Origin of the sequence: Lacibacter cauensis (genome assembly GCF_007830055.1) — a bacterium.
In the GTDB taxonomy this organism is placed as follows: Bacteria; Bacteroidota; Bacteroidia; order Chitinophagales; family Chitinophagaceae; genus Lacibacter; species Lacibacter cauensis.
In genome coordinates, this window is sequence record NZ_VLLE01000005.1 from 574,337 (window position 1) to 677,716 (window position 103,380).

The 103,380-nt window shown below is 42.0% G+C and carries 94 protein-coding genes and 1 tRNA gene (1 of these 95 running past the window's edge); 61 read left to right on the forward strand and 34 right to left on the reverse strand.

The genetic code is table 11. From position 1 onward, the window contains the following. The 6 genes from IQ13_RS16175 to IQ13_RS16200 all read right to left on the reverse strand — a co-directional run. On the reverse strand, positions 1–459 hold the 5' portion of the coding sequence (locus IQ13_RS16175) for a Cthe_2314 family HEPN domain-containing protein (RefSeq protein ID WP_144887663.1). The gene continues 327 nt to the left of window position 1, outside the view; the window shows 459 of its 786 coding nt (coding positions 1–459); it begins with the start codon at positions 457–459; the stop codon falls past the left edge of the window. Positions 460–690: 231 nt separating this feature from the next. Then, a complete protein-coding gene (locus tag IQ13_RS16180; protein WP_144887664.1) occupies positions 691–2,394 on the reverse strand; it encodes a sodium:solute symporter family transporter in 1,704 nt (567 codons plus the stop codon). A gap of 20 nt (positions 2,395–2,414) precedes the next feature. Then, entirely contained in the window at positions 2,415–3,911 is a 1,497-nt protein-coding gene (araA, locus tag IQ13_RS16185) for an L-arabinose isomerase (protein WP_144887665.1), read from the reverse strand. A gap of 226 nt (positions 3,912–4,137) precedes the next feature. Then, a complete protein-coding gene (locus tag IQ13_RS16190; RefSeq protein WP_144887666.1) occupies positions 4,138–4,836 on the reverse strand; it encodes an L-ribulose-5-phosphate 4-epimerase in 699 nt (232 codons plus the stop codon). An 18-nt stretch (positions 4,837–4,854) separates the two neighbouring features. After that, positions 4,855–6,525, reverse strand: coding sequence for a ribulokinase (locus IQ13_RS16195; protein WP_144887667.1), 1,671 nt, complete (start codon positions 6,523–6,525; stop codon positions 4,855–4,857). 10 nt (positions 6,526–6,535) lie between these two features. Then, positions 6,536–7,243, reverse strand: a complete 708-nt coding sequence (locus tag IQ13_RS16200; RefSeq protein ID WP_144887668.1) for an NUDIX hydrolase — start codon at positions 7,241–7,243, stop codon at positions 6,536–6,538. Between the two features lie 242 nt (positions 7,244–7,485). On the opposite strand from IQ13_RS16200, the gene IQ13_RS16205 reads away from it, so the two are divergent. From IQ13_RS16205 to nagB, 5 genes are all read left to right on the forward strand, one after another. Beyond that, a complete protein-coding gene (locus IQ13_RS16205) occupies positions 7,486–8,574 on the forward strand; it encodes an aldose epimerase family protein (protein WP_242009570.1) in 1,089 nt (362 codons plus the stop codon). Positions 8,575–8,664: 90 nt separating this feature from the next. Then, entirely contained in the window at positions 8,665–9,819 is a 1,155-nt protein-coding gene (gene galK / locus IQ13_RS16210) for a galactokinase (protein ID WP_199758285.1), read from the forward strand. A gap of 2 nt (positions 9,820–9,821) precedes the next feature. Next, on the forward strand, positions 9,822–10,862 hold the full coding sequence (locus tag IQ13_RS16215; protein WP_144887670.1) for a UDP-glucose--hexose-1-phosphate uridylyltransferase: 1,041 nt from the start codon (positions 9,822–9,824) through the stop codon (positions 10,860–10,862). Positions 10,863–10,895: 33 nt separating this feature from the next. Continuing rightward, positions 10,896–11,561 carry an HAD family hydrolase gene (locus IQ13_RS16220; protein WP_144887671.1) on the forward strand — a complete coding sequence of 222 codons (666 nt, stop codon included), beginning with the start codon at positions 10,896–10,898 and terminating at the stop codon, positions 11,559–11,561. Between the two features lie 79 nt (positions 11,562–11,640). Further along, the gene (gene nagB / locus IQ13_RS16225) at positions 11,641–13,569 is read left to right on the forward strand and encodes a glucosamine-6-phosphate deaminase (protein WP_144887672.1); all 1,929 of its coding nucleotides are present in this window, start codon (positions 11,641–11,643) and stop codon (positions 13,567–13,569) included. 80 nt (positions 13,570–13,649) lie between these two features. Here nagB and IQ13_RS16230 read toward each other — a convergent pair whose 3' ends face one another. The 6 genes from IQ13_RS16230 to IQ13_RS16260 all read right to left on the reverse strand — a co-directional run bounded on the left by IQ13_RS16230 (position 13,650) and on the right by IQ13_RS16260 (position 19,173). Continuing rightward, positions 13,650–13,853, reverse strand: coding sequence for a YqaE/Pmp3 family membrane protein (locus IQ13_RS16230; protein ID WP_144887673.1), 204 nt, complete (start codon positions 13,851–13,853; stop codon positions 13,650–13,652). Positions 13,854–13,898: 45 nt separating this feature from the next. Then, on the reverse strand, positions 13,899–14,756 hold the full coding sequence (locus tag IQ13_RS16235) for an SDR family oxidoreductase (protein ID WP_144887674.1): 858 nt from the start codon (positions 14,754–14,756) through the stop codon (positions 13,899–13,901). 180 nt (positions 14,757–14,936) lie between these two features. Beyond that, positions 14,937–15,554, reverse strand: a complete 618-nt coding sequence (locus tag IQ13_RS16240; protein ID WP_144887675.1) for a hypothetical protein — start codon at positions 15,552–15,554, stop codon at positions 14,937–14,939. A 301-nt stretch (positions 15,555–15,855) separates the two neighbouring features. Continuing rightward, entirely contained in the window at positions 15,856–16,404 is a 549-nt protein-coding gene (locus IQ13_RS16250) for a hypothetical protein (protein WP_144887676.1), read from the reverse strand. Between the two features lie 200 nt (positions 16,405–16,604). Beyond that, on the reverse strand, positions 16,605–17,216 hold the full coding sequence (locus IQ13_RS16255) for a hypothetical protein (protein ID WP_144887677.1): 612 nt from the start codon (positions 17,214–17,216) through the stop codon (positions 16,605–16,607). Positions 17,217–17,340: 124 nt separating this feature from the next. Continuing rightward, the gene (locus IQ13_RS16260; protein WP_144887678.1) at positions 17,341–19,173 is read right to left on the reverse strand and encodes a UbiD family decarboxylase; all 1,833 of its coding nucleotides are present in this window, start codon (positions 19,171–19,173) and stop codon (positions 17,341–17,343) included. Between the two features lie 244 nt (positions 19,174–19,417). On the opposite strand from IQ13_RS16260, the gene IQ13_RS21520 reads away from it, so the two are divergent. The 4 genes from IQ13_RS21520 to IQ13_RS21405 all read left to right on the forward strand — a co-directional run bounded on the left by IQ13_RS21520 (position 19,418) and on the right by IQ13_RS21405 (position 21,886). Beyond that, a complete protein-coding gene (locus IQ13_RS21520) occupies positions 19,418–20,206 on the forward strand; it encodes a DUF2452 domain-containing protein (RefSeq protein ID WP_199758286.1) in 789 nt (262 codons plus the stop codon). A 147-nt stretch (positions 20,207–20,353) separates the two neighbouring features. After that, positions 20,354–20,761: an SET domain-containing protein gene (locus tag IQ13_RS16270; protein ID WP_144887679.1), complete on the forward strand. Its 408-nt coding sequence runs from the start codon at positions 20,354–20,356 to the stop codon at positions 20,759–20,761. Between the two features lie 182 nt (positions 20,762–20,943). Further along, positions 20,944–21,666: a pyridoxine 5'-phosphate synthase gene (locus tag IQ13_RS16275; protein WP_144887680.1), complete on the forward strand. Its 723-nt coding sequence runs from the start codon at positions 20,944–20,946 to the stop codon at positions 21,664–21,666. Between the two features lie 70 nt (positions 21,667–21,736). Then, entirely contained in the window at positions 21,737–21,886 is a 150-nt protein-coding gene (locus IQ13_RS21405) for a hypothetical protein (RefSeq protein ID WP_158637417.1), read from the forward strand. Positions 21,887–22,018: 132 nt separating this feature from the next. Here the strand turns inward: IQ13_RS21405 and IQ13_RS16280 are convergent, their stop codons facing one another. The 3 genes from IQ13_RS16280 to cysC are packed head-to-tail and all read right to left on the reverse strand — an operon-like array spanning position 22,019 to position 25,289. Further along, entirely contained in the window at positions 22,019–23,626 is a 1,608-nt protein-coding gene (locus tag IQ13_RS16280; RefSeq protein ID WP_158637418.1) for an FG-GAP-like repeat-containing protein, read from the reverse strand. Between the two features lie 29 nt (positions 23,627–23,655). After that, the gene (locus IQ13_RS16285) at positions 23,656–24,717 is read right to left on the reverse strand and encodes a TIGR03032 family protein (RefSeq protein WP_144887682.1); all 1,062 of its coding nucleotides are present in this window, start codon (positions 24,715–24,717) and stop codon (positions 23,656–23,658) included. Then, entirely contained in the window at positions 24,714–25,289 is a 576-nt protein-coding gene (cysC, locus tag IQ13_RS16290; RefSeq protein WP_144887683.1) for an adenylyl-sulfate kinase, read from the reverse strand. Before cysC ends, IQ13_RS16285 begins: the two co-directional genes overlap by 4 nt. Before the next feature lie 501 nt (positions 25,290–25,790). Here cysC and IQ13_RS16295 point away from each other — a divergent pair. Both IQ13_RS16295 and IQ13_RS16300 read left to right on the forward strand, forming a co-directional pair. Further along, complete coding sequence (locus tag IQ13_RS16295; protein ID WP_144887684.1) at positions 25,791–26,045, forward strand: PLDc N-terminal domain-containing protein; 255 nt, start codon at positions 25,791–25,793, stop codon at positions 26,043–26,045. 88 nt (positions 26,046–26,133) lie between these two features. Then, positions 26,134–26,550, forward strand: coding sequence for a hypothetical protein (locus IQ13_RS16300; RefSeq protein ID WP_144887685.1), 417 nt, complete (start codon positions 26,134–26,136; stop codon positions 26,548–26,550). A 334-nt stretch (positions 26,551–26,884) separates the two neighbouring features. Here the strand turns inward: IQ13_RS16300 and IQ13_RS16305 are convergent, their stop codons facing one another. After that, complete coding sequence (locus IQ13_RS16305) at positions 26,885–27,637, reverse strand: DUF2490 domain-containing protein (protein ID WP_144887686.1); 753 nt, start codon at positions 27,635–27,637, stop codon at positions 26,885–26,887. Between the two features lie 249 nt (positions 27,638–27,886). On the opposite strand from IQ13_RS16305, the gene IQ13_RS16310 reads away from it, so the two are divergent. From IQ13_RS16310 to IQ13_RS16335, 6 genes are all read left to right on the forward strand, one after another. Further along, positions 27,887–28,771, forward strand: a complete 885-nt coding sequence (locus IQ13_RS16310) for a pirin family protein (RefSeq protein WP_144887687.1) — start codon at positions 27,887–27,889, stop codon at positions 28,769–28,771. Between the two features lies 1 nt (position 28,772). After that, entirely contained in the window at positions 28,773–29,165 is a 393-nt protein-coding gene (locus IQ13_RS16315; protein WP_144887688.1) for an OsmC family protein, read from the forward strand. Between the two features lie 64 nt (positions 29,166–29,229). Next, positions 29,230–29,589 (forward strand): bleomycin resistance protein, encoded by a 360-nt coding sequence (locus IQ13_RS16320; RefSeq protein ID WP_144887689.1) that lies wholly within the window; start codon positions 29,230–29,232, stop codon positions 29,587–29,589. A 150-nt stretch (positions 29,590–29,739) separates the two neighbouring features. Then, positions 29,740–30,537, forward strand: coding sequence for a DUF3667 domain-containing protein (locus tag IQ13_RS16325; RefSeq protein ID WP_144887690.1), 798 nt, complete (start codon positions 29,740–29,742; stop codon positions 30,535–30,537). A 50-nt stretch (positions 30,538–30,587) separates the two neighbouring features. Then, positions 30,588–31,730, forward strand: a complete 1,143-nt coding sequence (locus IQ13_RS16330; RefSeq protein ID WP_144887691.1) for a retropepsin-like aspartic protease family protein — start codon at positions 30,588–30,590, stop codon at positions 31,728–31,730. A gap of 993 nt (positions 31,731–32,723) precedes the next feature. Next, a complete protein-coding gene (locus IQ13_RS16335; RefSeq protein ID WP_158637419.1) occupies positions 32,724–34,343 on the forward strand; it encodes an endo-1,4-beta-xylanase in 1,620 nt (539 codons plus the stop codon). Positions 34,344–34,457: 114 nt separating this feature from the next. On the opposite strand, the gene IQ13_RS16340 is transcribed toward IQ13_RS16335, so the two are convergent. After that, a complete protein-coding gene (locus IQ13_RS16340) occupies positions 34,458–35,069 on the reverse strand; it encodes a fibronectin type III domain-containing protein (RefSeq protein ID WP_144887693.1) in 612 nt (203 codons plus the stop codon). 1,020 nt (positions 35,070–36,089) lie between these two features. On the opposite strand from IQ13_RS16340, the gene IQ13_RS16345 reads away from it, so the two are divergent. From IQ13_RS16345 to IQ13_RS16410, 14 genes are all read left to right on the forward strand, one after another. Next, positions 36,090–37,163 carry a serine hydrolase domain-containing protein gene (locus IQ13_RS16345; protein ID WP_144887694.1) on the forward strand — a complete coding sequence of 358 codons (1,074 nt, stop codon included), beginning with the start codon at positions 36,090–36,092 and terminating at the stop codon, positions 37,161–37,163. Positions 37,164–37,286: 123 nt separating this feature from the next. Further along, positions 37,287–37,799 carry a hypothetical protein gene (locus IQ13_RS16350; RefSeq protein ID WP_158637420.1) on the forward strand — a complete coding sequence of 171 codons (513 nt, stop codon included), beginning with the start codon at positions 37,287–37,289 and terminating at the stop codon, positions 37,797–37,799. Positions 37,800–37,926: 127 nt separating this feature from the next. Beyond that, positions 37,927–38,178, forward strand: a complete 252-nt coding sequence (locus IQ13_RS16355; protein WP_144887696.1) for a hypothetical protein — start codon at positions 37,927–37,929, stop codon at positions 38,176–38,178. A 69-nt stretch (positions 38,179–38,247) separates the two neighbouring features. After that, positions 38,248–38,844 (forward strand): hypothetical protein, encoded by a 597-nt coding sequence (locus IQ13_RS16360; protein ID WP_144887697.1) that lies wholly within the window; start codon positions 38,248–38,250, stop codon positions 38,842–38,844. A 287-nt stretch (positions 38,845–39,131) separates the two neighbouring features. Beyond that, a complete protein-coding gene (locus tag IQ13_RS16365) occupies positions 39,132–39,743 on the forward strand; it encodes a tetratricopeptide repeat protein (RefSeq protein WP_144887698.1) in 612 nt (203 codons plus the stop codon). A gap of 225 nt (positions 39,744–39,968) precedes the next feature. Continuing rightward, positions 39,969–40,532 carry a hypothetical protein gene (locus IQ13_RS16370; RefSeq protein ID WP_144887699.1) on the forward strand — a complete coding sequence of 188 codons (564 nt, stop codon included), beginning with the start codon at positions 39,969–39,971 and terminating at the stop codon, positions 40,530–40,532. A gap of 200 nt (positions 40,533–40,732) precedes the next feature. Next, positions 40,733–41,386, forward strand: coding sequence for a hypothetical protein (locus IQ13_RS16375; RefSeq protein WP_199758288.1), 654 nt, complete (start codon positions 40,733–40,735; stop codon positions 41,384–41,386). A gap of 251 nt (positions 41,387–41,637) precedes the next feature. Then, positions 41,638–42,132 (forward strand): hypothetical protein, encoded by a 495-nt coding sequence (locus tag IQ13_RS16380; RefSeq protein ID WP_144887700.1) that lies wholly within the window; start codon positions 41,638–41,640, stop codon positions 42,130–42,132. A 96-nt stretch (positions 42,133–42,228) separates the two neighbouring features. Beyond that, positions 42,229–43,566, forward strand: a complete 1,338-nt coding sequence (locus IQ13_RS16385; RefSeq protein WP_158637421.1) for an erythromycin esterase family protein — start codon at positions 42,229–42,231, stop codon at positions 43,564–43,566. Between the two features lie 87 nt (positions 43,567–43,653). Then, positions 43,654–43,851: a hypothetical protein gene (locus IQ13_RS16390; protein ID WP_144887702.1), complete on the forward strand. Its 198-nt coding sequence runs from the start codon at positions 43,654–43,656 to the stop codon at positions 43,849–43,851. 87 nt (positions 43,852–43,938) lie between these two features. Continuing rightward, the gene (locus IQ13_RS16395) at positions 43,939–45,375 is read left to right on the forward strand and encodes a S41 family peptidase (RefSeq protein WP_144887703.1); all 1,437 of its coding nucleotides are present in this window, start codon (positions 43,939–43,941) and stop codon (positions 45,373–45,375) included. A gap of 199 nt (positions 45,376–45,574) precedes the next feature. After that, on the forward strand, positions 45,575–46,024 hold the full coding sequence (locus IQ13_RS16400; RefSeq protein ID WP_144887704.1) for a hypothetical protein: 450 nt from the start codon (positions 45,575–45,577) through the stop codon (positions 46,022–46,024). 141 nt (positions 46,025–46,165) lie between these two features. Next, a complete protein-coding gene (locus tag IQ13_RS16405) occupies positions 46,166–46,783 on the forward strand; it encodes an ankyrin repeat domain-containing protein (RefSeq protein WP_144887705.1) in 618 nt (205 codons plus the stop codon). Between the two features lie 134 nt (positions 46,784–46,917). Next, on the forward strand, positions 46,918–47,430 hold the full coding sequence (locus IQ13_RS16410) for a hypothetical protein (RefSeq protein ID WP_144887706.1): 513 nt from the start codon (positions 46,918–46,920) through the stop codon (positions 47,428–47,430). Between the two features lie 188 nt (positions 47,431–47,618). Here the strand turns inward: IQ13_RS16410 and IQ13_RS16415 are convergent, their stop codons facing one another. Continuing rightward, positions 47,619–48,356, reverse strand: a complete 738-nt coding sequence (locus IQ13_RS16415) for a toxin-antitoxin system YwqK family antitoxin (RefSeq protein ID WP_158637422.1) — start codon at positions 48,354–48,356, stop codon at positions 47,619–47,621. A gap of 31 nt (positions 48,357–48,387) precedes the next feature. Between IQ13_RS16415 and IQ13_RS16420 the strand changes: the two genes are divergently transcribed. From IQ13_RS16420 to IQ13_RS16440, 5 genes are all read left to right on the forward strand, one after another. After that, positions 48,388–50,949, forward strand: coding sequence for a VPS10 domain-containing protein (locus IQ13_RS16420; RefSeq protein ID WP_144887708.1), 2,562 nt, complete (start codon positions 48,388–48,390; stop codon positions 50,947–50,949). A 181-nt stretch (positions 50,950–51,130) separates the two neighbouring features. Continuing rightward, positions 51,131–51,640: a DUF2911 domain-containing protein gene (locus tag IQ13_RS16425; protein ID WP_144887709.1), complete on the forward strand. Its 510-nt coding sequence runs from the start codon at positions 51,131–51,133 to the stop codon at positions 51,638–51,640. Between the two features lie 127 nt (positions 51,641–51,767). Beyond that, on the forward strand, positions 51,768–52,628 hold the full coding sequence (locus IQ13_RS16430) for a DUF8428 domain-containing protein (protein ID WP_144887710.1): 861 nt from the start codon (positions 51,768–51,770) through the stop codon (positions 52,626–52,628). A gap of 102 nt (positions 52,629–52,730) precedes the next feature. Next, positions 52,731–53,873 (forward strand): hypothetical protein, encoded by a 1,143-nt coding sequence (locus IQ13_RS16435; RefSeq protein ID WP_144887711.1) that lies wholly within the window; start codon positions 52,731–52,733, stop codon positions 53,871–53,873. 210 nt (positions 53,874–54,083) lie between these two features. Then, positions 54,084–54,776, forward strand: a complete 693-nt coding sequence (locus IQ13_RS16440) for a porin family protein (protein WP_144887712.1) — start codon at positions 54,084–54,086, stop codon at positions 54,774–54,776. 115 nt (positions 54,777–54,891) lie between these two features. Here IQ13_RS16440 and IQ13_RS16445 read toward each other — a convergent pair whose 3' ends face one another. Beyond that, positions 54,892–57,135 (reverse strand): Tex family protein, encoded by a 2,244-nt coding sequence (locus IQ13_RS16445; RefSeq protein WP_144887713.1) that lies wholly within the window; start codon positions 57,133–57,135, stop codon positions 54,892–54,894. A gap of 325 nt (positions 57,136–57,460) precedes the next feature. On the opposite strand from IQ13_RS16445, the gene IQ13_RS16450 reads away from it, so the two are divergent. Both IQ13_RS16450 and IQ13_RS16455 read left to right on the forward strand, forming a co-directional pair. Then, positions 57,461–60,457, forward strand: a complete 2,997-nt coding sequence (locus IQ13_RS16450) for a SusC/RagA family TonB-linked outer membrane protein (protein ID WP_144887714.1) — start codon at positions 57,461–57,463, stop codon at positions 60,455–60,457. Positions 60,458–60,477: 20 nt separating this feature from the next. Further along, on the forward strand, positions 60,478–61,914 hold the full coding sequence (locus IQ13_RS16455; protein ID WP_144887715.1) for a RagB/SusD family nutrient uptake outer membrane protein: 1,437 nt from the start codon (positions 60,478–60,480) through the stop codon (positions 61,912–61,914). 50 nt (positions 61,915–61,964) lie between these two features. Here the strand turns inward: IQ13_RS16455 and IQ13_RS16460 are convergent, their stop codons facing one another. From IQ13_RS16460 to IQ13_RS16485, 6 genes are all read right to left on the reverse strand, one after another. Beyond that, complete coding sequence (locus IQ13_RS16460; RefSeq protein ID WP_144887716.1) at positions 61,965–62,267, reverse strand: hypothetical protein; 303 nt, start codon at positions 62,265–62,267, stop codon at positions 61,965–61,967. 137 nt (positions 62,268–62,404) lie between these two features. Beyond that, a complete protein-coding gene (locus tag IQ13_RS16465; RefSeq protein WP_144887717.1) occupies positions 62,405–63,043 on the reverse strand; it encodes a peptidylprolyl isomerase in 639 nt (212 codons plus the stop codon). A 198-nt stretch (positions 63,044–63,241) separates the two neighbouring features. Further along, on the reverse strand, positions 63,242–64,978 hold the full coding sequence (locus tag IQ13_RS16470) for a M14 family metallopeptidase (RefSeq protein WP_144887718.1): 1,737 nt from the start codon (positions 64,976–64,978) through the stop codon (positions 63,242–63,244). Positions 64,979–65,001: 23 nt separating this feature from the next. Further along, on the reverse strand, positions 65,002–66,639 hold the full coding sequence (locus IQ13_RS16475) for a M14 family metallopeptidase (protein ID WP_144887719.1): 1,638 nt from the start codon (positions 66,637–66,639) through the stop codon (positions 65,002–65,004). 125 nt (positions 66,640–66,764) lie between these two features. Then, entirely contained in the window at positions 66,765–67,364 is a 600-nt protein-coding gene (locus tag IQ13_RS16480; protein ID WP_158637423.1) for a hypothetical protein, read from the reverse strand. A gap of 1 nt (position 67,365) precedes the next feature. Further along, positions 67,366–68,253, reverse strand: a complete 888-nt coding sequence (locus tag IQ13_RS16485) for a hypothetical protein (protein ID WP_144887721.1) — start codon at positions 68,251–68,253, stop codon at positions 67,366–67,368. Positions 68,254–68,494: 241 nt separating this feature from the next. Here IQ13_RS16485 and IQ13_RS16490 point away from each other — a divergent pair, with 241 nt between their 5' ends. Beyond that, positions 68,495–69,202, forward strand: coding sequence for a twin-arginine translocation signal domain-containing protein (locus tag IQ13_RS16490; protein ID WP_144887722.1), 708 nt, complete (start codon positions 68,495–68,497; stop codon positions 69,200–69,202). Positions 69,203–69,245: 43 nt separating this feature from the next. Here the strand turns inward: IQ13_RS16490 and IQ13_RS16495 are convergent, their stop codons facing one another. Together IQ13_RS16495 and ahcY are read right to left on the reverse strand one after the other, a co-directional pair. Then, complete coding sequence (locus tag IQ13_RS16495; RefSeq protein WP_144887723.1) at positions 69,246–69,866, reverse strand: Pr6Pr family membrane protein; 621 nt, start codon at positions 69,864–69,866, stop codon at positions 69,246–69,248. A 100-nt stretch (positions 69,867–69,966) separates the two neighbouring features. Next, entirely contained in the window at positions 69,967–71,295 is a 1,329-nt protein-coding gene (gene ahcY / locus IQ13_RS16500) for an adenosylhomocysteinase (RefSeq protein ID WP_144887724.1), read from the reverse strand. A gap of 116 nt (positions 71,296–71,411) precedes the next feature. Here ahcY and IQ13_RS16505 point away from each other — a divergent pair, with 116 nt between their 5' ends. From IQ13_RS16505 to IQ13_RS16520, 4 genes are all read left to right on the forward strand, one after another. Further along, positions 71,412–71,909 (forward strand): Lrp/AsnC family transcriptional regulator, encoded by a 498-nt coding sequence (locus tag IQ13_RS16505; RefSeq protein ID WP_144887725.1) that lies wholly within the window; start codon positions 71,412–71,414, stop codon positions 71,907–71,909. 124 nt (positions 71,910–72,033) lie between these two features. Beyond that, positions 72,034–72,342 carry a phosphoribosylpyrophosphate synthetase gene (locus IQ13_RS16510; RefSeq protein WP_144887726.1) on the forward strand — a complete coding sequence of 103 codons (309 nt, stop codon included), beginning with the start codon at positions 72,034–72,036 and terminating at the stop codon, positions 72,340–72,342. Between the two features lie 80 nt (positions 72,343–72,422). After that, positions 72,423–73,154, forward strand: coding sequence for an SIMPL domain-containing protein (locus tag IQ13_RS16515; protein WP_144887727.1), 732 nt, complete (start codon positions 72,423–72,425; stop codon positions 73,152–73,154). Between the two features lie 63 nt (positions 73,155–73,217). Beyond that, on the forward strand, positions 73,218–76,034 hold the full coding sequence (locus IQ13_RS16520; protein ID WP_144887728.1) for a TolB family protein: 2,817 nt from the start codon (positions 73,218–73,220) through the stop codon (positions 76,032–76,034). A gap of 77 nt (positions 76,035–76,111) precedes the next feature. Here the strand turns inward: IQ13_RS16520 and IQ13_RS16525 are convergent, their stop codons facing one another. Continuing rightward, positions 76,112–76,570: a hypothetical protein gene (locus tag IQ13_RS16525; RefSeq protein WP_144887729.1), complete on the reverse strand. Its 459-nt coding sequence runs from the start codon at positions 76,568–76,570 to the stop codon at positions 76,112–76,114. Positions 76,571–76,584: 14 nt separating this feature from the next. Further along, a complete protein-coding gene (locus tag IQ13_RS16530) occupies positions 76,585–79,209 on the reverse strand; it encodes a valine--tRNA ligase (protein ID WP_144887730.1) in 2,625 nt (874 codons plus the stop codon). 476 nt (positions 79,210–79,685) lie between these two features. Between IQ13_RS16530 and IQ13_RS16535 the strand changes: the two genes are divergently transcribed. Continuing rightward, on the forward strand, positions 79,686–81,050 hold the full coding sequence (locus IQ13_RS16535) for an exonuclease domain-containing protein (protein ID WP_144887731.1): 1,365 nt from the start codon (positions 79,686–79,688) through the stop codon (positions 81,048–81,050). A 51-nt stretch (positions 81,051–81,101) separates the two neighbouring features. Here IQ13_RS16535 and IQ13_RS16540 read toward each other — a convergent pair whose 3' ends face one another. After that, positions 81,102–81,551 (reverse strand): DUF2147 domain-containing protein, encoded by a 450-nt coding sequence (locus IQ13_RS16540; RefSeq protein ID WP_144887732.1) that lies wholly within the window; start codon positions 81,549–81,551, stop codon positions 81,102–81,104. Between the two features lie 372 nt (positions 81,552–81,923). On the opposite strand from IQ13_RS16540, the gene IQ13_RS16545 reads away from it, so the two are divergent. The 11 genes from IQ13_RS16545 (at position 81,924) to hisA (ending at position 91,923) form a co-directional block, all read left to right on the forward strand. Next, positions 81,924–83,339, forward strand: coding sequence for an anthranilate synthase component I family protein (locus tag IQ13_RS16545; RefSeq protein WP_144887733.1), 1,416 nt, complete (start codon positions 81,924–81,926; stop codon positions 83,337–83,339). 68 nt (positions 83,340–83,407) lie between these two features. Beyond that, positions 83,408–83,989, forward strand: coding sequence for an anthranilate synthase component II (locus tag IQ13_RS16550; protein WP_144887734.1), 582 nt, complete (start codon positions 83,408–83,410; stop codon positions 83,987–83,989). 15 nt (positions 83,990–84,004) lie between these two features. Continuing rightward, complete coding sequence (gene trpD, locus IQ13_RS16555) at positions 84,005–85,000, forward strand: anthranilate phosphoribosyltransferase (RefSeq protein WP_144887735.1); 996 nt, start codon at positions 84,005–84,007, stop codon at positions 84,998–85,000. A 72-nt stretch (positions 85,001–85,072) separates the two neighbouring features. After that, positions 85,073–85,861, forward strand: coding sequence for an indole-3-glycerol phosphate synthase TrpC (gene trpC, locus IQ13_RS16560; protein WP_144887736.1), 789 nt, complete (start codon positions 85,073–85,075; stop codon positions 85,859–85,861). Beyond that, on the forward strand, positions 85,858–86,484 hold the full coding sequence (locus IQ13_RS16565; protein WP_144887737.1) for a phosphoribosylanthranilate isomerase: 627 nt from the start codon (positions 85,858–85,860) through the stop codon (positions 86,482–86,484). The genes trpC and IQ13_RS16565 overlap by 4 nt, the downstream gene beginning before the upstream one ends. An 81-nt stretch (positions 86,485–86,565) precedes the next feature. Beyond that, positions 86,566–87,201: a phosphoribosylanthranilate isomerase gene (locus tag IQ13_RS16570; protein ID WP_144887738.1), complete on the forward strand. Its 636-nt coding sequence runs from the start codon at positions 86,566–86,568 to the stop codon at positions 87,199–87,201. A 297-nt stretch (positions 87,202–87,498) separates the two neighbouring features. Next, positions 87,499–88,476: a hypothetical protein gene (locus tag IQ13_RS16575; protein ID WP_144887739.1), complete on the forward strand. Its 978-nt coding sequence runs from the start codon at positions 87,499–87,501 to the stop codon at positions 88,474–88,476. A gap of 83 nt (positions 88,477–88,559) precedes the next feature. Then, positions 88,560–89,747 (forward strand): tryptophan synthase subunit beta, encoded by a 1,188-nt coding sequence (trpB, locus tag IQ13_RS16580; RefSeq protein WP_206751766.1) that lies wholly within the window; start codon positions 88,560–88,562, stop codon positions 89,745–89,747. A 64-nt stretch (positions 89,748–89,811) separates the two neighbouring features. Next, on the forward strand, positions 89,812–90,582 hold the full coding sequence (gene trpA, locus IQ13_RS16585; RefSeq protein WP_144887740.1) for a tryptophan synthase subunit alpha: 771 nt from the start codon (positions 89,812–89,814) through the stop codon (positions 90,580–90,582). Next, complete coding sequence (gene hisH, locus IQ13_RS16590) at positions 90,579–91,181, forward strand: imidazole glycerol phosphate synthase subunit HisH (protein ID WP_144887741.1); 603 nt, start codon at positions 90,579–90,581, stop codon at positions 91,179–91,181. Before trpA ends, hisH begins: the two co-directional genes overlap by 4 nt. Before the next feature lie 28 nt (positions 91,182–91,209). Continuing rightward, entirely contained in the window at positions 91,210–91,923 is a 714-nt protein-coding gene (gene hisA, locus IQ13_RS16595; RefSeq protein WP_144887742.1) for a 1-(5-phosphoribosyl)-5-[(5-phosphoribosylamino)methylideneamino]imidazole-4-carboxamide isomerase, read from the forward strand. 109 nt (positions 91,924–92,032) lie between these two features. On the opposite strand, the gene IQ13_RS16600 is transcribed toward hisA, so the two are convergent. Both IQ13_RS16600 and IQ13_RS16605 read right to left on the reverse strand, forming a co-directional pair. Further along, positions 92,033–93,538 (reverse strand): polysaccharide biosynthesis C-terminal domain-containing protein, encoded by a 1,506-nt coding sequence (locus IQ13_RS16600; RefSeq protein ID WP_144887743.1) that lies wholly within the window; start codon positions 93,536–93,538, stop codon positions 92,033–92,035. Between the two features lie 15 nt (positions 93,539–93,553). Further along, positions 93,554–95,149 carry a M1 family metallopeptidase gene (locus IQ13_RS16605; RefSeq protein WP_242009571.1) on the reverse strand — a complete coding sequence of 532 codons (1,596 nt, stop codon included), beginning with the start codon at positions 95,147–95,149 and terminating at the stop codon, positions 93,554–93,556. 146 nt (positions 95,150–95,295) lie between these two features. On the opposite strand from IQ13_RS16605, the gene IQ13_RS16610 reads away from it, so the two are divergent. Then, the gene (locus IQ13_RS16610; protein ID WP_242009572.1) at positions 95,296–96,942 is read left to right on the forward strand and encodes an ABC transporter substrate-binding protein; all 1,647 of its coding nucleotides are present in this window, start codon (positions 95,296–95,298) and stop codon (positions 96,940–96,942) included. Between the two features lie 81 nt (positions 96,943–97,023). Here the strand turns inward: IQ13_RS16610 and msrA are convergent, their stop codons facing one another. Together msrA and IQ13_RS16620 are read right to left on the reverse strand one after the other, a co-directional pair. Next, the gene (gene msrA / locus IQ13_RS16615; protein ID WP_242009573.1) at positions 97,024–97,710 is read right to left on the reverse strand and encodes a peptide-methionine (S)-S-oxide reductase MsrA; all 687 of its coding nucleotides are present in this window, start codon (positions 97,708–97,710) and stop codon (positions 97,024–97,026) included. Positions 97,711–97,860: 150 nt separating this feature from the next. Continuing rightward, complete coding sequence (locus IQ13_RS16620) at positions 97,861–98,514, reverse strand: DUF1684 domain-containing protein (protein ID WP_199758289.1); 654 nt, start codon at positions 98,512–98,514, stop codon at positions 97,861–97,863. A gap of 75 nt (positions 98,515–98,589) precedes the next feature. Here IQ13_RS16620 and IQ13_RS16625 point away from each other — a divergent pair, with 75 nt between their 5' ends. The 5 genes from IQ13_RS16625 (at position 98,590) to IQ13_RS16645 (ending at position 103,285) form a co-directional block, all read left to right on the forward strand. After that, entirely contained in the window at positions 98,590–100,707 is a 2,118-nt protein-coding gene (locus tag IQ13_RS16625) for an endonuclease MutS2 (RefSeq protein ID WP_144887775.1), read from the forward strand. Positions 100,708–100,814: 107 nt separating this feature from the next. Then, positions 100,815–100,902: transfer RNA gene (locus tag IQ13_RS16630), tRNA-Ser, on the forward strand. Positions 100,903–101,160: 258 nt separating this feature from the next. Next, the gene (locus IQ13_RS16635) at positions 101,161–102,399 is read left to right on the forward strand and encodes a site-specific integrase (protein ID WP_144887746.1); all 1,239 of its coding nucleotides are present in this window, start codon (positions 101,161–101,163) and stop codon (positions 102,397–102,399) included. 161 nt (positions 102,400–102,560) lie between these two features. Then, complete coding sequence (locus IQ13_RS16640; RefSeq protein ID WP_144887747.1) at positions 102,561–103,076, forward strand: DUF2975 domain-containing protein; 516 nt, start codon at positions 102,561–102,563, stop codon at positions 103,074–103,076. A 2-nt stretch (positions 103,077–103,078) separates the two neighbouring features. Continuing rightward, positions 103,079–103,285, forward strand: coding sequence for a helix-turn-helix domain-containing protein (locus IQ13_RS16645; RefSeq protein WP_144887748.1), 207 nt, complete (start codon positions 103,079–103,081; stop codon positions 103,283–103,285). Positions 103,286–103,380 lie beyond the last annotated feature (95 nt).

Below are 103,380 nucleotides of genomic sequence, written 5' to 3' on the forward strand. Positions count from 1 at the left end.
AACTTGCTCTGGTTTTATCAAAGCTGGAAAATATGTTGCAATTAAATCTCCAATTCTATCCCAATAGTTGTAAAGTTTTTCACTAACGATGTTTGAAAACATACTGTATCTCTTAGACTCCAAATTTTGATAGTTTGGATAAAGCATTCCATCTCCAAAATAAAAACCGTCTTGAACGGGATTATTAAGATAAGGTCTGTAAAGATACATGTGAGCTAAAAAATACATTATTTCGTCTGAACAGAAGATTAAATCATCAAAGTTTTGATGATAATTAAATGCTTCATAATATTTGCATTGACCTTTACGAACAGCGTCAAAATACCACTGAAGTATTTGTCTCCCGTTTATAATAAAGTCATCTTTAAGACCTCTTAAACTTGTAAGTGAATATTCATTATAAACGCTAATTATTGTCCTATCAAAATCCCAAATAATATTTTCTCTTGAAGGTGTCATGTTTGTTTTCGCCCAACACGTATATTGATGTTATTATACGTACTGCCAATTTAGAAAACGTTTCTGATAGTCAATATGTTCATGTTCAACTTTTTGTATTGTTATTGGTATAATCCACTTTTCTTAAAGCCGTGTATAAACGTTTAGAAATATTTGTATACGGATTTTATTCTTCCAACAAAAAAAGCCGCTGCAAAACTTGCAGCGGCTTTTTTATCTGTATAAAAACTCTTACCAGAATTTCACATACAATGCAATTAAGATGAGCAGTGTTACCACAATCATCGCTAATATCTGCGGACTTACTTTAAACATTTCCTTATCCAATGCAAATGCTTTCGGATTTACTTTTGGTCCGGCAAGGCTTAAGCCAATCATCACCACCATGGTAAAGAAGAACGCCCAGCCCATGTTAATAAGGAACGGAATTTCGTACACACCATCGTTGTTCTTAAACGCTGTATAGAGAATTGTTTCGTGTCCCAAAAGATTCACTGCAAAACTGTTGAAGAAGATGGCCAGTACAAAACCGGTAATCAAACCCGCAACAGCTGCTGTACCTGTAGTACGTTTCCAGAACATACCTAACAGGAACATGGCAAATACACCAGGGCTGATAAAGCCTGTGTACTTCTGAATAAAGGTGAAACCACCTTCGCCACCAATACCCAACAGATCTTTCCATTCGAAAATGACCGCCAGTGCAATTGAAACCAACGCTACTACTTTACCAACCCACACCATGTTCTTTTCTGCACCTTCGCCTGTAAGATCAGCCGATTTCTTTTTGAAATACTTCATGTGAATATCGAGCGTGTAAATGGTAGCAATACTGTTGAGCTTACCTGCCAGCGATGCAACAATCGCTGCGGTTAATGCTGCTACAGCCAAACCTTTTAAACCGGAAGGTAAGAAGCCGAGGATTGCAGAGTAGGCATCGTCCATACCACGTAAACCTTCGAGGTGACCATTCTTGTGCAACACATACGCCGCAATACCGGGCAACATCACAATAATCGGCATCATCAGTTTTAAGAAGCCTGCAAACAAAATACCCTTGCGTGCAGTTTCCAGATCGGCACCCAATGCACGTTGTGTGATGTATTGGTTACAACCCCAGTAGTTGAGGTTTACAATCCACTGACCGGCGAAGTACATTGCAATACCAGGCAGGATGAGGTATTTGTTTACATCTTCCTGTGAGGATGCTTCCGTTGGTTTTTGTAAGATCATGTGGAAATGATCGGGCGCCTGTTGCATGAGTGTTTTAAAACCTGCAATAGCATCACGACCCACACCAAATTTTTCACCTACAATCGTCAAGGCAAAATAGATGGTTGCAAAACCACCAATGATGAGTACAGCTACCTGGATAACGTCGGTGTAACCAATCACCTTCATACCACCGAGTGTGATAATGAGGGAGAAGATAGCGAGGCCAATCATTACTGCATGCAAATATTCTGGTCCAATTAAACCACTGATGGCAATGGCACCGAGATATAAGATTGAAGTAAGATTTACGAATACGTACAAAAACAGCCAGAAGATGGCCATGATGAGTGATACGGTTTCGTTATACCTTGTTTTCAAAAACTGCGGCATGGTGTAGATCTTGTTCTTGAGATATACAGGCATGAACCATACAGCGATGATGATGAGTGCTAATGCTGCAATCCATTCGTAAGCAGCAACGGCAATACCAACAAAGTAACCGTTACCACTCATGCCGATAAACTGCTCGGCAGAAATATTAGATGCAATAAGCGATGCACCGATAGCCCACCATGTAAGTGAACCTTCGGCTAAGAAGTAATCATGCGATGCGGAAATGGATTCCTTTTTCTTTTTTGCGTAAATCCAGTAGCCATAAAAAGCCACTACACCAAAGTAGATAAGGAATACGACAAGGTCAATCGGTTGTAAAGATCCCATGTGAGTTGGTTTAAGTTGTTTTATTTGTAATATACTTCACTCCAGCGAAGCTGATTCTTAAAGTCGTAAAGATTTGTATTCTTGTTGATGAGCGTAAGTTCAATGCCCGCCATTGCTGCAAAATCTTCCATGTGTTCGGCTGTAAGATTTTGACTGTAGGCAGTATGGTGTGCACCACCTGCCAATATCCACGCAGCACAAGCTGTGTTCATATCGGGCAATGGTTTCCACAGTACACGTGCAACAGGCAGTTTGGGTAAATCATGTTTGGGCTTAACCGCAGTTACTTCATTTACCAGCAAACGGAAACGGTTACCCATATCAACAATGGATGCATTGAGTGCAGGGCCGGCAGCAGAGTTAAATACCAAACGCACCGGATCGGCTTTGCCACCAATACCCAGCGGATGAATTTCGCAGCTTGGTTTTGCATTGGCAATTGACGGACAGATTTCCAGCATGTGCGAACCCAATACCATGTTGTTGTTAGGTTCGAAGTGATAGGTGTAATCTTCCATGAACGAGTTGCCACCGGGTAAACCACTGCCCATTACTTTTAATGCACGTACCAATGCAGAAGTTTTCCAATCGCCTTCGCCACCAAAGCCATAACCATCGGCCATTAAACGTTGGGTAGCAATACCGGGCAATTGTACTAAACCGTGCAGGTCTTCAAACGTATCTGTATATCCTTTGTAATCGCCTTCTTCTAAAAACTTGCGGATGGCAATTTCAATCTTCGCTGCATCACGCAATGATTGATGATTCTTGCCATTCTTTTTTAACGAAGCAGCGAGTTTGTATGCTTTGCCGTATTCATCCACCAACGCATCAACTTCTTTTTCTTTTACTTTATTCAACACCGCTACGAGATCGCCCACACCATGTGTGTTTACACTGTAACCGAATTTTAATTGTGCTTCTACTTTGTCGCCTTCGGTTACTGCAACCTGGCGCATGTTATCGCCAAAGCGAACAAACTTTGCGTTCTGCATATCAAACCAGCCTGCAGCTGCACGGCACCAGGTATTGATTTGTTCCAACACTTTTTTATCCTGCCAGTGACCAACCACTACTTTGCGTTCTATACGCATACGGCTCATCATAAAACCAAATTCACGGTCGCCGTGTGCAGATTGGTTGAGGTTCATAAAGTCCATATCAATACTGCTCCACGGAATATCACGGTTGAACTGTGTATGTAAATGCAGCATTGGTTTTTGTAAGATTTTCAAACCATTGATCCACATTTTAGCAGGAGAGAAGGTGTGCATCCAGGTAATGATACCGATACAGTTTTTTGCTGCATTGGCTTCTGCGCAGATGTTATAAATTTCTTCCGGTGATTTTACAACGGGTTTAAATTTCACCTGCACAGGAATAACGGCTGCTTTGTTAAACGACTCGGCAATTTTTGCTGAATGTTCATCAACCTGTTTCAAGGTTTCAGGACCATACAAGTGCTGGCTGCCTGTAACAAACCACACTTCGAACGATTTTAAATTTGGTAAACTCATATTGCTGGTTTTGTCCTGTGCTGAGCACAAGATATTTTATTGTTTGCTGTTTAATTGTTCAATATAGATCGGTTTTTCTGTCATTTGGTTCATGGTTGAGTTGTTTATGGTTTTTAGTTTAACGTCACTGCGACGCAGGAAGCAGTCTGTTGTTTTGGAAAAAGATTCTTATTCGGGAGATTGCTTCGTTCCTCGCAATGACGTTTCTCACTCACCATTCACCACCTCATTGCCCATAATAACTATCCGGTCCGTGCTTCCGTTCGTAATGCTTTTTAATCAATGCATCTTTTAAACGTGGCGCATTCGGATTGATCTGTTCGGTTAACCAGGCCATCTTCGCTACCGATTCTAACACGGCTGCATTGTAAACGGCTTTGTGTGCATTCTTGCCCCAGGTAAAAGGAGCGTGGTTACCTACAATCATCATTTCCACTTCGGTATAATCGAGTCCTTTTTCTTTATAACAATTCATGATCTGGAAACCTGTTTCGTATTCGTAGTTGCCTTTGATCATTTCATCGCTCATGGGTGGCGCACAAGGAATGTCAACCGTGTTGTGATCTGCATGTGTAGTGCCGAAGATGGGAATATCCCGTAACGATTGTGCCCATGCTGTTGCATAGGTAGAATGGGTGTGTACAATGCTGCCGATCTTTTCCCAATGCTTGTACAACACAGCATGTGTTTTGGTGTCGGATGATGGACGCAGTTCACCTTCAATGGTATTGCCATCAAAATCAACGATCACCATTTTATCTACAGTCAACTCTTCGTAAGGAACACCGCTTGGTTTAATGGCGAATACTTTCTTCTCTCTGTCTGCCACACTTACATTACCAAAGGTGAACAACACCAAACCGAGTTTGGGCAGTTCCATATTGGCATCGTAGCACTCTTGTTTTATTTGTTGATACGCACTCATGATTTTGTATTGAAAGAATTAAGCTTTTGTTTGTTCTTCAATGAACGCACCCAGCTGTTTGTATTTATTGTAACGTGTTTGATAGAAGGCAACTTTTGCCGGGTTAGGTTGATATTCTGCATCGAAACCTTGTCCCATCACTTCCATGGCTTCTTCTACTTTGTTGTAGATACCAGCTGCAGTTGCTGCAAACATGGCTGCACCCAAGGCACAGGTTTGTTCGCTCTTATGGATGCGGATGGGCATATTCATTACATCGGCCATCATTTGCATAATGAAGGGTGATTTTTTTGCCACACCACCCAAGCCGATCAAACCTTTTACCGGAATACCTTCATCAATAAAACGATCAACAATGGATTTTGCACCAAAGCAGGTGGCTTCTACCAAGGCATGAAAAATGCGTGGTGCACTGCTGCCTAAATTAATATTTGTGATTGCACCTTCGAGTAGCTGGTTGGCATCGGGTGTACGGCGGCCGTTCATCCAATCCACAGCCAGCTCTGCATCTTCGCTGATGGTTAAAGCTGCAGCCTGTTTCGATAATTCGGCAATGAGTTTGTCGCTCATTTCCTGTTGTAATTTTTCGGCAGTGGCTGCATCAATCACAGCTGAGTTTTGCAGCAGATTTTTTGCCGGCCAATCGAGTACCGATTTAAACCATGCATAAATATCGCCGAAGGCAGATTGACCTGCTTCTAAACCAATCATACCCGGAATAATCGAACCATCCACCTGTCCGCAGATGCCGTTTACACAACGGTCATTAATATCTGCAACAGGCGCTACCAGCATATCGCAGGTAGATGTGCCCATTACTTTACTCAAATGATACGGTTCAATTTGTCCGCCCACTGCACCCATGTGAGCATCAAATGCACCAACGCCAATCACAACATCATTGGGTAAGCCTAAGCGTTGTGCCCACTCAGGAGAAATTGTTCCTGCCTGTTGTGCAGAAGTGTATGTTTCGGTAAAGAGTTTATTGGTAAATCCATCTAACAACGGGTCGAGTGTGGCAAAGAATTCGTTTGGCGGAAAACCATTGAAGGCTTCAGCCCACAATGCTTTGTGACCAGCACTGCACACACCACGTTTCATTTTTGTAACATCGTTGCCACCTGTTAATACAAACGGAATCCAGTCGCAATGTTCTACCCATGATGCAATTTTATTTCGCACAGCTTCATCTTCACGTAATACATGCAGCAGTTTAGCCCAAAACCATTCACTTGAATAAATGCCACCTACATACTGCAAATAGTTAACGGGGAATTTTGTGGCGTGTGTGTTGATCTCTGCTGCTTCCTGCACACTGGTATGATCTTTCCACAACACAAACATGGCGTTGGGATTTTCTTTGAACTCGGGCAACAGTGCAAGCGGTGTACCCGTTGCATCTACAGCTACAGGTGTTGAGCCGGTGGTATCAACCGAAATACCTTTTACGTTTGCTGTAATGGCAGGACCTGCTTTTTCTAAACAGGCTTTAATGGTTTGCTCTAAACCTTCTACATAATCCAATGGGTGCTGCCGAAACTGGTTATCGGTTGCATTGCAATACAATTGTTGTGTCCAGCGTGGGTAGTAAAATACGGATGCAGCAATTTCTTCGCCACTGGTTGCATTTACCAGTATGGAGCGAACAGAATCTGTACCGTAGTCTACACCTATTACATATTGACTCATCAACGTTTATTTAAGAATAATAAATATCTGGATTGGGAATAATGGTAGCCACCGAATGAAAGTTGGCTTTGTATTTCTTTTTATTGAGCTTATAAAACCATGCACCTTTCTTTGAATTCTCTTTGTCTTTTTCGTCGAGCTTTTCCAGCAGGTTCATTGAAAGGATTTTGCGGCTGAAATTGCGTTTGTCCATTTCGATGTTGTACACTTCTTCGTACAAACTCTGCAGTTGCGGTAAGGTAAACTTGGGTGGCAGCAGTTCAAACAAAATAGGGTGGAAGGCTGCTTTGTACCGCAAACGTGCTTTTGCTTTATCCACCATTTCCTGGTGATCGAAAATAAGTTTGGGATACTTGTTCAGGTCAAACCACTCGGCATGATAATCGGCAGTGATTTGCTGTTTGTATTTGTTAATATCAATCAACGCAAAGTAGGCTACCGAAACCGTACGCTCCACAGGATCACGGCTGGGCTCACTAAAGGTGGAAAGCTCTTCAAGATATACATCCGATAAACCGGTGAGCTTGTGCAATACTCTTGATGCGGCCTGATCTAAACTTTCGTTGGGCTGTACAAAACCGCCAACAAGACTCCACTTGCCCGCTTCGGGTTCCAATGCTCTTTGTACCAGTAAAAGTTTCAGCTGTCTTCCATCAAACCCGAAGATGATACAGTCGGTTGCCAGAAGAAGTTTTGTTTGATGGTTGTACTTGGTCATACGGCGTGCAAACGTTATGGCGATAAAAATAAATGTAATTTTGACAATTAAAAAAAATAATTTTACTTTGTCTACCCGCAAGGGTCATAATCAATAGTTGGGCGGGCAGTTTCTACTACTCGCCATTTTTTTAAAATTTCAAAAAACATTGCCATATGTGTCAATCTATCAGATTCGTCTTTATTACAGCTATTTCCTTCGTATTTTTCTCTTGTGCAAACAATCAAAACAACAAAACCGAAATGAATTCTACAGCCGACTCAGCAGTTGCGGCCACATTGCCCGGCGCTGCTACGTTCGATTCTACCATTGATGGTAAAAAGGTACAGCTTGCTTACATCTCTAACAAAAACGGCATTAAAGCAGCTGTTACCAATTACGGTGCAAGAATGGTTGGTTTGTTAGTGCCCGATAAGAACGGTGTGCCAACAGATGTTTGTATCGGCTTCGATAACATTAAAGATTACGCCAGTGCGCCCGAGCGTTATTTTGGCGCTATTGTGGGTCGCTTTGGTAACCGTATTGCAAAAGGTAAGTTTACCATTGATGGTAAAGAATACCAGCTTGCATTGAACAATGGTGTAAATGCATTGCATGGTGGTCCGAAAGGTTTTCACAGTGTAATGTGGGATATGGTGCAGCCCGACAGTTCATCGGTTGTATTAACCTATGTTGCTGCAGATGGTGAAGAAGGTTATCCCGGTAAATTGACTGTAAAGGTTGAATACCGTATTACCAATGCAGATGAAGTGATAATGAATTACGAAATAAGCACTGATAAGAAAACAGTGGTGAATGTTACGAATCATAACTATTGGAATTTAAATGGTGAAGGCAGTGGTACGATTAACAACCACGAGCTGATGATCAAGGCAACAAAATATACACCTGTTGATTCTACTTTGATCCCAACAGGTATTGAGCCCGTTGCCGGTACGCCTTTCGATTTTACAACAGCTGCAACCATCGGTTCACGTGTGGATGCAGACAATACGCAATTGAAATACGGTAAGGGTTACGATCATAACTATGTATTGGATAAAGGCATTACTGCACAACCCGAACTGATTGTTACAATTAAAGGCGATAAGAGCGGTATTGCAATGGATGTGCTTACAACAGAACCCGGTGTGCAGTTCTACGGTGGTAATTTCATGGGTGGTAAGAACACCTTGAAAAACGGAACAAAAGATGAATTCCGCACAGCATTTTGTTTAGAGACACAGCATTTCCCTGATTCACCGAATCAGCCAACTTTCCCGACAACTGTATTGGAGCCGGGTAAGGTTTATAAAAGTTCTACTGTACAACGTTTTTATGTTGTAAAGTAAAACGGTCGTTCGCTTGATTATTGATTTGAACAAATAAATACAACAGGCCGTTTCTCAAAAAACGGCCTGTTGTGTATAACAACGATTAACATGATGAAACAAAAACTCCAGGAAATCTTTTTGGAACAGTATGCTGTTGCTCCAACAGTGATTGTTCGCTCGCCCGGCCGTGTCAATATCATTGGTGAACACACCGATTACAACGAAGGCTTTGTATTGCCTGCTGCTATTGATAAAGCAGCGTATGTGGCCATGAGTCTGCGCAACGATGAAGAGATTCATTTAACTGCTGCAGACCTCAACGAAACATTTTCTACAACAGTAAGTGCATTGAAACCGGTGGGTGATGTAAGCTGGCCCAACTATATTTTGGGTGCAGTAGCACAATTTGCAAAACGTGGTGTAAAGTTGCCTGGCTTTAATGCAGTGCTTTCGAGTGATGTACCAATGGGTGCCGGACTGTCTTCCTCTGCTGCAGTAGAATGTGCAACTGTGTTTGCATTAAATCATTTGCTGCAAACCAATATCGATCGTGTAACTATGGTGGGCATGGCACAAAAAGCCGAGCATGAATATGCCGGTGTAATGTGCGGTATCATGGATCAGTTTGCATCAATGATGGGCAAAAAGGATCATGTTATTAAGCTCGACTGTCGTTCGCTGGCATACGAATATGTTCCGTTTAAACTGGATGGTATCAAGATTGTATTGCTCAACACCAACGTGAAGCATTCACTCGCATCATCAGAATACAATACCCGCCGCAACGAATGTACACAGGCGGTGGAGTGGATCCAAGCACATCATCCCGAAGTAACGTCGCTGCGTCACGCAACCATTGCAATGCTGGATGAGCATGTGTTGCCAAAAGATGAATTGATTGACAAGCGCAGCCGTTTTGTAGTAGAAGAAATTGATCGCTTGCTCACCGGTTGTGCCGATTTACAGCGAGGTGATATTGCTGCACTCGGTAAAAAGATGTTTGCCACACACGATGGTTTGAGCAAGATGTATGCGGTGAGTTGTAAAGAACTCGATTTCCTGGTTGATTTTGTACGCAACCGTCCGGAAGTATTGGGTGCCCGTATGATGGGTGGTGGCTTTGGTGGCTGCACCATCAATCTTGTAAAAGAAGAAGCCATTGATGCATTGATTGCAGCAGTGAAACCGGCGTACGAAGCAGCCACAGGTTTACAACTCGATTATTACATTGCCTCTATTGAAAACGGAACAGAAATCATTTAATCATGTTTAACAGTAAAGAACATTCACATACACGTTTAAATATTCTTACAGGCGATTGGATATTGGTATCGCCGCATCGCATGAAACGCCCCTGGCAGGGAAAAGTAGAAGCATTGCCTGCAGATAACAGACCTTCTTACGATCCTACTTGCTATCTCTGTCCCGGCAATAAGCGTTCCGATGGCACAGTGAATCCTGCTTATACCGATGCCTATGTATTTACCAACGATTTTTCGGCATTGTTACCCGATACACCGGAAGGTGGCGAAAACAAAAATGGTTTGTTGGTGAGCAACAGCGAAAGCGGTATCTGTCGTGTAATTTGTTTTTCACCCGATCACAGTCTTACACTTCCGGTAATGGAAGAAGAGGCTATTGTTAAAGTAATTCAGCTCTGGAAAAAAGAGTTTAGCGATCTGTCGCAGAACCAACACATCAAATACATCCAGATCTTTGAGAACAAAGGAGAGATCATGGGCTGCAGCAATCCACATCCGCACGGACAAATCTGGGCTTCCTCATCTGTGCCTTTAGAGTTGACCAAAGAAACCACACAGCAGAAAAAGTATTTTGAACAGCATGGCAAAAGTTTGCTCGCTGCTTATCTCGATGTGGAGTTACAGAAGAAAGAACGCATTGTGCTGGAGAACGAACATTTTGTGGCATTGGTGCCGTATTGGGCAGTATGGCCTTACGAAACAATGCTCATTAGTAAACGACCTGTACAAACTGTAACACAGTTCACAGCTGAAGAAGAAACTGCTTTAGCGCAAATATTAAAACAACTTACCTGCAAGTACGATAACCTGTTCAATGTATCCTTCCCGTACAGCGGAGGTATGCACCAGGCACCTGTAAATGATGGGGCACATCCCGAATGGCATTGGCATATGCATTTCTATCCGCCATTACTCCGCAGCGCAACAGTGAAGAAATTTATGGTGGGTTACGAAATGCTGGCAAATCCGCAGCGTGATATTACGCCTGAAATGGCAGCAGCAACCTTGCAACAATTATCCACTGTTCATTATTCAAAGCAGTAAATCGGTTTCTTTGCAGTAATCAGCAACCACACTATGCAGAAAGCTTTTTTGTTCGATCTCAACGGAACGATGATCGATGATATGGAATTTCACATCCGTGCATGGCATTCTATTTTAAACGGGTTAGGCGCACATTTGAGTTACGAAGAAACCAAGCTGCAGTGTTACGGCAAAAATCACGAATTATTGGAACGCACTTTTCCCGGCAGGTTTACGCTTGCCGAGAAAGATACGATGAGTATTGAAAAAGAAAAACAATACCAGGAAGCGTTTCGTCCGCAATTAAAACTCATAGATGGGTTAGCTGTTTTTATGGAAGAGGCAAAACAGCTGAATATTCCCATGGCGATTGGTTCTGCTGCCATTATGTTCAATATCGATTTTGTGTTGGACGGACTCAACATACGGCATTACATCAATGCCATTGTAAGTGCCGATGATGTAAACATCAGTAAACCACATCCTGAAACATTTTTGAAATGTGCAGAACAGTTGGGTGTTGCTCCCGAAAATTGTATTGTATTTGAAGATTCACCGAAAGGAGTAGAAGCTGCAGCTGCTGCGGGCATGAAAGCAGTAGTAATTACAACCATGCACGAAGAACATGAGTTTGCAGCATACAACAACATTCTTTGCTTTATAGAGGATTACCGCAGCCTCACGGTTGAAAACTTGACTAAAGAACAATCGTTCATGTAAAAACAAATGATGCAAACGTTTGAACTGCCGTCTTTATGAGTGAATTGAATATCTTTGGCCCTCAACTAAGTATAAGATTATGGCCAAAAAGACTGCCTCAATGGATTTAATTGACAGTTTCGAGAAGATCCCCACCAAAATTTTTACAAACGCCAAACAAGGTTCTGCCTATGCTGCTCAACAAATCGCCGAACTGATTCGTGAAAAGCAGGCGAAGAACGAACCTTGTGTACTCGGTCTGGCAACAGGTTCTACACCCAAATCGCTGTATGCCGAGCTGGTGCGTTTGCACAAAGAAGAAGGGTTGAGTTTTAAAAACGTAGTTGCATTTAATCTCGACGAATATTATCCCATCGAACGTGATGCGATCCAGAGCTATCACCGTTTTATGAAACAGCAGTTGTTCGATAAAGTGGATATTGATCAGAACAATTGCCACATTCCCGATGGTACAACCGCCAAAGAAGAAATTAAACAGCATTGCGCTGCTTACGAACAAAAAATTGCTGATGCAGGTGGCATCGATTTACAAATACTCGGTATTGGTGTAAACGGCCATATTGGTTTTAACGAACCCGGTTCCAGCATCTTTACCAAAACACGTTTAACCACGCTTACCAACTCTACACGTTTAGCCAACAGTTACGAGTTTGCCAACATCAGTGCAGTGCCCCGTTTGGCAATCACCATGGGTATTGGCACCATCATCAAAGCAAAGAAAATTATTCTGCTGGCATGGGGCAGCACCAAAGCACCTGTTATCCGTGAAGCAGTAGAAGGCGATGATACTGAACATGTACCGGCGTCGTTACTGCAAAACCACGATGATGTAACATTTGTGGTAGACGAAGCAGCTGCGGCTGAGCTTACCCGTTATAAGAGTCCGTGGTTAACCGGCGAATGCGAATGGAACGATCGCATGATCAAAAAAGCGGTGGTGAACATGGCGTTGAAATTAGGAAAGCCGGTGTTGAGTTTAACCAATACCGATTACAATGAATATGGTTTGAGTGATCTGCTGGTAGAAAAAGGCGATGCGTATGAAATCAACCTGCAGGTGTATTACATGTTGCGGGATAGTATTACAGGCTGGCCCGGTGGTAAACCGAATGCGGTTATTCCCAACCATCCCGAACGCAGCACACCTTATCCAAAGAAAGTGGTGTTGTTCTCTCCACATCCCGATGATGATATTATTTCAATGGGTGGAACCTTTCAGCGTTTGCACGATCAGGGACATGAAGTACATGTAGCGTATCAAACCAGCGGCAACATTGCTGTTACCGATGAGTTTGTTACACGCTTTCTCGATTTTGCAGTTGGCTTTGAACAGATGTTTGGTATTGATGCAGATAAGTCGAGAAACATTTTAACCGAAGCAAGAGGCTATCTCGAACAAAAAAAGTCGAACGAAATTGATACCAAAGAGATTCGTGAGATCAAAGGTTTGATCAGAAGATGCGAAGCTGCAGCTACGTGCCGCTATGTTGGGTTGAAGGAAGGTCAATGGCATTTTCAGAATCTTCCGTTCTACGAAACAGGAACCATTGAAAAGAACCCGATGGGTGAAGAAGATGTAAGGTTGACGATGGAGCTGTTGCGCAAAATCAAACCACAGCAAGTGTATTGTGCAGGCGACTTTGCCGATCCGCACGGAACACATCTGGTATGTTTTAATGTGGTGCTGGAATCGCTGAAGCGTATTAAAGCCGAAGGCGATGAGTGGATCAACGACTGCTGGTTGTGGTTGTACAAAGGCGCATGGCAGGAGTGGAACCTCGAAGAAATTGAAATGGCGATACCAATGAGTCCCGAGCAGGTGATGAAGAAACGCTTTGGTATTTTCATTCACCAGTCGCAGAAAGACATGGTGCCGTTCCAGGGCAGCGACAGTAGAGAGTTCTGGCAACGTGCCGAAGAACGCAATGCAGCTACAGCCGATTTGTATGGTAAACTTGGTTTAACACAATATGCCGCCATGGAAGCATTTGTACGGTGGCAGTATTAATAAGTGGAATTGTATTAAATCCCGCATGAAACGAAACAAAAGGCAAAGCGCAAGCTTTGCTTTTTTATTTACTGCACTGCTCAGCGTTGTTGCTTTTGCATGGCTTTAATAATACGGTCGGTACGTTTATCGGCTCTTGCATTGTTGAGCGATATAACGGCCCATGCTGCGGCCGGTATCCAGCCGAGAATGGTGATCTGCAAAATCAAACAGAGAATGCCGGTAAAGATTTTTCCCCGCAGAAAAAACGAAAGCCAGGGGAGAAGAATAGCGATGAGTGTCATGAAAAGGTTTTTGATGAAGTTAATCAATCGGAGAGGATAGCGTTACTAATTACGCAGTTTTTGTTGTACGTATTCTTCAAACCTTGTTTCGCCCAACTGCGGAGCAATGGTATCGTGTTGCATCACTTCAATGAAAAAGGCAAACTTATCGTAAGCGTTTTTGTTGAGGAGCCTGATGACAGGTAAAAGAATGTGGAATAACCCAAGCGGAACGGTACGGAGTTTATTTGTTTTACCAACAGCGGCATGGATGATTTCGTTCAGCTGCTTTCTTGTGTAGATGTGTTTACCGCCTGCTTCAATGATTGCTTTTGGTTGATGCATGGCCTGCACAATGATTTTGGCAAGATCGCCTTCGTAAATGGGATTGGTTTTTTTATCGCCTTTGCCGATGTTTACCAGTCTGCCTTTACGTGCCATATCCATCACGTCAATAAATGCACTGAAGAGTGCCGGAGGTTTGATGATGCTGTAATCAATACCCGAAGCCATCAAGCGTTCGGAAAACAATTGGTGCACACGGAAGTATTCGAGCTGCGGATATTTCTCTGCATGAAAAGCAGATACGTACACAAATTTTTTAATTCTTTTTTCTATTGCAAAATGCAGAATGTTGCTGTTGCCTTCCAGGTCAACGGTTTTAAAGCCGGGCTTGCTGTTGTCGTTGGGTGAAACACTTTTGCCCAAAGCAGAGATGACTACATCGTAGGTGTCCCGTATAGCTGAAAATGAAGCAGGATCGCAGGCATCTGCTATAACAACGTTTGATGTAATTGGGGAGAGCGTTTTTGCTTTGGCCTCGCTTCTTACTGCAACTGTAAGTTGGTAGCCTTGTTGTACCAGCTCCCTGGCAATTTCTTTTCCTAAGTTGCCGTTAGCGCCGAAGAGAAGTGCTTTTTTCATGGTTGAACCTAACTGTGTTGTACAATGTTTTAGTTGGCACAGGGCGTTTTAGCATCCCCGTTTGCAAAACTGAAATTACAAAGGATGTAGTTGTACAGCAAAGGAAAATGACGAGCGGCTTGAACGGGTTAGAGATGCTGAACAGTAAACGTTATGCCTGCAGCAAATTCCTTTTACGGATTATAAATAACGCACTTTTAAGTAATCAATAGCCAAGGTTACTTTTCTTCCTGCACCAAAGCCAAGTAAATTACCATAGAAAGGAGTAAATGGCATCGTGTATAATAATTCTTCGTTAATAAGAAACGCATACGTATTGCCGGTTTTCCTGATCTTGTACACATTGAAATCGTCAGGAGCAAGCATGGTTTTTTGATAGGAACCTTTCTTTGTTACACAGGAGTTTTGATTTTTGCCCGTACATAACTGCACTGAAGCAAAGCCATCGCCGGCGAATGTAAAGTAGTAGCCGTTCATGGCTTCACGCCCCCAGAAAAGCATGCTGTAATAATCTTTATGTTCTGTATTGCCGCTTACAATTTTAATGCGGCATTCTATTTCAAAATTTCGTTTGGTATCAATGTTCAGTTCCTGTGCTTCGCCGTAAGCATGGCCGGTAGAAGTTAAATAATAAATGCCGCCTTCTATTTTTGAGCGTACATTTTTATTGTCGGCTTCGGTCCAGTTGTTTTTATTGTTATCAAAGTTGTCGAAAAACAAAACGGATGCTGCACTGTCTGTTTGTCCAAGGCAGGTTGTTGTGGTGAATAATGCAATAAGTGCCGGTACAATTTTCATGGCTGTAAGTTGTTGTTACTAAAGTAAGGAATTGTGAATGAAGAAAAGTAACGGCTGGCAGCAGCGTAGAAACGAATAAAATGAAAGATCAGTTCAGAAAAAGGAAACTGCAGACTTGTATGCATTGCTGCCGTTGTTGTGTCGCCTGACCAACAACGGATTTGAATGTGCCTGTTGCTGTTTTTACTGATGATCTTTTGTGCTTGTGTTGCTGGTGAGGCCACGCAGCAACGGCGGGCTTGTGAAAAATGCTGTTCATTAGTGTTGGTGTTGTGCTGCCAACAAGGGCGAAGTAGAATTGTTATGCTACTCCATTGACAGAGAAGTTGTAGAGGGTTCCGGATGTCAGATCAACATTGACACTCCAATACTGGTATCCTCCGTCCATAACAATGGAATAGTCAGAAGTGTACTCTAAACGAATATCCCAGTTACCTTTAAGCCGGTCTGATGCTGTATACTTGTCCCAATGCATATTGATGCGTATTACCCGATGACCATCTTTATTGAAAAAGCCGACATACTGCCTGAAATACTCATTCAAATTACGGTCAATGTATTGTCTGCGGCCAAACTGATTTGGCTTGCGCTCATTTACTTTTTTTATCTCATTTTTTAGGATACGTTCCGCAGCAGCAATGTCGTGTTTTGTCGGAGTAAATTTGCGAAAAACTATATGATCATGCACGTGAAGCTTCTCATTCGAATAAGTACTATCAAAGGCAGTGCCTCGGAACTTTGCTGCCTTAACGCCAATTTTTTGTGGGTCACTGGTCTGAAAGGTAACAATAGAGGTCTTGCAGCCAGTTAGCAGTGTCACAATAATAATTTGTAATAGGGGCCTTCTCATTTTGTTGCCTACAACGTTAAGGCATTGGCGATGTGGCGGTATTCTGTGTTCTGTCTGCCAGGAGCCGCTGCTGATTAAAGATACAAAAGCTCATGGTTTATTCTGTTGCTCGGCATTATTCGTCTGCCGAAACTAAAACCGAGTAGCGAACAAAAAGCCGAGAATATATTTATCTCCCCGCCATATGCGCCAATGCACTGTTAGCGGTAGTGTTTCCAAACGATTTTAGATAGGTTATCAATAATTATCTGTGTAGTTCTTGCAGATAGTGTTATCAATTTCTTGTCTCTTAGGTACTGGGTACTTTCAATGCTAAATTTTGAACCGTGAAATAAATTATTTCTAACTTGTCTAATAATAACCATTAAAGCATTAAAAGAGGAATATGGGTGGTCTTTTTTAGTCCATTTCCGTCCATTTGCTTTGGTACAATACCCTAACCCTTGCTTAAAGTGTCTGCAACCAATTTCAGAACATTTGGGAGAGTTTTTCTTGAATAATAAAGAGAAGTACCGAAGATACATTGTCGCTTTAGCTAAATCTTGTGTTTGAGTAAAGTCGTCATAGTTGCTGGAACCAACACATTCAATCGATGCAAATTGGGTTGCAAGCTTTTGGATTCCTCTTATTTGCCAAAGATCTGCTCCAAATTCCCTTATGAATAATGAAAAAGCGTTGTCTTTATTTTCATACCGCTCTCGCCAAAACCTTTCAAGCAATTCATAATTGTGATGAAATGACGTCCTGTCGGCATAATACTTAGGGTCCGCTTTAATTCTCCTTAAAATTTCTATTGAAAGTAGTGTCTCCATACATTACCGCTAACACATAAATATACGCAACTCCAACAAACCTTGAAATTTCTAACCTTTTGAACTTCATCGGTTGCTCTAAGCGCTTTTTCAATTGTTGGTTGCACAATTGCCGCTAGCAGCATCACTCAATCCCTTCCAAACTTCCGCCCTTTGCAAACAACCGATCGACCCGTTTCTCTACTGCAGGATCTTTTTCCAGCACCGGTGCATTGTGTGGCTTCAGGCGTACATCAAACACAACCGGTCCGTTGCAGCCCCAATGTTTGTGGTGTACAAACGCATCAATGCCATATACATCATGACTTGGATTACATCTGGTGTATGTTACCCATAAATAGTTTTTCAATGTAGCAGCAGTAAAAGAAGCATCATCGCAGATGATGATTTGGGCTACTGTATTCAATTCACCATTCACCATTGACAATTCACCAGTAAGCCGCTCCATTTCTTTTGCCGCTTCATCATACGTCGTAAACTTTTTTGTCTGCAATGCTATTACGCCGGGCATACACAGTTGTGCATTTTCGAACTGTTGTAATTCTCTCAACGCTTGTGGTACTTCTCTGCACAGTTCCCGTTTCTTATCGCCATAAGCAGCCAACACCAATTTACTGCCGCTGTTCAATCCTGTGCCGGAGTAATCGAGTGTATCGATGGTGGTGTTGGTATGGAAATGCAGATCACGTGTAAGATCGATGCGTTCAAAAATATATTCGAGATAAGGTTGTATATGATGCGTGGTCAGTTGGTTCGTATCATCTGCCGTAATAAATAAAAACTTGGCTAAGCTTAACTGTCCGGTACCGAGTACATGGTTGGCAATGGTTAACAGTTCGGCCGGTTGTTTGGTGGGCATGTACGGTGTGTAACGTTCGCTGCCGATCGCTAACAGCAAGGGATGCACACCTGCAGCATCCACTGCATGTACTTCTTTTACGCCGGGTATTTCCTGTGGAATAGCATTGCCCGTTAGTTCGTGTATGAGTTCGCCAAAGCTGGTATCTTCCTGTGGCGGACGACCAACAACCGTAAACGCCCAGATGGCATTCTTCTTTGCATACACATTGTGCACTTTCATTAACGGAAACGGATGCGTTAAACTGTAGTAGCCCAAATGATCGCCAAACGGTCCTTCAGGTTTGTTTACATACGGATCCACTTCTCCTGTAATCACAAAATCAGCATCGGTGCTGATGGCATTGCCCAATGCATCATACGCATAACGGAAACGTCGGCCACCAAGCAAACCTGCAAAGGTCATTTCGCTGATGCCTTCTGGCAACGGCATTACTGCACTCAAGGTATGCGATGGTGGTCCACCTACAAAACAACTTACTTTCAACGGTTGTCCTTTTTTGTTGGCCTTGGTTTGGTGTACACCAATACCTCGATGCAGTTGGTAATGCAAACCAATTTCTTTGTTCAGTTCATAGTCGTTACCGGTTAATTGTATGCGGTACATGCCCAGGTTCGATTGCATGATGCCGGGCTTGTCTGCATCTTCGGTGTACACTTGTGGTAAAGTAACGAATGCACCACCATCCATCGGCCAGTGTTTGATCAATGGCAGATCGCTCACCTGTATGTTGTCGAACGAAAAAGAGGATTGTTTTTTCGGCAAAGCTTTGAACGCCGCCAATCCGGTGCTGATGTTTTGCAACGGGCGTTTGATGGCTTTGATGGGATCGCCTTTGAGTTCAATGATCTTTTGCACCATGGCCAGCGTATCACGAAAGATGAACTTGCTGCGGTCGAGTGTGCCAAAGATGTTGGAAGCTGCACGGTACTTCGAACCTTTTACGTTTTCGAACAACAATGCCGGACCTTTTGCATCGTACACACGGAGATGGATAGCCGCCATTTCGAGATGCGGATCAACTTCTTCCTTAATACGTACCAGGTGACCGTTCTTTTCCAGGTCAATTAAACAAGCTTCGAGCGAACTGTATGACATAGTGCAGCAAAGTTAGGGGAGGAAAGAATGTTTATGGTTGGTCGCAGGTTTCAAGTTTCAGGTTTCTGGTATGGTGGCTGATGATTTAAAAAGCTAAACAATATGCAGGTTGGTAAAAATGATAAGTACCGGTAACAGGTAACCGGCAACCAGCAACAATCTCTACTATTTTCATACGTAACTTCTCTGTTGTTAAACAAAATCACCCTATCTGTGTTTAAACAACTTCACTCATCTTTGCACTATGGTTCAGGCATATAATTTTTTAGCGTCGTGGCAGTTGTTTCCGGAAAAATGCAGTTACGAATTTGGCGAAACACCCAAGAGCGGTAACTGTAAAATAGAATCGGTGAAGAATGGAGCTGCATTATCCATCAGCACCAACTGGGTTACGCATCTCAACGAAGCATTTTATACATCGTACAATTTTGTGCCCGATGCTGCAGTGCATCCATTTGAAAATGCTGAAGTGGCGCAGCAGATCCGTTCCGAAATTCCCAACTCGTCTACCATGGTGGTTGAACTACTGACCAACGGGCAGGTGAAACTTACAGCTACACACGAAATAATGCCAAATGGTTTTTTAAAAATCACCACGCAGGGTTTTACGCCGGAATATAAACGCTACAGCAATGTGGAAGTGTATCACAAGCAGATGAGTGTATTGCCGTATGCATCCAGCATCAGCGGTGTGGCCATCCGTCCAACAAAAGAAGGCGTGATCCGTCACCAGGCATTAACCGCCATGGAAGAGCAGACCAATATGCAGCTCGACCAGATTAAACAACAGATCGAATTACTGGCAAGACAAGCACAGGAAATTGTGAAGCGCAAAGAATTATCGTTGATGATTTATGAGGCAAAGCTCAACTTCCGTCCGGTGATCGGGCATGTGTATCATTTATACCAGAAGCATGATGATACGTATTTGCTGTCGATGATCAGTCCGCAGGAGTGGGGCAACGGCGGACCGTTTAAACAGTTTATTGCTTCGGCGAAGTTGTTGGCCGATCATACGTGGATGGAGATTTAGGATGTCTGATTTATGATGTAGGGTTTGTTGCAGGTTGCCGGTTTCTTTTTTTTGACAATTTGGTTTTGTGGTTGGGGTCTTGGCTCTTGAACCTTGTACCTTGTTTCTTAAACCTTGTGCCTTTTATCTTTCACCTTAACTTGCGTTATGAATTTTCCAATTGAAGTAAAGAAAAGCAAGGTGGCAGGCAAAGGTGCGTTTGCACAAAAAGCCATTCCTGCTAAACGCAAGCTGGGCAATATGGCGGGCGAAATCATCAGCTACAAAGAAGCACAGCGACGGGTGAAGAATCAGAAAGAAGGCGAGTTGTTGATGGTGGAGTTTGACAATGATCCTGTGGCATTGGATGCAAGTGTAAACCGTAATGCCTTATCGTACATCAATCATTCCTGCGACCCCAATACCTATATGCGCCGTGCTTACCGCAAAGTAGAATTCTACAGCAAACGTGCCATTAAAAAAGGAGAGGAGCTCACCTGTGATTATGGTGAAACACATCATGATGGTAAACTGCCGTGCAAATGCGGAGCAAAGAACTGCAGGGGATTTATTTAGGAACAGTTGCGGGTTATGAGTTAAAGGTTATGGGTGCTTATAACTTTTGTCGCTACGTATTTTATTTCACTACCTGTTTTGTTTTCGTGTAAATAGAAATAAAAGAACAGTGAATCCATAGAGTGCCAACACTCAACACCCATAACCTTTAACGCATAACAGTATTTCTCTACCTTTACACAATGACGAAGCTTTCTGTAAACATCAACAAATTTGCCACGCTGCGGAACAGTCGTGGTGGTAACCGCCCCAATGTATTGCAAGCTGCTATTGATGCTGAAAGATTTGGCGCCGATGGCGTAACGGTGCATCCCCGTCCCGATGAACGGCATATCCGTTACGATGATGTGCGTCAGATCAGGCAAATTATTACCACTGAGTTTAACATTGAAGGCAATTGCCGTGAGCAGTCGTTTGTTGACCTGGTGCTGGAAGTGAAACCACACCAGGTAACACTGGTGCCCGATACGTTGGGACAACTCACCAGCGATCATGGATGGGACACCATCCAAAACAAACAATATTTGATTGAAATGATCTCGACGTTTAAAAACGCCGGCATCCGTACTTCAATTTTTGTAGATCCGGAAGTACGTATGATTGAAGGTGCTGCCGAAACCGGTACCGACCGGATTGAACTGTACACCGAAGGGTATGCCAAAGAATATGCAGCCGAACCCCGCAGTGCTGTGCAGGATTATCTTGTTGCAGCCACCCGTGCAAGAAGTTTCGGCTTAGGCATCAATGCAGGACACGATCTTGATCTCGAAAATTTACACTACTTGATTAAAACCATTCCATGGATTGATGAAGTAAGCATCGGTCATGCCTTGGTATGCGATGCACTGTACCTTGGTTACGAAAATGCAGTGCAGCTATACAAACGGCAATTGCAGATTGCGTAAGTGGGTATGCTGTTAACAGAATCCGTACAGAATTTCTTTGCTATATATTAAATAATCCAAAACCAAACACATGAACAAAGCGCATCACATCAAAGAACTGGAGATGAAAATTGAACACATCCGTAAAGAACCCATTAAAGGATGGCTGGGGAAAATTTCAAAATCGTACAAAGTAAAAAAGATTGAGAAAAAAATACAATCGTTACGCAAAGAAGCATAACACAAACAATTACTAATAAAAAAACCATCCGCCCGGCGGATGGTTTTTTTATTAGTAAGGGTAACATCAGCAACCAAACAAAAAGCCGGAGCTCCTTTTATAAGACTCCGGCCTGCTAAACGGTTTTCCTGCCTATTGAATCATTAAACGCTCGGTTTTTCCATTTCCGTTTATAAAGTAAATGCCTTTGGCGTATGTGCCTATTACAAGCGTATGGTTTCCTTGAGTTAATTTAAACTGCTGCAATAACTGTCCGTTACCCGTAAACAAACGCAGGGTTATTGGAGTTGTAACTGCTACACGTAACAGCCCGTTTGTAATCGTATTATTTGCAATTGTAAATGCAGCAGCAGCTGTAGTAAACTGTACAGTTTCAATGGTGCTGTAAGCCGTGTTGCCGTTTTTATCACGCTGCAACAAACGGTAGTAGTTATTGCCTGTTAATGGTTTGCTATGCACAAACTGATAATTATTGACAGCGTTACTGTTACCAGCTGCAGCAACAATACCTATCTGTTGCCAGTGTTGTCCATCGCTGCTGTGCTGTATTACAAAGTCCTGTGTGTTTTGCTCCGCAGCGGTTTGCCAGTTTAACAATACATCATTCATTTGCTTTTTGGCCGTAAAACTTTGCCATTGAACAGGCAGGGTTGAGAAAGAAATTTCGTAATAAGAAAAACCTCCATCAAAGCGGCCAACGATCATGTCTTTATCACTGTCGTTATCAAGGTTTGTAAATGCAGGTGCACTCCAGCTTCCCACATCAATACCATTAAAAGGATTTCCCGAACCTGTTTGTTGTGTAAAAACAGCGGCACTGGCTGTACCTGTATTTTTATAATAAAGTAAAGTGCCACCCGATTCACCAATTATTGCGTCCTGGTCGCCATCGTTATCAAGATCGGAAAAAGATGGTGCGGATTCATTTCCAACATCAACCCCGTTAAACGGATTGTTGACTCCGGTTTGAGCTGTAAATACAGGTGCAGCTGATGTGCCTGTATTTTTATAAAGCAATATGTTGCCTGAACTATTTCCTATAAATAAATCTTTATCTCCATCATTGTCTATATCAACAAATACCGGTGTAGCTCTGCTCCCCACATCTATACCGGAAAATGGAGCAATTGAAAACTCGCTGGGGTAGTTGTTGGGGTAAGCTGCGTATACTTGCGCCGAAGCAGTTCCTGTATTGGTAAACAATGCCAAACGTCCACTTTCTTCGCCAAACACAAGATCTAAATCCCCATCGTTATCAATATCAATAAAAGCCGGCGCTCCGTAAAACATGGCGTAGCCTGTTGAAAACTGTGATGAACTTGCAAAAGTGGGAGTTGTCGGAGTGCCTGAATTGAAAAAAGTAGAACTGTTGTAGTAAGACTCTCCGGCAATCAGATCTGCATCTCCATCGTTATTTAAATCGGCAAAGGCCGGTTTTGAAGCCGAGCCAATACTATATCCGTTTAATGGATTTGCAGCTCCCGTTCTCGCTGTTACAATTTGTGCCTGGGCAGTATTGCTTATAACAATACCTGCAGCAAGCATTGCTGTAACAATGCCCGGTTTAACAACTGCTTTCAGACGGTGGGCATAACGTAGAATACGCTGGTATAGGGCTTGTTTTTTTTGTAAGCTCCATTTGTCAAAACGGCCGGTGTCGATGGCTTTTTGTAAACGTGCCTGTGTTTTTAAAAACTGCTCCCGTAGTTGAACGAGCAGCAGATGATTTCCTTTTGTCATGTGTTGTCTGGCTTTAAAATGTGAAGGGTTTAATTTTTTTCGGCGGCCCAGAAGCAGACCATGGGCGTATGTAAAGCGTTTCGGTGTGTAGCCGCTGTGTGATTTAATACACCCGGGCATTTTGTGTCGGGAATAATCTGTACATCGTAAATTTCTTCTGCACTGTTTTGGTAGTATGCAGAGGCAACAATTGTTGCAGTGGGTAAATGCACAATATCAACTCCGCACTGCATGGTTGTTGTACCTACGGGTAAATTGCGTTTTACCGATGCCTTTTCTCTGTTTTTTGAAAGACCCACAAACAGGTAATCTCCATATACTGCCAGGCCACGAACAAAACCATTGTGTTTAGTAATGACTTCGTAATTGCCGGTAGCGGTATCAATTTTAATCAGTTCGCCGGTGGCTGATAACAAACAATACAATGCACCATTGATCCAGCGTGGGGAGTGTGGCATTGCAAGGCCGGATGCAACAATGGCATTCGTCTCAACATCCATAATCAAACCCCCAGTTTGTACCTGTGGCCGCCAGCCTTTTGCTGTATTGGTAGCGCCAAACATGGATACATATTTTGGTGCACCATCTTTCATCGCCATGCCGTTTAAATGACAATAATCTTCCGATGCAAACTGATCGATGAAGGGGGGCGTCCAGAATGGTTCAAAACTGTATTGATCGTTAATGTATACCAGCGATGAGAACAAGGTATTAACTGCACATAATCTTCCTTGTTTATCCCATGCCATATCGTGCAGGTCTACTGCACCGGTATAATAAGTTGTACGTGGTACATAAAAGTGGTCGTAGTAGTTTGGTTTGTTGGCATAGGTTGCTGCTAATGCAGGTGCGTTACCTAAAACAATCACTTCGTTTTCGGTTGCAATAGCTAAACGGTTCTTGTCAATAGCCAAACCCATGGCTCTCTTAAAATCACGGGGTAATTGCTGTACTCGTCCTTCGTTGTTGGCAGATAGAAATATCAGTTTACCGGCCTGGTAAGTGGTGATGGCCAGGCTGCAGTTGAGGTTGTTGAGTATGTCAGCAAAGGAAGCACTGAACGTACAGGAAAATGGAGGCAGGGTATTCATAGTTTTTTGCGGTTTAGTAATTGTATAATTTCATCAACGCATTCGCCTGCTGTGTACGATGTTGTATCGAGTACCAGATCGGGCTTAACAGGCGTTTCGTATGGAGCACTGATGCCGGTAAAATCTTTTATTTCACCCCGTAGTGCTTTGGCATAAAGTCCTTTTGTATCACGCTCAATGCAGGTTTTAAGATCAGCAGCAACATGTATTTCAAAAAAATTGGAACAGATTTCTCTTGCTTCGTCTCTGATCTTTTGGTAAGGCGATATCAACGCCACAATTACAACATGGCCACTTAACTGCAGGTAGCAGGCAAGTCGGGCAATGGTTCGGTTATATTCTTTTCTTGATTCTTCATCAAAGCCGTTTTGCTTCAGAATTGTACGCATGATGTCTCCATCCAAAATGATCGGATTACATCCTTCGCTATTTAATTTTTTGGATAATTTATTTGCAATTGTTGTTTTACCTGCACCACTTAAACCTGTAAGCCACACAACACCTGATTTCATACTGAACGATTCCTTATTTGATTTTTTTTCTAAAAAAGCGGAAGAGTGTTGCAAGTTCATACCTGTTTTTTTGTTTGTTAAGGAATACTGTTTTTTTTAATTTATTTCTGTGTATTTACGTGTAGTAAGTACATCGATATACCTGCCTGTACTAAGTAGTAAGTATGGTAAATCAGGTTCAGAAAGTATCAGGAGATCATCTCAACCGATCTGGTAAGGTTGAAACAGCAGCAAATGTGTTTTGGAAATTTCTTAACAGGTTTTGTTTGAAATACTGAAATGGTTGGTTTGAATTCTTTTGTAGAAAACATAGAAATGGGTATTGAATTTTGGGTAATAACTTATACTTAAGCGCAAATGAATACAAATACGGAAGTTTAAAAAATGATCTGCTTATCTGTTTTCAGAAAATACGTAGTTCTTTTGCCGGGGAATAGGTGCTAACTGAAAGAGTTCTTGTTATTGTACTACATCGGTTCCCGTATTTGATTGACACAGTTGAAAAAAAGCCAACATTTCAAAACTATTCATGGCCCTGTTGTAAAAAATTAAACTGCTGTATTGACCGGCAGCTTATTTTTATACAACAGTAAACGCTTAACCATGACACTCATCGGCGTAATCGGTACACAGGAACTTTTCATTCTCTTTATTATTCTGCTGGTGCCTTTGGTTGCACTCATCGAAATCATCCGCAGTAGCTTTGTAAACCCGGTTAACAAAATTGTATGGGTACTGGTAGTGCTGCTGTTGCCATTTATTGGTTCGTTGTTGTTTTGGATAATCGGACGGAGTCAGGTGGAAGGAAGAAAGTAGCGACAAGTGGTGAGTGGAGAGCTTTGAGGCGTGGAGCAGGTTGCATGTATTGCTCTTTTATTCCGTATCTTACCCAAAAGCTTTCTGTATGAAATGGTATCAATCATTAACCACCTTATTTGCTGTAAGCATTGTTGCCTCTTGCAGTAACGGTATGGAAGAAGGCAGTTCCTCTTCCTCTACGCCTGCAACTACACCCGCCTCAGTAACAGTGCCACCGGCACAACAACCGCAGCAAACAGCAGCAAACGGAACCGTTGCCTTAAATCCACCGCACGGACAACCCGGTCATCGTTGCGATATTAAAGTGGGTGAACCGCTTACCGGCACAGCTCCTGCAACAAACACACAACCTCAAATGATACAGCAACCACCTGCTGCTACTGTAATTAATCCACCGGCAACGGGTACAACCGCTGCAGGAAAAAATCCACCACACGGTCAGCCCGGTCATCGTTGCGATATTGCTGTAGGTGCGCCCTTGAACAGTCAACCTGCACAGTAATAACAATAACATTCGTTGCATAATAAATAGTTCATAAATGACAACTGTCATTGTTATCGCTTTTACAGGACTGTAACTTCATACAACTTTAACAAGGAGTAGGTCGGTTAAGGAAGAGGACAGTGGAGTTGCTTAAACGACAACAAAGCTGTTTTCTGTAAAGCAGAATAAAAGCTGTGAAATTTAACCACGACAATTTACCGGATTAAACAAGCTGTTGCAGAATAGCAGTTTTTTGTAGCTGTAAACACTGCAATGGCCGTACAAGGTAGGTTTTAACAAGCCTGCCTTGTTTTTTTTTATGCAGGGTTCGTTTACGAACTCTTTTAATGGCTTATTTCGGCCCGGTAAGATTGTCAACGATCAACGAAGCTTGTACAATATTGTTCGCATCAAAATTCGGATCATATGCATGATGGACAAATTGATTGAAGTAGCCCGTTTCAACAGCAATGTTGTTGCTGATGTTGTAACCAAGTCCAACAAAAATTCTGTTCTGGTCAAAAAAGTTATAACCCGTTACGGCGCTTCCGTCGTTCAGAAACAATTCGTCCTGTGCAATAAAGTACAGACTGTTTTTATCATATGCCGAGTGAGTTAACAACCGTTGAAATTTAAACATCGTTCGTTCTCTGAATACCGTTTCAAAATATTGCTGCCGGTTTTTAATTTCTCTCAGTTCAGTTCGCAGCCGAACCGACAAACTGTTCCTTTTGAGATTCCTGTAAAGTTGCACCTGTAGGGCCGTACGATACTCCGGGTATTGTCGTTGCTGCACATTACCGCCAATGAAATAGTTGTACCAAAGTCCGGTAAACGCAGAAAGTTTCAATGAAGGTTTGACGTAGTAATGAAGCCAGGGCCGGATGGTGAGTTGTTCGTTGTATTTTACAAGTGATGCTTTTTCGTAAGGGCTTTGCCTGGAGTATTGAAAATCGCATTGCCATTTAAATTTGTTGGACAGTTTTCCTGCAAGGTCAATTTCCGACCAAAGCTGGCTGGTAGTATTTACATGTTTGTTTTGGGCGGCTGCTGTACATGTGAAAAAAAGAAAACAAAGTGCAGCATAAAGATTTCTCCTATTCATGTTCGTTCGCTGTTTAGTTAAGTGATGGTCTGTTGTTCGCCGGAATGTTTACTATGATTGATTTTTCGGCTGATCGGTTTTATGGGGCAAAAAATATTTTTCAACTGCAGGGCAAATACCCGCACTCGTTATGCTAACTCTTGTTCATGCGTGTTGTAGCCTTGTTTTAATCGATCTGCGTGTGTTAAACCTTACATGTTGCACTTCAACCTTGCCGCAACCTTCTTACATTTACAGAAATGGATGCTTATGTCAAACATCAATCTCATTATAGAAGAGCGGGCCACCAGTATTGGTAAGTTTATGGTTGGCCGCTTGTTGCCGTTTCGGGAGAAGCGCATGGTGGGTCCGTTTATATTTATTGATCATATGGGACCGGTACAAATGAACGAACGGGAAAATATGGATGTGCTGCCGCATCCGCACATAGGGTTAAGTACACTTACGTTTCTGTTCGAAGGCAGCATCATGCATCGGGATACATTGGGTACAGAAGTGGAAATAAAACCCGGCGCTGTTAACTGGATGACGGCCGGCAAAGGCATTGTGCACAGCGAACGTACACCCGCATATCTCCGTCATTCAACCAAAACAATGCATGGCTTGCAGATATGGGTTGCCCTGCCCAAAGAGCTGGAGCAGATGGAGCCGGAATTCTGTCATATCAATGCAGAAGATATTCCTGCATGGACAGATGAAGCACTGCAGTACCAACTGGTGGCAGGCGAAGCATGTGGCAGAAAATCGCCGGTGCCGGTGTACAGCAAACTGTTTATGCTGGAAATAAAAAGCAGCACTGCACAAACCGTGAACATTGGCAGCGAACTGTATGGCGAAGCTGGTTTGTATATATTGGAAGGAGGTATTGCCAGCGAGGGCAACCGTTATGGTCCCAAACAATTGCTCGTGGCAAAAGACAGCAGCCTCTGCAGTTTTACCATTGAAGCCAACAGTACCATTTATATTTTTGGTGGTGAACCATTTGCCGAAGAACGTTTCATCGATTGGAATTTTGTTGCCACCGATAAAGCGTTGATTGAAGCAGCCAAACAAAAATGGATTGCACAGGAATTTGATAAAATTAAGGGAGAGGAAAATGAGTTTGTTCCTTACCCCGCATTAAAACGAAAGTAATATGGCAAATGTATCAGCAAGTATTCAACGGGAGTTGTATCAAATCGAAATTAAATCGCCCAGCGGTAATGTGCTTATTGCCGATGAGCCTGTTGCCAATGGTGGAAAAGATACCGGCTTTTCGCCAACAGAATTGCTGGCATCGGCATTGGCTGCATGTACCAGTGCAACACTGCGCATGTATGCCGACAGGAAAGGTTGGGAGCTGGAAGAAGTACAGGTTGCAATAAACCTGGAGTATAACAGCAGTGAAAACAAAACCGTCATCAACAGAAGCATACAATTTATCGGCAACCTGGATGATGCACAGCGCAGCCGGTTACTGGCTGTTGCCAATGCCTGTCCTGTACATAAAATTTTAAGCAATCCCATTGAAATCAACACAAGCATCTGATTGTAAGCAGTAACGATAGTAGTAACACTGCGTTATCAATCATTATCAATATCAAAACAACATCATGCTCACTGCTATCCATCCCAAACTGCCCATGCGCAACAAAACAGCTACAGTAAATTATTATACTGCCCAGCTTGGGTTTACGGTTGCAGGCACTGCCGATTATCCCGAATACCTGATGCTGCAAAAAGATAAGGTGGAACTGCATTTCTTTTTACACGAAACGCTGAATCCTCTGGAGAACGATGGACAGGTGTACATCCGTTGCAGCAATATCAAAATGTTTTACGATCAACTGTTGCAAAATAATGTAGCTATACATCCCAATGGTCCGTTGCAGGTAAAGCCATGGGGGCAAATGGAGTTTTCGTTGCTCGATCCCGATCATAACCTGCTTACGTTTGGTGAAGCTTTCTTGTAGCGATATCTGTTTATACCCAGTAAACGTATGGCAAGAATGCATTTTTTTTAACGAACATGTATACTGCAGACAGTACATATTTTTTTTGTACTTATATTCGGCAAGTTTTCACGCATAGGCTACAAGCATCACCTAAACCAAAACCAATCCATGGCGGAACAATGTTTAAACTGCAGCGAAACAATTACAGCTAATTTTTGCGCAAGCTGCGGACAAAAGAAATTTAAACGCATAGACCGGAAGTACATTTGGGACGAACTGCAGTACACCGTTTTTCATACTAACAAAGGGTTTTTATATTCCGTAAAGCAACTTGTAAAAAATCCGGGAAAAACTGCACGTGAGTTTATTGGCGGTAACAGAGTTAATCATTACAAGCCAATATTGTTGTTGTTTGTGCTAAGCGGTATTTCAGCATTTATCTCTTATAAATTTCTCAATTTCAGAGCTGTTTTAGAATCGTATTTTGCCAAACAGCATATGAACACGGGCTTCATGTCCGATTTTATGAGTTTCATCTCCAGCTATAATTCGTTGATCATGTTAATGCTGGTGCCGCTTTTTGCACTTACTACCAAAATTTCGTTTAACAGGTGGGGGCATAATTATTACGAGCATTTGGTAATGAATACCTACATCCTTTGCTTTTATACAATACTGAATATTGTGCTGCTTTATCCGGTATTGTTTTTTGTTCGTCACGATCCGGATAAATTCTTTTCATTAACACAATGGGTTTTTCTGCTGGTGCCGTTTGTGTTGTTTTTATTTTTTAAATCCTTTTATAAGGATAAGTCTGCGAAAGAAGTGCTGCTTCGGGTATTATCGGTATTGGGTTTAACAATTGCCGGATATCTGGTGTTTATTATACTTGCATCTGTTATCGGAATTATTATAGCCATTGCCGGCGGTGGGCCCGAAGCACTTCAGTATTTCAAAAAACAATAATTCTCATTTGCTTTTTTTCGAGGCAGCAACTCATTCTGCGTAGTACACATATGCATAAATCCATCGCTTCGCTTTGTTGTTTATGGTTTGTTTTTGTGGCAACTGCACAAAACAACCCGGTCGATACAATTCCGTTTACCGTAAACAATGTACTGCTGGTGTTTAAAGGAGCAATTAACGGCGTTGAAACCGAATTTGCATTTGATACCGGAGCCGGTTTAACCGTTACCAATTCCACTACCAACACAATGTGTGGCATTCAGGTAAAAGGCGGTGGTAAAAGTGTACGGGATGCCAATCAAACCATCAACCGGTTGCAATCAGTAGTTATTGAGGATATAGCTGTTGGCAGTTATCATGTGCGTAAGTTAAAAGCTGTTACAACCGATATGCCTTATCTCTACTGCGCCAACCTGGTGTTGCTGGGGCAGGATTTTATTAAGCAGTTTAACTGGAAAATTGATTTCGAAAAACAATACATTTATCTGTCGCAAAAACCTTTTGCCGCCGATGAAACAGCCAAACTGTGGCAACCTGTTTTTAAAGGCAACCGTCCGTTTGTACCCGTATCGCTCAACGGCAGTGCACCCATTGGTTGTTTAATTGATTTTGGTTTTAACGGCACACTCGATCTGTTGCTTACCAATCCTGCTGCACAACAGTTGCTGGCAACCAAACAGCAGCAGAAAGCCGTGAACCAATATGCACGTGTAAACATGGGTTTAAACGGTTACAGTGCAGCCGAGCCGGAAAGCGATTTTCTTACCGATACACTCAACCTGGCGGGCACTCCATTTACCAATGTGCTTACTTCTATACGCCCGGCGAACGAAACCAAGTTAGGGGTGCAGTTTTTTAAAAACTATGTACGCTGTTTTGTTTTAAACCACACAGAAAATAAATACTACCTCACTCCATCACAACAACCCGTTGTGCGTACCGCTCCGCTCGATGCACGCTTTACGTATAAAAATGGACGCATTCTTGTACTGGATAAAAATACCGGCGATGCATCTACAGCTGCTGCATTAGAAACAGGCGAAGAAGTAAAGCGGATAAACAAACTGTCGGCCGCCGATTTTAAAAACGAATGCGATTTTCTGTTGTGGATGTATCATTACAAAGGGCAGGAGTTGCAGGTAGAAAAAATGAATGGCACACAACTTATACTTAAACGCAGCAGTGTGTTTTAGTTAAGTAATGATTCGTAATCCCGATTGCTATCGGGAGTAAGTGCCCGGCTGCAAACCTTAATTGAACTTTTGTTCTTCGTTCGTTAGCTGCTGTATATGTAGCAACAGTTTTTCATTTTACATGCTTCATTTTTTATTTTTCATTTCAACCTGTGTTGTTTCGACCTGACAGGTTGATTCCCTTTCCGGAGTGAACTTTTTGTTTACATCTATCCTGCAGGAGCTTAACCTGTCAGGTCTGTTGCACATCTGTTCTTCGTTCGTTAGCTGCTGTATACGAAGCAACACTTTTTCGTTCTTCATTCTTCATTTTTTATTTTTCATTTCAACCTGTGTTGTTTCGACCTGACAGGTTGATTCCCATCATGCAGTAAGCCTTTTGTTTACTTCTATCCTGCATTAGCTTAACCTGTCAGGTCGGTTGCACACATTTTTGTTTCGACCTGACAGGTTGATTCCCTTTCCGGAGTGAACCTTTTGTTTACATCTATCCTGCAGGAGCTTAACCTGTCAGGTCTGTTGCATCTGATTCGTCCTTGCGGGGAGGAACGACGAAGCAATCTCCTCCAATAAAGCAATCATCATTGCCTCCATGCCGGGTAAACAAATAATATCGCTCAAAAACAAAAAAGCATTTTCCTGTTTAAAAAAGTCAGGTTGTTGCAATTTGTATGTAACAATATGCAACAAGTTAGTGCCAAAACGATGTTGTAGTTATTCAACAAAGAGCATTTGTTCAATAAACGGCAGCAAACAGCTTTAATCCATTCACTATTCAAGCCGTTCTTTGTTTTTCTACTGATGCAATTTCTTATGCAATCTGTTTTTGCTGATACTGCAGATTGTCATCACGCATGCACGAAAAAACAATTCTTACATGCAACAAATCTTTGCAAAATAAATGCAACAAACAGCATCAACTTTCATTCTACAAAAACGGTAGAATGCAATCGTTCTTTCATTATTTTCGGCTGCACAAAAACGATTACTACCTTGAAAAAATTAATAACAGGTCTGTTGCTGTTAAGCATGCTCGCCATCTCCTGCAAAAAGAAATCCGGCACCAACACAGGCGGAACAGTACCAACTCCTGCGGCAGAATCTGCTCCGTTAAAATCTGTCGCCACCTATCCAATCGGAGCGGCGGGCAGTAACTTCTCTTTTATCAATACAGCACTTTCATCGGCCATATTAAAAAGAGATTTCAATGCCATTACGTTCGAAAATGAAATGAAGAACAATGCCCTTGTTAATTCTTCCGGCGCTTATAATTTTACAACAGCCGATGCCATGGTAGCTGCTGCACAGGCAGCTAATTTGCAGGTGCATGGTCATGTGTTGGCATGGCATGCACAAGCACAAGGAGGTTATTACCGGAGTATCTTATCGGCTGCAGCACCAAGTGCCACGAACCTGTTGCAAAATCCGGGTTTCGAAAATGGCGATGCAACCGGTTTTACTGCCTACACTGTTTTAAACTCGGGTAACCCTGCGGGCACAGCAACAATAGCTGTAGGTGCAGGCGCAGCAGAAGTACGCACCGGTACACGCTCCTTAAAAGTGGTAAACCCAACTGCTTACGGTAACGAACAGTGGCGGGTACAGGTCGCTTCAGATGCAGTTACACTTGAAGTGGGTAAGCAGTACCAAATAAGTTATTGGGTAAAGGCCTTAACAGCCAATGGTTCTATCCGTTTATCAACACAACCTTCAGCGTTATACCAAGCCGATCAAACAATTGGCACCAGCTGGCAGCAGGTTACATGGCTTATTACCGCCAACACCGCACAAACACGTATTGTGTTTGATTTAGGCAACAGCAGCAATACGTATTTCATTGATGATGTAAGTGTGAATGAAATGATTGGTGGCGGAACCTCCGGCAATAACTATGCAAAGGTGGATAGTTTGCTGAAGACAACAATCTACACCATTGCCGGACATTTTAAAGGAAAGGTGCGGGGATGGGATGTAATTAATGAAATGTTTGCCGATGGACCCGCAGGTGCCATACGTAACAATACAAACACCGCCAATGCAAGCAACAACGATGTGTTTGTGTGGAGTGAATACCTGGGCCGGGATTTTGGCGTGAAAGCATTTACGTATGCAGCCGAAGCAGATCCGCAGGCCAAACTGTTTATTAATGATTACAACCTTGAATTTTCTACGGCCAAGCTCGATTCGCTGATTGCGTACGTCAATGAAATACGGGGAAGAGGAGCAAAGGTAGATGGCATTGGCACGCAAATGCATGTAAGCATCAACACCAGTAAAACACAAATCGATAACCACTTTATAAAACTTGCTGCAACAGGTTTACTGGTGCATGTATCGGAGCTGGATATTGGTGTTAATACCAATAACGCCAGCAGTGTTGTTTTTTCGGCCGACCTGGAAAATGCACAAGCCGATCTGTACAACTATATTGTTACTTCCTATATGCGGCATGTGCCCAAAGCACAACGCTATGGAATAACTATTTGGGGTACGCTCGATAACCAAAGCTGGCGCTACAAAAGCGGTGCAGATTATCCGTTGCTGTACACGGCCACCGGTGTAAAGAAGCGTGCTTACGAATTTGTGTTGCGTGCATTACAATCGGGTTTATAATAGTATTTGTGAACGGATCTTTTATAGCAATGTTACTGCAAACAAAAGCCGCCCGAAAGGGCGGCTTTTTTATTTTATCAATCGCAAAAAAAACAAATCAACTATTGAATGCCCTTACACCACCATGCGGCTTAAGGCATCGCTGTACAGTAGTTGGTTATTGCTGCCTACTGCTGCAACACGGCAATAGTACACAGTACCCGGTTGTAAATTGGTAAGCGTGGTTTTAGCACTGGTGCTTAAATTACTTACCCAGCTGCCCGGCGCCATGGTAGCATCTGTTGTGTATTCGTGCAGGTAAGAGTAAGCACCCTTTACTGCTTTTACACTCAGCATTAGTGTACCACTTGCCACGCCGTTTTCTAAACGGATGATTTCGGGTTTGCTGATGATGCTAGGCTGCCGATCTTTACTTACATCAAAGCCCGACGTAAGCAACATGGCCGCATCGCCATTGGCCGTAAGGTTTACGTACGAACACAGCTGGCGCAGCACTGCCAGCAAGGTTTCACGCTTGGCATTTTTATCGGCCACATCGGCACGGTTACCCGTTTGGGCTTTTACCAGAGCCGAGCTGAAATTGTCGGCCGCAGCCTCCACTTCGTTTAATGCCGGCACCGGTGTGGGAAAATTGGCATTACCCGTCATGTTGCTGATAATGCTGTGGGTTTTACTTTCCAGGTTACCATCGGAAAGTGTTACAAAGCTGGTTGTAACTCGTTTCATAAAAATTGGGTTTAAAGAGAAAATAATTCCGTGCAGAACACAACGGTGTTTGGTTGAAGGTGTTGCTGTTTAACACGGGTTAACAGCACAAAGCAAAAAAGCCTTTGGCATATTTGCAAGCCCCCCTGTGCATGCAGCAGCCTGCCTCTTGCACAAGTAAATTATTTTTATATATTAAATAAATATAGAGGCGCTGCGCAAGTACCTGTAACCCTTGCCGGCTGCGGATTTTACGCATTTCTTCTTGCTGCAATTCGGGCATTTTTACCCGAAAAAAGTTTTGCCAACAACCCGTTTTTTACCCCGGTTTTGTTTTTTTTAAAAAAGGCAACAGCTGTTTTTTATCTGCAGCAAACGCTTCCTGTTACACAAGAAAGCTGATCATGGTACATAAGGAAGGGCTTCCCGATACATAGGGAAGGGCTTCCTGGTACATCAGGAAGGCCTTCATGATACATAAGGAAGGGCTTCCTGATACATAGGGAAGGCCTTCATGATACATAAGGAAGGGCTTCCTGATACATAGGGAAGGCCTTTATGATACATAGGGAAGGGCTTCCTGATACATAAGGAAGGCCTTCATGATACATAAGGAAGGGCTTCCTGATACATAGGGAAGGCCTTCATGATACATAAGGAAGGGCTTCCTGATACATAGGGAAGGCCTTTATGATACATAGGGAAGGGCTTCCTGATACAAAAGGAAGGGCAGTGTGAAACTGCATAAAGCTTTTCCTGGCAGATACAGAAGCTGATTGGAAAGATAAAGAAGCCAAACCCAACCTGTTTGCTGTAATGTATACAAAAAGCAGAACGTTTAGTAACCGCAGTTATAAGCCGTGTGCAAACGCTTATGAAACGTTTGTACACGGTTATTGCAAACTTGTATTGGCGCAACCAACAATACAAAATGTTGAACATTAACTTATTGATTATCAAAAACGAGTTTTAAATTAGCACTGCGTATAATAACATCAATATACGTGTTAGCTGCCATATTTAAACAGACACCACAGACAAATGAATAGACTTTTTTCGATAGTAATATTGTTGACATTTTTTACAACTACTTTTGGACAATCAAATAGTTCATTTGCCGACAGTATTCGTGTAAAGTATAAAATTCCAGAACTTGCATACGCTGTGGTTTCGTCAGACAGCATTTGGGAAATTCAAGCTCTGGGAGTTCAACGAGTAAACTCTGACTTTAAGGCAAATATCAATGACAAATTTCGTATTGGTTCTAACACAAAAACGATTACAAGTTACATTTCAGCCGTATTGGTAAAACAAGGAAAAATAAAATGGGACACGAAATTTTTTGACTTATATCCAGAACTAAAAACCAAAAGTAATTCAGCGTATTATGACTTAACATTGCGGGACTTTTTGACGTTTAGAGCTAATCTAATAAAATGGTCCTATGGCAATACCACACCGACAAAAAAGGAAATCAAAGGAAGCAACCAGCAACAGCGATATGAATTTGTTTCTTGGATTTTACAACAAAACCCAGTTACAGAAAAGCAATTAACATATTGGTCCAACCCAAGCTATGTAGCGGCTGGACTTATGCTGGAAAAGGCAACAGGAAAGGCGTATGAAACTTTAGTTGAAGAATTGGGAAATGAATTAGGAATAAATTTCGGTTTTGGGCAACCAAATTTTATCGACATAAACCAACCTTGGGGACACGATGAAAATTTGGAACCCGAGAAGCCGTCTTTAAACTACAAACTAAATTGGCTTTCATCAGCAGGAAATATCAACGTAAGTTTGCCTGACTATTCCAAATTTATTCAATTGCAACTTCAAGGACTTTTTGGAAAATCTAAAATATTCACAGTCGAAGAATTTGAATATTTACATTACGGGCTACCTGAATTTTCATTTGGCTGGAAATGGTATGTGGACGAAAAAACCAATTTGAAATACTCATTTCATGAAGGAAACCCAGGGACATTTTTGACAAAAGCATTTATCTGCAAAGACACAGACAAAGCATTTATCATCTTTGCAAATATCCAATCAGACGAAGCGGACAAAGGACTAAAAATATTACTTGACGAACTAAAAAGAAAATACGGCAGCTAACAGCGGTTTGGCAAAAGTGGCGGTTCGTGCTCCGCAGACACATTTGCGGGTAATCAAAGTTTAGTTCTCCGCATCAACATTTGTGAAAAAAATCGCCACCTTCGCCAAGCCGCAAAACGTTGTATGCCATTTTTGGACACAAACTTTAAACCTAAGGTGACAATTTATAAAGCAGACCAAAAGACAAACATCTATTACATAATTGGATTTGTAATTTTATTTGGTTTGACAATTCCCTTGTCTTCAAAGTTTACAAGCAATAGCTGGACTTTACCTTTAATTTTTCTGTTACTCTTTTTAGTATTCAATTTTGTCACTTCGAGACTAAACGAAGTCTGGCTTGACAAACCAAATAGCAACCTGACACTACTTTATAAAAATTACGTTGGAGTAAAGAGGAAGTTGAAGTACGACCTTGATAAAATTGAATTTACATATAAGCGACAAGCAACATCATTCAGGGGTGGAATAAAAAATATTTGTACCATTTACTATTCGGGCAAAAAAGTCACTCAGCTAATACCAGACAATGACGATTGGAGCGACGATGAAATCAGAAGTTTTGTTTATGGGCTTCTTGAAACAGGAGTTAAGAAGAAGTTTGTTGGTTATAGTTTAAAAGATGTTGAGACGTAAAACGGCATACAACAAGTGTATTTGTGTTATGTCGGCGGACTAATAACGCCGCTTCAACTGTGTGCTACTATCAGCTTCTGCCCCTGCCCGACGTTATAAATTGAGCAATTGAACAAACAATGAACTTTTGTATTTTACATCAGCATTTGTACCAAGCAGACGGATTTCAAATTCCGCCACAAACACAAATGCTTTAACGTTGTATGCAACTTTGCTCAAGCTACCCGCAATTCAAACCAGCAACGACATAAAAGCTTTTATAAATTTAAAAATCAAAACAACAAGTATGACATCTCAAACCACACCGCAAACGACTGCTCCTAAAAAGAAAATGGGACTTGGAAAGAAAATCCTTCTTCCCAGCAACGTCTCCCAATAAATGCAGCTGATTATTTGCACTAAGACAGTTGGGGACGTTGCGTACCAAGAAGAGTTCTATATTTATGATATGCCTGTTAAAGCATCTATCCCTTTTACTGAAGGAATTTTCTCCATTACGTTTACCTGTACAGATTGGTTGCCGTTAATTGAAATTGTAAACGGATATGATATCGTTTATAACTGGTTTGATTATCTTAAGTCAAAAGGACATTTCATTGCCGGTTACGTTCTAATGCCAAACCACATGCATGTGGTTATCGGTTTCCGCAAATCTCACCAATCCATTAATACAATTATTGGAAATGGCAAACGGTTTATGGCGTATGAAATAGTACAACGTCTGAAAACAAAAGGCGAAACGGAACTTTTACACAAATTATTTTTGTCTGTTGAGGCAGAGCGAAGAGCCAATCATAAAAAACATAATGTATGGGAGCTGTCATTTGATTGGAAAAAATGTGAATCGGAGGCGTTCATTCTTCAAAAACTGGATTATTTTCACATGAATCCATGCAAGGGAAAGTGGAATTTATGTGCAAGCCCTGTTGATTATGTACATAGTTCTGCCATGTATTATGCAACAAGTGAACATGGTGTTTATGAAGTAACCAATTATGCAGTATTGATGGATATTGATTTAACTGTTGAGCAGAAGTATATATAAACTTACACGCAACGTCCTCCTCAAACTATGTAACAAAATTGCAACTAATTGCAAGGAGAGACGTTGCTGGGAAAAAGTAATGTATACGAAAAGCAGAACGTTTAGTAACCGCAGTTATAAGCCGTGTGCAAACGCTTATGAAACGTTTGTACACGGTTATTGCAAAGTTGTATTGGCGCAACCAACAATACAAAATGTTGAACATTAACTTATTGACTATCAAAAACGTTTTTTAAATTAGCACTGCGTATAATAACATCAATATACGTGTTGGCGGTTATTGTAAAATGAACTTCAAACCATATTTTTTCATCGTATCATATGTTTTGCTTCTTACCTCTTGTAAGCAGACAACAGATGATTTGTTAGACAAGGCTTATAAACTTAATACCCAAAAAAAGTACGACAAAGCCATTGAAATCTACAACGAAGTAATTACTCGTAATAGTAAAATTCAGCTAGCTTTTTATAACAGAGGGTTTGCGTATTTACAAATAAAAAAATATAAAGAAGCTCTAGCCGATTTCAATAAGGTAATGGCTCTTCAGACACATGGCGACTTTGTCATTACCTATAACAAAGACCTACCCTATGCCGACGATGAAACAAGAACACAAGTACCTTATAATGATGCTTTATACCAAAGAGCACAAGTAAAATACTTCATGGACAGTCTTAGAAGTTCATTTACGGACTTTCAGAGACTTGTTGACAACAATTATGAAGAGAAAAGTAATTGTATGTCTTGGCAAGGAACGATTTACATAAAAAGTGGCATGACCAATGAGGCATGTGAGTATTTTTTTAAAGCAAAGCAATTTGCATTAAGTGACGAAGACAGAAAAGATGCAGAAGAAATGATAAAAACATATTGCGGACAGACAAACAACAACCGCTAACAAAAAGCTTTATGCAAGTGGGCCAGACGGAAGGCGTCGTTCATCTTTAATGCATATCTCAACAGCATATCAGGCTCGACTTGCTTCGCTGCGTCGATATATGTAATTTCAACTTTAGTAATTTTATTGGGCTTCAGTAGCCGAGGCTGGACGAAACAACATTGCCCACCTGCACAAAGCCCCGAACGTTGGTGGCAAGGTTAAACAGACATTTCGTTTCAAAAAATGAATTACGACTTTTTCGCAGACAAGGCAGACAAACTTCAACTTCTTGAATATATCTTCAGTGAAACTGACTTGCAAGTTTATGACTTAGGCTCTCCGTATGGACAAGAAATTTCTAATTATAAAAGTGTCGATGAGATTTCTTCAAAGTTTGACCTTTCCAATGGTGACAAGTTTGCTGTAACATTTCAACTGTGGTCACCTCGCCATAAAGGACAACCAATATTTAGAAAAATTGACCTTGACCCAAAGCGATGTAACGGACATACTTTTCGCTACTCGACAGACGGATGGGGACTTATTCAATTATACTTCGGGGGTCTAAAAAACAACAAACTCAATCAATCACATATTGGACATTTCAACGAAACTGGAGCTTTAAAAAACGAAGGAATTAATAAATTCAATGGCAGTGTAAGTTCGTGGGACTGGACAGAAATTCAGACAACTTCACGGAGATTGAAATACCAAATACATAACAAACTTGCAACAAGAAAAATTGGAGGTTTTGGTGTTTTACCTGGTGCAGACAGACTAGAAAAGGAAGGAGTAAAATTTCGTTAACTAAAAGCCCAGCCACCAACAAAAAGTTTGCCGCAAGGCTGGCGGACGGAATAACAATCATCAGTTGTACTACTATCAGCTAATATCGGGCTTAACCGAATTCTATTTGGCTTTTAGTTGTTAACTTCAACATCAGTTTTTTTTCTTATCGGTTGCTGTCTTCAGCAACCGAAATAAAATTGTAACAAAGAAGCTGGAAGGTGAAGACAGCAGCCAGTAAAAAATCGTACTACCTGGTGCAAAAATATTCGGTTCTGTTATGCGTGGTTATCTGTGTGCTGTTTCTGGTAACAGCAACCTTGGTTTATCCGGGTGGCTCAATCCTGAACAAAAATTCTGTGGGGTTCGACTGGTCAAAGAATTTTTTCAGCAATTTATTTTTGGCAAAGGCGCTAAATGGCAATACCAATCCATCAAGAATTTGGGCGCTCATTGGTATGCTCTTCCATTCAATCGGTTATGGACTTTTCTTTTTGCATACCTCGCTAAAAATTCCTCATAAACATACAGCAATCGTTTTAAAATCTGTTGGCATTGCCAATATGATGTTCACCTTTTTAATTGCTACTCCCTTGCACGACATAATGGTAACGGTTTCAAGTACGCTTACCATGCTTGGGTTATTTTATATTACAATCTTTATACTAAGAACAAAGCTGCATTGGCTGAAGGTTTGTTGTGTTGTGAGTATGCTTATATTTTATTTCACGTTGTACCTGTATGGGGCAGGCGATTGGGGATTGCTGGCTGTGATGCAAAAGCTGACGTTTCTTTGTTTTCTGTTATTGGTTTTAACAATAGAATATTTTACAAGCAAGGAGGACTTTCAACATGAAAAAACAGTAGGCCGGTAGTAACAGCAGCGAACTGCTAACAGTGTATTTTTTATCGCTTGCTGTCCCCGCCAACCGACATAAATAAATAGCAACTACAGGTTAAGTTTAGAGATATGTTCTTTCGTCTGCCCCGGGGGCTGGCCCAAGCCTATGCCGTGCGTAAACAGCAGCAAGCGTACAGTCAACCGTTTCGCCTGCATACCGATTCTAACAAAACGTTTTCGAAAGGAAGCTTATATTTAAGCATCCATTCACATTAATAAAACGATATGCGAAAACTAATTTATGCTTCAGGCCTCTTCTGTATGCTGTTGCTACTTACAGCCTGTCCTTACTCTTCGGAGTTTGCATTGCAGGAACCCAACGAAACGGTGAAAAAAGAATACCTGGGTACCTGGTTACAGGAAGGCGAATCGGAAAATCCTTCGTATTGGGTCATCAGTAAGTTAACCGATAAAACCTACACGTTTGAAGAGCATGCGTACAACGACAATGAGAAAGGCTATACGGTAAAAAAATACGCCGGGCATTTTACAAAACTGGGGACTGTTAATTTTCTGAACCTGAAAGAAGAGTCGGACGTTAAATACTCGTTCTTTAAAGTAGAACTGTCGGCCGATAAAAAGCAGATGGTTATTTATGAGGTCACCGATAATATTGATGAAACCTTTAGCAATGCCGCCGACCTCAAAGCGTTTTTCGATAAACACAAAGACGTAAGTTTCTTCTATAACAAAGATGAAAAAAAGTATAAGAAAAAGTAAATGCAAAGGGTAGTGGTCTTTTACATCTGTTGCCCCCGGTACAGAAACCGGGCCGGTTTCTATGCCACAAGACAAATGGAGGTTGCCACACACCGGATGCCCGCAACTGTTAAGCATTACCAGGTTGTTATGACGTTGTACAAAAGCATGTTCGTTTTTTGTTTGCTGCACGTTTATGTGTTTGGTTTTGCACAAAAAAAAGTTAAGCAATACGTGCAGCAACAAGCGGTGCAGGTAAAGCATATTGCTATTAACGACAATCATTTTACCGACCTTGAACCATTGGGTGCAGCCATTGGCGATGCACGTATAGTTGCATTGGGCGAGCAAATGCACGGCGATGGTACAACCTTTGAAGCAAAGGGCCGCATTATTAAATACCTGCACGAAAAAAAGGGGTTTAATGTGCTTGTTTTTGAAAACGATTTCTTTGGGTTAACCTATGGTTTTGAACAGGTGCCGAAAAACAAAGACGCACTGCATGCATTTATCTATCGCCATGTAATTGGCTTATGGTCGCACTGCCAAAGTGCAGCGGGGCTGTTGTACAACTATGTTTATCAAACACAATCCACAGAAACACCTTTAGTGCTCGCCGGTATGGATTGCCAGTTGCAAACGCCCCATTCGTTTAGTTATATTGAAGCGAAGCTGTTAACAGTACTGTCTAAACTTGCTGTAACAGAAGAAGAAGCCGGCTTGGTAAAAACGGTTATAGCTAATGTACCTGCTGTTTATTTTAATGGCGGAAAAGCAAATGCTGCTGCCTGCGAAAAAGGATTCAATGCGTTAACCCAACTGCTTGCAGGTAAGGCATGGGCGCCGTTGAATGCTGAAGAAATAAACCTGGTTGAAAATATACAAGCTGCTTTTCAAAACATCCTGCCTTACTTAAAAGGGAATGTGTTAACAGCAACCCGGCATCTCTACAGAGACAGGCAAATGTTTAAGAACCTGCTGTGGCTGTTGAAGTATAAGTACCCCGGCGAAAAATTTATTATCTGGGCGCATAATGCGCATATTGCCAAAGCGGTTGAAGATTTTACAGATCGGCCAAATGAAACGAGAATGATGGGGGAGTTGCTGGGAAACAAAAACATCAATCCCTACACGTATTATTCGCTCGGATTTACATCGTATAATGCAACTTCAATCTGGACGACGAAACCGGAGCAGCCCATTTATGCAGAAAAGCCCGCCAGAATGAGTGTTGAAAACTGGATTAATAAAAGTTGGAATTTTGCATTTGTTGACTGGGGCAAGTGGAATGAAAGTAGTTTCAGGAAGCCACCTTTTTCAATGAAAGGATCCCTGGAATTTACACAGCATCGCAATGCAGTTCAGTACTGGAATAAACGGTTTGATGGTATTTTTTTTATCAGGCAACTGGAAGGTTGTAAAAAAATAAGTGAGGAAGATGTACTAAGAAACTGATTGCAACCATCAGCTGCCGGTAAAAGCAACCACGGATGGGTTTTCTTTTCTGCTGCTATTAACTTTGTAAAAACAATCACCACAGGTATGAAAAATAAAATCGGATTTAACGTAGGCTTTGCCATTATAGCGCTGCCCATTGGCATTGCATTGCTCAGAGATTTTGATTTTGCCGGTTTTACATTTAAACGGCCGGCATTAAACACGTTGTATCTTGTTACGTTTCTCTTTTTAATTTATTTTACGCTGAAGAAAGACAGCAGTAAGGATGCAACTAAAAAATGATTTTTCTTCTGCCACTTTCTACAGCAACCGGCAACCCCTGCACTGCAGTAAGTGCAAAACATACATTCATCAACCTTGTAAATACTTATGCCACGCAGATTTAAGCTTGTAAGCTTCTTTTTTTTGGTATCTGTTACATTGTACGCACAGGATACCACCTGTAATTGTCTTGAAAATCTTGTACAAACCATTCAAAAAACCGAGGCCAACTATGCCGGTTTTCCTGCAAAAGTTACTGCCTCCACAAGCGCCGGGTACAACAGCCTGGTACAACAGTTAAAACAAAAGGCGCAGCCCGAAACCAATGCAAAAAAGTGTTACCACATTCTGCAGCAATACATTCGTTTTTTTAGCGATAAACACTTTGTATTATCGTACAACAATGAAAAAGATTTCGACAGTTCGGTTGTGCATACTTCTGAAGCAGCGTTGCGGAAACAATGGAAAAATAAACAGCTATCACCGGTAGAAGGAATATGGATCAGTCCGGACTCGGTTACAAAAATTGCAATTGTAAAAGCAGATAACGGTAGTTTTAAAGCCATTAAAATTGAATCAACAGCCGATCATTTTCCAACAGGCTTTGTGTATTTCACACTAACGCCCAACAAGGGGCAATACATTGTAAAGGAGTACAACTATTTTCTAACCACTGCCACTCCTGCAAAGCAAACCGGTAACCTGTTACAAATATGGAACCACGCTTTGTGGGGCAAACTATATCCGCAACAAATGACAGGCAAGGAAAAAGCGGAGCTGGCAACCTGGAAAAACGGCAACAATGGTCTTGCATTTAAAAAGCTGAATGCGGATGTGGCGTATTTAAAAATTCCAACCTTTCTTAATAACGACAATGCCATACAACAGCTCGTTGCAGCAAACGATTCGGTAATACGCAATACAAAATACCTGTTGGTTGATCTTACAGGGAATGGTGGCGGTAATACCGGCTGGATTTATTTTCTGCCGTATTTTATGACCAACCCTGTTGTTCAGAAACCTTCCTTTGTGCGGGTAACGCCTGAAAATGTACAACTGAAATTGCAGGACATTGAACCCTTTGTTACCAATCCTGTAAGTGAGGAGTATAAAAAATATTTTCCCGATGATATTTTAAACCTGTATAAAAAAGCATACAACGAACTGCCCGTAACAAAAGAAAAATTTTATCCGGTTCCGGGTGTTACATTTCCGTTGGATTCTATAACCCGCAACCCAAAGAAAATTGCATTGATTGTTGATAATTTTTGCGGAAGCTCTGCTGAATATTTTTTCTTTCTCTCAAAACAAAGTAAGAAAACAGTGAGCTACGGCCGCAATACAATTGGTATGATGGATTATGAGGGCATGTCGATTCCAACACCGTTACCCTACAGTCTATTCCGGTTAACGATTCCGATTGTAAAATCGAGCTGGACGGATACCAAGCCCATTGATCAAACCGGATTTCAGCCCGATGTATTACTGAATATTCCGCAACAGCAATGGATTGATGCAATTGTAAAAGATATTATGAAGCAGTAACGGAAACTGCTGTGCGCATGAATGATGGCAGATTCGTTTGCTATTCTTTACTATTCGTTGCCTCCGGGCTTTTGTGCAATTGCCCCCGGCCTATAGATATACTGTTTAAAGTATTGTGCTTGTACTTATTTAAGATGCCCGGGTTATGGATGATAATCGACGAAGGGATATGTTTGTTTCAAAAAAAGTTGTTGTTACAATGAGTGCTGAAGTTGAACCTATACTTCCCTGCTGGACGATATTGACTGCTGAAACGACTGCCTCAGCATTTCATGTGGTGATGGTCAACCGTTCCGGTCAACAAGTTGCAGCTACCGATACAGACCGTGTTCGTGCAATGCATGAATGTGAACGGCAGGCGTTTGCTTTTGAGCAGCAGCATGCTGAAAACCGGGGGCGCTTCTTGTTTGAGTATTCATTGCTTAAACTGGCCGGGCAATTGGTTACCGAACAACGTTATCAGAGCGAAGTATTTGGCTCCTGGTATGTTGTATGTAACAATAAGCGGTTGATCTACGATGGTCGTGACAATATTTTACTTGTTCAGAATTATGTGGACAACCATGCAGAATGGGGGCAATACCGTGCAATAGCAATTAAAGATTTAGCCTACGATGATTTTCATTCATTGATACAAAATATGCTGTAACGAAATTTCTTGTTATACTGTTGCTTTGCCGATGCCAATCAAGGTTAAACAAAGCCCAACCAAAAAACAGAAACGCATCTTTCAATTTTCTGTTTCTCCTTTATTTTTACCTATCCATATTACTATCATCAACATTTTTCTATGCTAACGAAAGATATTCAATCGTTTTTTAAAGCTGTCAGGGCGGGTGACGTGGAGAAAGTGTCGGCCTTAATACAGAACGATAAAGCATACGTAACTGTTTGCTCTGTTTCTCCACCCAAAAAAGACGAAGGGCAGTCTGCATTGCAGGTTGCATTAAAAGCCGGCAACTTTGCTGTTGCCCGTCTACTCATTGAAGAGGGAGCCGATGTGGATTTTGTAGAAACTTCTACTACAAACGAGTGGAGGATTCCTGTTTTACACGATGCAATCCGGGCAACTATTTTCAGTTCGTACACACTTCAAAAGGATAGTAGCCATTTCGACGATGCATTTGCTGTTTTAGCGTTGCTGTTAAGCAGGAAGGCGAATGTACATGCAACCGATTCGTTTGGTAATAACAGTCTTCATCGTGCAATTTTGGATAGCAGGCAAATGATAAACAGTCCGGATGCGGATCTTGAAAACGGTGTTCTGTTACAGCAATTGCGAAGTGTTTTCAAAGTTCTTATTGCAGCAGGTGCCGATAAAGAGCTGGCAAATGAAAAGCGCCCAAGTGCGAAAGAGCTAATTGAAAATTTTAGAATGGAACAATATCATTTGATCGATGATGTATAAACAGCGGAATCGGTTTCCATATTTGGCAGTAATACTGCTAAGCGATTTTATAAATATGTGATCGGTTGATTAATGTTGTCTTTCTCTATCAAGTTCAGTAACTGTTGTAAAAGTTTAAATACATTACTTCATGTATGTACAAGTGGGTATTTATTTTTAGTTTCATTTTTTTCGAAAGCTTTGTTTACTCTGGTTCTTTTGTGCACCGGCTTTGCCAAAGCAACGAAGAACTGTTGTATAGTTTTACATTGAACAGAAGCAGGAAGTCTGTTTGCCTTTGCAAAGAAAAGGAAGGAGCTTATCTCGTTTATCGGTTTGGAACACCCGATAAAATTGAGTTGCAGTATCCGGAAAAACCGGATCATACTTCTTGGCGTTCGTTTATATTTTATGGAGAGAAACGATTTGGTGGAAAAGCGAATGCCGGGTTTGGCGATTATTGGTTGTCATTTGAAAATAAGCATGTGCGTTATCGTGTGTACGAAACGTGGAATGATGAAGATGGTTCAACAGCAATTGGTGTGGAAGTAACCAGTAATGGAAAGCGGATTTTTCTGAAAGGAGATACTAACAGTAAAGAGGGAACGCTTCTGCGATTGGATGATGAAGCGAAAAAGATGGTAAACAGCGCTGACGATGAACTGTAGAAAATACAGCCGCCAATCTTGCTTTCATGTCCATCTGTTTGGTTGTTCTGATGTCTTTGTTGCTGATGCAGCTCTTTAAGCTGTTGTTAATTATTGGTAATGGTATTGCTCGCCTGATCATTCAATATTTTTTATGCTGCAGCAACAAATTCCACTTATCACGGGCAACTCATTTTTCATTTTCCACTTCATCCGCCCGTTTGCCCTGTACGCACTTTAATCTTTTTCTTACCGCTGTTTTTCTTTTCGTATTCTAAAATTTCTTTGGGCTTTGCTTTTTCTTTGGTGGTTTCTTTTTTGGTGGTGCTGTTGGCATCGGCAGGTTCGTTGGGGTCTTTCTTTACAATGCCATTGGCTGTTCCTGTACCATCATCGAGCTTTCCGAGAATGAAATTTTCTTTGCGTAATACTTTGCCGGTGCCGGGTTCGTAAATGGTCCAGTAACCATGCGGTACACAGCTGGCTTCGAGTTTCACCTCTACCAATGTGATTTTTTTCGGATCGTTTACATCGTACACTTCTACCGTTTCGGTGGGCTTGTCGGGGTTTTGTGCCAGCCAGCTTTCCTCCCGCACCATATCGCCCATGGTATTAAAGTATTGCTGCTTGCCGTGCTTGTTACCCCAGCGGTAATTTTCAATGGCCAGTATATCGCCCATTAAACTGTACACACGCCAGGGGCCTTCTTTCTTACCATCTTTAAAAACACCTTCTTCTTCGTAACCCGGTTCGCCACGTACTTCTTCTACACGCACCACCCATTTGCCCTGTTTCAGGTCTTTTACATCGGTACAATTGAGCGTATCGCCCTTAACGCTAATGGTATAGTCTTTACACTGAGCCGAACCACTCATCCAAAAAATGAAAGTGGCAATTACACTTAGCATCAACCTTCGTATGTTTGAACAGATGAATATCTTTTGCATATCGTAAACATGAGAAATTAAATACCAACGCATGAACCCAACTAAAACGGCTGCAGGCATTAAAAATTGCCTCTCCAAAGTTACCCTGCTTCTTTCATTCCTGTCGGTTTCCGTTACAGTTTCTGCACAAATCAAGCCAACAACTGCAGACGAACGGCAGAAGGGAATGGTTGTACGCAAAGCGCTTGAACAGAAATCATTATTGAAAGAGGCGAAGTTTCGCAACATTGGCCCAACAGTTATGAGCGGACGTGTAACGGATGTGGAAGTAAATCCCCAAGATCCAACTGAGTTTTATGTGGCCTACGCCAGTGGTGGTTTGTGGCAAACAAAAAACAATGGCCAGTCGTTTACACCCATTTTCGATAACGAAGATGTAATGACCATTGGTGATATTGCGGTGAAATGGTATGGCAGCCGTGTAATCTGGGTTGGTACCGGTGAGGTAAACAGCAGCCGCTCATCGTACGCCGGTAATGGTGTGTACAAAAGCAGCGATAACGGTAAAACATGGGAGTATTTAGGTTTACCCGAAAGTCATCATATTGGCAAAATACAATTACACCCAACCGATCCCAACACAGCATGGGTAGCAGCATTGGGTCATTTGTATTCGCCCAACAAAGAACGTGGTGTTTATAAAACCGTTGATGGTGGTAAAACATGGAAGCTTACACTTTCGGTAGACGAAAATACCGGTGCTGTTGAAATGGAAATGAACCCCAACAACCCGAACGAACTGTATGCTGCCATGTGGCACCGTACTCGTCGTGGCTGGAGTTTTACCGAAAGCGGTCCTACAAGTGGTATTTATAAAAGTACCGATGGCGGTAATACCTGGAGTTTGATGACTGCACCGGGCAGTGGTTTTGCCGAAGGCAAGAAACTGGGCCGTATTGGTTTAAGTGTGTATGCACAAAACCCCAATATTGTGTATGCGGTTATTGATAATTACGATGCAGTAACTGATACCAGCAGAAAGCAAAAAGCCGATACCGGTTTGCAGCTGAAAGATTTTAAAACCATGACCAGCGAACAGTTGCTGAACATGGAAAACAATAAGCTGGATACATTTATGCGCAAGCAACGTTTTCCGGCAAAGTATACGGCAGCTGTGGTGAAGGAGATGGTGAAGGCAGGCAAAATACAACCGGTTGCGTTGTGGGATTATTTTGATGCCGGTGATGATGGTTTCAGCGGTAGTGTAAAAGGTTGCGAAGTGTATCGCAGCGATGACGCCGGTAAAACATGGAAGCTCATTAACAATAAACTGCCGCAGGCATTCAGTACCTACGGGTATTATTTTGCAAAGATCTATGTGTCGCCCATGAATGTTGATAAGATTGTAGTGCTGGGTGTAAGTGCATGGATGAGTACCGATGGCGGTAAAAGTTTTAAAACAATTGATGGCCGCAATGTGCATTCCGATCATCATGCACTTTGGTTCAATCCAAAAAAGGATAGTCACATGATCAATGGGAACGATGGTGGTATCAACATTACATACGATGATGGTGCCAACTGGTTTAAAGCCAACACGCCATCAGTTGCACAGTTTTATGCCATTACGGTTGATGATGCGAAGCCTTACAATGTGTATGGTGGTTTGCAGGATAACGGCAGCTGGTATGGCCCAAGCAATAACCGTGAAACAGTTGACTGGCACGACAACGGCAACTATGCCTTTAAATCAATTGGTGGTGGCGATGGAATGCAGGTACAGGTTGATACACGAGATAACAAAACAGTGTACACCGGTTCGCAGTTTGGTGCCTATATCCGTGGCGATAAAACAAACATGTTTCAATCGAGAGTAAGTGTGCGTCCGCAACACGAACTGGGCGATAAACCACTTCGCTTCAACTGGCAATCGCCGATCCTGTTATCAAAACACAACCAGGATGTATTTTATTTCGGTACTAACCGCTTTCACCGCAGTTTAAATAAAGGGGAGCAGTCGGTTAACATGAGTGGCGATTTAACAGGTGGCAAGCGTGAAGGCAATGTGCCCTTTGGAACATTGGTAACCATCAGCGAATCGCCTTTGCGTTTTGGTTTAATTTATACCGGCAGCGATGATGGTTTTATTCATGTAAGCAAAGATGGTGGTTACAGCTGGACGGCGATCCATTCCAAATTACCAAAAACAGTACAAGGCTTGTATGTAAGCCGGGTAGTTGCATCAAAATACAAAGAGAGCAGGGTATATGTTACACTGAACGGTTACCGCAACGATCATTTCAATGCATGGGTATTTGTAAGTGATGATTATGGTGCCACCTGGAAACAGTTGTTTACCGATTTGCCTGCAGAGCCCGTGAATGTGTTGCGTGAAGATCCGAAAAACGAAAACCTGTTATACGTTGGTACAGATCATGGTTTGTATGTATCGATTGATGGCGGCGCCAGCAGCATGGCATGGATGAGCGAACTGCCAAGAGTGGCCATCCACGATATTGCTATACAGGAGCGTGAAAACGAAATTGTGCTGGGTACACATGGTCGTGGTATTTACATTGCTTCTTTAAGCGAAGCACAAAAACTGGCCAGCGATAAAGCCTATTACGAAAAGAAAAAGAGTGAAGTAAAATAAAAAGCCGGTATAGTAGTACCCGATACAAAACGAAGAAAGAAGTCATCTGCCCGCTTGCTGATAGCTGCAAGCGGGCAGTTTTTTTTACAGAAACAGATAGATAAGATTAAAACCGTTTGTCATACAGCCAACAATATTGCCGGTAATTTGTAGTATTTTGATGATTCAAAAAATAACAAATATGAAACGTATGTTCCGTTTGCTGCCTTTCTTATTCGTATTGGTTACAGTAACCGCTTGTGCACAGGATAATAAAAAACCAAGTCCACCCGCATCAACCGAATTTAAAAGCGGCGCAGCTACTATTAAAATCAATTATAGCGCACCTTCTGTAAAAGGTCGGGAAATTTGGGGTAAGCTGGTGCCTTATGGCGAAGTATGGCGTGCAGGTGCCAACGAAGCAACAACCTTTGAAACCGATAAGGATATTAAAGTGGAAGGTAAAACCTTGCCTGCAGGTAAGTACGCTTTCTTTACCATTCCCGGCGAAAAAGAGTGGACGATTATCTTTAACAAAACAGCCAAGCAATGGGGCGCTTACAGTTACAAGCAAGCCGATGATGTGTTGCGTGTAACCGTAAAACCTGCTGCTTCAGCATCAGCCAACGAAGTATTGAAGTATGAAGGCACAAAATCAAGCTTCTCTTTGTTATGGGAAAAGCTGGAAGTAAAGGTAAAAATTGAAGGATAGTCTTTCAACCATCAATGTATATGTTCCCGATCCCTCCGCACTGCGGAGGGATTTTGCATTTCACAGCTTATCCACAACGCAAGCCGGGCTTGCTTCTTCCATCAATTAATGAGTAGTTTGCAGCAGTATGCAGGATACAAGGAATGTTTTACTGGTAATTGTTTCACTTTGCCTGGTGGCCACCTGGGGTTATCATTTGTATGATAAGAACAGGTATGCTGCCGATATGAAAGCAGTAGTGCCGGTGAAAGATTCATTGCTGTTGCAAAGCCGCATCAACGATTCGTTACGTTCGGCATACAATACATTGTTGCAACAGATGGATTCTTCCCGCAATGCCGTTCAAACAGATACCAGCACTACTGTTGTTGGAGCAAGTGAAATAGACAGTTTACGTACTGAAATTGCCGCCATTCTTGCCATTAACGATATTACCAAAGAAGATCTGAAACGAGCCGAGCAGAAAATAAAGCAGTTGCAGCAAAGGTTGGCGCAAAATGCAGGCACAACTGCTCAGGTGCCTGTTGATAACCGCACAACAGTAGCTGTAACCTCTGCTGCCAAAACTGATAATAACAGTAAACCTCAACCCAACGAAGTGCAGTATGCAGTTTCCGGTATCAGTTTCCGTGCTATGGAAAGAGGGAGAGAGTTGCCCACAGCCAAAGCCGATGCGGCAGGTTATTTGAATGTTGGAGCGGCTGTACAAACAGCATCGGCCACTACAGCAGAAACAGAAGTGTTTATGGTCATCACCGATCCTTCGGGTGATGTAATACAGGACGACCCCTGGCAATCGGGGATGTTTACAATGGCTAACGACGACAGGCAGGCCTACACACGTAAAGCAAAAGTGCAGGCAAAAAAAGGAGAGCCGGGTCGTTTTGCTGTCAATCTCAAACTGCCCGAGTTTTCGAAGGGAGCGTACAGTGTGCAATTTTATCTCAATGGTGTACGTGTCGGCCGCAGCGAACTTCGTTTAAACTGATTGGAGGTTAAGCACATTTTTTTCACAGTTGCTGTTTGCAATCAGCGCAAACCCTTAATCGGCTTTTGATTGTATTACTTTTACCCAAACTTACATGTTGCTATGTTGAAAACGAAAAGTCGAGTGTTACTTGTGCTGTTACTTTTGGTTAGTGCTGTTGTTGTTACTGCGCAAACAAGTACGGCACGCAATTTAAAATTGCCCAACCTGTATGCCGGTATAGAAGTAGGCTCGAAAGGCGTGAAGATGAGTTTGATTGAGTTGACACGCAGTGCAGAAACAGGTAATAGTTTTACCATTGTAAAAGATACCAGCGTAAACACCGACTTTATTTCGTTTACATCGGCTACGTTTGATGCTACGCTGGAAGGGTTGACGGCCTTGTATAACGTAGCACTTACAAAATATAATATTCCAACAAAACGGGTCTTCACTGTTATCAGCAGTGGTGTTAAGCAGCAAGCTGAAAAAGAAAAGAAAACCGAATCGATTGCAAAACTCATCTCAGCCTTTCAAACAAAAATTAATGAACCCGGCCGTTTGGTAGAAGTGGTGGATGTAATGCAGGAAGCGAAGCTTTCGCATTTGGGCATTGTACCCTTAAGTCGCAGGTACACTACCTTCTTAATTGATATTGGCAGTGGTAATACCAAAGGTGGTTTTTTCCCGTATGGTAATGACAGCTATTTCTATTTGTTTCAGTTGAATTGGGGAACAAAGAGTACGGCAAATGCTGCAGACAAATTAAGCGGCGACGATAAATCGTTACAGAATTACAGTAAACAACTGCAACGTGTAGCAGCCAATGCAGAGAACACAGATATTACGTATGCTGTTAACACAAGCGGCAGCTATCCTGTAAGCGATCATATTGCCTTCAGTGGTGGTATTGCGTGGGCTACTGCAACGTTATTGTATCCAGAGCTGAGTAACAATCCCATCATTCCTGTTACGTACGAAGATGTAGAACGTTTTACCAAACGTGTGAGTGAAAATTTTTCATCATTAAGTGAAGCGTACCTGGTAAGTAAGTTGGGTAATGGTAAGTGGGATAAAAAACTTGTAGGCGAAGAAATTAAACGGGTGCATTCGGTGTTCGATCAAAAAGCATTGATGGCGGGCAGTGCATTATTGCTGCGTATTATGCGCCAGTTTAAATCGGTAAACGAAGCCAAACAGTTTTATTTAATTAAGAACGGACAGGTTGGTTGGGTATCGGCCTATGTTACCGAAGCTACAGATTAGTTTGTGTACTTGCCCCTTGTTTATATAAAGAGCTCCGCAGTTGCGGAGTTTTTTTATGCACTGTATTAAACGTTGTTGCTTTTGTTTTGTCAGAAAATCCGCTTGGCTGTTTGTTGCGTATACAACTACAGTTGATTCATTCAGCTATACGGTGCATGCTGTATAATTATTTTGGCATGGTGTTTGGCAAACAAGAAAAAAATTACGTTTATGAAAATGAAAATCATTTGTCTTATCATGTTCGCTGCCGTTGTTGGCAGTGCATCTGCCCAGGAATCATCAGTGTTTTTAAAAGCGGGTTTTAACATGGCCAATGTATCTGTTACAGATGGTGGCGATGTTGATGAGGCCCGTATGTTACCAAGTTTTCATGTAGGCTTGCAGGGCGATATTCCTGTTATCAAAAATATTTTATCTATTCAACCGGGATTGTTGTTTACAGGAAAGGGTTCTAAAGTGCAGAGTGGTACGCAAGGTTCCAATGGTTATTTTAAGGCGTCAACTAATCCTTATTACATTGAAGTGCCCGTAAACGTAGTAGTGAAAGCTCCGTTGGGAGATGGTGCAAAGTTTTTTGTTGGTGCAGGTCCGTATGCCGCTATGGGAATTGCAGGTAAACGTAAACTCGAATACCAGGCGTTGAATATTGTTTATAACAGAACCGATAATATTGAATTTTCAAATGATGATCCAACTACATCTGGAGAAGAGGGTGCAGGTTATGGTATTCTTCGCCGCTTTGATTATGGTTTAAACGGAACCATCGGCTTTGAAGGTAAAACCGCCATGTTCTCAGTGAACTATGGTTTAGGCCTGGCTAAACTGCAGTCCGGTGCAGATAATAATGCTGATGCAAACAATAAACACAGAGTATTGAGCTTTACAATTGGCTTTAGATTGTAAAGGTGAAGCTGACAGTTACCGGCTACAACAATCACTCCATCATAAATTAAAGAGGCGTACTGTTTTCAGTACGCCTCTTTGTATTCGCTTATTGCTTAAAGCTGTCAGCTTACATCTATTTTTTAAACTTATTCTTCAATGCAGCCAATGCATCATTTACACTGAGGTTGCTTAAGTCCTCTTCTTTCTTTTGGAATCTTGTGCCTTGTACTTGTCCCTTGAGCCTTGTGCCTCGTGCCGGAGCTTCCTGTGTTTGCTTAATGGATAAGGCAATACGCTTCCGTACAAGATCTACCTCCACCACTTTTACCATCACTTTATCGTTGAGCTTTAATTTCTCTGCCGGATCAGTAATATAGTCGTGTGAAATTTCTGAAACGTGTACAAGGCCATCTTGCTTTACACCTATGTCAACAAAAGCACCGAAACGTGTGAGGTTGGTGACAATGCCGGGAATAACCATACCAGGTGTAACTTCTTCAATGCTGAAAATGTTGGCATATTCAAACACCTGTGCTTCGCTGCGGGGATCAAGACCGGGTTTTGCCAATTCTTTTAAGATATCGTTGATGGTTAATTCTCCAATGGTTTCGCTTACATATTTTTTAGCGTTGATCTGTTTTACCGTTGCTTCATTGCCCACCAGTTCTTCCAACTTCACCTGTAAATCTTCCGCCATTTTTTCTACTACCGCATACGCTTCGGGATGCACGGCACTTTTATCCAATGCATTTTCGCCATCGTTGATGCGTAAGAAACCGGCGCATTGTTCAAATGCTTTATCACCAAGGCGTGGAACTTTCAGCAACTGTTTGCGTGAAGTAAAACGACCGATCTCGTTTCTGTACTTTACAATATTTTCTGCAATGCTGCTGTTAATACCACTCACATAACTGAGCAAATGTTTACTGGCAGTATTTAAGTTTACACCTACCTGGTTTACACAACTTACTACAGTTTGATCGAGGCGTTCTTTTAAACGCACCTGGTTTACATCGTGCTGGTATTGGCCTACACCAATACTCTTCGGATCGATCTTTACCAATTCTGCTAATGGGTCCATTAAACGTCTGCCAATACTTACAGCTCCACGTACAGTAACATCTTTATCCGGAAATTCTTCACGGGCTACTTCGCTTGCACTGTATACCGATGCACCATCTTCATTCACTAAGAAGATGGGTAAACCTAAGTTGAGTTTTTTAATGAATTGCTCGGTTTCTCTTCCTGCAGTACCATCGCCAATGGCAAATACCTGCGTATGATATTTATCTACTAAATGACGGATGGTATGTTCGGATGAATACAATTTGCCCGGCTCATGGATGTAGATGAGATCGGTTGTTTGCAGTTCGCCTTTTTCATCAAGGCAAACAATTTTACAACCGGTACGGTAACCGGGATCGATTGCCAATATACGTTTGCTGCCCAACGGACTGCTTAATAACAGCTGACGTAAATTTTCTGCAAACACAGTAATGGCTTCTTCATCACCTTTTTGTTTTAACTGCGAACGGAATTCTGTTTCAAGACTGGGTTGCAGTAAACGTTTGTAGGCATCTTTAATGGCACGCTTCACTTGTGCCGTAGAATCGTTCATGCCCTTTATAAATAAGCCATCAACTAATTCAATTGCCAGTTCTTCTTCGGGCTCAATGCTCATTTTTAAAATGCCTTCTGTAAAACCACGAAGTATAGCAAGAATACGGTGCGATGGAATTTTATGCACCGGTTCACTGAAATCAAAATAGTCTTTGTATTTGGCGCCTTCTGTTTCTTTGTCTTTTAATACGCTGCTCTTTACGAGTGCTTCATCTTCAAAAAACTTACGCAGCTTGGCACGCACCTGCGCATCCTCGTTCACCATTTCCGAAATAATATCTCTTGCTCCCTGCAATGCATCATCGGCACTTGCTACTTTTTCGTTGATGAATGTTGCTGCCTGCTCAGCTACATTGATGTCTTTCTGTTCAAGCAATAACAAAGCCAAGGGTTCCAGTCCGTTTTCACGTGCTGTTTGTGCTTTTGTTTTACGCTTGGGTTTGTAGGGCAGATAAATATCTTCCAGCTCGTTTAACGTAGCAGCTTTGTCCAGTTTCTCCTGTAGTGCATCCGTCATTTTACCCTGCTCGGAAATTGTTTTTTCAATAAAAGCTTTACGTTCTGTAAACTCTTTCAGAAATTTTGATTGGTCCTGTATCTGCTGAATCGCTACCTCATCTAAGTTGCCTGTTTTATCCTTACGGTAACGGGCAATAAAGGGGATAGTGGCACCTTCGTTCAATAACTCCATTACGGCTTCTACCTGCTGCACACGCAGGCTGAGTGAGCCTGCGATCTTTGATGAAAATTCTGTCATTCTATCTACGTTGTCTTGTTAAAAAAGGGGGTGCAATATAAACCTGCTGACCAAGAAAAAAAATTTGTTCGTTTCAAACTCTTTCAGAAAAAATCTTTTTACATGACAGCAGTATGACAAACAAGCTGTTATTGTGTAAAAAAATTACATAGGTATATTCATTCAAACTTGGTTTTTTACCTCTCGTCAAAAGTTGACACCGAAAGCGCAACATCACATCAATATGTTTTGTCATTCACTAACAGGTATACGTTATTTGCGTCCTGTTTTACTTAAGGTGTAGCTTAAGTAAGTTTTTATTTTTCACTTTAAAACCTCATCGTTCATGACAAGAGAAACTCTCCGGGTTCTTGTCTTGTTTGTATTTGGTATGCTTTCCTTCGCCTTTGCCGATGCACAAACGGTAAGCGGAAAGATTACCTCACAAACAGGAGAACCCCAGCCTTTTGCTACTGTACAGGTAAAAGGTACACAAACCATTACTACTGCAGATGCCCAGGGAAATTATTCCATTAAAGCCAAACAAGGCGATGTTTTAGTGTTTACAAGTACTTCTTTTGAGGCAAAAGAAGTTACTGTTGAAGGCAGTGTAATGAATGTAACTGTTAATGCAATTGTTAATGCACTGAAAGAAGTGATTGTAACCGGTTACACCGCACGTTCAAAACGTTCGAACATAGGTTCGGCATCCACTGTTGTAATTGACGACATCCGCACACAACCCATTGCATCGTTCGATCAGATTTTGCAGGGACAGGCTCCCGGTTTAAATGTAAAAACAGGATCGGGACAACCGGGGCGTAATGCCGATGTAATTATTCGTGGACGTACATCTGTAAACGGATCGGTAGAGCCGTTATACATTGTTGATGGTGTGGAAGTACGGCCCGGCGATTTCAGTACGATGAACCAAGGCGATTTTGAAAGTGTAACGGTGTTGAAAGATGCAGCATCAACTGCTATTTACGGTTCTCGTGCTGCAAATGGTGTGATCGTTGTTACAACTAAAAAAGGTAAAAGCGGTAAAGTACGTTTTGCTTACGATGGGCAATTTGGTATTTCAATGCTTCCGGAAAATAAACTGAAGCTGATGAATACACAGGAGAAGCTCGATTTTGAAATGAACATTGCCGGTAACCCATGGGGTTGGTCTGCTGCAGATGTAACTGCACTCAGCCAGATTAATACCAATTGGAATGATTTTGTTTTCCAGGATGGCAAAATGCAATCGCATCAGTTAAGTGCAAGTGGCGGTACTGATAAAACCACGTTTTATACTTCATTCAGTTATTTCGACCAGGAAGGTGTTACCATTAACACCGGTTTAAAACGTTACAATGGTCGTTTGAATTTATCGCACAGCGAACGCAACGTTAAGTTTGGTGTAAATCTCGCCGGTGGTTGGTCCAACTTCCGGGGAACTTTTGAAGGCGACCAGAGTGTTGGTTCTCCATTGAACACTGTATTATGGGCATTGCCTTACGAAAAAGCATACAACGATGATGGTACGTATGCAGGCTCTGTGCAGTTTCCATTCTGGTTAAACCCAGTTGAAGAACTGAAAGAGAACGGCGATAACAGCTGGCAATTGAAATCGACAGGTAATGTATTTCTCGAATACAAATTACCATGGATCAAAAACTTAACCTACCGTTTTAATGCGGGTGGTGACTATTCGCAGTTTGAAGGTTTTTCCATTACTAAAAAAGGAACACAGGCAGCTGAGCAAAACGGTGCAATCGGAAGTGGTTTGTCTGTTGATGGTTCTGTTGGAAGAAGTTTAGATCGTCGTTTCCGTTCAACCATCACCAACAGTCTTACTCACAAAGCAAGCTTTGGTGCAAATGGCGAACATGAATTAACAACATCTGTATATACGGAGTATATCCGTCGCAGAGGCAGAAGCTTTAACTATACAGGTTTTGGTTTATTACTGCCGTTCGATAATGAAGCAGGGCTTGTTGCAGGTACTGCAGCCAACGGATACATTCCGATTGTTGGTGGTGGTTTCCCCGAAAACAGTTCTTTGCTTTCCTATTTCGGTACTGCAGATTATGCATTTAAAAACAGATACTTTGTTACACTCTCCGGAAGAACGGATGGTTCATCACGCCTTAGTCCGAAAAACCGTTGGACACAATACGGTTCCATTGGTGCAGGTTGGTTAATTTCTGATGAAAGCTTCTTCAAAGTAGATGCTATCAATTACCTGAAACTGCGTGCAAGTTTTGGTGCAGTAGGTAACCAAAACGGTATTGGTGAATTCCCATACATTCAACAGTATGGCCGTGGTACTTATGGCGGACAAGGTACATTAAACATCAGCCGTTTAGGTAATGCTGATCTTACATGGGAAAAACGCAGAACTGCAAACGTTGCTGTTGAAGTAGAATTGCTGAAGAGCCGTATTAAAACAACCGTTGAGTATTATAACAGCTTAACAACCGGTTTATATTTTGAGCCAACAGTTCCTGCAACCAGTGGTGGTAACAGAACCATTCTTGCAAACAACGGCAGTATGGAAAACCAGGGTATTGAAGTAAGCTTATCTTTCCGAATTATAGATGCGAAGAGTTTTAAATGGAATGTTGATGCAAACTATGCATACAATAAGAACACCATTAAATCATTACCGGACAACCAGGACTTCCAGTTGTACAAGAGTTTCCAGGCTTTACAAGTAGGTAAACCATTGAATAGTTTTTACCTCGTACAGTATGCAGGTGTTAATCCTGCAAACGGTAATTCACAATACCTGAAAGCCGATGGTAAAACCATTACGGAAGATTATGACGCCAATGATTTGACTGTGTTGGGTACAAGTGATGCGCCGCATAACGCCGGCTTCACCAATACGTTCAACTTTAAAGGATTGGAACTCTCTGCATTCTTTGTTTATTCTGCAGGTAACTATGTGTATAACAACGCACGTTTCAATGTTGAATATTATCAGTACACAACATCCGGTTTTGCACGCAGCGGTTTAACTGCATGGACCACACCCGGACAAATCACCAACTTCCCACGTATCGACGAGGCAACGCAAGGACAAACAACACGTTTCCTTGAAAAAGGTGATTTCCTCCGTTTACGTAATGTGATGTTGTCGTATTCTTTACCAAAGAGTATCACACAAAAACTGAAGATCCAGGGCTTGCGTGTATTTGCGCAGGGACAAAACCTGTACACATGGCACAAGTTCCAGGGATGGGATCCTGAAGTATCATCGGTAGTTGATGCTGATGGTGCCAACGCATCTGTAAGCGGTGCACAGTATCCGGCTTTACGTAGTGTGAACTTTGGTTTGAATTTAAATTTTTAATGAACGAAATTTTTTAGGATATGAAAATAACCAAACCGTTTCTGCTGCTCATGGCCCTGTTTATTACAGGATTCATGGCGTGCAAGAAACCTTTAGATACGGTGCCCGATACTTCGCTCACCGAATTAAAAACATTTGATGATGTACGCAATGCTTTGCGTGGTGCGTACGATGGTTTTCAAAGCAATAACTATTATGGTAATCCCGGTGCTTCCGGATCGCCAAGTGGCTGGAGTGGTTTACCCGAACTGATGGGTGATGATTTTGTGGAAGCATTGGAAAGTTTGGGTAACTGGAATATTATGAGCGAAATGATTTATGCTTCAGACAACGGACAAGTTGCCGGCATCTTTATTCAGCCTTATGAAATTATTTCAAGGGTAAACAACCTGTTGAAGTATATCGATAAGTATGAAACAGGTGCAAACGCAGCTGAAGCCAAACGCATCAAAGCGCAGGCGCTTGCTATCCGTGCACATGCACATTTTGATCTGATGCGTTATTTCGCTCCCGATTTCGGTCGTAATTCAACCGCATTAGGTGTTCCTTATGTAACCATTTTCGATCCACAAAAACCGTTTGCTAATTTGCCTGCACGCAATACAGTAAAAGAAAACTATGATGCCATCCTGAAAGATCTTGGTGATGCATTGGTTGCTTTTCGTGATGGTGGTAACACAACCGGTAACTCATCTCGCAATTATATTGACAGTGTGGTGGTGTATGCCATGCGTGCAAGAGTGAATTATTATGCATCGCAGTGGACAGCAGTTATCAGTGATGCAAATGTTGCGTTGGGCTTACGTCCTGTTGGCTCAGCTGCAAATTATGTAGCTGCATTTTCTACTGCAGGTGAAACTGCCCCTTCAAGCGAAGTGTATTGGGCAATCCCATCCGATAATGCGTTGCGTCCGGGTGCAGCTATAAGCGGAGCAAGCCCCAACTACCGTGTAACTTCAGCTATGACGGCTGTATTACAGGCCCAGGGTGGTGCTTATACAAATTCAGGAATCAATCGTTTTAACCAGGCCGGACTTGGCGGTATTCAACGCACACTTTGCTGGAAGTACCCCGGTATCCGCAGCTTTAAAGTGTTTCGTGCGGGTGAATTGTTGCTGATGCGTGCAGAGGCGAAACAACGTACAAGCGATGCTACGGCAATTGACGATTTGAACCTGCTGCGTACAAACAGAGATGTAGCAACAGGCAGCGAAACCGGTGCTGCGTTGCTTGATGCAATTTTATTACAACGCCGGGTGGAGTTGTTGGGCGAAGGTCATCGTTGGTTCGATCTGCGCCGAACAACCAAAACCATTGTTCGTAACGAATGTGGTGTTGCAGGTGGTTCACGTGCATCGAACTGCACCATCACGTCTACATCACGGGCATGGACATTCCCGATTCCGTTCAACGAAATCAAAGTCAATCCGAACCTTGTACAGAACCAGGGTTATTAATGAATGATGTTAACAGAAAAAGCTGTTCAGTTATTTACTGAACAGCTTTTTTATTGCTCATCTTTTTCGTGATGCGTTAATTCGTTCTGCATCACTTCTTCAATTTTTTCGTGCAGTACCTGTGCCGAAGCATGCACCCAGTCGGGGAGTTCGGTAATTTCTTCGGCTATCTTCCAGCCATAATCATCCCTGTGCATTTTAAAGAGTAAACGGTTGCCTCGTTCATCTGCAACATCAACACTGAAAAAGCCTTCCTGCAGCCCACCGAGTTTGCGAAAGTTGAATTCACGTAAGCGCCCGTCTGCTTTAATTAAACGGGTGAACTGAATGTTTTTTGTTACCTGTAGTTTCATCTGTAAGTAAGTTTTTTAGTTGTGTGTACGTTTACAGATGCGGATATGGGAACAGATGCAAAAGCAAATCTCGTGCACAAGTTGATTTTTGTGGAAAACTTAAAGGATGAATGTATGCCTGCAGAAGCTGGATGCGATCAATCCTTAATCACTTTCGCTTCTTTAATGAGGTCGATCTGCGGAAATTTATTGATGAACCATTTGTTGCCTTTGAAGTAAATGGTATCGGCCGGCTTCATCGCATCGTTGCCATAGCCTGAAAAGAATTGACGCACTACATCCATACCGCTGATGACTTTTGCAAACGGCACAAACCCTTTTACGCCGCCTGCATTCAAGGTGTCGTAGCTGAGATTGTTGCGGAGATTAATGAAGATGGATGTTTTGCGGGTGTTGGGTGCACCACGTGAAAAACAAATGGTGCTGTCGGTATTGGATGCAACCACGGGTTCGTCTTTTAAATTTTTACCCTGCCAGAAAATATTCTTCTGTTTGTCTTCGCTAACGCCAAACTGTACCAGAAAATCTTTTACCACACGAAAGATAACGGTGTTGTTGTAATAACCGCTACGGATAAGCTGGTAAAAACGATCGGCACCTAACGGCGACCAGCTGCGGTACACTTCAACAGTAAAATTGCCTTTGGTTGTTACAAACTCTGCTTTGAATGTTTCAGGTGCTTTTAGTTTTAAGAGATTGGCATCTGTTTTCAAAACCTGTGCCTGGGTTTGCACAAGCAGTAGTGAGGCGAATACAAAAAACGAGAACGATTTCATGTTGAACAGTTGATGCTGAAAATTACAAAGCTTTCACTAAACTGCTTGTAATAAAAAATCCTCACAGTTTAGCTGTGAGGATTTTCTTTGTGTATTCGGTGAAAACCTTTGTGATCTTTGTGCTACATATTAGTTACACGAAGAAAACAAAGGATGCACAAAGCAATCGAAGAGATTCCATACTTCATACTTTATACTTTATTTCTTTGCAACACCACCTTTCTTACTATCTACACTGATGCTGTATTTGCTGCTGCCTTGCACGACCCAACGAACGGTAACAGTCGATAAGCCCGGAATATTCGCTACTTCAATTTTCTCAGGATTGCTTGTTTGTTCTATTGTGATGTTGAGATCTGCATTTTCAACGATCATGCCTGCCACCACTTTTGCACCGCTGATCGAAATATAATCAGGACGCTCAATTTTATATTTCAGATCATGACTGCTGTGTGTGGGCATAATGCGGCTGTTGGAAATAACAGCTGTTACTTCTTTCAATCCATTGCCCAGGTCTTTTTCTGTAACGGTATCAACATTCAGCAACGGTGTGTGATACGCATGGTAAATGGTAAATGCCATGTTACGGTGTGCATCGCTCTCTAACAAAAAGCCGGGATGTGCACGACCAAAATTTTTCTTGAAACCGCCAATTTCAATTTTACCGTATTGCGGATGATCGTATTCATGCCAGTCAACAAACGCATCTTTAAACAAAAGGTATGTATCAAAGTTGAAATTGGTATTATCCTGCGGGTTACGTGTTGCATCTTTGTTGAACATCAGATACGGTGTCCACAATTCGTTTGAATACGTATAGATACCACGACCGCCATAAAACCAATCCAACTCTCCACCATAAGCAGGGTAGAGATCTTTATGTACAACGAGGTAACGATAGCCGGGAATCAACTCTTCACCTTTCTTAGCAATAATATCGTACACCTGTATGTCTTGTGGATTATATGTCACCTGGTCTGTTGGATCACCGGGGCCACGCAAGATCATACCGCCTGCATTGTGATACGATTGTGCACCTGCAATGTTCGGATGCTTCATTACAAAATCCATCACTGCTCTTGTTTCGGGTAAGGAGAACGGATACTTGTACGCACCATTCTGGATGTAGTTGGGTTGCCATCCCCAGCCCCAGTCACGGTTTGGATCGTATTGAAACGTGTAGCCATCTTCATTCACTACGCCATCACCATCATCATCTTTTCCTTCTAATCCAAGCAATTCGTAATCGCCTTTTTCATCGGGTCCCACCTGTATCATCCGGCGAGGATCTGATGGATCAACACGGTAACGACCGGTTGCACTTTTGCGACGCATCAATAAAATTTCATTGTCTTTATCCAGGTCGTCATAACCATCTTCGTCCACCAAACCATCACGATCGTTATCTACAGGTATCACACCCGAACGTGGCGTGCTGCCGGTGTTGGGTTCGTGAAAATAACTGTCACGACCATCGGGGTTAATGGTTGGAACGATATAAAAAACTTTATCAGCCAACAGCTCTTTAATAAAGCGTGTGTCTTTAAACGATTCGGTTAAATACCATGCTGTGTATAACGAAAACTCTGCGCCCTGTACTTCGTTGGAGTGAATATTGCCATCGATATACATGCCCGGTTTCTGATCGGGGTTTCCTTTTTTGAAATCGGTAATGGTAAGGCACCAGATATCACGACCTTTAAACGATTTGCCGATGGATTGCAGTTTCGCTAATTCAGGATGTGCCGCTGCGATCTTCCTGCAGATTTCGGTAATGCCAGCATGATCGTAATAACGGTTCCAGCTAACCGCAACTTTCGGATTAGCCGGCGAGCCTGCAGCTTTAAAAATCTGATCAGCATTTTGTGCAGTAGCAAACAACGATGAAATACTGAATGCAGTTGCAGCGATATATTGTTTGAATGAATGTTTCATTGTTTTCTTGTTTGGAGTGAACATTAAAGTGTAACCTCAATGGTTTTTGTTCCGGTGGTTGGACTTCCTGCTTCGATGGTAATTTTGCCACTTCCTTTAATCAGCCAGCTCAGTTGCTTGGAACTGTAACCTTCCAATGCATTCAACAGTTGAATTTTCTTTCCGCTGATGATGGATTGTGTGCTGTTGTTGTTCACTTTTACATTGATGCGTTTTACCCAGTAACTGCGTTCGCCTAATTTGGAGTGCGAGGGCAATGCAGCTTTATTGATTACATCCAGCGTAATTCTTGTTAAGCCGTTGGCCAGTTTTTCTGTTTGTACATTGGTGATGTCGATCTCCGGTTGTGCAGCAGCAAGCTTTACAATGAATAAACTATGTTTCTTTACTAAATCTGGAACAAGTGCGTAGGGTGGTGTTTGAATCACAAACGGATCAACACCGCCTACTTCTACTTTTTGATTGGGAAAATCGGGATGCTGTATCGCTTTCCACTCGGTAAACACATTGCCGATATTTTGTTGCGAAGCCCAGCGTAAGTAATTGGCTGTTGCATCTTCAACCGTAAATGCTTTTTCATTCTTTGCAGTATCGGGTTTCGTTTTGGGTACCCACCAACCCGGTGTGCTGAAACTGAAACGGCCATAGTGATAATACCCCCACGATAACAGATCGCCGCCGTTAACTGATGATGCTGGTGCATCTTTCAGTCCAACAGTTTTGTTGTACAGATCGCTCACCATGCTGTTCACTTTTGTATCGGGCATTAACCAGCCGGCAAGAATGGGTGCTGTTGCTGCCTGCGGATTAAATGCATAAGGCGTACTTAAATTATTGTTGCTGCTGAAGCTGATGACTGCATACACATTGAAACGATCGAAGAGTTCATCAAGCAATGCTCTTGTTTCATTTTCACTTGCAGGAAATTCGCCGGAGCCTTGCGAGAACGATGGATGCTTAAACGTTAAGTTCTTATTAAACCATACGCCACCTTCACCATCTTCATTAAAGTTGCCGTCTTTGTCATTGTCTTTGCCTTCGGTAAAAACAAGATAGTTGCCTTTCTCGCCCTTGCTTGCATCAGCTCTGATCAACACACGTGGATCGTTTGGATGAACACGGTGCGTGCCAACAGGTGATTCAACACGCATCCAGGTGATCTTGCCGTTTCCATCCAGGTCATCGTATCCATCTTCATTACTGCTGCCATCACGGTCATCATCAGTTGAAGTAGCGTTGCCCTGGCGTTCGAAACGGAGTGATGCAAAGTATTGTTCCATTGCATCAGGACTCATATTGGGGAAAATATAAAACGTTGTTTTGTTGAGCAGGTTTTTGATACTGTCTGTTGTAATACCCTGCATTAAACTTTCTGCAAAGCCAATGGCCAATTCGGTACTCAAAGGCATATTGCCTTCCACACCACCTACAACGGCAATCGCCGGTTTGGTTTCTGTATTGCCGGAGCCGATGGTGATTTGCCAGATGTCTTTACCTCCGTTTGTTTTCGTGAGTGATTTTACTTTCACCCATTGCGGATTTGCTTTTGTCAACGCATTGATGCGGTTGGTTTGCTGGCTGAAATTGCTGTAACCAGTTTGTGCGGAGATGCTGTTGTGACAGAGCATGCACAAAAGATAAGCACCTATTCTTTTCATCATAACGAAATTGTTTTGGTAGCCGAATATACACAAAACAAAAGCCCGTGTTTCTGCTTTTGATGAATGGCGGAATAGGGGGATGAGGTGGGTAGGAGTTGGGGATTTGTAATTTGGGTTGCTTTGTGTTATCTGAACTTGGCAGAAACAGTATAGCAAACCTTTTCGTTAATGCGGTAGAAAATTTCGTTGTTTATTTTACGGGCACGGCGCAGGTTTCTCCTGTCGAGCAATACACCGTTTTCATCATAGTACTGTGGCTGCTGGTAGAATGTAAGAATGAAATATTTTTCGGGCGAGAACGGCGAAGTGCGAACGTTGTTGCGGATGCTCATAAACGTCAGCAGCTTTGCTTCTTTATCGGTATAATAATCGAGTTTGTTGATCCATGTGCATTTAATGGCTTTCATGTTTTGTAAAAGACTCATGCAGGTTGCTGCATTGTAACCATATTTTGTAAGTGTATCTGCAAAAGACGGATCTGATAAATTGAATTCATACACATAGCGGATGCTGTCTGTTTTCATTTCTGTCAATACATGCCTGAACGCACCGTCAGTAAAACCCAGCGATATTAATCGTTTAGATGTAAGCTGAGCGTACTGCTTTTCAATAGCAATGATTGCCTGCTCGTGCTGAAAATAATAGTTACCGGGAAACTGTCTTCCTGCTCTGCATCCTGCAAGCAATGCTGCAGCAATCAACAATATGGATAGTTGTTTTGCCATGTTATCTGTTCCGTACACTCCAGCTGATGCCAAAGAGTAAACTGTTTAATGCTTTCTGATCAATTTGCCGGAGCGTAGTAAATCCTGCATCCCAATACGTTAAGGTAATGACACCGTTTTCTTCGCTGATGCTTTTTAAAACAACGTAGTGTGTGGGAATATGTTTCTTCACTTTGTTGTGATTTTTTTTCCTGAGAATACTGTTGTTGAGATAAAGAAATACATCACCATGCAATAGTTTCTTCTGCAGCGAATCAACAAGGTGCTTTTGTTTTACACGTACAAGATCGTAGCCGATGCAGCGGATTTCTGTTTGCATCATGGCCCGCAGCATCCGGTTAAACTTTGAAAGATTGGTTGCAGCCCATAAGCCCAGTTCTCTGTCACGCTTATAATTGAGGTGTAAAAGATTCAGATAGCCTTTGTAATGATCGGCCAGTGTAAAAAAGAAAACCTGGTCGGCATCGTTACGGTCAAGTTCACCTTCGTACAAAATGGTGCCGGCTGTTTTTCGCACTGCTGCGGTTGGTTTATACCGCACCGATGCATACGTTGCTTCTCCATGTTTATAAAGGTTGAGCATAAACTGTACATACCCCAACGGATCCTGTTCCAGCAGAATATAGCCAACAGCTGCGTAACCGCAGAAGTTGGTATTACGGCCGGCGTACAGAAATACCGGTTGCTCGGCGTTTCGTTTAAGATTAGCCAGGAACAGCTCCGGATTTACATTTTGCCAGAATGTGCTGGCGGTAAGTGTGGTTTGGTTCAGCAATGCAAGTGCCTGTTGTTTTTTGTTGAGGCGTAAGCCGCTGCTGGTTTGAGCCGTGGCTGCAAACAAGTTCCAACAGAGTAAGCAACAGAATAATAGTCGTGTAGGAATACCCATGCTTTGAATAACGCTTATCGCACTAAAAGTAAAAAGAAACTGTTAACCGAAAGGTTTCTGCGGCACTCATTTGTCATATTTATAACATGCGTGCAGTTGCAAGGATTTGCTGCTTGCATTTCGCTTGCAGATTGTTTACCTTGTTCAGCTTACTCTTCCATTATTTTTTTCTCCGTTCCCGGTTCAATCTGTACCGATTCGTATTCCTGTATTTGTTCTTCACATCAAAAAATGACATGTCATGAAAAAAAATGAACAGAATCAGGCAACTGCACGCAGAGAATTTTTGGGTGCAGTTGCAGCCGGTGCAGCTGCTATAGGACTGGCAGCTTTTCCCGGTGCAGCCAATGCAGGACCTTTTTTGGAGAATCGAATGTACGCAGCCGATGAAACAAACCCCGACGAATGGTTTAACCGTATAAAAGGAAAACATCGCATTGTGTTTGATGCAACGCAGCCACATGAGCTTTTTCCGTTTGCATGGCCGAAAGTTTTTTTATTAACGAATGAAGCTACAGGTACTGGTGCAAAAGACTGCAGCGTGGTGGTTGTACTACGACATGCTGCTATCGGTTATGCAATGGAGGATAAGCTTTGGGAAAAATATAAGTTTGGCGAAATGTTTCATGCCAACGATCCTAAAACAGGAAAAGCTGCAACCCGCAATCCGTTCTGGAAGCCGCAGCCGGATGATTTTAAAATACCCGGTGTAGGTGCGTTGCCGCTTGGCATCAACGATCTGCAGAACGAAGGTGTGATGTTTTGTTATTGCCAGGCAGCATTTGGTGTTTATTCAACCGTTACTGCTGATGCCATGAAGATGAATGTAGAAGATGTGCGTAAAGAATGGCAGGCAGGTCTGTTGCCCGGTATTCAACCGGTGCCATCGGGTGTATGGGCGCTTGGCAGGGCACAGGAAAAAGGCTGCGGTTATATTTTCACAGGTTAGCATTCTCCAACCAAATCAAATCCCTCCGGCAGGAGGGATTTTTTTATACTTTTTTTCTGTTGCCCAGCCATGTAAGCAACAGCGATACCAATAGAAAACAGCCGGTAACATACAACGCATTGATAAATGCTTTTGCGTAACCGAGCTTGCTCACATCAATAAAAAAATAAGGATAAAAGTTGCTGAACGAACCACGTATCAATACATAAACAAGATAGAAGAGCGGATACAGCAGCCAGGTTGAAAGTTGTTGTAAGCCAATATTTCCGGTTGATGCATAAATAAACCAATACACAAGTGCAAGCAGTGGTGTAACTGTATGCAACAGGTTGTCTGCAACCAACTGCCAGCCTTGCGGATTCCATTGAGAACGCAATACAAGGTTGTACACCATACCCACAATAAAAATATAAACGGTTACAGCAGTAAGCACACCCGGCTTATGAAAGAAGCCTTCCTTCTTTTTTTGTAGCAACAAGGAAGTAAAGCAAACAGCAACCAAAATGTTTGTGAGAATAGTAAAGTAACTGAAGAAACGGATGATGGCTTCGCCAACTTCGGTGGTTCGATTTACAATTTGTAAGTAAAACTGCAAGATAACAGCGAACCAGGTGATAGCTGCAATACAAATTTGAAAAGCTCGTTGCGTTTTGGTAACAGGCATGGCGATTGTGTTATCATTAAAGTTAATTATTACAAAGCAAAAACCCGCTTCAAATGAAGCGGGTTTTTGCATGCAGCTGAAAGCAATTGCTACAGCGATATTAATAACGATACATTTCAGATTTGAACGGACCGTTCACAGAAATACCGAGGTACTCAGCTTGTGCTGCAGTTAATTCATCTAACTGTGCACCTACTTTTGCAAGGTGTAAACGAGCTACTTTCTCATCGAGATGCTTTGGCAGAACGTATACTTTGTTGTCGTAGTTGGCGTGGTTGTTCCACAATTCAATTTGCGCCAGTGTCTGGTTGCTGAACGAGTTACTCATCACAAATGATGGGTGACCTGTAGCACAACCAAGATTCACCAAACGACCTTCAGCCAACAGGATGATGTCTTTACCATCAACATTATACAGATCAACCTGTGGTTTAATGGTATCTTTTGTTTGACCGTAGTTAGCGTTCAACCAGGCAACATCAATTTCAATATCGAAGTGGCCAATGTTACAAACAATGGCTTTGTCTTTCATTGCTTTGAAATGCTCTGCAGTAATCAGATCACGGCAACCTGAAGCAGTAACGATAATGTCTGCTTCTTTTACTGCATCAATCATACGTTTTACTTCAAAACCATCCATTGCAGCTTGCAAAGCACAAATAGGATCGATCTCTGTAACAATTACACGGCAACCTGCACCACGTAAGCTCATGGCACTTCCTTTACCCACATCACCATAACCACCAACAACAGCTACTTTACCAGCCATCATTACATCGGTAGCACGACGGATCGCATCAACCAGACTTTCCTGGCAACCATATTTGTTATCGAATTTCGATTTGGTTACAGAGTCGTTTACGTTGATTGCAGGCATTGGTAATGTACCTTTTGCTACACGCTCGTATAAACGATGTACACCGGTAGTTGTTTCTTCGCTGATACCTTTAATGCCGGCAATCAGTTCAGTATAGTTATCCAACACCATGTTGGTTAAATCCCCACCATCATCCAAAATCATATTCAACGGACGCTCAGGTGAACCGAAGAACAAGGTTTGCTCAATACACCAGTCAGCTTCTTCCTGTGTTTGACCTTTCCATGCGTACACACCAATACCAGCAGCAGCAATAGCAGCAGCAGCATGATCTTGTGTAGAGAAGATATTGCAAGAGCTCCATTTAACTTCAGCACCCAATGCCACGAGTGTTTCAATTAACACGGCAGTCTGGATGGTCATGTGCAAACAACCTGCGATGCGTGCATCTTTCAACGGCTGCTTTGGACCATATTCTTCACGGATTGCCATCAAACCGGGCATTTCTGCTTCGGCAAGGCGAATTTCTTTACGACCCCATTCTGCGAGGTTGATGTCTTTTACTTTGTATTTCAGATCAAAATCGATCTTGTTTCTTGTGAGCGTTGACATTTGTTATAGTTTAGGCTGCAAAGGTAGTTTTTCAGGATAAAATAATGCGAATGTGTATAAATTCAGGAAATCATTCTAATTTGGCAGGACAGTAAAGAATAAAATCCTGTTTGTACATGGCAAAAGCGCTTAAAACAGAACAAACGACTAATGAACCCGTTACGCTGGATAAAACCGATCTCAGTATTCTGCGGTTGCTGCAGCAAAATGCACGGATGACGGTAAAGGAAATTGCCGATAAAGTGCACCTGAGTACAACGCCTGTACACGAGCGCATTAAATGGTTGGAGCGGAGTGGTGTCATCAAACAATATGCTGCCTTGATCGATCATGCAAAGGTGAAGAAAGGATTGATGGTGATTTGTTATGTATCGCTGAAAGAACACAGCCGCAATGCAGGCACGAAATTTATTAAACATATTAACGAACTGCCCGAGGTGATCGAGTGCTATAATATTTCCGGTGAGTTTGATTTTATGCTGAAGGTGGTGGCAGAAAACATGGACGATTATTATAACTTTCATGTAAACAAACTGAGCCAAAGCGAAAACATCGGCAATGTGCAGAGTGTGTTTGTGATGGGTGTGTTGAAGCATACGCAGGTGATGGTTTGAAGAAGAAGTACGAGGTACGAGGTACGAGGTACGAAGTAAGAAGTAAGAAGTGCGTCCTGTCTGACGCCCACGTCTGACGGATAATAAGGAGTGAATATTTTTTTCAACTATAAACTAAACATCTATGTACAACTACGATACAGTAACCGAAGCCATTAGTGGTTTAAAAGCAAGAGGTTTTACGCTCGACTTTAATCTGCAGGTGAATGCCATCCAATGTTTTAATCCCGATCTCAATCTTACGCCACAGGAATTTGAGATCAAAGAAGTATACCGTTTCGAAGGCGATACCAATCCCTCCGACGAAGAGATTGTGTATGCCATTGAATCGAAAGACGGGCACAAAGGGGTATTTGTAAATGGCTATGGTCCTTCGGCTGATGCAGTAGGTGCAGAGATGATGCAGAAGCTCACAGATCATCACAACCAATAGGCAAACATTAACAAAAAAATGCGGCTGCAGGGTATTGTTGCATTCCTGCAGATAACTACTTTAACAGAAAGAAAAACAAAATGAAAAATTACATTGGTGCAGCCATCATTGCAGTGGCTGTTATTGTTGGCCTGTACATTATTGGAAATGCCTACAAATACAAATTCAAATCAACCGAAACCATTTCTGTTACCGGTCTTGCAGAAAAAGATTTCACCAGCGATCTCATTGTCTGGAGTGGTTCGTTTAACCGTTATGGTTTTGAATTGAAAACAGCGTATGCTACACTAAAAGCCGATGAAGCGGCTATACGGTCTTATCTTAATTCGAAAGGTATTGCCGATAGTAACATTGTGTTTTCGTCGATCGCCATCAATAAAAATTTCCGCCGCAGTTACGACGATAAGGGCAACGAGATCAGTGCAGAGTTTACCGGTTATACACTCACCGGTAATGTGCGGGTAGAATCGAAAGACATTAACCGGGTAGAAAAACTGTCGAGAGAAATTACCGAACTGCTGGAGCGAGGCATTGAGCTGAACTCGAATGCGCCGGAATATTATTACACCCGTTTAAACGAACTGAAAATTGACCTGCTGGCCAAAGCAAGTGAAGATGCCAAAACAAGGGCTGAAACCATTGCCAGAAACAGCGGCGGTTCGTTGGGTGGAATTAAGAAGGCAACCATGGGTGTATTCCAGATAACAGGTAAAAATGCCAATGAAGATTACAGTTATGGTGGAGCTTTCAATACTTCCAGCAAAGAGAAAACAGCATCCATTACGTTGAAGGTGGATTATCTCGCCGATTAAAAAAGTTTTATGCATGTGCCAAACAGGAAGATCGTATATCGGTCTTCCTGTTTATTTTTAAGAATGAAAACGAAATTTTTGTTTGTCATTCTCTTGTTTTGTACAGCTGTAACAACCAATGCACAGGTGTTTGGCGGCAATCCTGCTTCATTAAAGTTTTATCAACTCAATACCGATACGGTGCGCATCATCTTTCCAAAATCGCTGGAAAAACAGGCGAGGGAAGTGGCATGGCTGCAGCACCAGTTGGTGAAACATAATCCGGCATCGTTGGGTATGCAGCACCGTGAGTTCAATGTGGTGTTGCAGAATCAAACAACAACCTCCAATGCCTATGTTGGTCCGGCTCCCTGGCGCAGTGAGTTTTATATGATGCCGGATTTAAACAACCTGGAAAGTGGTGCGCTTCCCTGGCATCGTTACCTGGCTTTGCATGAGTTCAGGCATGTAGAGCAGTTCTCTAATTTTAACCGTACCATTCCCAAACTGGCAGGAGTGTTTTTTGGCCAGGAAGGACAGGCAGTAGCGATGAATCTTTCCGTACCCGATTGGTTTTGGGAAGGTGATGCCGTTTGGCAGGAAACAATGAGCAGCACACAAGGAAGAGGACGATTACCTTCTTTTTTCAACGCATACCGTTCGTTGTGGTTGGCTAAGAAAAATTATTCGTACCAGAAATTAAGGAACGGATCGTACAGACATTTTGTGCCTAACCATTACGATCTTGGTTATTTGCTGGTAACCTATGGCCGGGAAAAATATGGCAATGATTTATGGACGAAAGTAAACAACGACGCACTCGATTTTAAACAGCTCGTTTTCTCCTTCCAGAAAGCCGTTCAAAAATATACGGGAGTAGAGTACAAGCAATTTGTAAACGATGCCTTTAACTGGTATAAGGAAAGAATGCAGGTTGAAGCACATGCGTTTTTTGCAAACATGCAACCTGTAACAAAAGCAGAAAAGAACAACGTGGTAAACTATCTCTATCCCGTTGAAGAAGCCGATGGCAGTGTATTGGTGTTAAAAACATCGTACCGGCAGATACCAACATGGGTACGTATCCATCAAAACGGATATGAAGAAAAGCTACGGCCAAAAGATATTACCGAAGATCAGTATTACTCGTACCGCAACGGTAAGATTGTATACACTGCTTTTGCTACCGATGCACGCTGGGAGTGGAAAACGTACTCAGTCATTAAGATCTGGAATCCTGCAGTAAATGAAATAAAAAAGATCACCAGTAAAACACGTTTGTTTCAGCCCGATCTTTCGCCCGATGCAACGAAAGTAATTGCGGTGAATGCAACAACCGATCTGCAAACCAACCTGCAGTTGCTTGCAGTAGATGATACGTTGAAAATTGATTTACCGAACAACAACAACTATGTGTATTCGTATCCGAAATTTTCAGCAGATGGTTCATCTGTTATCAGTGCAGTGCGTAATCAAAAAGGCGAAATGAGTCTGCTGCAAACAACGCTTGCTGCAAACGATGAGAAGTTGTTATTTCCATTCAGCAATACTGTTATCGGGTTTGTACAAGTGAGTGGCGATACGGTATTATTTACATCGCCCCAAAATGGACGGGATGCTTTGTACATGTACGATCTGCAACAAAAGAAATTATTCCGTGCGGCCGAGTTGCCCAATGGTAATTACCAGGCAAGCATCAACACGGCAACAGGGACGCTTATCTGGAATACATTTACGGCCGATGGATATATGTTGCTGAAACAAAAGATCACCGATCTGCGGTTGGTTGAAGAGGCAGCGCCAAGTCAACTGGCTGATCTGTATGTTGCATCAACCAAATCAATTGAACGCAATCTGTTGCAGGAAGTGAAGCCGATGGAAGGAGAAGTGAAGCGTTACCATTCTGGTTTAAACTTATTTAATATACATAGTTGGCGGCCCTTTACCACCGACCCGGATTATGGGATTACGTTTTACAGTAACAATATCCTCAACACAATGATTGGCGAGTATACCTACAATTACAACCGTAACGAAAAATCGCATGCTGTTTCTGCTGCGTTGGTATACGGTGGGCTGTATCCACAGTTGTCGGTTGGCGCAGCGCAAACCTGGAATCGCAGCCAAGCGTATAATGCTGATACAACGTTTACCTGGAATGTAAGCAACGTAAATGCAGGCGTTACATTGCCGTTTAATTTTACGGGCGGTTTATTGTTCAGCAACCTTACGTTAAGCAGCTCCATCAATGCAGAGCAAATTAATTTTACAGGCGTTGCCAAACAACTGCTCAACAACCGCACACTCAATTACAGCAGTTCATCCATCAGCTGGGTTACACAAACGCAAAAAGCGTATCAACAGATCTATCCGAAGTTTGCGAATGTGTTATCTGCACGCTACCGAAGAACCATAAACGGTCAACAGGGTAGCCAGTTGTTATTGAATGCAGGTTTGTACTTGCCGGGCTTCTTCCGCAACCATAGCCTGGTGTTGTTTGCTTCAGCTTTTACAAGAGATACTTTGCGGGGCGGTTTGTTCAGCAATAATCTTTCCTTTGCCCGTGGGTTTAATGCAGTAAACCTGCCACGTATGTGGAGGGTGAGTGCGAATTATCATTTCCCGATTGTGTATCCCGAATTTGGCGTCGCCAATCTGATTTATTTTTTGCGTGTGCGTGGCAACCTGTTTTACGATTATACGCATGCAAGAAGTTTGCGGACAGGCAGGGAATTTCCGTTTGAATCAACAGGTGCTGAAATTTATTTCGACACACGGTTGTGGAATGTACAGTCCTTTACATTTGGTGTGCGGTACAGTCGTTTGCTCACGACTGATGTACTGGCGCCAAACAAAAATCCAAATCAGTTTGAATTGATTTTGCCGATTGAATTGTTTTAATACAATTTCACAATTGCATAAAAAAGCCGATGATGTTTTACATATCATCGGCTTTTTTGTAAGTTATCAGAAGCTTTTTACAAGACCTTTATTTTTATATCCGGTGCTGTATAATAGTAGCCGAACTTGTCTTTTACAATAATATCCGTAATCAAAATCTCATCTTCTTTCTTTACAATCTCGTACAGGTTTTTTTGCCAGTTGGCAGGCAGGTAAGGGGAGTTGCTTACATTGGCTCCCGATGTATTGAACCGGGTTTTTATTTCACCTGTTTTTTCGTCTTCAAACTTATCCTTGCTTTTATAAACAAGGATGAAACGGGAAATATGGTACTTCACTTTTTTGTCGTCGATGACCCATATAGCCGAATCAATTGTTGGCAGCAACAGATCCAACGGCAGATCGCCGCCCTTTGTTTTACCCCAGAAACTTTGCAGTACCGGTGGTTTTAAGGTAGGCTTGGGTTTTTCCTGCGCATTACCTGCTAATGTAAAAAGCGTTGCTGCAACAAGGATCAGAAGACGGGGTTGTTTCATTAAATGAATTTGTGTTATAACGATGCAAGGCTTTCTTCTATTGCTTTGATCTTCGCTTCTGCATCGGCTTTTTTCTTGCGCTCAACTTCTACTACCTCAGGTTTGGCGTTTTGTACAAAACGTTCGTTGCCGAGTTTCTTTTCAACCGAATTAAGAAAACCTTTGAGGTAATCGAGATCTTTCAGCAATTGTTCTTTTTGTGAAGATGTATCAATCGCCTGTTCGGTTGCAATGTAGAACTTGTCTTTTTGTACGACGGTTGAAATAGTGCCTGCTACAGCTGCAGTAACATAGTCAACACTTTCTGCATTCACCTGCTTTTGTAAGATCAAGGCAATGCGTTTGTACGAATCAACATCAGCTGTTTCAATTGATAATTTGATCGGATCTTTTGATTTGATCTGATTTTTCACACGTACATCACGCAAAGCAGTAATCACTTCTTTCAATTGTGTAGCCAGATGTAATACTGCTGCATCAGCAGTTTCCAGCGCAGCGTATTGTTTGATGGTAAGATCATCGCCTGCTGCTCGTTCTTTGAGTGCATGATAAATTTCTTCTGTAATAAACGGCATAAACGGATGCAGCAATTGCATCAACTCTTCAAAGTAGGCAACTGTTTTTGCATATACTTCCGCATCAATCGGTTGTTCAAATCCGGGCTTCACCCATTCGAGATACCAGCTGCAGAAATCATCCCAAATGAGCGAGTAAATTGTTTTTAACGCCTCACTCAACCGGAATTCTTTAAACAACTGATCGATCTCTGCTTTCGCTTCATTCAATCTGTTGCCAAACCATTCAACAGCAAAGCTGCTTTCAGCTGTGGTCTGTTGACTGTTGTCTGTTGTCCGTGCTTCCCACATTTTCACCAGCTTCAACGCATTCCACAATTTGTTATTGAAGTTGCGGCCTTGTTCGTTGCTGCTTTCATCCCACAACAGATCGTTACCTGCAGGTGAGGAGATGAGGATACCAAATCGACAGGCATCAGCGCCATACTTATCGATGAGTTCCAATAAGTCGGGCGAGTTACCCAGGCTCTTACTCATTTTTCGTCCTTGCTTATCACGCACAATACCGGTGAAGTACACTTCTTTAAACGGAATTTCTTTCTGATATTCCATCCCCGCCATAATCATACGGGCCACCCAGAAGAAGATGATTTCAGGAGCTGTTACCAGTGTATTGGTAGGATAGTAGTACTGTACATCGGCATTACCCGGATTGCTGTACCCTTTAAATACTTCAAACGGCCAAAGCCAGGAAGAGAACCAGGTGTCGAGGCAGTCTTCGTCTTGGGAAAGTTGAGCGATGGATTTGCCAAACTTTGTTTCATACTGTTTCAATGCTTCCTCATGCGAAACAGCAACAACATAATTTCCCTCTGCATCATACCATGCAGGAATACGATGTCCCCACCACAACTGGCGACTGATACACCAATCCTTAATATTCTCCATCCAGTGGCGATAGAGATTTTTGAATTTAGCAGGGTAGAACTTTACATCATCATTCATCACCACATCCAAAGCCGGACCTGCAATTTTTTTCATGTCTACCCACCATTGCAAGCTTAGGCGGGGTTCAACAACCACATCGGTGCGTTCGCTGTAGCCAACTTCGCTGGTATAATCTTCTGTTTTTACCAGGCTGCCGGCTTCCTCCAGCATCGGAATAATTTTCTTTCTTGCTTCAAAACGATCTTCACCAATCAATATCTGTGCATCTGCATTGAGCGTTCCATCTTCATTGAAAATATCAACCACTTCCAGGTTGTGCTTTTGGCCCAACTGGTAATCGTTCATATCATGGGCCGGTGTAACTTTTAATGCACCTGTTCCAAAATCCATTGTTACATAATCATCGGTAATGATGGGGATTCGGCGGTTGATCAATGGAACAAAAGCAAATTTTCCGTGCAGGTGTGCATAGCGTTCGTCTTTCGGATGTACGCATATTGCGGTATCACCCATGATGGTTTCCGGACGAACTGTTGCAATGATGATATGCTCATCCAGTCCATCAATTTTATAACGGAGATGATAGAGTTTTTGCTGTGTTTCTTTACGAATCACCTCTTCATCGCTCAGGGCTGTTTTTGCCTTTACATCCCAGTTGATCATGCGCTTACCACGGTAGAGGTAACCTTTGTTGTATAAATCAACAAATACATTAATCACCGATTGATAATAATCGGGATCCATGGTAAAACTGGTACGGTCCCAATCGAGACTGCAGCCCATTTTTTTCAACTGCTGCAGAATAATGCCGCCGTATTTTTCTTTCCACTCCCAGGCATAGCCAAGAAATTCATCTCTGCTGAGCGAAGCTTTCTGAATACCTTTTTCACGCAGCATTTGTACCACCTTTGCTTCGGTTGCAATGGAAGCATGGTCGGTGCCGGGAACCCAGCAGGCATTTTTGCCCTGCATGCGTGCACGGCGCACCAATACATCCTGGATAGTGTTGTTGAGGCAATGGCCCATGTGCAATACACCCGTTACGTTTGGCGGTGGAATAACGATGGTGTAGGGCTCACGCTCATCGGGCGTGCTGTTAAAATACTTGCGCTCGTTCCAGTAGCTATACCATTTTTCTTCAGATGCCTGGTGCTCAAAATTCTTGCTCAGTTCCATGCAGGATGTACTTTTTTTGGAGGGCAAAGTTAAGGAATGCAGGGTGGAAGCGCTAACGAAATCCTGCTGAAAATGAGGCATGTAAATAAAAAAGCCCCCGTTCGGGAGCTTTTGAATAATGTGAATAAGGTACAATGCTGTTTTTTTTCAACAGCCTTCAGCGTAAAGTTTGAACCATAGGCAATTGATTAACCGAACATTAATAATGTAACGAGTGCAATTGCTGCAAAAAATACAATAACGAAAATTGTAGTTTTTACTGATTCGCTCATTTGTGAAGAATTTGATGCCATAACTTTAAGTTTAAAGGTTACAAATTTCTTTCACAGGAAATACGGAATTCTAATATACTGTTGAGGCCTTACGAGGGAATCTTATACTTATTCTAATTCTAATACGAATTTACTTCAGTTTTCGTCCCCCACAAAGAATCTCGTCTATTTATTTTTACTTTGCCATACGTGTTTTTACGATAAATGCTCTACGCTGTAACCGATATTGAAACAACAGGAGGCTATGCTTCTGCCAATGGCATTACTGAAATTGCCGTGTACATCTATGATGGTCAACAGATAGTAGACAGCTTTGAGTCGTTGGTGAACCCGCATCAATCCATCCCACGTTTTGTGCAGTCGCTTACCGGTATTACAGACGATATGGTACAGCTGGCTCCTTCGTTCGAAGAAATTGCTCCCCGTTTATTTGAAATGTTCCAGGGGAAAGTGTTTGTGGCGCACAACGTTAATTTCGATTACTCCTTTGTGAGTCATCAGTTACAGCAGGCCGGTTTTCATCTTAATTGCAAAAAGCTCTGTACAGTTCGTTATACCCGCAAGATATTTCCCAAACTGGCATCGTACAGTTTAGGCAACTTATGCCGCCATTTTGAGATTCCGTTGTACAACCGCCATCGTGCAGCAGGCGATGCCAAGGCAACAGTGCAGTTGCTGGAGTTGTTGCGGAGTAAAGATGTAAACAATCATCTTTATACAATGATTGGTAAACAATCGAAAGAGCAATACCTGCCGCTGCATCTCAACAAAGAAGATATTGATCAGCTGCCATTGACACCGGGGGTGTATTACTTTCACGATGCAAAAGATAAAATCGTGTATGTAGGCAAAGCAGTGCAGCTGAAGAAACGTGTAACCAGTCATTTCTCCAATAACAAACCAACAAAACAAAAGCAGGAGTTTCAACGCAACGTCCATCGTATTTCGTACCAGCAATGCGGAACAGAATTGATGGCATCGGTACTGGAGACCATCGAGATTAAACGGCTATGGCCGAAATATAACCGTGCAATTAAAGGGTACGAAGCGCAATATGGTTTGTATTTGTTTGAAGACGGAAGAGGGTACTATCGTTTAGGTGTGGATAGAAAACATAAGAACGTTCCTGCTATTTACCAGTTTTACAGCAGGCATGAGGGAACATTGGAGTTGAAGCGGTTGATACAGGAATTTGAGTTGTGCAATAAGCTTTGTTTCATTGATCGGTCGACTGATACAGCTTGCGAACACCCGCAATGCAAAGGAGCCTGTACAGGTGATGAATTACCAACAGACTATAATGCGAGGGTACAACAGGCAATTGCACAATTACGCAAAGAGCTGCCCAGCTTTGCCATTCGTGAGCGTTCGTATTTCAATGGCAAAGATGGTTGCATATTGATGGAAGAAGGACGGTTTTATGGCATGGGCTATGTGCAACCCGATTTTCGTATTGATGCAAAAGATGAGCTAAGGAAGCACTTACAGGAATATCCGGAATACGATTTCGTACGGAACATGATCAAACGCTATGCATTGGAAAAGCCCGATGCTGTTGTATGGTTATAAACCACAAACGCCCCGCAATTTGCGGGGCGTTTGTGGTTTGTGCAAATACTGTTATTGTCTTGTCCAGTTATCGGTGCGTCCTATCATTGATACGCCAATATAGCCCCGCACTTTTAATTTATTATTTCCATCCAGCGACATTTTACAAGAATATGTTTTGCCGTTTTTCGGATCATATATTTTGCCGCCTGTCCACTCGTTTTTATCGGTGTACTTAAAGCCCCACATATTCGTAAGGCCCATCACCGGTCGGTTATGATTTTCTTTATCGGGGTGATTTTTATCCAGCTTTGGCTTGCCGGTTTCGGGGTCGTTGGGTTCTTTCAACCAGATAATCTTTCCCTGGTATTTATCGCCGTTTTTGTAAATCTGGATAACACCGGTTCCTTCTCCGTTTTTCCAGGAACCAACAATAGCGTCGGGGTTATCCTGCTGAACCGTAAAGGAAAGAAACAAGAGCGCACAGCAAAGTGCAAGTACAGAAAATGCAAGTTTTTTCATATGAACATTTTTAGTCAAGTCGTGCAGCAAAACTGCTGCTTATTCAAAAGTAAACAACCATTCGTAAAGGAAGTTTTAAATTCTGGGCAGAAAAAAAATTTTGCAGTTCCATCATCCTGCGACATATTTGCACAGCAATGAACAAAACATTTGTAAATACTCAGTGGTGGTGGCATACAACTCTAAAGGGGCTGTAATGCTGTTGCTATTGTAGTGCAATCATATTTCAGAAGCCCCGATTTTGTCGGGGCTTTTTTATTCCCCTCCCTGGAGGGGTTGGGGGGTGGGTTGATAGATAGAATTATTGGAGTACAAGAGTGCGACGCCAATGCAGCTGATTTGTATTGATGAAGCACGGAACAAAAAATAAAAATGAAAAAAATTAACATAGAAACCACTTGTAAGAAAATGCTGGCCGATGTGTACACACCGGTGGGTATTTACCTGCGCCTGCGTGACCGGTTCAGAGATACCGTGTTGCTGGAGAGTACTGATCATCATGCGGCAGAAAACAGTTGGTCGTTCATTGGTATCAATGCCATTGCAGGGATGGAGATCAGCTCCAGCAACAGCATTGAATTTAAATTGCCTGGACAAAAGCCCGAACGTATTGCTATTAGGCAACCATCGGAAGTGCCACAGCAGTTGTTCGATTTTATGAATCACTTTGAAGCAACCGGCGATTGCAAAGAAGTAAAGTTTGCGCAAGGATTGTACGGTTATACAACCTACGATGCGGTTCAGTTTTTTGATGCTGTAAAATTGAGCGATGCAAAAGTGGAAGCAGCTGCTATACCGTTGATGCGTTACCGCTTGTATCAATATGTGATTGCACTCAATCATCATAAAGATGAATTGTTTATTTGTGAAAATCATATCAAAGGCATCGAAAGCGAAGTAGCTGTTGTGGAGAGTTTAATCCGCAGTAAAGATGTGCCCGTCTATCCGTTTGAAGTGAAAGGGGAGGAAACATCGAATATCAGCAACGAGGCTTATGTTGAAATGGTGAAGAAGGGTATTGCCAGCTGTATGCGTGGCGATGTATTCCAGATCGTCTTGAGCAGAAGATTTCAGCAGTCATTCACCGGTGATGAATTTAATGTGTACCGAGCATTGCGCAGCATCAATCCTTCTCCTTATTTATTTTTCTTTGATTACGGCGATTATAAACTGATGGGCTCGTCGCCTGAATCGCAGATCATTATCAACAATGGGAAAGCGGTGGTGCATCCTATTGCCGGCACGTTCAAACGCACCGGTGATGATGTAATTGATCAGCGTGAAGCAGCCCGTTTGCTGGAAGATGCCAAAGAAAATGCCGAGCATGTAATGCTGGTTGATTTGGCAAGAAATGATTTGAGCCGTGTGTGCGACGATGTAAGCGTAGCGCATTACAGGCAGGTGCAATATTACAGTCATGTAATTCATCTGGTGAGTGAAGTGGTGGCGAAAGTGCGTCCGGGTTCAAATCCGTTTGAACTGCTGGCGAAAACATTTCCTGCCGGTACGTTGAGTGGTGCGCCTAAGATCAAAGCAATGCAGCTGATTGATGCGTATGAAACAACTGCCCGCAGTTATTATGGCGGCGGTATTGGTTTCATGGGATTTGATGGCAGTTGCAACCACGCCATTATGATCCGCACCTTTTTGAGTAAGCAGAATACATTGTTCTACCAGGCAGGGGCTGGAGTAGTAGCAGCAAGCAAACCCGAAAGTGAATTGCAGGAAGTAAACAATAAGTTAGGAGCGTTAAAGAAAGCAATTGAGTTTGCGGAAGAAATTAGTTGATTGCTCATGGTTCATAGTTCATGGTATTTACGATGAACTATGAACCATTAACCATGAACCAAATAACAATGAAAATATTAGTCTTCGATAATTACGATTCATTTACGTACAATCTGGTCCATCTTGTAGAGAAGATCATTCATGCAAAGGTGGATGTGTATCGTAACGATCAGATTCCTTTGGAACATGTAAAGGCGTATGATAAAATTATTCTATCACCGGGTCCGGGTATTCCGGAAGAAGCAGGTTTGTTGTTGCCGTTGATTAAGGAATACGCAGCAACAAAATCAATTCTCGGTGTGTGTTTAGGTCACCAGGCAATTGGTGAAGCATTTGGCGGAACACTGACGAATCTGTCAACTGTGTTTCATGGAGTTGCTACACCAATTAAAATCCAGAATCCAAGATCCAAAAAGCAAAATGCAGTGTTGAATGATCTGCCTGAAACAATTGAAGTTGGTCGTTATCATAGTTGGGTGGTGAATAAAGAAGGCTTTCCTGCAGAACTGGAAATTACTGCCGAAGATGAAACAGGAATGATTATGGCTTTGCAGCATAAAACGTATGATGTGCAGGGCGTGCAGTTTCATCCGGAGAGTGTATTGACGCCGAGAGGAGAACATATTCTTCGCAACTGGTTGAAGGCTTAATTTGAAAATTTGAAAATGAAAAAGATACTTCAGTTATTATTCGAACATAAGAGTTTGTCGAGAGCACAGGCGAAAGAAGTGTTGCTGAACATTGGTAAAGCCATGTACAACGAACATGAGATCACTGCTTTTATGACGGTGTATTTGATGCGCAGTATTACCATTGAAGAGCTGCAAGGTTTTCGTGATGCGTTGCTGGAATTGTGTGTGCCGGTTGATCTCAATGGTCATGCAGTACTGGATATTGTGGGTACGGGTGGTGACGGAAAAAATACCTTCAACATTTCTACACTCTCTTGTTTTATTGTAGCCGGAGCCGGACAAAAAGTAGCCAAGCATGGCAACTACGGTGCATCCACCATCAGTGGTGCCAGTAATGTAATGGAGCAATTAGGTTATAAGTTCAAGAATAATATCGATCAGCTGAAACGTGAAGTGGAAGAAGCGAATATCTGCTTTATGCATGCACCGATGTTTCATCCGGCTTTAAAAACAGTGGGGCCGATCCGCAAGAACCTTGGTATGCGAACTTTCTTCAACATGCTTGGCCCAATGGTGAATCCTGCAAAACCAGCGTATCAATTGGTGGGTGTATACAGTTTGGAAATGGCCCGTATTTATAATTACCTGTTGCAACAAACAGAGAATGCGTTTACTATTATTCATAGTCTGGATGGATACGATGAAATATCACTCACCAACGATACGAAGGTTATTACCAATAAAGGTGAATTTGTAATGACGCCGGAGCAGCTGGGCAAACGTTCTGTGCAGCAAACCGATATTCATGGCGGTAACAGTATTGAAGAAGCAGCAAAGATCTTTACCAAAATATTAAGCGGCGAAGGAACATGGGCGCAGAATGCAGTGGTGATGGCGAATGCAGCAATGGGTTTGTATTGCACCGGTGCATACAAGACGTATGATGATGCATTTGCAGCTGCTGTCGAAAGTTTGGAAAGCGGAAGAGCTAATGGATGTTTAAAGAAGTTGATTGAATTAAACAATTAAAACTTTGTGTTCTCCGTGACGCCTCCGTGAACTTTGTGTAACGATAACACAAAGGGGACAAAGAAAAACAATATGAATATTTTAGATAAAATCATTGCGCAAAAACGAATTGAAGTAGAAGAGCGGAAAGCAAAAGCGAGTGTTACTGAATTGAAACAGCAGCCGCTTTATGCACGTGCAACACTTTCGTTAAAGGAGTTTTTACTCGATGATACAAAGACAGGCATTATTGCAGAATTCAAACGTCAATCACCATCAAAAGGTGTCATCAATGGCAAAGCTGATGTGGTGGAAGTAACAAGTGCTTACACAAACAATGGCGCATCTTGTTTAAGTGTGTTGACCGATGAACAATTCTTCGGCGGCAGTACTGCCGATCTCATCAAAGCAAGAATCAACAATATTCCCATTCTTCGCAAAGATTTTATCGTAGATGAATACCAGATCGAAGAGGCAAAGGCAATGGGAGCCGATGTAATTTTGCTCATCGCTGCTTGTTTAACAAGAGAAGAAGTAAAACGCCTGGCTGCTTATGCAAAACAACTGGGACTGGAAGTATTGCTTGAGCTTCACGATGACGAAGAGTTGCAGCATATCTGCAATGAGACAGAGATCGTGGGTATCAACAACCGTAACCTGAAAACATTTGAAGTGGATATTGAACGGAGTCTGCGGATGGCCAAACAGATCCCCGATACGAAGATAAAAGTTGCCGAGAGCGGCATCAGTTCAGTTGAAAATATTCAACTGTTCAAAGCAAATGGGTTCAGAGGTTTTCTAATTGGTGAGAATTTTATGAAAGAAGAAAACCCCGGTAAAGCGTTTGCAGCATTTGTACAACAATTAAAAGAAAAGAAATGAACATAAAAGTATGTGGCATTACCACAGCAAAACAAGTACAGCAGTTAGATGGATTAGATATTGATTTCGCAGGATTCATTTTTGTGCCCGATTCTCCACGCTATGTAGAAGGCAAGCTGGATAAGAAAGCGATCAAGAATGCGGATTTTGATCTGAAGAAAGTAGGTGTGTTTATCAATCCGTCGTACAGTGATATATTGGATGCAATTGAAGATTATGGATTGGATGTTGTGCAATTGCATGGTGAAGAAACCCCTGAGTTTTGCAGCGACCTGAACGAAGATGTGGAAGTGATCAAAGTATTTCATATTGATGAATCGGTGAAAGATATTGATGCATTGGTAGCGCCTTATGATGAAGCTTGTGATTATTACCTGTTTGATACCAAGGCCGGAGAACAGAAAGGTGGAACGGGAAAGCAATTCGACTGGAGCATTCTTGCAAAAAGTAAAATTGAAAAGCCCTTCTTCTTAAGCGGAGGAATCGGGGTAGATGATATTGCACAGATCAAAAAGTTCAAGCATCCCGATTTTTATGGCGTTGATATCAACAGTAAATTTGAAACAGAACCGGGTGTAAAGGATCTGGCGAAAGTGCTGCAGTTTAAAGTGGGGATGAAGTAGGTGTTGCCGTCTGACGCCCTCGTCTGACGGATTCGATAGAAACGATTGCTTTTGCTGACAAAACCATTTCAAGCAAAGCGTATGCGCATAAAAGTCTGCGGCATGACCGAACTGGAGCAGTTGCAACAACTGGGCGATCTGGGTGTTGAATTTGCCGGTATGATCTTCTATCATAAATCGCCCCGGTTTGTGTTGCGTACGCTTACGGGTGCGCAGGTGAAACGGGCAAAGCTGAAAGTGTACAAGGTGGGTGTGTTTGTGAATGCGTCGTACGATGAGATTATGAATCATGTGGAGAATTTTGGGTTGGATCTAGTGCAGTTACATGGCGATGAAACGCCGAGGTTTTGCGAACAAGTGAGTGAGTATATCCAAACCATCAAAGCATTTCGCATTACGGAGGATGATAACATTCCCTGGAAGATTAAAGATTATGTGGATGCTTGCGATATGTATATGTTCGATACGATGGGAGCAGGATACGGTGGTACCGGCAAAAAGTTCGACTGGAGTATGTTGAAGGGATTGGATATTGGCAAACCGTTTTTCTTGAGTGGCGGCATTGAACCAACGGATGCTGCAGCCGTAAAAGAATTCGCCAACGAACCGGTAGCGAAAAACCTGTTTGCACTGGATATGAACAGCAAGTTTGAGATCAGTCCGGGTATAAAGGATATGGAATTGGTGAAGAAGTTTGTGGAGGAAGTGAGAGGGTAGTGAAGCCGATAGTTGTTAGTAGGAAGTAAGAAGAAAGAAGATCTTGACTGTTAGTGATGGTTGAAAAGAATGAGCGTGCTGAATCTGTCATGTCGACGAAGGAGACATCTCTTAAGTTTGAAGTTGTATGAATGATCGAGATGATGACTGAATAAAAGCGGTATGAATTTTTGGAGATGCCTCGTGCCTCGGCATGACGGTATGCTGATTATAACTGCTAGGTAGATTAGCTGAATAATGGTTGATGAGTTTGTGTAAACTAAAGTGTTTCTGCATCAACTATGCTAAATAACTATTATGAAAAAGGCACTTTTTTTATTGATTTGGTTCTTTGCTAATCAATCAAAGGCTCAGCTAAAAGTAGAAGAGTTGACGAATGATTCTTTGGTCAAAGTGTTTATTAGTCAACAAACCGGTCATGATGTTAAGAAGATTTATTTGCCGTCTATGTTCGATCTTAAAGAGAAAAAGCAGATACCAAATAAATCAAAGTTTGATTCTGTTAAAACAGAGACAAGAATTACAGAAGATTTTAATAACGATGGAAGGCTTGATTTGGTTGTAAGCTATGTTGAAAGCATGATTATGAATAAATACTATTTCGATTTTAAGATAGTAGTATTTGTATCGAATTCAACAGGGGGCTATGATGTTAAAGATATTTGGCAACGTTACGAGCATTTGCTTGGACGAATTATAAAAGGGGATAGTGAAAGCAGATACTTTGTTATTGCCAGACAATCGACTGATTTTGGGAAGGAGGTATTAAGATTTGATACATTATATTATTATCAGGGTGAGTTTATAAACATGGTCCCGATTTGTAATAAGAGTTTTGAAAGTGTTCAGTACTATACTACATCAAATTGGATTGCAGCTTCCTCTCGATATAGCTATTTTACTGTTTTTGGAAACGGAACTTTTCGACGGGAAGACTTTGATATGGGGAATAAGAGAATTTATCAATGCCAATTGAAAAAAGAAGTATTTGATAGCCTTAGTAATCTGATATGTGCTGTAAATCTTTGGGAGTTAAATGATCGCTATGAAATAGAAAATGTGCATGATGCAGGAACTTCTCACCTGGTAATTAATTATAAAGGGGCAGTAAAAAAGATTGATGATTATGGGCATTGGGGAAATTTTGGATTAGGTGCTTTGTATGTAATGATTCGAAGATTGAGTAAAGATTTAGATTGGATATTGGTTGAGGAGAACACTAAAAAGAATGAGAAGCAAATAAATAAACCAAAGAAAATGCCGGGTGAAAATTGATGCTCTTTGCACAACTGATGAAAGGATTGCGACGCAACAGTTGATGCTATGAAAAACAAAAGCTGGTATCATTAAAATATAAAATGATGGAAACAACATATCAAAAACCTTCTGCGCAAGGTTATTACGGAAAGTTCGGTGGAGCGTATATTCCTGAAATGCTGCATCGGAATGTGGAGGAACTGCAGAGCCGTTACCTCGATATTATGAGCGATGCTGCTTTTCAAAAAGAGTTCAGAGCGTTGCTGAAAGATTATGTCGGTCGTCCGACACCGTTATTTTATGCCAAGCGGCTGAGCAAACAATTCAACACCAATATCTGGTTGAAGCGGGAAGATCTTTGTCATACCGGTGCGCATAAGATCAACAATACGGTGGGACAAATTTTATTAGCCGAACGATTGGGCAAGAAACGCATCATTGCAGAAACAGGTGCCGGGCAACATGGTGTGGCAACGGCAACCGTGTGCGCCTTGAAAGGCGTGGAGTGCATTGTGTACATGGGCGAAAAAGATATTGAACGCCAGGCACCGAATGTGGCCCGTATGAAAATGCTGGGAGCAAAAGTAGTACCTGCAACGAGCGGAAGTAAAACATTAAAAGATGCAACGAATGAAGCCATTCGTGACTGGATCAATAATCCCAACGATACGCATTACATCATCGGCAGTGTGGTAGGTCCGCATCCGTATCCTGATATGGTGGCAAAGTTTCAGAGTGTGATCAGTGAAGAAATGCGTTGGCAGTTGAAAGAACACACGGGTACTGATTTGCCTACGCATGTAATGGCTTGCGTGGGTGGCGGCAGTAATGCAGCCGGTGCGTTCTATCATTTCCTGGATGAGTTGAGTGTGCAGTTGATTGCAGTGGAAGCAGCGGGGCATGGTGTAAACAGCGGCATGAGTGCTGCAACGACACAACTGGGCAAGCCGGGTATTTTGCATGGCAGTAAAAGTTTGTTGATGCAAACAGCAGATGGACAGGTGGTGGAGCCGCATAGTATTTCGGCGGGTTTGGATTACCCCGGTATTGGTCCGATGCATGCAAATTTATTTGACAGCGGTCGTGGTATTTTCTTGAGTGCAACAGATGAAGAAGCGTTGGCTGCAGCTTTTGAGGTAAGTAAGCTGGAAGGAATTATTCCGGCGTTGGAAACAGCACATGCGTTTGCCGTGTTGCACAATCATCCATTTAAAACAGACGACCAGGTGATCATTTGTTTGAGCGGAAGAGGCGATAAGGATCTGGCGACGTATATGAATCATTTATAAATTAACCACAGAGGCACGGAGCCACAGAGTTTCTCCGTGCACTCTGTGGCTCCGTGGTAAAAATATGAGCAGAATAAAAGATTTATTTGAACGAAAAAGTAACCGAGTTTTGAATGTGTACTGCACTGCAGGTTATCCGCAGTTGAACAGCACATTGGATGTAATGAAAGCATTACAGGACAACGGTGCTGATTTAATTGAACTCGGTATGCCGTACAGTGATCCGCTAGCTGATGGTCCGGTGATACAGCACAGCAGCACCATTGCTCTTGCAAATGGTATGACCATTGAAACACTGTTTGCGCAATTGAAAGATGCACGAAAAGAAATAAATGTTCCCATTATTTTAATGGGCTACATGAACCCGGTGTTGCAATATGGTTTCGAACGTTTTTGTAAAGAGGCAGCCGCCGTTGGTGTAGATGGTTTGATTTTGCCTGATTTGCCGGAGTATGAATTTGAAACAGAGTATGGTGCCATCATCAAAGCAAATGGATTGGATTTTATTTTTCTTGTTACACCGGAAACGAGTGAGGAGCGTATTAAAAAACTCGACAGTTTAAGCACGGGCTTTTTATATGCCGTTTCATCATCATCAACTACAGGAAGTGATAAGAACATGACCGATGTAAATGCATACCTGCAAAAACTAAAAGCCATGCAGTTGAACAATCCTGTACTGGTGGGTTTTGGTATTAAAGACAAGCAAACATTTGATACGGCTTGTGCGCATGCAAACGGTGCTATCATCGGTACAGCGTATATTAAAGCATTGGAAGGCACGAATAATGTGGCAGCAACTACAAAAGCATTTTTAGAAGGAGTGTTGAAATGAATTTAGCAATTGTAAAATACAACGCAGGAAATATTCAGTCGGTGCTGTTTGCATTGGAACGATTGGGTGTGGATGCAAAAGTGACGGACGATCAAGACGAATTGTTTGCTGCTGATAAAGTGATCTTTCCCGGAGTGGGTGCTGCACGCAGTGCCATGGATAGTTTGAAGGAGAAAGGACTGGATACGATCATTAAACAGCTGAAGCAACCGGTGCTGGGCATTTGCGTAGGCATGCAATTGTTATTTGAACATTCGGAAGAAAGTGATACAGAGTGTTTGGGGATTATTCCTGCGAAGGTGAAGTTGTTTAAGAGTGAAGAGATCAGCCCGGATATTCCCATCAAGGTTCCGCAGGTGGGCTGGAATGATATTTACAATTTAAAAACTGATCTGTTCAACAATGTGCCGGAGCATAGTTATGTGTATTACGTACACAGCTATTATGCCGAAATGAATCCGTACTGTATTGCAACTAGCAATTATGGTTTGGAATATGCAGGTGCCGTACAGAAAGATAATTTCTACGGTGTACAGTTTCATACAGAGAAAAGCGCAAAGGTGGGAGAGTTGATACTGAAAAACTTTCTGGACTTGTAATTAATAATTGAATAATTCATAATTGATAATGCAGATAATACCAGCCATTGACATTATAGACGGCAAATGTGTACGGTTAACAGAAGGCGACTATGCACAAAAGAAAATTTACAACGAACATCCTTTAGAAGTTGCCAAAGAATTTGAAGATGCAGGATTGCAACGTTTGCACTTGGTTGATCTGGATGGTGCAAAAGCCGGTGCGGTTAAAAACTGGAAAGTGCTGGAGACGATTGCTGCAAAAACCTCACTGGTGATTGACTTTGGCGGCGGTATTAAAAAAGCAGAAGATGTAAACATTGTGTTCAACTCCGGTGCTGCATTGGCAACAGTTGGCAGTATTGCGGTGAAAGATGAAGCAACGTTTGTTTCATGGTTAAAACAATTTGGAGCTGCTAAGTTTTTATTAGGTGCTGATGTGAAAAATGAAAAGATTGCTGTTGGTGGCTGGTTGGAAACAACCGATATCTGGATCTACGACTTTATTGAAAAATATATCAATCACGGTGTACAGCAAATCTTCTGCACCGATGTAAGTAAGGATGGTCGCCTGGAAGGTCCATCAACTGAACTCTACAAAAACATTCTGCAGAAATTCCCGCAGCTGCATTTTATCGCCAGCGGTGGTGTAAGCTCCATGAACGATTTAGATGAACTGGCAAACATTGGTTGTGCCGGTGTAATTGTGGGCAAAGCGATTTATGAAGGCAGAGTAGCGTTGAATGATTTGAAGAAATTTTAGAGCTGGCTGATTTAGGATGTAGGATTTAGCCGTCACTCTCGACTGCGCTCGATTGATTAAACCGTCCTTCGACTCCGCTCAGGATTGCTCACTACTCACCATTCACCAATCACTTCTTCCCAAATCTTTTCTTCACCACATCTACCAACTGCATGGCATCGGGTGTGAGTTTTAATGCAAATACAGCAGCAATAAAAATACCGGCGAATAAACTGCTGCGCAGGAAAACACCTGTCCATCCGTTCATGCTGTTGAATAAATAATAGCTGATGAAATAAGCCGCAGCTCCAGTTATAAGCGCAAGTATGGTTTTGCTGCTGAAGGGTTGCAGTTTATACTTTCGTAACAAAAAAGCATAACGGATGGCGTTGTAAATAACAAAGGATATCAAATTAGCATAGGCACTCCCAACAATACCGTACTGTTTTACCAGGATATAGTTCAACGGTAATATCAAAAGGATTAAAATAACTCCTGTAAAAAACTCAAATCGCCAGTGGATGGAAGTGGCAATGATCTGTCCGTTTACTCCTGTGCCTGCATCAATCAGTTTGGTAATACCAAGAATAAACACCACCATCAATCCTGCTTTATAGTCTCCTTGAATTTTCAGCAGATCAAATGCATCTTCTACATTCAGCCATACACCGAGGAAAATAAATAGGCCAAGTAATAACAAGTTAATAGAAGTGCGTTTGTACAAACGTTCAATTTCTGCAAGGTTTTTATTCTTCCATGCAATGGAGAGTGCAGCAATGGTAACTGCAACAATGCTGCGTTGCGGAACTTGTATAAGATTGGCGATGTACGATGAAAGATTGTATACGCCCGTATCTTTAATGCCGTTTTCACTTACACTGGATATGATAATGCTGTCTGCTACCTGCGAAAGAATCATGATGAGAGAACCGCCGTACACATAGCTTGACAATGCAACCATCTTCCACTTAAACTTTTTGGTAACCCTGCTTTGTTTGAAAGTGAAATGCAAATAGCCTCCACGCTTCAGGTAAAATAACAGGAGCAGTGCAATGGCCAGAAACATCAATGAGAATAACTTAATAAACCCATCGAACGCAATGATGTTAAAAAAGAAAAGCATCACCAGGAACAGTGTAAGCAGACGCAAACCTGTTTCCCGTAAAAAGTTGGAGTAAATGGTTTTTTGAAACGTCCATGCAAAGCTTTCCAGTATTGAAAAAAGTAAGGTGCCAAATCCAAATACAAAAGTCCAATGGTAGTAGTCAACAAAAATGGAAGATCGTGCACTGAACTTTCGTACAATTAATGGTTCAAACAACAGGCCTCCTGCAATTACTAACACAAAGCCCAGCATAGGTATCAGTAAAAGCCAGGTATAGAGGTCGTTTTCTTTTTTCTGCAGGTTGTCTTTGTAATACGGAAAGAATTTATACACCACTGCTACTACACCAAATGCCGAAACTGCATACATCAACTGACCAACATCAAAAAACAAACGGGTTAAACCGTATTGTTCCGGAGTAAATGCATGTTCGCCGCTGCGTATAAAAAACCAGGTATTGATAAAGCCAATAAAGAAGCCAATATAAATGACGATGCTGGAGAGTATGGCTTGTTTCCTGATTTGTCCCATATGCGACCGAAGATATTATTTAACCTTCTTATAGTTTACATAAAAATTCTTGTCCATCAGTTTGCCCAGATCTTCGCCTTCATTAAAATTGGTGCGCATGCGCTGCCAGTTTTCTGTAGCCAGCATTAAGCCATACTTGCCATTGCTGTTGCCTGGTAAACGAATGGGCATGTTGAAGCCTTTTACACAATTACTCCAGCGGTAATACAATACCTGCGAAGCATTTTCGGTGCTCAGGTAATATTCCAGCGTAGGTACTTGTGTTGTGCGCAGGTATTGATCGAACATTTTTGAAAGATTGTATCCTGTACGCTTCGACATAAAATCTTCAATTTCTGCTGATGTAACTGTTTTGTGATAATATTTTTCATTCATATCACGCAGCAGCAAACGGAACGTACTTTTATCGCCAATGATCTGGCGCACCATATGAATCATGTTGGCGGCTTTCGGATACATATCCCCACTGCCTTCATTATTCAAATTGTATTTGCCTATAATGGGGCGATCGTTGCGGATGTTACGGCGGATGCCCTGGAGGTAAGCATTACCTGCTTCTTCACCATACAGATAATCGGTGTACAATGTTTCACTGTAATTGGTAAAGCCTTCGTGTACCCACATATCGGCAATATCTTTACTGCTGATGTTGTTGCCATACCACTCATGTCCGCTTTCATGAATAATGATGAAATCGAATTTCTTACCCCAGCCGGTTCCACTTAAATCATTGCCTTTGTATCCATTCATGTATTCGTTACCGTAAGCGACTGCACTCTGGTGCTCCATGCCGAGGTGATGACTTTCTACAAGCTTATATCCATCTTCATAAAAAGGATAGGGACCAAACCAATATTCAAATGCACGCAACATTGGCTTCACCTGTTCAAATTGTTTTTTTGCTTTTTCCAGGTTGTAATCGAGTACATAATAATCCAGATCAAGTTTTCCTTTTTCGCCTTGCAGTGTGTCGCTGAAGTGTACATACTTGCCTACGTTCATGGTTACATTGTACAGGTTGATGGGTTGCGTAACAGCCCATGTCCATGTTTTATGGCCGTTGCCATCATTGGTTACATTTTGAAATCTGCCGTTCGAAACGTTCATTAATGTATCGGGCGTAGTAACGCTGATGGTTACACCATTATCCGGTTCATCGCTCTGGTGATCTTTACAAGGCCACCACACACTTGCACCTAAACCCTGGCAGGCAACGTTGATCCATGGGTTGCCGTTTTTATCTTTCTTCCACACAATACCACCATCCCAAGGTGCACGTAAGGCCGGCTTGGGCACACCGTGATAAACGATGCGTAACTCATGCACATCGTTTACCGATTTTGAAGATTTCGGTAAACGTCCTTTTGGAATATCAATAAACCAAGCGTTCCCGTCTCTGCGGAAATCCATTTTTTTTCCGTTAAGGATAGCACTGTCAATGATCATGGGATCCTGCAGATCGATCTGCATTTGCTTGCCCGGCTTTTTTACCAGTCGAAAAGAAATAACCGTTGTGCCGCTGAGTGTAAACTTGTCGAAGTTGGGCGTTACAGCAAGATCATACTTCACTACATCCCACCAAACACGCCCCGGCGTAATGCTGCCACGCAAGGTATCTTGTTTTGTAAACGTTGTTTCGTTTTCTAATAACTGGGCATTGGCTGTTGATAAAACTGTAAAACAGGAAAACAGGCACAGAAGCAAATGATTTTTTTTCACCGGGAATTATTTGAGGCTAAATTTAGCAGGAATTATTTATGTACAAACCGGAAAATATACAAAGGCTGGTTCCGCAAGTGTTAATGGTATGCTTTAGTGCAATGCTGTTGCTGGCTTGCGGCAAACGCCGGCAGAACGATGCCCATTTTTTCAAGTACAACGAAGTGAGCGGCATCAGCTCTCTTGATCCGGCTTTTGCAAAAAGCCAATCGGTTATATGGGCTACGCATCAATTGTACAGCACCTTGGTGGAAACAGATGAACAATTGCACATTGTTCCATCGGTAGCAAAAAGCTGGGACATCAGTACAGATCGTTTGCAGATTACGTTTCATTTGCGGAATGATGTGTTCTTTCACGACAATGCTGCGTTTGCAAACGGTAAGGGTAGAAGAGTTGTTGCAGCTGATGTGGTATACAGCTTTCAACGATTGATAGATAAGGCAACTGCAAGCCCCGGCGCATGGATCTTTAATAACCGTATTGATACTTTGAAAGGGTTTGAAGCACTGGATGATACAACCTTTCGCATCAACCTGCAAAAACCATTTGTTCAGATATTAGGTGTGTTGAGTAATGTATATTGTTCCATTGTGCCGAAAGAAGTGGTGGAAAAGTATGGTGTTGATTTTCGCCGTAACCCCTGTGGCAGCGGACCTTTTCAATTTAAAGCATGGGAAGAAGGACAGGCCTTGATACTGGAACGTAATCCCAACTATTTTGAAACCGACAGTACCGGTAAACGTTTGCCGTATGTAGATGGTGTGAAAGTAAGTTTTCTCGACAGCAAGGCCAGTGAGTTTATGGAGTTCAGGCAAGGCAACCTGCATTTCATTAATGATATTGATGCATCGTTCAAGGATGAAGTGTTGAGTAAAAAAGGAGAGTTGCGTGATAGCTGGAAAGGAAAAGTTGTACTGAACAAACATCCTTATCTCAACATCGAATACATTGGTATCTTGGTTGATTCTTCGAATTCACTTGTAAATAATTCGCCGTTGAAATTGAAAGCAATCCGCCAGGCAATTAATTATGGATTCGACCGCAGGAAAATGATGTTGTACTTACGCAACTCCATTGGCACGGCAGCCGAAAGCGGATTTGTGCCAACAGGCTTGCCCAGTTTCGATTCTGCTGTTGTAAAAGGGTACAGCTACAATCCGCAAAAAGCAAAAGCATTGTTGAAGGAAGCAGGCTTTGGTAACGGCAAGCAAGTACCCGAAATAAAACTATTGACCATTCCCATTTATGCCGACCTCGGCAGCTACATTGCCCGTCAGTTGCAGGATATTGGTTTGAATGTAAAAGTGGAAGCGGTACAAAAAAGTTTGTTGCTTACGCAAACGGCAAAAAGTGAAGCTTTGTTTTTTCGTGGCAGCTGGATTGCTGATTATCCCGATGCAGAAAATTACCTGAGTGTATTTTACGGCAAGAACCCGGCGCCACCGAATTATACCCGTTATAAAAATCCGTTGTTCGATGTGTTGTACGAACGATCAACCAAAGAACCGAACGATTCAATCCGGTACAGCCTGTATCAGCAAATGGATCAACTAATCGTGCAGGATGCACCTGTTGTACCGTTGTGGTACGATATGGTCATACATTTAGTTCAACCGAATGTAAAAGGTTTTCGGCCCAATGCATTAAACTGGCTGGAGCTGCGGAGAGTGAAAATTATGTAGGATTTTGGATGTATGATTTCTGATGTATAATCAGCCCGATCAGCATATCTTAAATCCGACATCCTACATCAGAAATCAGCATTAATTTTTCCTCATCTTATTCTTAAACACTTTCTCAAACTTATCGAGTTTGGGTTTAATCACGTAGTAGCAATAAGGATTTGTGTTCTTATTAAGGTTGTAATAATTCTGGTGATAGTTTTCAGCCTCGCTGTAATTCTTGTACTGCTCAATGGTTGTTACAATCGGTTTGCTGAAAGCACCACTTTTATTGAGTTCTTCTTTATAATGCTCGGCTTTTTGTTTTTGCTCGGCGTTATGATAAAAAACAGCACTACGGTATTGCGGTCCTTCATCGTTGCCCTGCCTGTTTAAGGTAGTAGGGTCGTGTGTTTGCCAGAAAATTTCCAACAGTTCGTCGTAACTTATTTTTTTCGGATCGAATACGATTTGCGCCACTTCTGCATGACCTGTTGTTTTGCTGCATACTTCTTCGTAGGTAGGATTAATAACATGGCCACCGCAATAACCGCTGCTTACTTTTAATACTCCTTCTACCTGTTGAAAAATGGCTTCTACACACCAGAAACAACCTGCTCCAAATGTTGCAGTGTCGGTACTTACTTCTTCACCCGACTTGCTGCCGGTAAATGCCACAGTCGAAATATTGTCGCTCATAGTCTTATTATTCGGTTCGCTGGTAACGCAGGAAAAAAACTGAAACGATCCTGCTGTTGCCAAAATACTCAAGAGAAATTTACTCCACATATCGTTCGTTGTTTTTTGCAACATCTAATGTACGTTCAAAATTGTGCCGAAAGATTTCTGTTCATTGTTGCCGGGCTGACAATTTACAGATTTTAAACTTGCTTTAACGAAAGAGGCAGGGCTTGTAGAAAGATTACGACAGAAATGCCGCTAATGCTTCATAAAATTCAGTTCACCTGCTTTAATAGCAACAGGTAAATCGTTTTCCTGCGGAGGAATTGGACAGTTGTACCCCGCTGTGTAGGCGCAATAGGGATTATAAGCTTTATTAAAGTCGATGGTGTAGCTGTTGTTAACAATGTCGGCAAGTACCAGATCGATGTAGCGGCCGCCGCCATACGTTTCACTTCCCGATGTTTTATCGGTAAACGGAATAAACAGGTAGTCTTTGTATTTCTCAGAACCCAACAAACTACGGGATTGATACACCTGCAACGTAACGGCAGTATCGTGCACCTTAAAAGAAAGTTCGCCATATACACGGTACTGCTTTTTTTCTTTACCCGAAGTGTTCATCCAAAACCAGGGACTGTTTTCTTTTTGTTTGAACGCAGCAGTAATCCGGTAAAGTTTGGTTACGGGGTAAAATTTCATCTTTTCCTTGTCGGCACCTGTAACCACTTCGTGTTCGGCTACATACTTTTTCAGGTACAGCGAAACAGAATCTTCGTACGTCTGCTGGGCGTTGGTACAAAAAGGCATCCATACGAAAATAAGTAAACAATAGCGCATATCCTGTGTTATTTGCAGCAATATTACATAACTGTCGCAAATGTAGAACGGGAACCCTGTTGCAGCTTGCATTGCAGTACAAGGGAGTGACACAAGGAACGATGAGAAGAATTACCTTTGCCGGCAACAAAAAAGTGGTTTTCTGTGATAAAGTTTTTTCCGGAATCGGCATTAGTGCAGTTGGAGTTTGATAAAGTAAAGGCGTTGTTGTTTGAGCATTGTAAAACAGAATATGCAAAAGCGAAGGCCCAGAATCTCCGTATTCATACACGTAAGGAGTACATACAACTGGAGTTGCAGCAGAGTTATGAAATGATGCTGATAACACAGCAAGGGCAATATTTTCCGACGGATTATATTTTAAACCTCTCGAAAGAATTAAAGTTGCTGAGCATTGCCGGTGCGGTGTTAACGGAAGAGCAGTTTATGCAGATCCGTAAACTGGCAGAAAATATGCAAAGTGTTTTCCGTTGGTTTGACAGTGACAGACGATTGGCGTATCCCGCATTAACGCAGGTAATTGAAGGAACGTACTACGAAAAAGTAATTCTGGAGTTGATTGATGATGTGCTCGATACCGGTGGCATGGTAAAAGATGATGCGAGTGAAGAGTTGAGCAGTATCCGTATGAATTTATACCGCAAGCGGAATGAATTGCGGAAAGAGTTTGAAAAAGTATTGAAGAAATTACAGAAGCAGGGTTACGTAGCAGATATTGAAGAATCGTTTTTGAGCGGCCGAAGAGTGGTGGCGTTGTATGCCGAACAGAAACGCCAGGTTAAAGGTATTTTGCATGGCGAAAGTGAAAGCAGGCGAACAGTATTTATTGAACCCGAAGAAACCATTGAACTGAACAACGATATTTTCAGTTTAGAAAACGAAGAACGCAGGGAAGTATACCGCATTTTACGTGAGCTTACCCAACAGCTTTCGGTATATGCAGCCTTGCTTACAACCTATCATACCATTTTAGGTGAGTATGATTTTATTCGTGCAAAGGCCAAGCTGGGTGTGGATATGCAGGCAAACTATCCTATGCTTACTGATAAAGCGGTAATTCAACTGAAAGATGCGTATCACCCCTTGTTGTTACTGTACAATAAAAAAAATCAAAAGCCAACGATACCTACTCAAATCCGTTTGGATGAAAAGAGCAGGATACTGGTCATTTCCGGTCCAAACGCCGGGGGTAAAACAGTTACCATGAAAACCGTGGGCTTAATGCAGTTAATGGTGCAGAGTGGTTTGCTGGTGCCGGTGCATCCTGAAAGTGAGTTTGGTATTTTTAAACAGATCATGATCCACATCGGCGATACGCAAAGTATCGAATACGATCTGAGTACATACAGCAGTCACCTGTTGCACATGAAACATTTCATGGAAACAGCTAATGGCCGCACACTGTTTTTCATTGATGAGTTGGGCAGCGGTAGTGATCCCAACCTTGGAGGTGCATTTGCCGAAGTGATTATGCAGGAGCTGGTAAAAAAACATTCGCTGGGTATTGTTACTACACACTACCTCAACTTAAAAGTGATGGCTAATCATACACCGGGTATCATAAACGGTGCGATGAGTTTTGATGAAAAGAGTTTACAGCCATTGTATAAACTCATCATTGGTAAGCCTGGCAGCTCCTACACGTTTGCTATTGCAGAACGCATTGGACTTGATAAAAAACTCATCGACCGTGCACGGGCATTGGTAGATGAGGATCATTTCCGTTTAGATAAATTACTCAATACAGCAGAGAACGATTTACGGCAGGTGGAGAAAAAAGAAAAAGAGTTGAATCGTTTGCTGAAAGAAAATGAACGGCTGAAGCGTGAAATGGAACAGGTGCTCAATAAAGAACGGCACCAGCAACAGGTGGAGCTGTTGAAGCAGCAGAATAAAATTACCGAAGACCGGATTGCTTATTTGAAAGATATGGACCGTAAGCTCAAAGCCATTGTGCAGGAGTGGAAGCGGAGCGATAATAAACAGGAAGTGATGAAGCAGATCAATGCTTTGTTGTTCGATCAAAGGCAGAAACAGGTGGCGGAGAAAAAAGATAAAAAGCTCAGCGAAAAGTTCAAGGAAGTGGGTGGTGAAATTAAGCCCGGCGTAAAAGTAAAAATGATGAAGAACCGGCAGGTTGGTGTGGTTAAAGAATTGAAGGGCAAGAATGCCGTGGTGCAGTTAGGAGCTATTCCCATTACCGTAAGTTTGAGCGATTTGGTGGTGGTGGTAGATAAAGTGGAAGAAACAGAGCCTAAAGGTTAAAAAAATATTTTGGCTAGAATCCTTTGTGGGCGGCTGTTTCAGCCGCCCATTTTAATTTCTTTTTGTAAGAATTTGGGAGAAATAATCTGTACCCTTACTTTTGCCGCGGAGAGATGGCAGAGCGGTCGAATGCGGCGGTCTTGAAAACCGTTGACTGTCACAGGTCCGGGGGTTCGAATCCCTCTCTCTCCGCCAAAACCAGTTAAATACAATTGGAATAAATTAAAAAAGCCTGCAAAATCAAGCATTTGCGGGCTTTTTGCTTTTTAGACTTACCCCATTTTACCCCTCTTTATGGCTATAGTTTGGTGAGTAATTCGGTGAGTCATATTTTACTTTACAAAGACTCACCAGAACTTACACAAACGCCTGTTTATTAACAGTTTATAAGAACCGAACTCTGGATTTCCTGCTTTTTGCAGGGTATTTTTAACTGTTTAAATGAAAGCGTTTATGGAAAAGAGTTTCGGAGTGATTTTTTATCTGAAAAAACCGAAGCATTACAGTACAGGTGAAGTACCTGTTTACATGCGTATAACGGTGAACAGTAGCCGTGTTGAACTGAGTGTTAAGCAACATTGTCATCCGGGTATCTGGAACAGCGAAGTGGGAAGAGCATCCGGTAAAACAGATGTTGCCAAATCACTTAATCAGTTACTGGATATTTTACAACGTAAGGTTTATGATGCGAGAAAAGAATTAATGGATAATGATCAACCGGTCACCGCTGAAAATATCAAAACCATCTTAACCGGCCGGGAAATAAACCAGCAGTGTCATATGCTTATTGAAATTTTTAAAAAGCATAATGACCAGGTAAAAGCGCTTGTCGGCAGAGATTATGCAGCCGGAACATTAGAGCGCTACACTACATCCTTAAAGCATACCCTTGATTTTTTAAACTGGAAATATCAATTGCCCGATATTGATGTGCGTAAAATCGATCATGACTTTGTTGTTGACTATGAATTTTATCTGCGAAGTGTACGCAAATGCGCAAACAATTCGGCAGTGAAATACATTAAAAACTTTGGAAAGATCATTCGCATCTGTTTGTCCAACGGTTGGCTGGAGAAAAACCCGCTTGCTAACTATAAAGCAAAAGTGAAAGAAGTCAAAAGAGTCTTTCTGGTTGAAGAAGAAATACAGACTTTGTTGGAAAAGAAATTTGCAACAGAACGCTTAAACCAGGTACGGGATATTTTTCTGTTCAGTTGTTTTACAGGCCTTGCTTACGTTGACGTAAAAAAATTAACCAGACGCAATGTTGTAACTGGTATTGATGGCGAAAAATGGATTTATACCAGCAGGCAGAAAACAGATACTGCTTCAAATATCCCATTACTTCCGGTGGCAGAACAAATTATCTCCAAATACAGCAATCAAGCCATGGGAGATGATACAGACAAACTGCTTCCTGTTGTCAGTAATCAAAAAATGAATGCGTATCTAAAAGAGCTGGCAGATGTTTGTGGGATCAATAAGTTGCTGACGTTTCATATCGCGCGACACACATTTGCTACGACTGTTACATTGACCAATGGCGTGTCAATCGAAAGTGTAAGTAAGATGTTAGGACATAAGAATCTGCGCACCACACAGCACTATGCGAAAATTCTGGATCGAAAAGTAAGTGATGATATGAAAATACTGAAAGACAAATTGAAGCTCGCGAAAACAGACATAACCTGAACGGGAAAAAGAAGTGGCTATTTTATTCTGAATAACCGAGGGTTTAAAAAAGGAGAACTGTTTGGGTTGTTTAAACTTGAAGTTTAGAATAAATATTTAATTAATTATTGTTTTACGATAATTAATTTCTATGTTTGAGTAATCATTCAAATGTTTGAAGCATGGGTAAAACAACGCTTACCGCAAAAATTATCACATTGCTTAGCCGCATATTGGCTATAGCTTATTTCATCATGGCTGTTTACAGCGTTCTATGTCTGGGAACAAAATGCTGTGTTACTCCCTATGGCGATGGCCAATATCTACACATCAATTATCCTTTTTCTCAAAAGCCTTTTTTAAATGTTGACAACAATGCCAATTATATCGTTTTCTCTTTTCTGCTGCCGCTATTTTTATATGCTTTCTTTTTTTGGCTGACTGGAAATCTGTTTGCAGTCTTTTCTAAAACAAAACTGTTTACGCACCACAATTTGTCAGAGTTGAAAAAATTCTACCTGTTTAACTGGTTCATACCTTTTCCTGCCATTATCATCAGCAGTTTTTTTGTAGAAATAATTAATATGATATGGCTTCTGGCGGTTATCCATGGCATCTTTGGCATTTTTACCTGGATGGTAGCAGCCATTTTTAAGCAAGGTCTTCAATTACAAAACGAACAAGATTTATTTATATAGCCATGCCAATTATTGTAAACGTAGATGTTATGCTTGCAAAGCGTAAGATGCAATCGAAAGAATTGGCAGAACAGTTAGGGATAACGCCGGCCAATCTTTCGATACTGAAAACGGGTAAAGCAAAAGGTATCCGTTTTGATACACTTGAAGCCATTTGTAAAGTATTAAACTGTCAACCTGGAGACGTACTTGAATACATAGCAGAATAATAAAATAATCAATTAAAAAGCCGGTTTTTTAAATAACGCTCTACTTGAGTGGAGCTATCCTATTGCCTATACTTAATACACGCATATGAATCGAT

What these genes read in the sequence shown, in the direction of transcription:
- IQ13_RS16260 (WP_144887678.1), bottom strand. Translation starts at nt 19,173, where the DNA reads ATGTCATACAGTTCGCTCGAAGCTTGTTTAATTGACCTGGAAAAGAAC.
- IQ13_RS21520 (WP_199758286.1), top strand. Translation starts at nt 19,418, where the DNA reads ATGGTTCAGGCATATAATTTTTTAGCGTCGTGGCAGTTGTTTCCGGAA.
- trpD (WP_144887735.1), top strand. Translation starts at nt 84,005, where the DNA reads ATGAAAAAGATACTTCAGTTATTATTCGAACATAAGAGTTTGTCGAGA.
- IQ13_RS16320 (WP_144887689.1), top strand. Translation starts at nt 29,230, where the DNA reads ATGCTCACTGCTATCCATCCCAAACTGCCCATGCGCAACAAAACAGCT.
- IQ13_RS16235 (WP_144887674.1), bottom strand. Translation starts at nt 14,756, where the DNA reads ATGAAAAAAGCACTTCTCTTCGGCGCTAACGGCAACTTAGGAAAAGAA.
- IQ13_RS16300 (WP_144887685.1), top strand. Translation starts at nt 26,134, where the DNA reads ATGAAATGGTATCAATCATTAACCACCTTATTTGCTGTAAGCATTGTT.
- IQ13_RS16400 (WP_144887704.1), top strand. Translation starts at nt 45,575, where the DNA reads ATGAGTGCTGAAGTTGAACCTATACTTCCCTGCTGGACGATATTGACT.
- IQ13_RS16515 (WP_144887727.1), top strand. Translation starts at nt 72,423, where the DNA reads ATGAAAAATTACATTGGTGCAGCCATCATTGCAGTGGCTGTTATTGTT.
- IQ13_RS16460 (WP_144887716.1), bottom strand. Translation starts at nt 62,267, where the DNA reads ATGAAACTACAGGTAACAAAAAACATTCAGTTCACCCGTTTAATTAAA.
- IQ13_RS16280 (WP_158637418.1), bottom strand. Translation starts at nt 23,626, where the DNA reads ATGACAAAAGGAAATCATCTGCTGCTCGTTCAACTACGGGAGCAGTTT.
- trpB (WP_206751766.1), top strand. Translation starts at nt 88,560, where the DNA reads ATGATGGAAACAACATATCAAAAACCTTCTGCGCAAGGTTATTACGGA.
- IQ13_RS16240 (WP_144887675.1), bottom strand. Translation starts at nt 15,554, where the DNA reads ATGAAAATTGTACCGGCACTTATTGCATTATTCACCACAACAACCTGC.
- IQ13_RS16485 (WP_144887721.1), bottom strand. Translation starts at nt 68,253, where the DNA reads ATGGGTATTCCTACACGACTATTATTCTGTTGCTTACTCTGTTGGAAC.
- IQ13_RS21405 (WP_158637417.1), top strand. Translation starts at nt 21,737, where the DNA reads ATGAACAAAGCGCATCACATCAAAGAACTGGAGATGAAAATTGAACAC.
- IQ13_RS16180 (WP_144887664.1), bottom strand. Translation starts at nt 2,394, where the DNA reads ATGGGATCTTTACAACCGATTGACCTTGTCGTATTCCTTATCTACTTT.
- IQ13_RS16425 (WP_144887709.1), top strand. Translation starts at nt 51,131, where the DNA reads ATGAAACGTATGTTCCGTTTGCTGCCTTTCTTATTCGTATTGGTTACA.
- hisH (WP_144887741.1), top strand. Translation starts at nt 90,579, where the DNA reads ATGAATTTAGCAATTGTAAAATACAACGCAGGAAATATTCAGTCGGTG.
- IQ13_RS16570 (WP_144887738.1), top strand. Translation starts at nt 86,566, where the DNA reads ATGCGCATAAAAGTCTGCGGCATGACCGAACTGGAGCAGTTGCAACAA.
- IQ13_RS16250 (WP_144887676.1), bottom strand. Translation starts at nt 16,404, where the DNA reads ATGAGAAGGCCCCTATTACAAATTATTATTGTGACACTGCTAACTGGC.
- IQ13_RS16315 (WP_144887688.1), top strand. Translation starts at nt 28,773, where the DNA reads ATGGCAAATGTATCAGCAAGTATTCAACGGGAGTTGTATCAAATCGAA.
- IQ13_RS16620 (WP_199758289.1), bottom strand. Translation starts at nt 98,514, where the DNA reads ATGCAAGCTGCAACAGGGTTCCCGTTCTACATTTGCGACAGTTATGTA.
- IQ13_RS16565 (WP_144887737.1), top strand. Translation starts at nt 85,858, where the DNA reads ATGAACATAAAAGTATGTGGCATTACCACAGCAAAACAAGTACAGCAG.
- IQ13_RS16445 (WP_144887713.1), bottom strand. Translation starts at nt 57,135, where the DNA reads ATGACAGAATTTTCATCAAAGATCGCAGGCTCACTCAGCCTGCGTGTG.
- IQ13_RS16395 (WP_144887703.1), top strand. Translation starts at nt 43,939, where the DNA reads ATGCCACGCAGATTTAAGCTTGTAAGCTTCTTTTTTTTGGTATCTGTT.
- IQ13_RS16200 (WP_144887668.1), bottom strand. Translation starts at nt 7,243, where the DNA reads ATGACCAAGTACAACCATCAAACAAAACTTCTTCTGGCAACCGACTGT.
- IQ13_RS16640 (WP_144887747.1), top strand. Translation starts at nt 102,561, where the DNA reads ATGGGTAAAACAACGCTTACCGCAAAAATTATCACATTGCTTAGCCGC.
- IQ13_RS16575 (WP_144887739.1), top strand. Translation starts at nt 87,499, where the DNA reads ATGAAAAAGGCACTTTTTTTATTGATTTGGTTCTTTGCTAATCAATCA.
- IQ13_RS16255 (WP_144887677.1), bottom strand. Translation starts at nt 17,216, where the DNA reads ATGGAGACACTACTTTCAATAGAAATTTTAAGGAGAATTAAAGCGGAC.
- araA (WP_144887665.1), bottom strand. Translation starts at nt 3,911, where the DNA reads ATGAGTTTACCAAATTTAAAATCGTTCGAAGTGTGGTTTGTTACAGGC.
- IQ13_RS16360 (WP_144887697.1), top strand. Translation starts at nt 38,248, where the DNA reads ATGCCTGTTAAAGCATCTATCCCTTTTACTGAAGGAATTTTCTCCATT.
- galK (WP_199758285.1), top strand. Translation starts at nt 8,665, where the DNA reads ATGATGAAACAAAAACTCCAGGAAATCTTTTTGGAACAGTATGCTGTT.
- IQ13_RS16420 (WP_144887708.1), top strand. Translation starts at nt 48,388, where the DNA reads ATGAACCCAACTAAAACGGCTGCAGGCATTAAAAATTGCCTCTCCAAA.
- IQ13_RS16465 (WP_144887717.1), bottom strand. Translation starts at nt 63,043, where the DNA reads ATGAAATCGTTCTCGTTTTTTGTATTCGCCTCACTACTGCTTGTGCAA.
- trpA (WP_144887740.1), top strand. Translation starts at nt 89,812, where the DNA reads ATGAGCAGAATAAAAGATTTATTTGAACGAAAAAGTAACCGAGTTTTG.
- IQ13_RS16520 (WP_144887728.1), top strand. Translation starts at nt 73,218, where the DNA reads ATGAAAACGAAATTTTTGTTTGTCATTCTCTTGTTTTGTACAGCTGTA.
- IQ13_RS16215 (WP_144887670.1), top strand. Translation starts at nt 9,822, where the DNA reads ATGTTTAACAGTAAAGAACATTCACATACACGTTTAAATATTCTTACA.
- IQ13_RS16220 (WP_144887671.1), top strand. Translation starts at nt 10,896, where the DNA reads ATGCAGAAAGCTTTTTTGTTCGATCTCAACGGAACGATGATCGATGAT.
- IQ13_RS16370 (WP_144887699.1), top strand. Translation starts at nt 39,969, where the DNA reads ATGAATTACGACTTTTTCGCAGACAAGGCAGACAAACTTCAACTTCTT.
- IQ13_RS16530 (WP_144887730.1), bottom strand. Translation starts at nt 79,209, where the DNA reads ATGGAACTGAGCAAGAATTTTGAGCACCAGGCATCTGAAGAAAAATGG.
- IQ13_RS16495 (WP_144887723.1), bottom strand. Translation starts at nt 69,866, where the DNA reads ATGCCTGTTACCAAAACGCAACGAGCTTTTCAAATTTGTATTGCAGCT.
- IQ13_RS16455 (WP_144887715.1), top strand. Translation starts at nt 60,478, where the DNA reads ATGAAAATAACCAAACCGTTTCTGCTGCTCATGGCCCTGTTTATTACA.
- nagB (WP_144887672.1), top strand. Translation starts at nt 11,641, where the DNA reads ATGGCCAAAAAGACTGCCTCAATGGATTTAATTGACAGTTTCGAGAAG.
- ahcY (WP_144887724.1), bottom strand. Translation starts at nt 71,295, where the DNA reads ATGTCAACGCTCACAAGAAACAAGATCGATTTTGATCTGAAATACAAA.
- IQ13_RS16330 (WP_144887691.1), top strand. Translation starts at nt 30,588, where the DNA reads ATGCATAAATCCATCGCTTCGCTTTGTTGTTTATGGTTTGTTTTTGTG.
- IQ13_RS16475 (WP_144887719.1), bottom strand. Translation starts at nt 66,639, where the DNA reads ATGATGAAAAGAATAGGTGCTTATCTTTTGTGCATGCTCTGTCACAAC.
- IQ13_RS16505 (WP_144887725.1), top strand. Translation starts at nt 71,412, where the DNA reads ATGGCAAAAGCGCTTAAAACAGAACAAACGACTAATGAACCCGTTACG.
- IQ13_RS16275 (WP_144887680.1), top strand. Translation starts at nt 20,944, where the DNA reads ATGACGAAGCTTTCTGTAAACATCAACAAATTTGCCACGCTGCGGAAC.
- IQ13_RS16610 (WP_242009572.1), top strand. Translation starts at nt 95,296, where the DNA reads ATGTACAAACCGGAAAATATACAAAGGCTGGTTCCGCAAGTGTTAATG.
- IQ13_RS16405 (WP_144887705.1), top strand. Translation starts at nt 46,166, where the DNA reads ATGCTAACGAAAGATATTCAATCGTTTTTTAAAGCTGTCAGGGCGGGT.
- IQ13_RS16190 (WP_144887666.1), bottom strand. Translation starts at nt 4,836, where the DNA reads ATGAGTGCGTATCAACAAATAAAACAAGAGTGCTACGATGCCAATATG.
- IQ13_RS16410 (WP_144887706.1), top strand. Translation starts at nt 46,918, where the DNA reads ATGTACAAGTGGGTATTTATTTTTAGTTTCATTTTTTTCGAAAGCTTT.
- IQ13_RS16385 (WP_158637421.1), top strand. Translation starts at nt 42,229, where the DNA reads ATGCCCGCAACTGTTAAGCATTACCAGGTTGTTATGACGTTGTACAAA.
- IQ13_RS16380 (WP_144887700.1), top strand. Translation starts at nt 41,638, where the DNA reads ATGCGAAAACTAATTTATGCTTCAGGCCTCTTCTGTATGCTGTTGCTA.
- IQ13_RS16310 (WP_144887687.1), top strand. Translation starts at nt 27,887, where the DNA reads ATGTCAAACATCAATCTCATTATAGAAGAGCGGGCCACCAGTATTGGT.
- IQ13_RS16345 (WP_144887694.1), top strand. Translation starts at nt 36,090, where the DNA reads ATGAATAGACTTTTTTCGATAGTAATATTGTTGACATTTTTTACAACT.
- IQ13_RS16645 (WP_144887748.1), top strand. Translation starts at nt 103,079, where the DNA reads ATGCCAATTATTGTAAACGTAGATGTTATGCTTGCAAAGCGTAAGATG.
- IQ13_RS16550 (WP_144887734.1), top strand. Translation starts at nt 83,408, where the DNA reads ATGAAAATATTAGTCTTCGATAATTACGATTCATTTACGTACAATCTG.
- IQ13_RS16230 (WP_144887673.1), bottom strand. Translation starts at nt 13,853, where the DNA reads ATGACACTCATCGCTATTCTTCTCCCCTGGCTTTCGTTTTTTCTGCGG.
- IQ13_RS16390 (WP_144887702.1), top strand. Translation starts at nt 43,654, where the DNA reads ATGAAAAATAAAATCGGATTTAACGTAGGCTTTGCCATTATAGCGCTG.
- IQ13_RS16435 (WP_144887711.1), top strand. Translation starts at nt 52,731, where the DNA reads ATGTTGAAAACGAAAAGTCGAGTGTTACTTGTGCTGTTACTTTTGGTT.
- hisA (WP_144887742.1), top strand. Translation starts at nt 91,210, where the DNA reads ATGCAGATAATACCAGCCATTGACATTATAGACGGCAAATGTGTACGG.
- msrA (WP_242009573.1), bottom strand. Translation starts at nt 97,710, where the DNA reads ATGTGGAGTAAATTTCTCTTGAGTATTTTGGCAACAGCAGGATCGTTT.
- IQ13_RS16430 (WP_144887710.1), top strand. Translation starts at nt 51,768, where the DNA reads ATGCAGGATACAAGGAATGTTTTACTGGTAATTGTTTCACTTTGCCTG.
- IQ13_RS16635 (WP_144887746.1), top strand. Translation starts at nt 101,161, where the DNA reads ATGGAAAAGAGTTTCGGAGTGATTTTTTATCTGAAAAAACCGAAGCAT.
- IQ13_RS16540 (WP_144887732.1), bottom strand. Translation starts at nt 81,551, where the DNA reads ATGAAAAAACTTGCATTTTCTGTACTTGCACTTTGCTGTGCGCTCTTG.
- IQ13_RS16365 (WP_144887698.1), top strand. Translation starts at nt 39,132, where the DNA reads ATGAACTTCAAACCATATTTTTTCATCGTATCATATGTTTTGCTTCTT.
- IQ13_RS16195 (WP_144887667.1), bottom strand. Translation starts at nt 6,525, where the DNA reads ATGAGTCAATATGTAATAGGTGTAGACTACGGTACAGATTCTGTTCGC.
- IQ13_RS16325 (WP_144887690.1), top strand. Translation starts at nt 29,740, where the DNA reads ATGGCGGAACAATGTTTAAACTGCAGCGAAACAATTACAGCTAATTTT.
- IQ13_RS16340 (WP_144887693.1), bottom strand. Translation starts at nt 35,069, where the DNA reads ATGAAACGAGTTACAACCAGCTTTGTAACACTTTCCGATGGTAACCTG.
- IQ13_RS16285 (WP_144887682.1), bottom strand. Translation starts at nt 24,717, where the DNA reads ATGAATACCCTGCCTCCATTTTCCTGTACGTTCAGTGCTTCCTTTGCT.
- IQ13_RS16545 (WP_144887733.1), top strand. Translation starts at nt 81,924, where the DNA reads ATGAAAAAAATTAACATAGAAACCACTTGTAAGAAAATGCTGGCCGAT.
- IQ13_RS16470 (WP_144887718.1), bottom strand. Translation starts at nt 64,978, where the DNA reads ATGAAACATTCATTCAAACAATATATCGCTGCAACTGCATTCAGTATT.
- IQ13_RS16440 (WP_144887712.1), top strand. Translation starts at nt 54,084, where the DNA reads ATGAAAATGAAAATCATTTGTCTTATCATGTTCGCTGCCGTTGTTGGC.
- IQ13_RS16600 (WP_144887743.1), bottom strand. Translation starts at nt 93,538, where the DNA reads ATGGGACAAATCAGGAAACAAGCCATACTCTCCAGCATCGTCATTTAT.
- IQ13_RS16480 (WP_158637423.1), bottom strand. Translation starts at nt 67,364, where the DNA reads ATGGCAAAACAACTATCCATATTGTTGATTGCTGCAGCATTGCTTGCA.
- IQ13_RS16350 (WP_158637420.1), top strand. Translation starts at nt 37,287, where the DNA reads ATGCCATTTTTGGACACAAACTTTAAACCTAAGGTGACAATTTATAAA.
- IQ13_RS16450 (WP_144887714.1), top strand. Translation starts at nt 57,461, where the DNA reads ATGACAAGAGAAACTCTCCGGGTTCTTGTCTTGTTTGTATTTGGTATG.
- IQ13_RS16535 (WP_144887731.1), top strand. Translation starts at nt 79,686, where the DNA reads ATGCTCTACGCTGTAACCGATATTGAAACAACAGGAGGCTATGCTTCT.
- IQ13_RS16525 (WP_144887729.1), bottom strand. Translation starts at nt 76,570, where the DNA reads ATGAAACAACCCCGTCTTCTGATCCTTGTTGCAGCAACGCTTTTTACA.
- IQ13_RS16270 (WP_144887679.1), top strand. Translation starts at nt 20,354, where the DNA reads ATGAATTTTCCAATTGAAGTAAAGAAAAGCAAGGTGGCAGGCAAAGGT.
- trpC (WP_144887736.1), top strand. Translation starts at nt 85,073, where the DNA reads ATGAATATTTTAGATAAAATCATTGCGCAAAAACGAATTGAAGTAGAA.
- cysC (WP_144887683.1), bottom strand. Translation starts at nt 25,289, where the DNA reads ATGAACTTGCAACACTCTTCCGCTTTTTTAGAAAAAAAATCAAATAAG.
- IQ13_RS16510 (WP_144887726.1), top strand. Translation starts at nt 72,034, where the DNA reads ATGTACAACTACGATACAGTAACCGAAGCCATTAGTGGTTTAAAAGCA.
- IQ13_RS16305 (WP_144887686.1), bottom strand. Translation starts at nt 27,637, where the DNA reads ATGAATAGGAGAAATCTTTATGCTGCACTTTGTTTTCTTTTTTTCACA.
- IQ13_RS16415 (WP_158637422.1), bottom strand. Translation starts at nt 48,356, where the DNA reads ATGCAAAAGATATTCATCTGTTCAAACATACGAAGGTTGATGCTAAGT.
- IQ13_RS16205 (WP_242009570.1), top strand. Translation starts at nt 7,486, where the DNA reads ATGAATTCTACAGCCGACTCAGCAGTTGCGGCCACATTGCCCGGCGCT.
- IQ13_RS16490 (WP_144887722.1), top strand. Translation starts at nt 68,495, where the DNA reads ATGAAAAAAAATGAACAGAATCAGGCAACTGCACGCAGAGAATTTTTG.